Raw genomic sequence first — 112,437 nt, forward strand, 5'->3', positions numbered from 1 at the left:
GTGACCCTGTGTCTGCTGGCCCGGCGCATCGGGCAGCTCAGCGAAGGTGTCCGGGACCTGGAAGGCCGCCTGACCCGGCTGGTGGAGCGCCACACTCCGCAGCTGCTCGAGGTGGTGGGCATCGGTCCGGACACAGCCGTCACTTTGCTGATCACGGTGGGGGACAACCCGGAACGCCTGGGCAGTGAGGCGTCGTTCGCGGCCCTGTGCGGGGTCAGCCCGGTCGAGCGTTCCTCGGGCAGTCGGCAGTACCGGCGCCTCAACCGGGGCGGCGACCGGCAAGCGAACGCGGCCCTGCACCGGATCGTGCAGACCCGCCTGCGCGTCGACCCGCGTACCCAGGACTACTACGAACGCCGCAGCAAGGAGGGCAAGACCCGGCGCGAGATCGTCCGCAGCCTCAAGCGCTACGCGGCCCGGGAGGTCTTCCACCTGGTCAGACCTGTGCAGTCCTAACCCTCGTTATAGGGGCAGTGTGGTGTTCCGTTTCGGGCGGCTGCTGCCGGACATCCGCGGGCCGGGTCTGCGTGTCATCCGGCCGATCGGGGACCGTATGCGGAAGGTGTCCGTACAGACCGAGGTCCTCGGCATCCCGCCACAGGGGTCCATCACCGCCGACAACGTGACGCTCACCGTCGACGCGGTCGTCTACTTCAAGGTCATTGACCCCGTCAAGGCCCTGGTGAACGTGCGCAACTATCCTGCCGCCGTCTCCCAGATCGCCCAGACGTCGCTGCGCTCGGTCATCGGCAGGGCTGAGCTGGACACGCTGCTCTCCGACCGTGACCACATCAACGCGGAACTCAAGAAGGTGATGGACGCCCCCACCGAGGAGCCCTGGGGGCTGCGCATCGAGCGCGTCGAGATCAAGGACATCGCCCTTCCGGAGTCCATGATGCGCTCCATGTCCAAGCAGGCCGAAGCCGAGCGGGAACGCCGCGCGCGGGTCATCGCGGCCGACGGAGAGTTCCAGGCGTCCCAGCGGCTGACCGACGCCGCCGCGACGATGGCCGACACTCCCGGAGCATGCCAACTGCGGCTGCTGCAGACCGTGGTGGACGTCTCCGCCGAGAAGAGCAGCACCCTCGTGATGCCGTTCCCCGTGGAGATGCTCCGCTTCTTCGACCACCAGAGCAGGGAAACCGACGGCGAGTCCGCCGGACGGCGCATGCACCGGACCACCAGGCGCCCCGCGCTGTCCACCAGCGCCGTGATCCCCGAGCCCGCCACCCCCGCACCGGCCCTCACACCGTCGGTCTCCCTACCCGGAGAGCGGGCCGGCAGCCGTGCGGAGGTGGCCCGGGAGCGGCGGGACAACTGGCCGACGCGCCGGGACGCCGAGGAATCACTGAGCGGTTGACCGTTCCGGGCCGCCCGGGGTGACGTGATCGTCTCGGTGCGGGTGGTGCGGCTGACGGCCCTGGTGACAGCGTGTCACCGGGGCCGCAGCGGTCCGGGGTGGCTGAAGCGGCCGGCACGCCGTTGGATGCGATGCCGGAGGGTGCGGTGGCGTACCGGTGGAAGCGCGGCCTGTGCGTCGGCCCGGGTGTAGAAGACATGCTTGGCGCCCTCGATCAGTACCAGGTAGAGCACGACGATCAGGGCCAGGGCGAGGACGAGTCCGAGCGGCAGGGACCGGAAGCCGAGTGGTCCCGCGAGCGGAGACGTCGGCAGCGCGACACCGACGGCGACGACACCGATGGCGCTGACCAGCAGGGGGTGGCTGGGCCGGCTGCGTGTCGAACGGGACACCCGTCCCCGGGTAGAGCGCCTGCCGGGCAGCCTCCCGGCGTCGTGCTTCCGTGAAGCCCAGCCTCGCCTCTTGATCGCCCAAGCGATCGGGAATCCCCGTCCTTCGAAGCGGCCGCTGCTTTCGCCGTAGGCGGAGCGGTGCCGCAGTCGGTTCGGCCCCTCACCATGTCGATACGATGCTGGCCCCCTTCCGAGCGGCGTCCTACGGGAAGCCGCGTACGTCGTCGCGCTCCTGGGAAGCCCGGTGCCGTGGGCACCTCCTCCTGAGACATCACTCCGAGTGAATCAATATCTGCGCCCGAGGGATCAGATTTTGGCGGATCGCGCAGTGGGAATTCTTGTCACGAAGAGCGGAGTGGAATTATCCAACGGGCACTCGCCGCTCCGGCGTGCTACTGTCGATCTCAGTTGCAGTTGTGGTTCCCAGGACTTCAAGTGTCCCCACCAGGCTGAGGCCGGTCGGGAGCACTTTTGTATTTCCGGTCATTTCCGGGCGGGGTAATCATCACGGCGACACGGCGTCCGCACAGTGCGGACGCCGATGCACTGCCCCAAAGGAGATATGACATGGCTGCTGGTACCGTGAAGTGGTTCAACGCGGAAAAGGGCTTCGGCTTCATCGAGCAGGACGGTGGCGGCGCCGACGTGTTCGCCCACTACTCGAACATTGCCGCGCAGGGCTTCCGTGAGCTGCTCGAGGGCCAGAAGGTGACCTTCGACATCGCGCAGGGCCAGAAGGGCCCGACGGCCGAGAACATCGTTCCGGCCTGACGCTCACGCGCAATCTGTAGCTGGGGCCCGCATCCTTAGGGGTGCGGGCCCCAGCTGCATGCGTATCCCGCAGCGGCTTTCACCCGCGGGACGCCCCGGAGGAATCCGCAGTACCACCACAAGCGGTTCCTCCCTCAGGACGCAGACGCACCTTGAAGTGCTGCCCCGCATCCGGCGCCCGGATCGCAAGGTCCCCATCGCGTCACCCATTTCGGCACCTGTGCCAACGGATGTTTTCGCCGGCCAGATCTGCTTTCTTTTGCCACCGGTCCATACTTGTAATTCTCCATGCCATTCATCGCAGCGGGAATTCCTTGATATGTGCCCCATCGAGGAAGGTTCCGCATGAACCGCACGTACACGAACGACCGCCCCGCCCGCACCCGTGACCGCCGTGCCGACGCCGGAAGGGGCGGCAGCGGCTACGGCTCGCAGGCACCGCGCCGTACCGGCGGGCCCGTCCGCTCCGGCGGTTACGGCCGTCGGCCCGCCGCAGTGCAAGGTGAGTTCGCGCTGCCCAGGACGATCACCCCCGCGCTGCCCGCCGTCGAGGGCTTCGCCGATCTCGACATGCCCGAGCAGCTGCTGGCCGAACTCGGCAGGCAAGGTGTGACCGCACCGTTCCCGATCCAGGGAGCGACGCTGCCGAACTCCCTGGCGGGCCGTGACGTCCTGGGCCGCGGCCGCACCGGTTCCGGCAAGACCCTCGCCTTCGGCCTCGCCCTGCTCGCCCGCACCGCCGGACAGCGTGCCGAGCCCCGCCAGCCGCTGGGGCTGATCCTCGTACCGACGCGTGAGCTGGCACAGCAGGTGACCGACGCGCTCACCCCGTACGCCCGCTCCGTGCGGCTGCGGCTGGCCACGGTGGTGGGCGGCATGTCGATCGGCCGGCAGGCCGGCGCGCTGCGCGGCGGAGCCGAGGTCGTCGTCGCGACACCGGGGCGGCTCAAGGACCTCATCGACCGCGGCGACTGCCGGCTGAACCACGTCGGCATCACCGTGCTGGACGAGGCCGACCAGATGGCCGACATGGGCTTCATGCCCCAGGTCACCGCGCTGCTCGACCAGGTGCGCCCGGAGGGGCAGCGGATGCTGTTCTCCGCCACCTTGGACCGCAACGTCGACCTGCTGGTGCGCCGCTATCTGACCGACCCCGTCGTGCATTCGGTCGACCCGTCGGCCGGTGCGGTCACCACAATGGAGCACCACGTCCTGCACGTCCACGGCGCCGACAAGCACGCCGCCACGACCGAGATCGCCGCCCGCGACGGCCGCGTGATCATGTTCCTGGACACCAAGCACGCCGTCGACCGGCTGACCCAGGACCTGCTCAACAGCGGGGTGCGGGCCGCCGCGCTGCACGGCGGCAAGTCGCAGCCCCAGCGCACCCGCACGCTGGCGCAGTTCAAGACCGGGCACGTCACCGTGCTGGTGGCGACCAATGTCGCGGCGCGCGGCATCCACGTCGACAACCTCGACCTGGTCGTCAACGTCGATCCGCCGACCGACCACAAGGACTACCTCCACCGCGGCGGCCGTACTGCCCGCGCCGGCGAGTCCGGCAGCGTCGTCACCCTGGTCACGCCGAACCAGCGCCGCGGCATGGTCCGCCTCATGTCGGACGCCGGAATCCGGCCGCAGACCACCCAGATCCGCTCGGGCGACGAGGCCCTGAGCCGGATCACCGGAGCTCAGGCCCCGTCCGGCATCCCGGTCGTCATCACCGCACCGGTGGTCGAACGCCCCAAGCGCAGCGCCACCTCCCGAGGCCGACGCCGCCCCGCCTCGGCGACCAGGCGCACCCCAGTACGCCAGTCCGGCTTCGGCACGGTGGCCTAGAACTTTCGTGATCAGGAAGCCGGCCCATCTCTGCAGGAGGCACCCTTTGACGCTGGTTCAGACGCAGCCCCGCCCGGCGGACACCGACACCGCGCACAGGACGGCGGTCGAGGTCATGGACGCGGCCGGACCGCAGGTCTGTGACGACATGAGCGTGGAGGTGGCGCTGGCCGTCATGGCCGCCGCACGCACAGGCCGACTGGTCGTCTGCGACCAGGACGGCCAGTGCACCGGCCTGGTCACCCGTACCGAACTCGCCGCGGTCCGTGACAGCTCCGACTACACGGACCGTGTCCGCCTGCGCGACATCCTCGGCGACCACGGTTCGTTCGCCTCACCCGTGACCACGATGGCCGAAGCCGAGCACGCGATGCGCACCCGTCGGCTCGGTGTCCTGCCGGTGGTCGACGAGCAAGGCAGCGCCCTGGGCATCCTCGCCCTCTCCCGCTGAAACACCTTGCTCCTGGTCGGACTGTTCTCCCCTCTTCTCTCTGTGAGGCCACATGCGCTGCGTCATCGCCCGCTTCCCCTTCGAGCTCACCAAGGGCGGAGTGCTGGAATCAATGAAGGGCATCAAGCCCGAACCGGTCACCGGAGAATCGGTGATCATCGGCCGCCGCCACTACCCCGTCAAGCAGGTCGGCCAGGTCATCACCCGGCAGGACCGCCGTGATTTCAGCGCCGCCGAAGTCCTGCGGGCCATGGCTCAGCTCGGCTTCACCTGCCGCGCCGTTCCCAAGGCAGCGCCCCTGGGCATTCTCAGCCCGATGCAGCACGCCTCCGCGATGCTCGGCACCCCCGTGACGGTCTGACCAGGTAAACAGGCACGAGCCGACATCTGAGCAGCAGTGTGGGCCCGACCGGTACGCCGGTCGGGCCCACACTGCGTGCAGCGGGTTCCCGTCGCCGTCGCTCAGTGGCCGGAACAGCTGAAGTCGCCCACGGTCCAGGCGCTGACGTCCTCGATCGCAACCCGGTACCTCCACCCGCCTCCGGACCTCCAGGGTGCCCTGCAGGATCCGGGCGACATGGAAGTGCAGACGCGTGGGCGGCCCGTCCTTCTTCGCTGGGGAGTCGAAGACGGCGGCGACTCGTCCAAGCGGGCGGAATCCGTCAGCACATCCGACACCCTCTGCCGTCACGTGGCTGCGAGAGAGCCAATCGACCGGTGATGACAGCGCCACTGGTGACCACGGTCAGGGACTCTGATTGCTCTGGTCGGACTCCACCGGGGCGCCGACGTCAGCGAGCAACTCGTCAGGCTGCGACATGAGGCGGACCATATTCGCCGACCATCCGGCTGCCTGAGCGGTGACGCTACCGGGCAAGGAAGGCGCTCACGGTCTTGCCGCCGGAGGCCCGGCGGGTTTCCGCCGTGGCGCGCGCGAGGCGGGTGACTATGGGCCAGCGGAAGCCCCCGGTGCCGCCGTTCAGGTCAGGGGTGCGCATGCGCGGCACATGCCGGCTGGGATCGTGAACGGCGACCTCGATGGTGTCGGGGTGCGCAGTCAGTTCCAGTGTGCAGCGGCCCCCGCCGTGGCGCAGGGCATTGGTGACGAGCTCGGACACGACCAAGACCACAGTGTCCGCCGCGTCAGGGGCCACGGCCGGCTGCTGCAAACCTTCGAGGAAGGCCCGTGCCGTATCGCGTGCGTCGGCAATGGCTGCGGTGGAACGGACGGCTGCGGCGCTGGCCATCACCGTGATCATCAGCGTCACCACGGTCTCTCTGAATAGTCCATGCCCCTGCCCGTGCATACCCAGCCCCTGTGCCTTCCACCCGCCAACCCCGCGGAGCCACAGTGCTTGCCTGAAGGGTACGGAGGACCACAGTCGACGCATGACAGGCACCTGCTGCCGTGAGCCCGTGTCTCCGCAGCCCGCGGTCTGCTCGAGTCAGAGGCCGTGCCGGTTCGCCACGAGCTGCTCGATCATCCCGGGACCGTCGAGGGCGGCGCAGGGACTCCTGCCACGCTCGTCAACGGCCGACCTGCGGGGCGTCACGGCTGGAAACGCCCGTCCCGGCCAATGGAATTCTCCACGAGACGCAGTGCTGGCCGGTGCCCGCCGACGGTAGCCGCGGCGCAGTCGGCGACGTCCCGCTCAGCCCGACGTGCTGCGCGGCGGGGGATCCCTGCGCGCCGGACTGAGCCCGAAGCTGCTTGAACCGTCCATGGACCGGTCGAGGCAGACTGGTCGAGACGGACTACCTCATCGTGGAGTGCACGAAAATCTATGCCAGCCGAAGTAGACATTCGTCGGCGGCGTGGTTATGGTTTCTCTCGTAGCCGAGATCAAGAGAGGCCCGGCAGAGATGAACTGCCGGGCAGCAGTACGCAGTTGTAGTTCGCAGGACGGTGCGGTGGTGGAGTTCCCAGAGCGGTTGCAGGCCGGCGACGGGACTGACGACCGGACCGGGTGGCCCGCAGTGATCAGGGGCCGCCATGAGCAGCACCGCAGTGGCAGTACCAGTAAGTGAAGGTTCGCAGTACCCAGCGGTGAAGTCAGTGAGCAGCACCTCGGTGAAGGCGCCGGCTGCGGACGCGCGCACCGGGAAGTTCGGCAGTGGGGTTCCAAGCCAGAGCAGACGCAGGACGGGCGACGGGGCTGGCTGCCGAAGAGTGGCGCTGTTCGAGGCCACCAGCAGTTCACATTTCCGAAAGTGAGTAGTTGATCAAGAGGGAAGAACGGAGGAGCCGAGCGCCATCAGGATCGCCCGGGCGGAATTCTTGGCCCCGGGTACCGCTGGACATCGATAGTGAGGTGGTCTCCGGTCAAGCAACCGCGATCCCCGCGCCCCCGACAGCGTCTCGGTCGGGTTTGCGGAAACAGAAGGCCGGTGCAGTATCAGGGTCGGCAGATGGTGTAGTAGTTCCTTCGGGGCCCTGGTGCCAGTACGGCGCCAGGGCCCCTCCACGCGTTCCACAGAGAGGTGCAATGACAGCAGACGACACGTTCGGCCGTCTCGATGACGACGACTACCCCGCGTACACCATGGGCCGGGCCGCCGAACTGCTCGGCACCACACAGGGCTTCCTCCGGGCCATCGGCAAAGCCCGCCTCATCACCCCGCTGCGCTCCGCAGGCGGACATCGCCGCTACTCCCGCTACCAGTTGCGCGTTGCCGCCCGCGCCCGGGAACTCGTCGACCACGGGACCCCCATCGAGGCCGCCTGCCGGATCGTCATCCTTGAAGACCAGCTCGAGGAAGCCCAGCGCCTCAACGCCGAATACCGCCGCGCCGCCGAATCAGCGAACCCGACGGCAGCAGCATGAGATGAGCGTGCCCGTCAGCGTCGGCGGGCACCGCACGCACGGTCTCGTGTGTGGCGTGATCATTTCCTGTGGTGACCCGGTGTGTGGGCGTGTAGCGTCTGCGTCAGCTGTCGTGGTTCGGAATTCCCTGCCCGCGCCTTTGGTGTGGGCGTTTTGCTGTGCTGTGCCGCAGGGACCAGGACGATCACCTACGTCTGCCACATGGAGTGGGAGGCGTTCATCGACTGGAAGGCATGAGGCATGGCAACGGGAACTGTGAAGTGGTTCAACGCGGAGAAGGGCTTCGGCTTCATCGCCCAGGACGGCGGCGGCCCGGATGTCTTCGCGCACTACTCCGCGATCAACTCCACCGGCTTTCGTGAGCTCCAGGAGGGCCAGGCCGTGACGTTCGACGTCACCCAGGGCCAGAAGGGTCCGCAGGCCGAGAACATCAACCTGGTCTGACCTCGCAGACCTGCCCGAGAGGTTGCGCACGCCGCGTCAGGTGGCCGCCGCCCATGCAGGCCCTGCCTGCTGTCGCGCCGGGCCGGTGCAGGATCAGGGGGCCGCGCAGCAATGGCTGCGCGGCCCCCTGATCTGTGGAGGCCCGGGGCCGCTGCCACTTCGGCTTGAACCTTCCTGACCTCAGTCGCTGCAAGCGTCGTCGGGCACGGGAGCCGCGTGTCTGGCGCGGCTACCGTGCAGCTCGGAGGAGCCGACGTTCAGACGCTCGTCCAGGCGTCGAGGAAGGCTTTCCGTCCAGCCGGATCATCCGACCTGCGGTCTGCGTGCAGGACGCGCCAGGCGGTGAGCTCGAGATCTCGGAGCCACAGTTCTCCGATGACCTGTGTCTTGAGGTCGGGCAGATGGTCGGACTCGACGAGGGCCTGACCGATCACCTCCCCGGCCGCGGAACGCTGGGGCGGGGTCATCTCATCGACGGCCGAGAGGATCTGCCGGGCCAGGGCAGTTCCCTCTCCTGCCAGCGAACGCAGCACCGGATCCTTGATGTTGACGGGCAGCAGGTACGCGGTGCCCGAAGACCTCCACAGGTCCGACCAGAAGTGCTCTCCTGCCGCGGTGGGGGCAGGCAGCGCGGCCAGCAGCCCGAGGAGATGGCCGGTGGCCGCATAGCCATCGGAGTGGGCGGCTGCGACCACTGCGACGCCGGCGACGCCCTCCACATCGAGCTGGCCCGCCTCGAGATGCGGAGCCAGGTCCAGTTGGTGTTCCAACTGGTCTGCGAGCGCGGTGGATACGTAGGGGCGGACCTCAGGAAGCATCGGCGATCCTTGCGCGTAGGCGAGCGGAGATGCCCGTTCGTAAGCCCTGATCGTGCCCAGGACCAGCCGTTCTACTCGGCTTCGGCAGGCCCAATTGGCGGTAGGTCAACGGGGCAGGAGTTCCCACGGTGGCGAACCGGCTCAGGCCCGGCGACGTGGCTCTGTTCTGGACCGACCTCCCGCCATGTGTCCGGGTGAGGTTTCCTAGCATGACCGCATGGTTGCCAGTGACGCCCAGGAGCCCGGGGGAGGCCGAGAAGTTGTGTCCCGCGACGCCGCTGAAGTTGAATGTGGTTACGTCGTGTCAGCGCGTGCGGAGCGCCGTGCAGACGGGCTACCCGACGAATCACCAGGCGACCAGGCGGGGAAGGGGGCTCACTCGGTTACTGCTCTGGTGGAGCGGGTGGCCGACCTGGCCGAACCGATCAAGCCGAAATTGCGTGGCTGGCTCCATGCCGGAATGGTCCCCGCCGCACTGATCGCGGGCGTCGTACTCATCTGCTTGGCCGGTACTCAGCAGGCGGTCCTGGCCTGCGCCGTGTACTCGGTCACCGCCTGGCTGCTGTTCGCGACGAGCGCCATCTACCACCGTGGCACCTGGGGACGGCTCGGCGAGGCTCTTCTGCGACGCTTGGACCACGCCAACATCTTCCTGATCATCGCTGGCACCTGCACCCCCCCTGGCCGTGCTCCTCCTCCCGTCCCAGCAGCGGTCCGTGCTGCTGTGGATCGTCTGGACGGGAGCGTTGGCCGGCATCGCGTTCCGGGTCCTGTGGGTCGGAGCTCCGCGCTGGCTGTACACCCCGTGTTACCTGGCCCTGGGCTGGGCGCCGGTAAGCTACCTTCCCGACTTCCTGCACACCGGCGGAGCAGCCGTAGTCGTCCTGATCGTTGTCGGCGGTCTCCTGTACAGCGCGGGCGCGGCCGTCTACGCCCTGCAGCGGCCCGACCCCTCACCCCGCTGGTTCGGCTATCACGAGGTCTTCCATGCCCTGACCGTGGCAGCGTTCACCGCGCACTACGCCGCCATCTCCCTCGCCACCTACTGACCGCGCCGGGTTCGGGCTCGCGCCGCTTGTCACACACGTTGCCGCGTGCGCCGGCCTCCGCGAGCTCCTGTAACAGCTGCTTCGTGAGCGTCACACGAGGCTGTGAGGGAGGGCTTGACTTCCGCAGGGCGGCCTGCGTTGCCTGCCCTTGGGGGGATCGGGGGCGTGGAGTGGCGGCCTGAGTCTTCCGCGGGCGGGATCCGCGGGGAGGGTACGTGCCGTGTGCCAGGTAGTGCCGGCCGGCGCTCGTCAGGGCGACGCTCCACTGCCCGGCCTTCCGGGAGACCGTTACCAGGCCCCGGCTGTGCAGTGCCTGACAGGTGGTCTTGTAGGAGCTGGTCTCCCATACCCCGGCCGGGCACACGGCTCCCACCCACTGCAACACTGAGAGCTGCCGCTCATTGACCCGCCGTTCCAATGGCCCGCCTTCGACTCGAAGTGACGTACGACGGCGGCATGGTGCCAGTTCCGTTGGTAGGCGACCGGTGCTTCGACTCAATTCGCTCGAACGAGCGGGCTGACGTAGCTGCAAGCCGGATAGACGGAGAACAGTAGGTGGGTGCTGTCCTGCGGCGGAGTCTGACTCCTGAGAAGCCGCGACCACCGGCCGGTGTTGCGCTGGGCGCCGGTGGAGCCGCAGCCGCCGCAGCCGGTGAGCACCACCTCCTTGCGTGACGTCTCCCTGCCAATACGGGTCAGCAGCGGACGAGAGTCAACGCTTTGTCAGCCCGCTCAGTCAGATTGAGCATCGGTTCGGCCGAAGTCATCCGGCAGTGATCGAGTCATGCAGCTGTACCGGGATCGATGGGACGGTTGTGCAGTGCCGTCCCGGGCGGGGGTCTGACTCGTGAGATCTATGACCGAAGTGTCCAGTCACGGACCTGTCGACTGCCGTTGCGGGACGCTGCCTGCCACCGAGCCACAGGGCGTGTCCCGATAGGGGTCTTGCCGAGTTCAGGCGCCATCACGGTTCAGACCGCCCGAGCAGGCCGGTGCCATCCACCCAGCACGTCACCACGCCGGAGGCGAACCACCATGACGACCAGACAGCGCAGCACCTCCTCGAGCACGGATCCGCCCGTTCGGCGCGAGGTCGTCCTGGGCGTGGACACGCACGGCGAGGTGCATGTCGCCGCCGTGATCTCCCCGCTCGGGAAGATCCTGGGAACGGAGTCCTTTCCCGCGACGGCGGCCGGCTATCGGCAGCTGCTCGTGTGGGCCCGCAAGCTGGGTACGGTGCGCCGTGCCGGTGTGGAGGGCACCGGCACCTTCGGCGCGGGCCTCTCCCGCTACCTGCTGGCTCAGCACGTCGAGGTGTACGAGGTGAACCGGCCTGACCGCTCAGCCCGCCGGCTGCTGGGGAAGTCGGACCCGCTCGATGCGCAGGCCGCCGCGCGGGCCGTGCTCAGTGGCCGCGCCCGGGCCCGGGCCAAGTCCGGCGACGGTCCGGTGCACAGTGCCCGGTTGTTCAAGCTTGCCAAGGACTCCGCGGTCAAGGCCCGTACCCAGGCGATCAACCAGCTCAAAGCCGTCCTGGTCATCGCCGACCCCGCACTTCGGGAACAGCTGTCCAGCCTGGGCAACCGCGAGCTGTTCCGCACCTGCGCACGCCTCGGCGGTGGGGGAGACGAGGACGCGGTGGCCCAGGCCACCCACATGACGTTGCGCATGCTCGCCGAGCGCATCGAACAGCTCACCGGACAGGTCAATGAGCTGAACCAACGCCTGACCCGGCTCGTCGAACGTCACGCCCCACAGCTGCTCGTGCCGGTGGGTATCGGTCCGGACAGCGCAGTCACTCTCCTGATCACCATGGGCGACAACCCCGAGCGGCTGAACACCGAGGCGTCCTTTGCTGCTCTTTGCGGAGTCAGCCCCATCGAGTACTCCTCTGGCCGACGGCGCACGCGTCGGCTCAACTACGGCGGCGACCGACAGGCGAACGCTGCCCTGCACCGCATCGTGTTCACCCGGCTGCGCCACGACCCGCGCACGCAGGCGTACTTCGAACGCCGCACCCAGGAGGGCAAGACCCGACGCGAGATCATCCGATGCCTGAAGCGATATGCCGCCCGAGAGGTCTTCAACCTGGTCAGGACGGTATCCAGCGTCCCCCTGTTATAGGGGCGTCCGTGAGACGTGAGAGGGTCTGGGGCGTGAGTGAGACACCCCCGAACACCCTGCAATACCGCTTTGACGGGCCAGAAGACGCTCCGGTCCTGATCTTGGGTCCCTCACTGGGTACCACATGGCACATGTGGGACCGCCAGGTGCCGGAGTTGACCAAGCAGTGGCGGGTCCTGCGGTTCGACCTGCCCGGTCATGGCGGCGCCCCGGCCCGCCCGGCCGGTTCCGTCGCCGAGCTGGCCGCCCGTCTGCTGGCCACGCTGGACGCGCTCGGCGTGCAGCGCTTCGGCTACGCGGGCTGCGCGCTGGGCGGCGCGGTCGGCATCGAGCTGGCCCTGCGCCACCCCGAGCGGCTCGCCTCCCTGGCGCTGGTCGCGGCCTCGCCCCGGTTCGGGACCGCCGACGAGTTCCGCCAGCGCGGAGTGATCGTCCGCACCAACGGGCTCGACCCGATCGCCCGGACCTCGCCGGACCGCTGGTTCACCGGCACCTTCGCCGCCGCCCAGCCCGCGATCACCGAATGGGCGGTGCAGATGGTCCGCACCACCGACCCGGGCTGCTACATCGCCGCCTGCGAGGCGCTGGCCTCCTTCGACGTCAGGGGCGAGCTGGGCCGGGTCGGCGTGCCGACGCTCGTGCTCGTCGGCTCGGACGACCAGGTCACCGGGCCCGCCGAGGCCCGCGGCCTGGTCGCCGGCATCCCGGACGCCCGGCTCGCGGTGGTCCCCGGCGCCTCCCACCTGGTCCCGGTCGAGCAGCCGGCGGCCGTCACCGACCTGCTGGCACACCACTTCTCCACCGCCTGGCAGCAGCCCTACGACACCGGGCAGACGGTCCTGCCGTCGGCGGCGGTCGTGCCGGCGCCGGCCATGCCGCCGCAGGTCGTGCCGGTCGCCGAGATAGCCCCGGCCGCCGTACCGGAGCAGCCGGCCGCGCGGCCGGACCGGTACGAGACCGGGCTGAAGGTCCGCCGGGAGGTGCTCGGCGACGCGCACGTGGACCGGGCGCTGGCCGAGGCCGACGACTTCTCCGGGGAGTTCCAGGAGTTCCTCACCCGCTGCACCTGGGGCGAGATCTGGGACCGGCCGGGCCTGGACCGCCGTACCCGCAGCTGCATCACGCTGACCGCGCTGGTCGCGGGCGGTCACCTGGAGGAGCTGGCCGTCCACACCCGGGCCGCCCTGCGCAACGGGCTCACCCCGGACGAGATCAAGGAGGTGCTCCTGCAGGCTGCCGTGTACTGCGGGATGCCGGCCGCGCACCGCGCGTTCCGGGTGGCCCGGCAGGTCATCCGGGAGGAGACCACGCCCGCCGAGTGAGCCCCGCCCGGTGAGCCCCGCCGAGTGAGCCCCGCCACCTTGCGCAGGGCAGGATGGGGAGACATGAAGCTCACGAAGAAGTCGCACGCCTGTGTCCGCCTCGACAAGGAGGGGCAGACCCTCGTCATCGACCCGGGCGGGTTCAGCGAGGAGGACGCCGCGCTCGGCGCCGACGCCGTCCTGATCACGCACGAGCACCCGGACCACTTCGACGAGTTCCGGCTCCGGGCCGCCATGGAGAACAACCCCGCGGCCCGGATCTGGACCCTGAAGTCCGTCGCCGAGCGGATCACGGCGGCCTTCCCGGGCCGGGTGCACACCGTCGGCCACGGCGACACCTTCACCGCGGCCGGCTTCGACGTGCAGGTCCACGGCGAACTGCACGCGGTGATCCACCCCGACATCCCGCGGGTCACCAACGTCGGCTATCTCATCGACGGCGGCAAGGTCTTCCACCCCGGCGACGCCCTCACCGTCCCCAACCATCCGGTGCAGACGCTGATGCTGCCGGTGATGGCCCCCTGGAACAAGATCTCCGAGGTCATCGACTACGTCCGCGAGGTCAGGCCGCAGCGCGCCTACGACGTCCACGACGCCCTGCTCACCGACCTGGCCCGCCCGATCTACGACCGCCAGATCGGCGCCCTGGGCGGCACCGACCACCAGCGGCTGGCGCCCGGGGGCTCCACGCAGGTCTGAGCCCGTTGTCAGTGGCGCCGGGTAGGTTGTCAGGCATGCGCATCGCCACTTGGAACGTGAACTCGATCACCGCCCGCCTCCCGAGGCTGCTGGCCTGGCTGGAGAGCAGCGGCACCGACGTGCTGTGCCTGCAGGAGGCCAAGATCGCCGAGGAGCAGTTCCCGTTCGACCAGCTGCGCGAGCTCGGCTATGAGTCGGCGGTCCACGCCACCGGCCGGTGGAACGGCGTGGCGGTGCTCTCCAGGGTCGGCATCGAGGACGTCGTCAAGGGCCTGCCCGGCGACCCCGGCTTCGACGGCGTGACCGAGCCGCGCGCCATCTCGGCGACCTGCGGCCCGGTCCGCGTCTGGTCGGTGTACGTGCCGAACGGCCGCGAGGTGGAGCACCCGCACTACGCCTACAAGCTCCAGTGGTTCGAGGCCCTGAAGGCGGCCGTGTACGGCGACGCGCAGGGCAGCCGCCCGTTCGCCGTGCTGGGCGACTACAACGTGGCGCCGACCGACGACGACGTCTACGACCCGGCCGCCTTCGAGGGCTCCACCCATGTCACCCCCGCCGAGCGCGCCGCCCTCGCCTCCCTGCGCGAGGCGGGCCTGAGCGACGTGGTGCCGCGCCCGCTGAAGTACGACCACCCGTTCACCTACTGGGACTACCGCCAGCTCTGCTTCCCCAAGAACCGCGGCATGCGCATCGACCTGGTGTACGGCAACACGGGCTTCGCCAAGGCCGTCAAGGACGCCTACGTCGACCGCGAGGAGCGCAAGGGCAAAGGCGCCTCCGATCACGCACCGGTGGTGGTCGACCTCGACGTCTGATGCCACGCTGGGTCCATGAACCTTCCGTTCCTGGGCCACCGGCACAAGAAGCACGGCGAGGCGGCGCCCCCTACCGATCCCGAAGGGATCGCCGCTCTGCTGTCCGAGTGCGAACTGCTCCGCTCCCAGGCGGCCCGGGCGGGCGTCCGCCTCGACGACACGCCGGGCTCCCTGGAGGCCCTGGACCAGCTGGTCCCGCGCTGGCGCGACGACCCCGAGGTCCTGCCGTGGCTGGGCCATGACGCGGGGCTGTATCTGGGCACGGTCGTGGTGCGCACCGTGCCCGGCGCCGCCTGGCTGATCCGCCCCGAGGGCGAGCCCGTCGTACGGCTGGCCTCCGGCCGCGAGGTGGAGGTGGTGGGCGCCGGGCAGGCCTGGGCCGAGAGCGGCGTCCCCGAACTCTCCCAGCTGTACGCGGAGATCGCGGAGAACTGACGCCGCGCCCGTGAGCTGACGCCCCCTCACCCTCCGGCCGCGCGAAGACGACGGGACCAACCCGCCGGACCTCGACTACGATGTGCCGTTCATCCCTGTGGTGAAGGGGGAACCCCGCCGAGCCACACCGGGACGTGCACGCTGCTCTCGGGGGGCGGCAGTTCACGGGCCTGGCTCGTCCGGCGGCAGCCGGAGATCACTGCTCGCCGAGCGGGACGGACACGTACGACGGGTCGTCCGAGGGCGAGGAGAAGGTCAGCTGCGCGCCGGACGGGTTGTGCTCGATGTAGAGCGGGTCGACCGTGTCCACCACCAGCGCCAGGCGGTGCCCGGCGGGCACGTCGTAGGCGGTGGAGAACAGGTCGAGGTCCACGCCGAACGGCTCGCCGGGCGTCCGCCCGTGCCAGGTGTACGGCGCGTGCGTGACCAGCTTGCCGAGGCCGAGCGGCCCCACGTCGTACAGGTAGGCGATGAACGTGCCGCTCTCCGCGGTCGGGGTCAGCGTGGTGTGCAGGGTGGCCGTGCCGCGCACCTTCTGGGTGCTGCCGTACCGCTCCGACTGCCAGACGGCCGCCCAGCGGCGCGGCAGCAGCGGGATCGCGGCCATGGGCGGCAGCTGGGCGACCTGGTCGAGGATGCTGGAGAGGAAGACCACCCCGCCGTCGGCGCCGGAGTCGACGTTCGTGTGGAGGGTGGTGGAGCCGGCGAGCGCGAGCTTGCGGCGGGTGGCGGCGATCGACTTCCAGTCCGGATAGCCCTCGTATCCCCCCGCGCTACGGGACTTCAGCTGGACCGGCTGCTCGTGGTCGATGCCGTTCCCGGCGCCCTTGAGGTAGTGGTCGAACCAGCGCTCGGTGTCCGTCCAGATGTCGTTGGGCAGCCCGAACAGGCCGGTCAGCTCGGGGGTCGCGTGGTCGCCGGGCCGCAGTTCCAGGCGCTTGGGCACCTTCAGCTTCTCGTAGAAGTCGGCGTACTGGTTCACCGGGAAGATCGAGTCGCCCCACGCGTTGGCGAGCATGAGGGCCGCGCCGTTCTTGTTGAGCTGGTCCACATAGGTCGCAACGGAACGTTTCCTCCCCCACGCGATCATCTCCTGTTCCCTGGACAGGTCGGAGGCGTAGAAGTGGTCGAAGACGTCCCGCACTTCGGGGCTCTCCCGGCCGGTGACGGTGGCCGTGCCGTCCAGCAGCGCCGCCGCCTGAACGTGCTGGGTGCGGCCCGAGTAGATGGAGTCGATCAGGTCCGCCCAGCCGCTGAGCGCCGCCACGGCCTTGATGCGCTTGTCGTGCGCGGCGGCAAGCAGGCTGATCCCGGCGCCGTACGACACCCCCGCCATGCCGACGTGCCGCGGGTCGGCCGGGGTGTTCGCGAGGGCCCAGTCGATGACCTTGGAGGCGTCCGCCACGTCCGGCGGACCGGCCACTTCTATCTGGCCGCCGGACTGCCAGAACCCGCGCACGTTGTAGGTGAGCACCACATAGCCGGCGTCGGCCAGCTTCTGCGCCTGGGCGAGGTACTCCACCTGCGGCAGGGACCAGCTCGTGGGCAGCACGATGAGCGGGTAGGCGTGCGAGCCGTCGGCGCCGGCGGGCGTGACGACGTTCGCCTTCAGCACGGTGCCGCCGTCGCCGGTGATGTCGACGAACCGGACGCCCGGCGTGCCGGCGGCCTGGGCGGCGGGGGCCAGACCGGCGGCGGCGGCGAACAGCGTCGCCGAGACGGCTGTGACGGCGGCGGTGCGCACAGAGGCGCGGCGGTGTCCCATGGGCCACTCCTTCAACTGTTCCAGTCCAAAGTGACCCGACGGTAACCGGGACCGCTTACCCTAAGTAACCCGTCGGTAAGTTACGTGCCGGTAAAGGTTGTTGAAACCCGCTGAGCGGCCGTGTCGGCGGCGGCCGCCTCGGGCAGCGGGGTGCGCGCCGCCCGCGTCACGTCCGCGACCAGCTCGACCACATCCGGGCCGTACGCCTGGGAGTTGACCACCTTCAGCAGCAGCACGAAGGAGCCGGTGCCGTACTTGCGGTGCAGGCGTGCGTGGTGGCGGGCGAGATAGCGGGTGGCGGCCTGGTTGGTGATGGCTCGCTGGCCGCAGAAGAGGAACACCGGGCGGGTGTCCCGGCCCATGGTGAGCCGGGCGAGCAGCACGTGCTCGCTCAGGCCCTTCTCCAGCCGGTGGGTCTCCCCGCCGATGTGGAAGGCGCCGCGGTCCGGGCCCGGCTCGCCGTCCGTGTTCACCCGTACGCCCGGCACCAGCGAGGCGAGATGGGCGGCCATCCGGCGGTTGGACGCCGGGCCGCCGAGGCAGAACTCGGTGCGCTCGCCGAAGCCCTGCTGCGCCGCGTCGTGCGTGACGACCCGGGCGTGCGCGTGGCAGTCCTTGATCAGGGCGGAGAGCTCCAGCAGCGCGAACACGTCGTTGCGCGACACCGTCAGTTCCGGCCCGCCCGCGTCACGGTTGACCACCAGCAGGGACTCGGAGTTGTCCGGCAGTCCGAAGAACGCCTGCGTGCGCCGCAGTCTGCGGCGCCACACATAGGTACGGGCGAGCCAGCCGAGCGAGGCCGATATCCCGGTCGCGACCAGCCCCAGGACGATGTTGCGCACGTCGTCGTTCATGGCCGGGGATGGTAGCGGCACGGGGAGAAGACGTGCGTACCCCTGTTCGGTCTGTGACGTTCGTGTGGCGGGAGACCGAGGCGTACTGTCGGTACTACGGCAATCTGGTTACGCTGCGCGGACTTGTCCCTGCGGGAGGTACGGATGGGTCGTCCTGGCACGCGGAAACTGGCGGTTCTGGCGGTCTCGGCCGCCATGGTGTCGGTGGGGGCGGCGGCGCCACCCGGCGCGACGACGAGCGGCACGCCCGCCAAGGTTCCCGTGGCGGTGGGCTACGGCGGTGCGGTCGCCAGCGTCGACGCCGACGCCTCCGCCGCCGGCATCGAGGTCCTCAGACACGGCGGCAACGCGGTCGACGCCGCCGTCGCCACCGCCGCGGCGCTCGGCGTCACCGAGCCCTACTCGGCCGGCATCGGCGGAGGCGGCTACTTCGTCTACTACGACGCCAAGTCCCGTACCGTGCACACCATCGACGGCCGCGAGACGGCGCCGCTGAGCGCCGGCTCCGACCTGTTCCTGGAGCACGGCAAGCCGCTCTCCTTCGCCGACGCCGTCAGCAGCGGCCTGAGCGTCGGCACCCCGGGCACGCCCGCGACCTGGCAGAAGGCGCTGGAGGAGTGGGGCAGCGAGCGGCTCGGCACGGTTTTGAAGCCGGCCGAGCGGATCGCCCGCGACGGCTTCACGGTGGACGACACCTTCCGCTCGCAGACCGCGTCCAACGAGACCCGGTTCCGCTACTTCCCCGACACCGCCAGGCTGTTCCTGCCGAACGGGCAGCTGCCGGTCGTCGGCTCCCGGCTGAAGAACCCCGAACTGGCCCGCACCTACGAGGAACTGGGCCGCAAGGGCATCGACGCCATCTACCGCGGCGACATCGGCGACGACATCGTCAAGACGGTCGAGGACCCGCCCGTCGCCCCCGCCTCCGGCTGGAACGCCCGCCCCGGCAAGCTCGCCGAGAAGGACCTCGCCGTCTACCGCGCCAAGCCCCAGGCGCCCACCAGGACCTCGTACCGCGGCCTGAACGTGTACTCCATCGCCCCCTCCTCCTCGGGCGGCACCACGGTCGGCGAGGCCCTCAACATCCTTCAGAACACCGACCTGTCGAAGGCGAGCGAGGTGCAGTACCTGCACCACTTCATCGAGGCCAGCCGGATCGCCTTCGCCGACCGCGGGCGCTGGGTCGGCGACCCCGCCTTCGAGGACGTGCCGACGAAAGAGCTGCTGTCCCAGCGGTACGCCGACTCGCGCGCCTGCCTGATCAAGGACGACGCCGTCCTCACCAGCCCGCTCGCCCCCGGCGACCCCCGCCACCCCGCGGCCTGCGGCACGGGCGGTACGGCCGCCCCGACGACGTACGAGGGCGAGAACACCACGCATCTCACCGTGGCCGACAAGTGGGGCAACGTGGTCTCCTACACGCTCACCATCGAGCAGACCGGCGGCAGCGGCATGACCGTGCCCGGCCGGGGCTTCCTGCTCAACAACGAGCTGACCGACTTCTCCTTCGCCCCGGCCAACCCGGCCGTGCACGACCCGAACCTGCCGGGTCCGGGCAAGCGGCCGCGCTCGTCGATCTCGCCGACGATCGTGCTGGACAGGCACAACCGCCCCGTGGTGGCGCTCGGTTCCCCCGGCGGAGCCACCATCATCACCACCGTGCTGCAGACCCTCACCGGGTTCCTCGACCGGCATCTGCCGCTGGTCGACGCCATCGCCGCACCGAGGGCCAGCCAGCGCAACGCGGCCAGGACCGAACTCGAACCCGCGCTGTACGACAGCGACCTGAGGAAACAGCTGGAGGGCATCGGCCACTCCTTCTCGCTCAACCCCGAGATCGGCGCGGCGACCGGTGTGCAGCGGCTGCCGGGCGGCAAGTGGCTGGCGGCCGCCGAGAAGGTACGGCGCGGCGGCGGCTCGGCGATGGTGGTGGATCCGGCGCCGTAGACGCGACCGCCCGCCTCCCGGCCGGCCGAGCCGGGCGGGAGGCGGGTGGTCGCGGGAGCCCGCTCAGCTCCGCCGGGCGGCCGGGCTCACGACTCCGAGACCGGCAACTGCGTTGCGGGCGGCTGGGTTTCCTGGGTGCGGAAGTCCAGCCGGCCGTCGCGGACGTCCACCGTCACCCGGCTGCCCTCGGAGATCGTGCCGTTCAGCAGCAGCCGGGACAGCTGGTTGTCCACCTCCCGCTGGATGGTGCGGCGCAGTGGCCGGGCGCCGTACTCCGGCTGGTAGCCGCGCTCGGCGATCCAGTCGACGGCGGCGTCCGTGAAGTGGACCGAGACGCCCTGCCCGTCCAGCAGCCGCCGGGTGCTCTCCAGCAGCAGGTCGGTGATCTGCCGCAGTTGCGCGCCGGTGAGCTGCCGGAACACCACGATCTCGTCGATGCGGTTGAGGAACTCCGGCCGGAAGTGCTCGCGCAGCGGCCGCAGGATCTGCTCCCGCCGCGCCTCCTCGTCCGCGTCCGCGCCGCCCGGCCCGAACCCGATCCCGGCGCCGCGCCGGGTGATCGCCTCGGAGCCGAGGTTGCTGGTCATCACGATGACCGTGTTGGTGAAGTCCACCGTCCGGCCCTGGGAGTCGGTCAGCCGGCCGTCGTCCAGCACCTGCAGCAGGATGTTGAAGACGTCCGGGTGGGCCTTCTCCACCTCGTCCAGCAGGAGCAGCGAGTACGGGTGCCGGCGCACCACCTCGGTGAGCTGGCCGGCCTCCTCGTGGCCGACGTACCCGGGTGGGGCGCCCACCAGCCGGGAGACGGTGTGCCGCTCCTGGTACTCGCTCATGTCGAGCCGGACCATGCGGTCCTCGCTGCCGAACAGCGCCTCGGCGAGCGCCCGGGCCAGCTCGGTCTTGCCGACGCCGGTCGGGCCGAGGAACAGGAAGCTGCCGATCGGCCGGTTCGGGCTCGAGAGCCCCGCGCGGGAGCGCAGCACGGCCTCCGCGACCACGGCGACGGCCTCCTCCTGGCCGACCACCCGCTGGTGCAGATGCTCCTCCAGGCCCAGCAGCCGTTCCTTCTCCTCCTGGGTGAGCCGGCTGACCGGGATGCCGGTCTGCCGGGACACCACCTCGGCGATGGCCTCCGCCGTCACCTCCAGGTCCAGGCCCTCGTCGGCCTTGTCGTCGCCGCTCGCCTCGGCGATCCGCTTCTTCAGCTCGCCGATCCGGTCGCGCAGCTCCTTGGCCTTGTCGTAGTCCTCCCCGGCGACCGCCTGGTCCTTGTCCAGCACGAGCTGCTCGACCTCGCGCTCCATCGCGCGCACGTCCGTGCCCTTGGTCCGCGAGCCGAGCCGTACCCGGGCGCCCGCCTGGTCGATCAGGTCGATGGCCTTGTCCGGCAGCCGCCGGTCGGTGAGGTAGCGGTCGGACAGCTCCACGGCGGCGACCAGCGCCTCGTCGGTGTAGCGGACCTGGTGGTGGGCCTCGTACCGGTCGCGCAGCCCGCGCAGGATCTCGATGGTGTCCTCGGCCGTCGGCTCGGGCACCAGCACCGGCTGGAACCGGCGGGCCAGCGCCGCGTCCTTCTCGATCCTGCGGTACTCCTCCAGCGTGGTCGCGCCCACGATGTGCAGCTCGCCCCGGGCCAGGGCGGGCTTGAGGATGTTCCCGGCGTCCATCGCGCCGCCCTCGGCGCCGGAGCCCGCGCCCACGACGGTGTGCAGCTCGTCGATGAACACGATCAGCCGGTCGGAGTGGGCGCGGATCTCCTCCACGATGTTGTTCAGGCGCTCCTCGAAGTCGCCCCGGTAGCGGGTGCCGGCCACGACCCCGGTGAGGTCCAGCGCGACGACCCTGCGGCCCGCAAGGATGTCCGGCACGTCCCCGTCGGCGATGCGCTGGGCCAGCCCCTCGACGATGGCCGTCTTGCCGACCCCGGCGTCGCCGATGAGGACGGGGTTGTTCTTGCCCCGGCGGGAGAGCACCTCGATGGTCTGCTCGATCTCGGTGTCCCGGCCGATCACCGGGTCGATCCGGCCCTGCCGGGCCAGGTCGGTCAGGTCGCGGCCGTACTTGTCCAGCGTGGGCGTGCCGGTGGCGCGCGGCCGCTCCTGGCGTGTCTGGGTGCTCTCCGGGGCCTCGGGCGGCAGGGAGCCGGCCGAGAACCGGGCCGCGTTCAGGATGTGCCCGGCGGCCGAGTCCGGGTTGGCGGCCAGCGCGCTCAGCACGTGCTCCGGGCCGATGTAGCCCGCGCCGCTCGCCCGCGCCAGATCGTGCGCGTCCAGCAGGGCGCGCTTGACGGCCGGGGTGAGGGACAGCGAGGTCGGCGGCGGCGCCTCGCCCGGCGGGTGCTGCACCGGGCCCGCCCGGTCGTCGATCTCCGAGGCCAGGGAGTCCGGGTCCGCGCCCGCCCGGCTCAGCAGGCTCCGGGTGGGCTCGGATTCCAGCGCGGCACGCAGCAGGTGCTGGGTGTCCAGGTCCCGGCTGCCGTGCTCCACGGCGTACACGGCGGCCCCTCTGACCAGCTCACGGGCCGGCTGGCTGAGCAGGCGGCCGATGTCGATGTGCCGTTTGGCTCCGCTGGGGGGACCACCGAAGAAACGGCCCAGGAATTCGCCGAAGGGGTCAGGAGGGTAGCCGTTGGTCATGGCGATGCGCTTCCTTCGCTGACGACTGGCTCCGCCGGGTAACCGGGTGGGGGCTGTTCATGCCCACGATGACATGAACCGTGGGGGGTGGCATGTTCGCCTGCGGGGGAGGGGCTTTCCGCTCGTCGGGCGGCTGCGGGTCGTCTGTGGTTGCCCGCGCCCACTTTGCGGAGCCGCGCATCGCTACGGCCTGGCGTCCCTTCAGGGTGTTTCCCTTGTCGTCAGGATCCTGGGACCGGACTCCGTGACGGCCACCGTGTGCTCCACGTGGGCCGCGCGGGAGCCGTCGGACGTGCGGAGGGTCCAGCCGTCGGATGCCTCGTAGTAGGCGTCCTTGCCGCTCGCGATGAGCATGGGCTCGATGGCGAGGGCCATGCCCGGGCGCAACGGCAGGCCCCGCCCCGGGCGGCCCTCGTTGGGGACGTCGGGGTCCTCGTGCATACGGCGGCCGATGCCGTGGCCGCCGAAGCCGTGCGGGATGCCGTAGCCCGCGTCGCGGCAGACCCGGCCGACGGCGTGGGCGATGTCGCCGATGCGGTTGCCGGGGACGGCCGCGGCGATGCCGGCCGCCAGCGCCCGCTCGGCGGTCTCGATCAGGCGCAGGTCCGCCGGGCGCGGGCGGCCCACGGTGAAGCTGATCGCCGAGTCGCCGGCCCAGCCGTCCAGGACGGCGCCGCAGTCGATCGAGACCAGGTCGCCGTCGCGCAGCCGGTAGCGGCCGGGGATGCCGTGCACGATCGCGTCGTTCACGGAGGCGCAGATCACCGCGGGGAAGGGGGTCGGCGCGAAGGACGGGCGGTAGCCGAGGAACGGCGAGGACGCCCCGGCCTCGCGCAGCACCTCCCGTGCCACCTCGTCCAGCTCCAGCAGGCTGACGCCCACGGCCGCGGCGTCCCGTACGGCCGTCAGGGCCCGTCCGACGACCTGGCCGGCCGCGTGCATCGCGTCGATCGACGTGTCCGTCTTCAGTTCCACCATGCCAATTACTATACCGGTATTTAAATGGGGTGCCGACGTGCGGGCCGGTATTAGAATGGGCGCATGGTGCGCACCCCCCTGACCCCCGAAGAGCGTGAACGCGGCGAGCGGCTCGGGAGGTTGCTGCGCGAGGCGCGCGGGGACCGGAGCATGGCCGAGGTCGCCGCGCGGGCGGGCGTCTCCGCCGAGACGCTCCGCAAGATCGAGACGGGCCGGGCGCCGACGCCGGCGTTCTTCACCGTCGCCGCGCTGGCCGGCGTCCTCGGGCTGTCGATGGACGACCTGGTCACGCGGTGCCTGCTCGTACCCGCCTGAGGCGCCCGGTCCGCACAGCGCGCGGGGCTGGGCGATGATCCGTCCGCGCACTGCCGGAAAACTCTGTGTAGCAGCGCCGTAACACGACTGGTGTTGCCTGACCGGCGGAGTACCGGCGGCCGGGCGGGAGCTGAGCGATGGCGGTGGAACGACTCCCAGGCGGAGCAGGGGAGTTCGCGGGCTACCTGGGCGGCCTGCTGGCACGGCTGGACCAGGGCGGAGGCTGGAGCGGGGTCTTCTGGCGGCGCGACCCCGACGGGATGCGGGCCTGCCTGGACGGGCGCGAGGTGCCGCCGTGGGACGTGGTCGAGGCCCTGCTGGAGGACCTCGCGGCCGCATACGGCCCCGCCGCCGCTGCCGCCGAGCGCGAACGGGCCCGCTCCCTGCACCGGTCCGCGCTCACGGCGCACGACGCCCGCCCCGGCGCGCGCGAGGCCCTGCTCGACCACCTCGACGCCATGCTCCACGAACAGCACCGCGCCGCCGAACGCCGCGCCGGACTGACCCGCCGGCTGTCCTCCCCGCCCACCGCAACGGAGGCCGAGTCCCTCCGCCTCGACCTGGCTTGGGCCGACGACGACCACGCCCGCGCGACCGCCCGGTGCGCCGAACTCCGGTCCCGCTTGGCGGAGTTGGACCGGCGAGCGGCGATGCGGGCGCGTGGAATGCGGCATGGGCACGAGACCGGGCCGTCGTGGGCCGGAGGCGGTGGGGGAGCGGAGGGGGTTCGCGAGCAGGTGCCGCCCGGTTTTCGGGAGGCCGAGCGCGATGGCCGGACGGTGGAAGGGGAGCAGTGGGGCGTCGGGCGGTCGGGCGGGACGCGGCTCGGGGACAGGTTCCGGCCGCCGCGGGCCGTAGACGAGGACCTGGAGGCATGGGGGCCCGGTGCGGCAGCGGAGGCCTCGCCGCCCCCGCGGGACACCGGCCGCGACCGCACCCGGCGGCCCTCCGGGCCCGCGGACCACTCGGCGGCCGACGCGGAGCCCAGGGCCCCCGGACCTGTCCCCGACGATGCGCGTGGCGCCATCGGCCGTCTTTCGGGCCCGGCCGAGGCCCCGCGTGACGCGGTGCCCGGTCCGGTCCGGCAGGCCGACCGCCGGACTGCGGCTCCGTACGCCGCACCATCCGCTCCGGCCCCGCACCCGTTCACGCCAGTCCCGGGTGCCGCGCCCTCTCCCCACGCCGGTCACGCCATGCGAGCGACCTCATCGCCTCCGCAAGCCGCCTCGCCTTCTCCGGGCGCCGGCCGGTCCGCGCACGCCACCCCACACCCTCTCCGCACCGGTCGCACATCACAGGCCGCCTCACCCTCTCCCGGCGCCCGCCAGGAGGCGCACGACGTCCCGGCGTTCCCGCCTCCCGCCCAAGCCCCGGAAGCCGCCGCCCCACCCGCTCCTCGTCCCACCCCGGTCGCCCCCCATACCGCCACCTCGGTCCCCGACCCCGCTCCGTCCACCCCGCCCGCCAAGCCGCGCAAGCGCCGGCGGGGCAGCGCGCGGTTCGCCGGGATGGCGGAGGAGGGCGCGGCGGCCGCTGCCGTGCTGCCGCAGGCGGCCCCGCCGGTCGTACCGGAGGCGCCCGCGCGTCGTACGCCGCGCGGGGCGCGGTTCGCCGGGGCGGGGCAGGCGGACGAGCCCGTCGTGGTGGCCCACGCCGAGGTGGTGGACGCCGAGGCGGCAGCGGTCGTGGCCGGGGTCGTGGAGCAGCTCGCTCGGCTCAGGGCCGAGGGGCGCAGCGGGGAGGCGCACGCGGTGCTGGTGGAGGTCGCGCAGTGGCCCGCTGGGCGGTTCCCGGCGCTCGCGGACGGCCTGGACCGGGCCGGGCTCGGCGCCGACTGGGCCACGTTGCTGTGGGAGACCGCCTCGCTGCCCCCGGAACGGCTGGTCGCCGCCGCCGACGCGCTCGTCGCCGCCGGACGGGCAGCCGACGCGCGGCAGATGCTGCGGCAGGGTGTCGCCCGCCCGGCTCAGGAGATCGGCGCGGCCGTGCTGCGGCTGGAGGAGGAAGGGCGGGGCAGGGAGGCGGCGGCGCTGCTCGACGCCGTGGTGCGGGGGCGTACGGCGCAGGAGGCGGCCCGGTGCGTCGCCCCCGACCCCCGCCGGCTCGTGCCGCTGCTGCTCGGCGCCGCGCGGGCCGTCTCCGACGAGCGGCACTGGGACCTGGTGCACGCACTGAGGGTCGCCGGACACGCCACGTGAGCGGACGCGAGGGGACATCGTCCCGGTATGCTCCGGTTCACCCCCTGGAGCGACCCTCACGCTCACCCGCAGGGGCGTTCCACCTGATCGACTCCGCGGGATGACGACGATGGTCTTGGCAAGGGCCTCCCGGAGGCTTACTTTCGTCCCTCTACGGCCTGCTCTACGGGCGTAGAGGCTCTAGACGGTCCGTCGAAGGAGCAGCTCATGGCCAACGTCGTACGTGCCGCACTGGTCCAGGCCGCCTGGACCGGCGACACCGAGTCCATGGTGGCGAAGCACGAGGAGCACGCCCGCGAGGCGGCCCGCCGGGGCGCGCGGGTCATCGGGTTCCAGGAAGTCTTCAACTCGCCCTACTTCTGCCAGGTCCAGGAGCCCGAGCACTACCGCTGGGCCGAACGGGTGCCGGACGGGCCGACGGTGCGGCGCATGCAGGACCTCGCGCGGGAGACCGGGATGGTCGTCGTGGTCCCCGTCTTCGAGGTCGAGCAGTCCGGCTTCTACTACAACACCGCCGCCGTGATCGACGCCGACGGCACCTACCTCGGCAAGTACCGCAAGCACCACATCCCGCAGGTCAGGGGCTTCTGGGAGAAGTACTACTTCAAGCCCGGCAACCTCGGCTGGCCCGTCTTCGACACCGCCGTCGGCAAGGTCGGCGTCTACATCTGCTACGACCGGCACTTCCCGGAGGGCTGGCGGCAACTCGGGCTCAACGGCGCCCAGTTGGTCTACAACCCGTCGGCCACCCACCGAGGGCTGTCCTCCTATCTGTGGCAGCTGGAGCAGCCCGCCGCCGCCGTCGCCAACGAGTACTTCGTCGCCGCCATCAACCGGGTCGGGAGGGAGGAGTACGGCGACAACGACTTCTACGGGACCAGTTACTTCGTCGATCCCCGCGGGCAGTTCGTCGGCGAGGTCGCGAACGACGCGACCGACGAACTCCTCGTCCGCGACCTCGATTTCGACCTGATCGAGGAAGTGCGGCAGCAGTGGGCCTTCTACCGAGACCGCCGCCCCGACGCCTACGAAGGACTGGTACAGCCGTGAACGACCTCTACTCACGCCACCGCCAGGTCATGCCCGACTGGCTCGCCCTCTACTACGACGAGCCGATCGAGATCACCCACGGCGAGGGCCGCCACGTCTGGGACTCCGCAGGCAACAAGTACCTGGACTTCTTCGGCGGCATCCTGACGACGATGACCGCGCACGCCCTGCCCGAGGTGACCAAGGCGGTCAGCGAGCAGGCCGGGCGGATCATCCACTCCTCGACCCTCTACCTCAACCGCCCGATGGTCGACCTCGCCGAGCGCATCGCCCAGGTGAGCGGCATCCCCGGCGCCCGGGTCTTCTTCACCACCTCCGGCACCGAGGCCAACGACACCGCCCTGCTGCTCGCCACCTCCTACCGGCGCAGCAACACGATCCTGGCGATGCGCAACAGCTACCACGGACGCTCCTTCAGCACGGTCGGCATCACCGGCAACCGCGGCTGGTCGCCGACCTCCCTGTCCCCGCTGCAGACCCTGTACGTGCACGGCGGCGTGCGCACCCGGGGCCCCTTCGCCGACCTGGACGACCGCGCCTTCATCGACGCCTGCGTCGCCGACCTGAAGGACATCCTCGGGCACACCCGGCCGCCCGCCGCGCTGATCGCCGAGCCGATCCAGGGGGTCGGCGGCTTCACCTCCCCGCCCGACGGGCTCTACGCCGCCTTCCGCGAGGTGCTGAAGGAGCACGGCATCCTGTGGATCGCCGACGAGGTGCAGACCGGCTGGGGCCGCACCGGCGACCACTTCTGGGGCTGGCAGGCGCACGCCCGCAGCGGTCCGCCGGACATCGTCACCTTCGCCAAGGGCATCGGCAACGGCACCTCGATCGGCGGGGTGATCGCCCGCGCCGAGATCATGAACTGCCTGGACGCCAACAGCATCTCCACGTTCGGCGGCACCCAGCTCACCATGGCCGCCGGCCTCGCCAACCTCGCCTACCTCCTCGAACACGACCTCCAGGGCAACGCCCGCCGGGTCGGCGGCCTGCTCATCGAGCGGCTGCGCGCCGTCGCCGCCCAGCTGCCGGGAGTCCGGGAGGTGCGCGGGCGCGGCCTGATGATCGGCGTCGAGCTGGTCAAGCCCGGCACCGACCAGGCCGACCCGCAGGCGGCCGCCGCCGTCCTGGAGGCGGCCCGCGAGGGCGGGCTGCTCATCGGCAAGGGCGGCGGCCACAACACCAGCGCCCTGCGCATCGCCCCGCCGCTGTCGCTGACGGTCGCGGAGGCGGAGGAGGGCGCGGCGATCCTGGAACGGGCGCTCAGGAGTACGTACTAGAGAACGGCGGTACGGCCATGACCACCACCCTGGAGTCCCGGCACGGCTGGGAACCCGCCCTCTCCGTCCGCCAGGTGCTCACCCTGGAACGGGTCCTCGCCGGGGAACCCGAGGTGGTGGCCGGCGCCGGGCAGCTCGACCGGCCGGTGCGCTGGGTGCACGTCGCCGAGGCCGCCGACGTCGGGGTGATGCTCAGCGGCGGCGAGATGGTGCTCACCACCGGTGTGCTGCTGGCCGGCGACGAGGCCAAGCAGGCCGAGTACATCCAGTCGCTGCACCGGGCGGAGGCCGCCGCCGTCGTGCTCGGTCTCGGGCGGGCCTTCCCGGCGCCGCCCGAGGTGATGCGCCGGGCCGCCGAGCGGTGCGGGCTGCCCATGGTCGTCCTGCACCGGCCCTTCCCGTTCGCCGAGCTGACCGAGGAGGTGCAGTGCCGGCTGGTACGGCGGAAGTTCGCCGCCGTCAGCCTCTCGGAGACCGTACGCACCGAACTCACCGCCCTGATCACCGCCGGCGCCCCCCTGCAACGGCTGCTCGACGAGGTCGCCCGGCACGGCGGCTGCCCGGTCGTGCTGACCAACCTCGCCCACCGCGTCCTCGCCACGGCCGGGGAGCGGCCCGCGGTGGACGACGTGCTGCGCGACTGGGAGCGCGTCGCCCGGCAGGCCTCCGCCTGCGCGGACGACGGCTGGATCCGGGCCGAGCTGGGCGGGCGCGGGGAGCGCTGGGGCCGGCTGCTGCTGTGCGGCTACCGGGGCGATGCGGCCACCGGCCGGCTGCTCGCCGACCGGGCCGCCGAGGCGCTGGTGCTGCACCGCATGCTCGGCGGCGGCTCCGCGCCCTCCTGGGAGGAGGAGTCCGCGCAGAGCCTGCTGACCGACCTGGTCTCCGGCGCCGTACCGGCCCGGCAGCTGCTGCCCCGGGCGCGGGCGGCCGGGCTGCCGGTCAACCGGCGCACCTTCGTCCCGCTCGTCGTCCTGGGCCGCGCCCCCGGTGAACTCGACCGGGTGCTGCGCCTGCTGGGGCTGGCCGGACTGGTCGCCGAGCTCGCTGACGGTCGCGCCGCCGTCCTGCTCAGCCTCCCGCGCGACCAGGACGCCGACGCCCTCACCGCCCACTTCGCGGCCCGGCTGCGCGCCGGGTCACGGGCGGTGGTCGCGGCCAGCGACGCCCGCACCGCCTGGGACGACGTGCCCGCCGGGCTGCGCGAGGCCCGGCACGTCGCCGACGCCGTCGCCGACTCCCCGGCCGCCCTCGACCTGCCGGCCGTGATCCGCCTGAAGGACGTGCATCTGCGCGGACTGGTCCGGCTGCTGCGCGACGACCCGCAGGTGCAGTCCTTCGCCGAACGGGAACTGGACGGGCTGCTGGGCGAGGCGGAGCCGGAACTGCTGAACGTCCTGCGCACCTACCTCGCCACCGGCCGCAACAAGTCCCGCACCGCCCAGCTCCACCATGTCTCCCGGCCCGCCCTCTACCGCCGCCTGGAGGCGATACAGGCCCGGCTCGGCGTCGACCTGGACGACTTCGAACAGGCGGCCTCCGTGCACATCGCGCTCCTCGCGCACGACGCGCAACTGCGGTGAAACATGCGACGACCTGGGAAAACGGCGGTGAAACATGGGACTGCGCACACGTGACACGGTGACACGGCGACGGCCCGCAGACGTGACACGCTGCCACTCAACCGGCCCGCGCGGGCTTTCTACGCTCACGGCACACCGAGCTACCGGAGGTCCCGATGAGCCGAGTGATCCGAGCCGCCCTGTTCCAGACCGCGTGGACGGGCGACAAGGAATCCATGATCCAGGTCCACGAGCAGGCGGCCCGCGACGCGGCCGCGCAGGGCGCACAAGTCCTCTGCTTCCAGGAGCTGTTCTACGGCCCCTACTTCTGCCAGGTCCAGGACAAGGCCTTCTACGAGTACGCCGAACGGATCCCCGAGGGCCCGACCGTCCAGCGCTTTCAGTCCCTCGCCCGCGAGCTGGGCATCGTCCTGATCCTGCCCATGTACGAGGAGGAGCAGCCGGGCGTCCTGTACAACACCGCCGCCGTGATCGACGCGGACGGCTCCTACCTCGGCAAGTACCGCAAGACCCACATCCCCCAGGTCCAGGGATTCTGGGAGAAGTTCTACTTCCGCCCCGGCAACAGCGGCTGGCCCGTCTTCGACACGGCCGTCGGCCGGATCGGCGTGTACATCTGCTACGACCGGCACTTCCCGGAGGGCTGGCGGGCGCTGGGCCTCGCCGGAGCCGAGATCGTCTTCAACCCCTCGGCCACCTCGCGCGGCCTGTCCCGCTACCTGTGGCAGCTGGAGCAGCCGGCGGCGGCCGTCGCCAACGAGTACTTCGTCGGCGCGATCAACCGGGTCGGGGTGGAGGACCTCGGCGACAACGACTTCTACGGCACGACCTACTTCGTGGACCCCGAGGCCCAGTTCGTCGGCGAGGTCGCGAGCGACAAGGAGACCGAACTGGTCGTCCGCGACCTGGACCTGGCGAAACTCCGCGAGGTCCGCGACCGCTGGCAGTTCTACCGCGACCGGGCGCCGGGGGCGTACGGGCCGCTGACCGCGCCCTGACCGGAACCGAGTGACAGAGGGAGCAGCATGAGCAGCCGTACCGTCATCCGTGGTGGTCTCGTCATCACGGCCTCGGACGAGATCCACGCCGACGTCCTGATCGAGGACGGCCGCGTCGCCGCCCTCGCCGCCTCCGGCACGCCCGCCGCCGAGGCGTTCACCGCCGAGAGGGTCGTCGACGCCACCGGCAAGTACGTGATCCCGGGCGGGGTCGACGGCCACACGCACATGGAGATGCCGTTCGGCGGCACCACCGCCGCCGACACCTTCGAGACCGGCACCCGCGCCGCCGCCTGGGGCGGTACGACCACGATCGTGGACTTCGCCATCCAGAGCGTCGGCGGCACCCTGCGCGAGGGCCTGGACGCCTGGCACGCCAAGGCCGAGGGCAACTGCGCCATCGACTACGGGTTCCACATGATCGTCTCCGATGTGAACCAGGAGACGCTCAAGGAGATGGACCTGCTGGTGGAGGAGGGCGTGACGTCCTTCAAGCAGTTCATGGCCTACCCCGGTGTCTTCTACAGCGACGACGGGCAGATCCTGCGCGCCATGCAGCGGGCCGCCGAGAACGGCGGGCTGATCATGATGCACGCCGAGAACGGCATCGCCATCGACGTCCTGGTCGAGCAGGCCCTCGCCCGGGGCGAGACCGACCCGCGCTACCACGGCGAGGTCCGCAAGGCCCTGCTGGAGGCCGAGGCCACCCACCGCGCCATCCGGCTCGCCCAGGTCGCCGGCGCCCCCCTGTACGTCGTCCACGTCTCGGCGATGGAAGCGGTGGCCGAGCTGGCGCGGGCCCGCGACGAGGGGCTGAACGTCTTCGGCGAGACCTGCCCGCAGTACCTGTTCCTGTCCACCGACAACCTCGCCGAGCCGGACTTCGAGGGCGCGAAGTACGTGTGCAGCACGCCCCTGCGGCCCAAGGAGCACCAGGCCAAGCTGTGGCAGGGGCTGCGCACCAACGACCTGCAGGTCGTCTCCACCGACCACTGCCCGTTCTGCTTCGTGGGCCAGAAGGAGCTGGGCCGCGGCGACTTCTCCAAGATCCCCAACGGTCTGCCCGGCGTGGAGAACCGCATGGACCTGCTCCACCAGGCCGTCGTCGACGAGCACATCTCCCGCCGCCGCTGGATCGAGATCGCCTGCGCCACCCCGGCCCGGATGTTCGGCATGTACCCGAAGAAGGGCACCATCGCGCCGGGCGCCGACGCCGACATCGTGATCTACGACCCGCACGCCGAGCAGGTCATGTCGGCCGAGACCCACCACATGAACGTCGACTACTCGGCCTACGAGGGCAGGCGCACCACCGGCCGGGTCGAGACCGTGCTCTCGCGAGGCGTGCCCGTCATCACCGAGCGGGAGTACACCGGGCACGCCGGCCACGGCGTTTTCACCCCGCGCTCCACCTGTCAGTACCTCAACTAGGAGCAGCGCCCATGGACTTCGGACTCGTCCTGCAGACCGACCCGCCGGCCTCCCGCGTCATCAGCCTGATGAAACGGGCCGAGCGCAACGGGTTCGCGTACGGCTGGACGTTCGACTCCGCCGTGCTCTGGCAGGAGCCGTTCGTGATCTACAGCCAGATCCTCGCGAACACGACGAAGCTGAAGGTCGGCCCGATGGTCACCAACCCGGGCACCCGCACCTGGGAGGTCACCGCCTCCACCTTCGCCACCCTCAACGACATGTTCGGCAACCGCACCGTCTGCGGCATCGGCCGCGGCGACTCCGCGATGCGGGTCGCGGGCCGCAAACCCAACACCCTCGCCCGCATCAGCGAGGCGATGAAGGTCATCCGGGCGCTCGCGAGCGGCGAGTCCGCCGACCTCGGCGGCGGCACGGTCGTGAAGTTCCCGTGGGTCAGGCCGGGCGCCCACCTGCCCGTCTGGATGGCCGCGTACGGCCCGAAGGCGCTGAAGATGACCGGCGAGGAGGCCGACGGCTTCATCCTGCAGCTGTCCGACCTGTACCTGACCGAGTACATGGTCAAGGCCGTCAAGGACGCGGCCGTCGCCGCCGGCCGCGACCCCGCGGAGGTGACGATCTGCGTGGCGGCCCCGGCGTACGTCACCGAGGACGACTCGCCCGAGGCCCTCGCCCACGCCCGCGAGCAGTGCCGCTGGTTCGGCGGCATGGTCGGCAACCACGTCGCCGACCTGGTCGCCAAGTACGGCGAGCACTCCGCGCAGGTCCCCGAGGCGCTCACCGACTACATCAAGGCACGCCAGGGCTACGACTACGCCCACCACGGGCGCAGCGGCAACCCGGACACCCAGTTCGTGCCCGACGAGATCGTGGACCGGTTCTGCGTCATCGGACCGGCCGAGAAGCACATCGAGAAGCTGACCGCGCTCCGCGCGCTGGGCGTCGACCAGTTCGCGGTGTACGACATGCACGACGCACAGGAGGCCACCATCGAGGCCTACGGTGCGACGGTGATCCCGGCCGTCAACGCCTGAGCCGCTGCCCGACGTACGAGCCCCCCACGCCCCCTCTTGGTCTCCCCTCCCCGCCGCTGACGGGGAGGGGGCTGGTGCCCGCACGGCAACTCCCGGTCCCTCTCACCCGATTGGCCAGCCCATGACCGACACCGCTCCCACGGCCATACCCCCGTCCGGCCAAGTCACCCGGTCCGACGGGCGCGTGGAACTCGCACCCGGCACCCCGCCGCCCAGCGGTCCGTACGCCAACGAGGACCTCCTCCCGGTCCCGGCCGAACGGCGCACCTGGACCACGTACAACTTCTCCGCCCTGTGGGTCGGCATGGCCCACAACACGGCCTCCTGGACGCTGGCCTCCGGACTGATCGCCGTCGGCATGGACTGGAAACAGGCCGTGTTCACCATCGCCCTGGCCAACCTGATCGTGCTGGTGCCGATGCTGCTGACCGGGCACGCCGGCCCCAAGTACGGCATCCCCTTCCCCGTCTTCGCCCGCGCCTCCTTCGGCGTGCGCGGCGCCAACCTGCCCGCTGTCGTACGGGCGCTGGTGGCGTGCGGCTGGTTCGGCATCCAGACCTGGATCGGCGGCGAGGCCATCTACTTCCTCGCCGGGAAACTGATCGGCGACAGCTGGTCCAACGCCACGCACATCGGCGGCTACGCCTGGACCATGTGGCTGTCCTTCGCGATCTTCTGGGTGATCCAGGTGGCGATCATCTACCGGGGCATGGAGACCATCCGCCGCTTCGAGAACTGGGCCGCGCCCTTCGTGCTCGTCGGCGCGTTCGTGATGCTGTGGTGGATGAGCAGCAAGGCGGGCGGCGTCGGCCCGCTGTTCGACCAGCCCTCGAAGCTCGGCTGGGGCGGAAGCTTCTGGAAGCTGTTCTGGCCGTCCCTGATGGGCATGATCGGCTTCTGGTCCACGCTGTCGCTGAACATCCCGGACTTCACCCGCTACGGCAGGAGCCAGAAGGCGCAGACCTGGGGCCAGGCCCTCGGCCTGCCCACCACCATGACCCTGTTCGCCTTCCTGTCCGTCCTGGTCACCTCCGGCTCGCAGGCCGTCTACGGCAAGCCGGTCTGGGACCCGGTGCAGCTCGCCGCCAAGACGGACAACGTGGTGGGGCTGCTCTACGCGCTCGTCACCGTCCTGGTCGCGACGCTGTCCGTGAACATCGCGGCCAACCTGGTCTCCCCGGCGTTCGACTTCTCCAACGTGGCGCCGCGGAAGGTGAGTTTCCGCGCCGGCGCCCTGATCACCGCCGTCCTCGCGGTGCTGATCTTCCCGTGGAAGCTGTACTCCGACCCCCAGGGCTACATCTTCACCTGGCTGGGCCTGGTCGGCGGCCTGCTCGGCACGGTCGCGGGCATCCTCGTCGCCGACTACTGGCTGCTGCGCCGCACCCGGCTGCACCTGGCGGACCTGTACCGCACCGGCGGCCGCTACTGGTACGCGGCCGGCTGGAACTGGCGGGCGGTCGTGGCCTTCCTGGCGGGCGGCGTCCTCGCGATCGGCGGCGCCAGCTTCAAGCCCCTGATCGACGGCCGGCCCATCCCGGCCCTCGCCTCCCTCGCCGACTACGGCTGGGCGGTGGGCCTCGGCACCTCCCTGGTGCTGTACCTGGCGCTCACCCTGCTGACCGGCGCCCGGCGGGCCGAGGTCTGAGGACCCGGGGGCGGGCGGTCAGCCGGACTGCGACTGCCCGCCCCCGAGCGCGCCCACCGCGGCGCGGGCCGCCTTGATGGCGCCCTTGTTGATCTCGTCCGTGCCGGGCGCCTTCTTGGTGTCGAAGTCGCTGCCGTTGTACGTGACGACGACCAGGGCGTTGGACACCCGCGCCACGACGACGCCCTCGCGGGTCTGCTGCTTGTCCTCCGTGGTGAGGTTGACGACGGAGTACGCGCTGTTCCCGAGCCCCGGCACATCTCCGCCGCCGCTCTTCTCCTTCACCCGCTGCTGGTACTCCTGCGTCGCCTGCTGCTCCGAGGCGCTGATCTCGAACGACACGTCGAGCCAGCGGTAGCTGTACCCCTGCAGCGCGTTCCAGGAGCAGGTGCGGCGCAGCTTGGCGTCCGTGGACGGGATCTCCTTGCCGTCCGTCTTCGCCCCGGGCACCAGGGACTTGACGGTCGCCGCGGGCACGGCGGCGCAGGGCGACGGCGCGGTGCTGTACGCCCTCACGGCGGCCGTGGACGACGGACCGGCGGACGAGGAAGAGGTCTGGGTCGACGAACTCTGCACCGTCTGGTGCCCGGCGGAGGCGTGCGGCGCGGCCGGGCCGGACGTCAGCGCCCAGCCGGCACAGGCGAGGACCGCGACCGGCGAGATCCGCGCGGTCAGGGCGAGCGGCAGGGGAAGGGATCGCACGGCGCACTTCTCGTGGGGGAGGGGGTGCGGAAGGGGCCCGCAGGTGGACGTGGGACGCCAGTGTCACACGACTCCCTGTGGGGCGGAAGCGGAAACTCGCAGCGTGCGCGGGCGGTTACGGCGGCACGGTCACGACGTACGGATCTGCCCGCTTTGCGCCTCGAACCACCGGCGGGCGCCGACCTCGCTGGGGTACTCGCGGACGGTCAGCATGGCCACGCTCCAGCCGACGACCCAGGCGGCCAGCGCCGGGATGACGGGCGCCGCGACCAGCCACAGGACGCGGCCGGCGACGACCAGGCCGGGGGTACGGCGGCTCTGGTCCCGCTTGGCGGCGCGGAACGCGTCGGGGGCGGGCGGGTCGAGGAGCTTCCTGCGATGGTCCCGGCGCTGCACCCGCCATCCCCACACCAGCGCCCCGGCGGACGCGACGACCTGCGCCCAGTCCCACACCGTACGCACGCCCGACGGCAGTTCGGCGCGGAAGCTGCCGTAGAGGACGAGCGCGATGTAGCAGCAGAAGGCCAGCACCGCGAGCCACAGCACGGCGGTCAGGCACCGGCGCAGCCAGTAGCGCGGGCCGCGCTCGTACCACGTGGTGCCGAGTCCCTGCACCGCGGGGATCCGGACGGGGGCCGGCGAAGCCGCGCCCTCAGAAGATGCTCTTGATGCCATGCCACACGTCGTCTTTCAGTCGCACGAAGTCGTCCCCGGTCTGGGACAGGACGTGCCCCGAGCCGTGGAGGATGCCGCCGACCACTCCGTGGTCGTGGATGTCCTCGCTCCAGTGCTCGTGGAAGGAGTGGTCGATGATGCCGGTCGCGCCGATCACGATGCCACCGCCGACCCCGGCCACCACGGCGACCGGCACGTCGACGGGAGCGAGCGCGACGAGTCCCGCCGTGACGGCGGTGCCGGCCGCCAGGCCCGCGAGGTTCGCGCCGCCGTCCACCGCGATCGAGTGCTGCCAGGACCAGCCCTTGTCGTGGTCGTCGGACGCCTCCAGCAGCCCGCACGCACCTGCCGCGGCGACGTCCAGCACCGGAATCTCCTTCAGGAAGTCCGGGACCTTCTCCAGGCCTTCGCCCACGCGCAACGCCTCGGCCGCGTCGGCCAGTTTCACGTTGAGCGCGCGGTCGTACGGCAGCGCGGTGCTGCCGTGGTCGGCCCGCGCGAGATCCTGCTCCAGGGCGTCCACCTTGGTGACCGCGTCACGGTAGGCGCTCTTGGCGGGCAGGTCCTTGGGCAGCGCCTTGCCCGCCTTCTGGTAGGCCTTGCGCTCCGCCCGCAGCTCCTTCTTGGCGGCCTGCGCCTCGGCCTTGGCCGCGTCGATGTGCTTGCGGGCCTCGATGCCGCCCGCCCGGGCGTCCTCGGCGTCGTACGCGTACAGGCCGCGCAGATAGTCGGCCAGGGTGACCTTGTCCCCGGGGGACGTCGCGTCGCCCTTCGTCACCTGGTCGCACAGGCTCTGCAGATCCTTCGCCGCCACCAGCCGCGCGTGCTGCGCGGCGTGCAGGATCTCGTCGCGCGCCGTGGCGTAGTCGTTCATCGCGGAGATGGCCTTCTGGTCGTCCGCGCTCGGGGGATTCGCCGTCATCATCGGCAGCGGCGCCCCCTTGGCGTCCGTGGAGACGCCCTTGCCGGCCGCGATGTGCTGCGCGTTCTGCAGGGACTTCTCGCACGTGGACAGCGCGTTCGCGAGGGTCTCGAGGATCTCGCCCGCCGAGTGCACCAGTTCGGCGAAGCCGCCGGCCGTCAGCGCGTCCTCGCTCCACTTGGCGCGGAAGCTCTCGGCCGCCTCGCCCTTCCAGCCCGCGTCGCCGACCAGCTTGTCGACCGCGGTGCTGAGGGGCTTGACCACGCCGTCGAGCTTGTCCTTGGCGTTCTTGTACGTCTCGGCCATCGTGCGCAGTCCGCCGATGTCGCCGCCGACCCAGCTGTCACCCATCGGCTCTCATCCCATCAGGTCTTCGAAGACGCCGTGGACGTCCACGTCGTGGCGGTGGAAGGAGTCCCGCGCGTACGCGACCTTGTCCCCGTGGTCGTCCAGCCGGTCCGCCATGCCGGTGTGCAGGGCGATGATGAGGTTCGCGACCTCCTTGACGGCCGAGTCCAGGCCCGGGTCGCCGCCGCTGACCACGGGCGGCGCCACGTCGGGGTGCAGCTTGCGGTAGTCGTCGGCCTGCGTGTGGAACGTCTTCGCCATGGTGGCGAGGTCGTCGTAGACCGCCTTGAAGTCGCTCACCGGCGCACCTCCCGTGCGTACGCGGCCAGGTCCTCGGGCCGCCAGTTGGGTTCCCCGGGTGCCACCCGCGGGTCCAGCAGGACGGTGACGCCCTGGTCGCGCACGCCCTCGGCCAGCGCGCCCAGGGAGGCGGCGACCCACGGCTGCGCCTCGCCGAGCGCCTCCGCCAGCCGGGCCGGCGAGGTGAACGCGAACGCCACGGTGCCGTGTGCCGGGTGCCGGAAGAGTTCGAGGACGATGAAGGGCACGCGCGCGGGGCGGCCGTTTGAGCCGGTGCCGGCGACGGACTGCGGATGCGCCGGCACGCACACCGGCGTGTGGTAGGCGGGGATTCCGGGCTTCGGGCCGGGCCGGCCGTCCGTGTCCGCTCGCGGCGGCGGCGCGGCCTCCGCGAAGTCCCGCAGCGCCGAGCGGGCCGGCTGCGGAGTCTGCTGCGGGAGGCTGGTCCCTGGCGGATCCGGCTCAGCGAAATCGAGCAGGCGTGATCGAGTCGGCGCCCCCATCGCCGTCACCTTCTTCCCCGTGCGTTCGTGGCCGATCGGGCCCGACCACGGTAGCCACCGGGCAAGAGGGCAAATCCAGCCATGTCGGGACCTGCCGCCGGGCGCACACCGAACCCATACACCTGCTTGGCAGACGGCAGAGCAACCCTTGACCCGTTGCTGAACCGGGGCTTCCGGCCGGGGCCCAGGGCTACGACACCCGGGCCGTCCAGTCGGGCACGGCTTCACGGGCCGGACCCTCAGCCTCTTCGTGTTTCTCCGGAGCCGCACAGGGCGTTGGCGACGCCGCGCGCAGGACTTCGGCCTGGCCTCCCCCTGGTTCTCGCCGACGCCGAGCCCCAGTGGCCCAGCGACGAGATCTGGAAGGCCCGACTGGCGAGCTGAGACAGCGTGCCCGGCTCACGCCATGGTGGTGGGGCCGGGAGGCAGGTGCACCGTCATGATCAGTTCACACGGCTCGGTGCCGCAGCCGCGGTAGGTGTGCGCCGTGTCCCCCTCGAACGTGGCGGTCCGGCCCGCGTCCAGGGGGTGCTCGGTGCCGTCGACGACCAGGGTCATCCGGCCGGAGACGACGCTGATCGTCTCCACGACCCCGGCCTGATGGGGATGGCTCGGATACTCCTCGCCCGGCTCCAGGCGCCAGCGCCAGACCTCCACCGGCGACGGCCCCGAGGTCGTCAGCATGAGGCGGGCCTCGCTGCCGCGCTCGCCGGTCCACAGCGGGGCCACGGCATCGGCGGCCACGATCCGGACCCGCTCCTCGTGCGGTCCCTGCATCAGCGCGGAGACCGAGATGCCGAGGGTGTCGGCAAGCCGGACCAGGGTGGCCAGGTTGGGGTTGCCCTGCGCCTTCTCCAGCGCCACCAGGGCGCCCTTGCTGACCTGGGCGCGCCGGCCGAGCTCCTCCAGGGACAGGCCCGCACGGACGCGAGCCGCCCGGACGTTGTGCGCGACCGTCCGCAGTGCCGTGGCTGTCTCGGCCACTTGATCACCGTCCCCTTGCTCAGACCGGTTTGATGTACCGCGCGGTCGTTTGGTTGACGACCCTCGGTCGTTCCGTTGTACCGTGGAGCCGTTCCACTGAATGGTAAGGGATGTGCTGTGATCGCTCTGCTGCTGGCCCTGGGCAGCTCACTCGCCTACGGCTGTGCCGACTTCCTGGGCGGTCTCGGCGCCCGCAAGGCCCACGTGCTGCGGACCGTCCTGATCGCGGCCCCGGCCAGCCTCGTGGTCGACCTGCTGCTGTGGCCCGTGCTCGGCGCCGCCTTCACGCCCTCGGCCCTCGGCTGGGGCGCCGCCTCCGGAGTCGCCTCGGCCGCCGCGTTCGCCCTGCTCTACCGCACCCTCGCGATCGGCCCGATGAACGTGCTGTCGCCGGTGACCGCACTGGTGTCCGCCGTGCTGCCGGTCGCCGTCGGACTGCTCCAGGGCGAGCACCTGGGCGCCGCCGGACTGACCGGCCTGCCCCTCGCGCTGCTGGCGGTCGTCCTGGTCAGCGCCGGGCGCGGCGCGGGCGCGGCCCGCCCCTCCCGTACGGCGCTGCTGCTGGCCTTCGGCGCGGGCGCCGCCATCGCCCTGCAACTGGTCTTCCTGCACCAGGCGCCGTCCGGCAGCGGCGTGGCCCCGCTGATCGTCGGCCGGGCCGTGTCCTCCGCCGTCACCCTGGCCGCCGCCGGTGTCCTGCGCCGCAGGCTGGGCCCGGAGCGGCCGGCGTACGCGATGTCGGCGGCCGCGGGCGTCCTGGACGCCCTGGCGAACCTGCTGTTCCTGCTCGCCGCCCGCAGCGGCGACCTCACCGTCGTCGCCGTGATCACCGCGCTCTACCCGGCGGGCACGGTCCTGCTGGCCCGCGGGGTGCTCGCCGAACGCATCCACCGCGGCCAGCTCGTCGGCCTCGGCACCGCCGCCGTCGCGGTCGGTCTCCTCGCCCTGACCTGAACCGCCCCTGCCACTCGCAAGGAGAGACACATGTTCATCCAGCCCTGGGACGCCGGCCTGGACGACGCCGAATGGCAGGCGTGGATCGCCGAAGGCCACGACTTCGGCATCCTCAGCGTCAACGGCCTGCCCGGACACTCCCCGATGACGGTCCCCACCCACTTCACCGGCGACGGCAGCCGGCTCCTGATCCACCTCGCCCGCCCCAACCCGGTCTGGCACGCCATCGAGCACGACCCGCACGTCACGTTCACCGTCATCGGCGACTACGCCTTCATCCCCGGCCCCTGGCGCGCCAAGCCCGGCATACCGCCCACCGACGGCGTGCCCACCAGCTACTACGCGGCCGTGCAGTTCACCTGCCGGGCCCACATCGTCGACGACCCCGAGGCCAAGGCGGAGCTGCTGCGCCGCCAGATGGCGCACTTCCAGCCCGACGGAGACCACGCCCCCGTCGCCGTCGACCAGCCGCCCTACGGCCGGATGCTCTCTGGTATCCGCGGCCTGCGCCTCGAAGTGACCGACGTACGGGCCAAGTTCAAGTACGACGACCACAAGCCCGTGGAGCACCGCACCTCGGTCGCCGAGCACCTCACCGCACGCGGTCAGGGCCTCGACGTACCCACCGCACGCCAGCAGCTGCGCCGACTGGACCGCACAGGCCCCTGGAAGCCCTGACCCGCCCACTCGCCAGAACGGACCCCTGACCCATGCCCTCCTTCCGCATCGCCCCCGCCGTCGCCGACGCCTTCCCCGGCACCCTCATCGCCGTCGTCACGGCCACCGGCCTGCGCGGCCACGAGCCCTGGCCGCACACCGCCACCGCGCTGGAGGAGCTGGAGCAGCAGCTCGCCGACGGCACCTGGCAGCCGGCGGACGAGACCGACCCGCGCATCGAGGCGTGGCACACCGCGTACCGCTCGTTCGGCACCAACCCCCGCCGTATCCGCCCCAGCGTCGACGCGCTCGGCCGCCGCCTCGCCAAGAAGGGCTCCCTCCCGCGCATCAACCCGGCCGTCGACTCCTACAACGCCGTCTCCGTCCACCACGGCCTGCCCGCCGGCGCCTTCGACCTGCACCACGTCACCGGCGGCGTCGACATCCGGTACGCCGACGGCACGGAGACCTTCACCCCGCTCGGCGAACCCGGCACCGTGGAGCACCCCAAGCCCGGCGAGATCATCTACACGGACGCCACCGACGTCCTCACCCGCCACTGGAACCACCGCGACGCCCACCGCACCCGCGTCACCGAGGACTCCACCCACGTCGCCTTCGTCCTCGAAACCCTCCACGCCGACCGCGACGGCGACCTCCTCAAGGTCGCGGCCGACGAACTCCTCGGCCTCCTCGCCCCGCACGCCGACCAGACCGCCGTTCACCACCTCAGCCCGGCACAGCCGCACGTCGCTGCCTGAACCGTCGCAGGACCGCCCCGGCCGGGCCTGCCCGAGCCCTGGCCCTCCGGCCCGCCGACCGCCCGCCGCAGCAGATCGATCCTGACCCTCCCGCGCCCCCGCCCATCCGAACGCCCCCACCCGGGGAGAGCGGTCGATAGCCTTCCAGGGACCGGTCCCGAGCGCCCGTCGTCCGGGCGGAAGCACGGAAACAGCGAGGTGAGAGTCCCTGTGTTCACGACCCGCCCCACCCTTCAGGGCACGTTCGGCATGGTGTCCTCCACCCACTGGCTGGCCTCCCAGTCGGCGATGGCGGTCCTGGAGGACGGCGGCAACGCCTTCGACGCCGCCGTGGCCGGCGCCTTCGTGCTGCACGTGGTGGAGCCGCACCTGAACGGGCCGGCCGGCGAGGTGCCGGTCCTGCTCGCGCCGGCGGGCGGCGCGGTCCGCGTGCTGTGCGGGCAGGGCGTGGCCCCGGCCGGTGCCACGGTCGCCCACTACCGCGGCCTCGGACTGGACCTCGTACCCGGCACCGGACCGCTCGCTGCCGCCGTGCCCGGCGCCTTCGACGCCTGGCTGCTGCTCCTGCGCGACCACGGCACCAAGTCCCTGGACGACGTCCTGAAGTACGCCATCGGATACGCCGAGCACGGGCACGCGCCCGTGGAGAAGCTGGGCGCGACCGTGGAGACCGTACGGAAGCTGTTCGAGACCGAGTGGACCTCGTCGGCGGAGGTCTACCTGCCCGGCGGCCGGGCGCCCCGGCCCGGCCGGCTCTTCCGCAACCCCGCGCTCGCCGCCACCTGGAAGCGGCTGCTGGCCGAGACCGCCGGCGCCGGCGACCGGGAGGCGCGGATCGACGCCGCGCGCGAGGTGTGGCGCTGCGGATTCATCGCCGAGGCCCTGGTACGGCAGTCCCGGCGGCCCACGAGGGACACCAGCGGCGAACGGCACACCGGCACGCTCACCGAGGCCGACCTCGCCGGCTGGTCGGCGGGCTACGAGACGCCGGTGACGTACGACTGGAACGGCTGGACCGTGTGCAAGGCGGGCCCCTGGAGCCAGGGCCCCGCCCTCCTCCAGCAGCTCGCCCTGCTCCCGCCCGACCTGCCCGCCCACGGCTCCGCCGAGTACGTCCACCTGCTCATCGAGGGCTGCAAGCTCACCATGGCCGACCGCGAGGCCTGGTACGGCGACGCCGCCGAGGTGCCCCTCGCCGAGCTGCTCTCGGACGACTACAACGCCGAGCGGCGGGCCCTGATCGGTGCCAAGGCCTCCTGGGAGCTGCGGCCCGGCAGCCCCGGCGGACGCACCCCGCGGCTGCCCGCCCAGGCGTACGCGCGCGTGGACACCAAAAACGACCGCGGCTTCGACCCCATGGGCGCGGGTGAACCGACGGTCGCACAGATCCCCGGCGAGCCGCACGTGGCCACCGACGGCACGACCCGCGGCGACACCTGCCATCTGGACGTCGCCGACCGCTGGGGCAACATGATCGCGGCCACGCCCAGCGGCGGCTGGCTGCAGTCCAACCCGGTCGTGCCCGAGCTGGGCTTCCCACTGGGCACCCGGCTGCAGATGACCTGGCTGGAGGAGGGCCTGCCGAACTCGCTCACCCCCGGCCGCCGCCCGCGCACCACCCTCACCCCGTCCCTCGCACTGCGCGGCGGCGTGCCGGTCCTGGCGTTCGGCACGCCCGGCGGCGACCAGCAGGACCAGTGGCAGCTGCACTTCTTCCTCGCCGCCGCCCTGCGCGCCCCGGTCCGCGGCGGCCTGGACCTCCAGGGCGCGATCGACGCCCCGAACTGGCACAACGACAGCTTTCCCAGCTCCTTCTACCCGCGCGGCCGCCGCCCCGGCAGCGTCACCGTGGAGTCCCGCATGGACACCGACGTGGTCGAGGAGCTGCGGCGGCGCGGGCACGACGTCACCGTCGGCCCCGCCTGGTCCGAGGGGCGGCTGTGCGCGGTGGCGCGGGATCCGGAGACCGGTGTGCTGTCGGCCGCGGCGAACCCGCGCGGCATGCAGGGGTACGCGGTGGGCCGCTGACCGGTCCGCGGCACCCGTTCTTCATGCCGATTCCACCCGGTGTGCACCGGCCGGGCGGGGATTGTCAGCGGGACGTGCTCTCATAGGGACATGATCGAAGCAACGACGGAAACCATCGACGAGTTTCTCACCCGCTGCTCGGCCCACGTGGAGGACGCGGTCCGCAGGGCCGCCGCGGCCGAGATCCTGCCCCGCTTCCGCCGCCTCGCCGCGCACGAGGTGGACCAGAAGAACGGCCCGCACGACCTGGTCACGGACGCCGACCGGCTCGCCGAGCTGCGGCTCACCGAGGACCTCGGCACCCTGCTGCCCGGGTCGGTCGTGGTCGGCGAGGAGGCGGTGCACGCCGACCCGGCGACGTACGCGGCGCTCCGGGGCGAGGCGCCCGTATGGATCGTGGACCCGGTCGACGGGACCCGGCAGTTCGTGCACGGCGACGACGGGTTCTGCACCCTGGTCGCGCTCGCCCACCGGGGTGTCGTCCTCGCCTCCTGGACGTATGCGGCGGCGCGCGGCCAGTTCGCCACCGCGATCCGCGGCCGGGGCGCCTTCCTCGACGGCGAGCGGCTGATCGCGGGCTCGCCGGAGCCCGGCCGGGACCTCGTCGTCGCCACGTCCCACCCGGACTACACCACCGACGAGGAGAAGCGCGCGCTGAGCGTCCTGTGGACCGACGGCCTCGCCCCGCGGTCCTGCGGTTCGGCGGGCCTGGAGTATCTGGCCATCGCCCGGGGCGAGTTGGACGCCGTCGCGTTCTCCTGGGAGGCGGCCTGGGACCACGCGGCCGGCCTGCTCCTGGTCGAGGAGGCGGGCGGTGCGCACCTCACCCGCACAGGCGAGCCGTTCCGCGTGACCGGCGGCAACACCCTGCCGTTCACCGCGGCCCGGGACACCACGACGGCCCGCCGGCTGGCCGGCCTGCTGCGTACGGCGGTCTGACGGCGTCCGTGGCCGACGGCCAGGTCCGGCCTGTTCCGCTGCCCCGACCGCCGGTTCCCGGGGCGACCAGGCCCGCCGCAGCCGGACGGCCAGGGGCCCGCGCGGCCGTGCCGTGCCGCAGCGCCCGCTGCGTCCTGGCCACCGACGACCGGTTCCCCGGCGACCCGGCCCGGGGGAGTGTCAGTCCTCCGGCATATCCTGGGCCCGAGTGGCCATCGGCTGACGAAGGGGTCCGAAGGTGCCGTCGATGCTCGATGCGGTCGTGGTGGGTGCGGGGCCGAACGGACTGACCGCTGCCGTGGAGCTGGCCCGCCGCGGCTTCTCCGTCGCGGTGTTCGAGGCGAAGCCCACCGTCGGCGGCGGCGCCCGCACCGAGGAGCTGACCCTGCCCGGCTTCCGGCACGACACGTGCTCGGCCGCCCACCCCCTCGGCATCAACTCACCGGCGTTCCGCGCCCTCCCCCTCGATCGCTACGGCCTGCAGTGGCTGCACTCCGAGCTGCCGATGGCGCACCCCTTCCCCGACGGCACCGCGGCCGTGCTGGCCCGCTCGGTGGCGCAGACGGCCGCCTCCTTCGGCCCGCGCGACGCGGGCGCGTACCGCAGACTGGTCGAGCCGTTCCTCGCCCACTGGGACACCCTCGTGCGGGACTTCATGTCCCTGCCGCTGACCGCGCTCCCGCGCGACCCCGTCACCCTCGCCCGGTTCGGCCTGGCCGGGCTGCCGCCGTCCACCTGGCTGCTGCGCCGCTTCCAGGACGAACGCGCCAAGGCCCTGTTCGCCGGCCTGGTCGCCCATGTGATCGCGCCGCTCGGCGGCCTGGCCACCGGCGCCATCGGCCTGGTCTTCGCCCTGTCCGCGCACGCCCGCGGCTGGCCGGTGCCCCGCGGCGGCTCCCAGGCGATCTCCGACGCCCTCGCCGCGTATCTGAAGGACCTCGGCGGCGCCGTGCACACCGACTACGAGGTCAAGCGCCTGGACGACCTGCCGCCCGCGCGGGCGTACGTCTTCGACACCTCGCCCACCGCGCTCGCCCGCATCGCCGGATTCGGCGACACCTACGCGCACTACCGCTACGGCCCGAGCGCCTTCAAGATCGACTACGCGCTGGACGGCCCGGTGCCCTGGACCGCGCCCGAGGCCCGCACCGCCACGACCGTGCAGATCGGCGCGAGCAAGGCCGAGATCGCCACCGCCCTGCACGCCGCCTCCCGCGAGGGCCGCGCCCCCGGCAGACCGTTCCTGATCACCGTGCAGCCCAGCATCGTCGACCCCACCCGCGCCCCCGAGGGCAAGCAGGTCTTCTGGGCGTACGGCCACGTCCCGAACGGCTGGTCCGGCGACCTCACCGACGCCATGGAACGCCAACTGGAGCGCTTCGCCCCCGGCTTCCGCGACCGCGTCCTGGCCCGCGCCGTCGCCGGCCCCGCCGAGCTGGCCGCCCGCAACGCCAACTACGTCGGCGGGGACATCGCCTGCGGCGCGGCGTCCGGACTCCAGCTGCTGCTGCGTCCCCGGCTGTCCCTGTTCCCGTACCACACCCCGCATCCGGCCGTCTTCATCTGCTCCTCGGCCACCCCGCCGGGCCCCGGCGTGCACGGCATGTCGGGCCACAACGCGGCGAAGGCCGTCTGGCGAAGACTGAGGCAGACATGACCACCATCACCCTCGTCCAGGGAGACATCACGCGTCAGAGCGCCGACGCGATCGTCAACGCGGCCAACTCCTCCCTCCTCGGCGGCGGTGGCGTCGACGGCGCGATCCACCGGCGCGGCGGCCCCGCCATCCTCGAGGAGTGCCGCGCCCTGCGCGCCTCCCGGTACGGCAAGGGCCTGCCCACCGGACAGGCGGTGGCCACGACGGCCGGCGACCTCGACGCCCGCTGGGTCATCCACACGGCGGGCCCGGTCCACAGCCGGACCGAGGACCGCTCGGGCCTGCTCGCCTCCTGCTACCGCGAGTCCCTGAAGGTCGCCGACGAACTCGGCGCCCGCACGGTCGCGTTCCCGGCCGTCTCCACCGGCGTGTACCGCTGGCCCATGGACGACGCGGCCCGGATCGCCGTGGAGACGGTGCGCGGCGCGGACACTGCGGTCGAAGAGGTGCGCTTCGTCCTCTTCGACCAGCGGGCGTACGACGCGTTCGCCCGCCAAGTCGGCTGACACTCAACGCAGTTGTCCTTCACGGATGGTCAGGCCAGTTCGCGCAGGACACGGCCGAGCAGGGCCACGCCCTCCGCGATGGCTCCCGGCGCGGTGGCCGCGTATCCGAGGACGAGTCCGGGCGGGCCGGGCAACTGCCGGTGCCAGGACAGCGGTTGGCACTTCACGCCGTGGGCCAGCGCGGCCGCGGCGACCTCCGTGTCGGGCACGTCCGCCGGGTACGTGACCGTCAGATGCAGGCCCGCCGCCGCGCCGTGCACGGTCCCGCCCGGCAGATGCTCGGCGAGAGCGGCGATCATGGCGTCCCGGCGGTCGCGGTGCCGGCGCCGCAACAGCCGCAACTGCCGCTCCAGACCACCGGACTCCATCAGCCGGGCGAGCACCAGCTGCGGCAGCACCGCGTTGCCGAGGTCGTTGAACCGCTTGGCGTCGACCAGCTCCTCGCGATACCGGGCCGGGGCCACCAGCCAGCCGATCCGCAGCGCCGGCGCCAGAAGCTTCGACACGCTGCCCATGTAGCACACCCGGTCGGCCAGCAGCGCCCGCAGCGCCGGGACCGGCGGCCGGTCGTACCGGTGCTCGGCGTCGTAGTCGTCCTCCAGGATCAGCCCGCCGTCCCCGGCCCAGCCCAGCAGCTCCCGCCGCCGCTCGCCGCTGGTCACCACCCCGGTCGGGAACTGGTGGGCCGGCGTGAGCAGCACCGCGCGGGCGCCGGTCGCCCGCAGCGCGTCCACCCGCACCCCGTCCTCGTCCACCGGTACGGGAGGGGTCTCCAGGCCGCCGTTGCGCAGATGCTGCCGGCCGCCGAGCGAGCCCGGGTCCTCCACCGCGACCGCGTCGACCCCGTCCGCCCGCAGCACCTGGTGCAGCAGCGTGAGCGCCTGCGCGGTGCCGGCGACGATCAGCACCTCCTCCGGCGCCACCCGCACGCCCCGCGTCCGCGCCAGCCAGCCGGCGACGGCCCGCCGCAGCGCGGGAGCGCCACGGGGGTCGCCGTAGCCGAAGTGCTCCGCGGACAGCCCCGCGAGCACGGCCCGCTCGGCCCGCAGCCAGGCGGTCCGCGGGAACGCGGCGAGATCCGGCCGCCCCGGAGTGAGATCCACACCGGCCGGCGCCTCCCGCAGCATGTCGAAGACATCGGGGCCGGGCGTGCGGGAGAAGGGGGAAGTGGGGGAGACGGGGGAGGTGAGGGTGAGGCGGCGGGTCGGGCGAGGGGCAGGTGAGGTGGGCGCCCCGCCGTACGACAGCGCGCCCGACGTGTCAGGCGGTACGGTTCCGGGCTCGCGGGCGCGCGAGGTGCCGGTTGTTCCGTAACGGCCGGACCGGGAAGCGTGATTGAGGGGCCTGCTTCGCGTGGCGTACCGGGGCTGTCTCGGCGTACCGCCGCTCCAGGCGCCGTCGGCACGAGCCACGGCCGTCCCCGTCGGGACGCTCCCTGACGGAGTGAACGGTGCCGCCACCACCACCGTGCCCCCGCGGCGGCGGCCCTCCAGGTGGCCGTCCTCGGCGAGCCGGCGGTAGGCCTCGGTGATCACCCCGCGGGAGACCCGCAGCTCTGCGGCCAGCACCCGGGTGGGCGGCAGCCGGCTGCCCACCGCGAGGCGGCCGTCCGCTATCGCCTGCCGCAGCCGCCCCGCCAGCCACTCGGCCTTCCCACCGGCCGGCACGTCACCGGCCGCCAGCTGCAGGAAGTCCGAGCCGCGGCCCGGCAGTTCGCGCCCGGTGCCCGGTAGCCCTCGCTCCTCGTCCACCGTTCTCATGGTGTCATCCGCGGGCGCTCAGCCGCCGAAGACGAAGTCCGGAGCCGCCCGGGTGAGGACAGCCTGCTCCGTGACGGCCCCCCAGTGCGCCGCCACCTCCTCCTCGACCGCCTTCAGCAGTTCGGGCACGGTCTCCGCACCGCCGTCGTGCATGGCCTCCGCCACCACCAGCACCCGGCGGGTGTGCTCGCCGACCGCCGAGTGGCCGCTCTGCCGGTGGGTCCAGCGCCGGGCGTGCGCGCGTCCCGCGGAGTCGACGAACGTGACCTCACCGGGCGCGGGGTGCTCGACGCCTCCGCCGAACGCCGTGTACGTCTCGTCGCCGGCGGCGGGCCGCACCTCCAGCAGCGGCCCGGCGATCCGGTCGACGTCGAGGACCGCCACCGGGATCCCGTACGCCACCGACAGCGCGTTGCACAGGTCGACCAGCGGGTGGATGCGCGGCAGCGCGCCTTCCTTCCGCAGCCGCCGCAGCAGCGACTCCGAGGCGCACCGGTACTGCGTCGGCTTCACTCCCAGCCGGCTGAACGTCCGCCGCCAGGCGAGCACTTCGGGGAACTCACCCTCGCTGGTGCCGGCCAGCCGGTCCCGGGCGCGGGCGGTGTACGCGGCGGCGCGCGGCCCGGTGTCCACACGGGCGTCGACGCCGGTGGCGTACAGCGCGCCGGAGGCCAGTTCGGGGAACGTGGCCCAGATGGTGTCCGCGTGCCGGAATCGCATGGTCGGGGACCTCCTCGGGTTCGGGAGCTCCACCCTGCCGGGCTCGTGGTCCGGTCACCAGGGCCAAACCCGGTGCGTGTCACCGGTCCATAACCGGCGAGCGGCCCGCGCGGACAGCGTGCGGCTCGCGCTCGGGCCGGTCCAGACCTGCCACGAGCACGAGCCGGTGCGGTTCACGCCGTGCGCGGAGCGCGCGATTGTGTCGTGCGCCGGGCGCCCCGGCAGGGCCTGCCGTGGGGCCCCGCCGGTGCGGCGGACGGCGCTGCCGTCGGGCGGCGAGCCGTCCTCCGCTCATCCAGCTTGAGGTCCGGTCGCGTTCCGGAGGCGGACGGCCATGGGCTGTTGATCGTGCCTAGACGCGACCTTTTCTACCTCTTTGCCCCTTTGCGATGTCCTTTGTGGGAACCGCCCGCTCCTCAGCTCGCGGCGGGGGCCGCGCCGCGCCTGGTCCGCAGGGTGAGGACGTGCTCGGCGTGGCGTTCCTCGTGCAGGTCGATGCGGCGTGCCGTCAGCAGATGGCGCAGGCTGATGATGCCCTCGACGCGGGGCCGCGGCTCGCGGGTGACCTCGTGCTGCGCCATCCGGTTGGCGAGCGCCCGCAGGGTCTCGTCGGGGTGGGCGACGACCGCCGGGCGGGCCGGCTCGCCGAGCGGAGTCGGGTCGGCGGGGTCGGCGTGGATCAGCGCGCCGCGCGTCACCACGCCGGCCAGGTCGCCGTCCGCGTCCAGCACCGGGTACAGCCGCTGGGCGAGCAGCCCCTCGGGATCGCCCGCCTCGTGCGCGGCGCCCAGCAGGGCGGTGACCTCACCGGCGGGGCGGCCGGCGGCGAAGGTGACTGCGGCGGGCGTCTCCAACTGCCGTACGAGGAATACGCTTCGCGTATCGGCTCGGAACTCATCGGCATCACCTTCGGTACCGGAACCGTCGCGCCCGCTCGGTCCGGTGGGAGCGAGGAGCCCATGGCCGAGCAGGACACCGGGCAGCGGCGGACCCCGGTGCGGGGACCGTCACCGGTGCGGACGCCGGGGGACCGGCAGGCGGGCTCCTCGACCGCACCTCGTGACAAGGGGGCGGAGGCGGCCCTGGACCGGGAGGCCGAGCAGATCACCGTGGCCGTGATGGCCGCCTCCCGGCTGATCGTCGCCCTCTCCGCCCGCGCCCTCGCCTCCGTGGACGCGCCCCTCACCCTGCCCCAACTGCGCTCGCTGGTCGCCCTGCACACCTGCGGCCCGATCAAGCTCGCCGCGATGGCCGCCACGCTCGGCGTCACGTCGTCCACCGCGCTGCGCATGGCCGAGCGACTGGAGGCCCAGGGCCTCACCGACCGGCGGGTCAACGCGGACAACGGGGCGCGAGGTCGTCCTCCGGCTCACCCCCGCCGGCGAGTATCTGGTGGAGCGGGTGCTGAGCCACCGCCGCGCCGAGATCCGGGCCCTGGTGGAACGCCTGCCCGCACCGGAGCGCGCCGGCCTGGTCCCGGCCCTGACCGCCCTGACGACCGCCGCCGGCCAACTGGACCCCGCCCTCGTCACGACCACCCAGACGGACCGCCTGACCGGCATGACCGACGACCCACTGAACCCGTCACCGTAGCCTCCGGCGGCGACACCGACACCCAGGTCCGGTCCGAGTGGCAGCGTTCCTCTCACCGACCAGGCGGCGGCCAGCCGTCCGCATCGGCCTGCCCGGACCCGCGGGTGTGCGCCGATGACAGCCTCGGTCGCTCCCGGAACGGAAACCCGGCAGGCCCGCGGACGCTGATGTCGGATTTCCGCCAGCACACCAGGGGCCGCCCGGCCGATGCTGGAGGCATGCAGACAGCGACGCACCTCGACCGGGAGCACTGCGTGCGGGCCGTGCAGTCCAAGGACGCCCGGTTCGACGGATGGTTCTTCACGGCCGTCCTGACCACCCGGATCTACTGCCGCCCCAGCTGTCCCGTCGTCCCGCCCAAGCCCGAGAACATGACGTTCTACCCGAGCGCGGCCGCCTGCCAGCAGGCCGGGTTCCGCGCCTGCAAGCGCTGCCGCCCGGACACCAGCCCCGGCTCCCCGGAGTGGAACCACCGCGCCGACCTGGTGGCCCGCGCCATGCGGCTCATCGCCGACGGCGTCGTGGACCGCGAGGGCGTTCCCGGACTCGCCTCCCGGCTCGGCTACAGCGCCCGCCAGGTCGAGCGGCAGCTGCTCGCCGAACTCGGCGCGGGCCCGCTCGCCCTCGCCCGCGCTCAGCGCGCCCAGACCGCGCGGCTGCTCATCGAGACCACCGCGCTGCCCATGGCGGAGATCGCCTTCGCGGCCGGCTTCGCCTCCGTCCGCGCCTTCAACGACACCGTCCGCGAGGTCTTCGCCCTGACCCCGAGCCAACTGCGCGCCCGCGCGCCGAGGTCCGGGGCCGGCACCCCGGCCGGGATCGGCCTGCGGCTGCCGTTCCGCGCCCCGCTCAACCCCTCCAACCTCTTCGGGCACCTCGCCGCCACGGCCGTACCCGGCGTCGAGGAATGGCGGGACGGCGCCTACCGGCGCACGCTGCGCCTGCCGTACGGCCACGGGATCGCCTCCCTCACGCCCCGCCCCGACCACATCGCCTGCCGCCTCACCCTCAGCGACCTGCGCGACCTGCCGGTGGCCATCAGCCGGTGCCGCCGCATGCTCGACCTGGACGCCGACCCGGTCGCGGTGGACGATCATCTGCGCACCGACCCGCTGCTCGCGCCGCTGGTCGACAAGGCGCCCGGCCGCCGGGTGCCGCGCACGGTCGACGAGGCCGAGTTCGCCGTCCGCGCCGTCCTCGGACAGCAGGTGTCCACGGCCGCCGCCCGCACCCACGCCGCCCGCCTGGTCACGGCGCACGGCAAGCCCCTCGACGACCCCGAGGGCGGCCTCACCCACCTCTTCCCGTCCCCGGAGGCCCTCGCCGCCGTCGACCCTCAGACCCTGGCGATGCCCCGCACCCGGCGCACCACCTTCACCACGCTCGTCCGCGAACTGGCCGAGGGCACCCTGCAGTTGGGCGTCGAGTCCGACTGGGCCGAGGCCCGGGCCCGGCTGCTGTCCCTGCCCGGCTTCGGTCCCTGGACCGCCGACGTCATCGCGATGCGCGCCCTCGGCGACCCGGACGCCTTCCTCCCCACCGACCTCGGCATCCGGCGCGCGGCAGCGGAGCTGGGCCTGCCCGCCACCCCGGCCGCGCTCACCGCCCGCGCCGAGGCGTGGCGGCCCTGGCGGGCGTACGCCGTGCAGTACTTGTGGGCGACCGACGGCCACCCCATCAACTTCCTACCCGTATGAGGACTTTCACGACCATGGATGTCTCGAACAAGCGGCACACCGTCATCGACAGCCCCTACGGCCCGCTGACCCTCGTCGCGGACGACGACGGCGTCCTGTGCGGCCTGTACATGACCGACCAGCGCCACCGGCCGCACGAGGAGACCTTCGGCAGCCGTGACGACACGCCCTTCGCCGAGGCCGAGGAGCAGCTGTCGGCCTACTTCGCGGGGGAGTTGACGCACTTCACCCTGGAACTCCGCCTGCACGGAACTCCGTTCCAGCGCCGTGTCTGGGACCAGCTGACCCGCATCCCCTACGGCGAGACCCGCAGCTACGGCGAACTCGCCGACGCGCTGGGCAACCCCAAGGCGTCCCGCGCGGTCGGCCTCGCCAACGGCCGCAACCCGGTCGGCATCATCGTCCCCTGCCACCGCGTCGTCGGCGCGAACGGCGACCTCACGGGCTACGGCGGCGGCCTGGACCGCAAACGCCGCCTGCTGGACTTCGAACGGAAGGCGGCGCTGTTCTAGCCGCGCTCACCCGGGCCCAGCGGCCGCTGCTTGCGCCCCTTTCACCGCGGGACTCACCGACGCGCCCGGGCTCACAGGACGGCCGACGACTGCAGTCACCCTTCTCGGACGTCGGCGCCCTCGCTCAAGGCGCGCAGCAGTGCGGGCAGGGCCGTGCCGATCGGTTCGCGGATGATCTGGTCGGCCCGGTCGTCGTACGGCGTGGGCTCGGCGTTGACGATGATCAGGCGGGCGCCGTGGTCGGCGGCGACGCCCACCAGGCCCGCGGCGGGGTGGACCTGGAGGCTGCTGCCGACGGCGACGAAGACGGTGCAGGCCTTGGAGATGGCCGTGGCCTCGCCGATGACCACCGGGTCCAGCCGTTCCCCGAACATCACGGTGGCGGACTTGAGGATGCCCCCGCACTCCCGGCACGGCGGATCGTCCTCACCGGCGTCGACGCGCGCGAGGGCGTCCTCCATGGACCCGCGCGCATGGCACCGGGTGCACACGACGCTGCGGGCGCTGCCGTGCAGTTCGAGGACCTTCCGGGCGGGCAGGCCGGCCAACTGGTGCAGCCCGTCCACGTTCTGGGTGATCACCCGCACCGGGACGCCGGACCTCTCCAGCTCGGCGACCGCCCGGTGCGCGGCGTTCGGCTCGGCCTTCAGCGTGCGGTTCTCGCGCCGCATCCGCCAGGACCGCCGCCGGATCTCCGGGTCGGCCATGTAGTACTCGTACGTGACGAGCTTCTCCGCCTCCGGATCCCGCCGCCACAGTCCGTTCGGGCCGCGATAGTCGGGGATTCCGGAGTCGGTCGAGATACCTGCGCCACTGAGAATGGCTACGAGAGGCCTGTCCATGGGGCCGAGAGTAGGACGCCGGTACCCGCCGGGCGAGCGGATATCGCCCGCGGGACCCGGCGGGGACGGGGACCGGGCGCCTGCCGGGACCGGTGCGGTCAGGCCACCCGGTGGCCGTTCTCCAGTTCCGCCGTGCCGGAGCCGTCCGCGAGCACGTCGAGGGCCGTCAGGACGCGGCGGCCGAGGGCGTCGGGGAGGTGGGCCAGGAGGTCCTCGCGGGGGACCAGGCGCCAGGAGAGGAGTTCCTCCTCCTGCAGCCGGATCGCCTTCAGGCCGGCCTCGTCGAGGACACCGCCGTCGTACAGATAGGCCACCAGCGGCGGGCGGCCCGCGCCGTGCACCCAGTCCACGGCCAGCAGCCGGCCCGGTTCCCGGTCTAGGCCGATCTCCTCCAGCGTCTCCCGGCGCGCGCCCTGGCGCGGGGTCTCCCCGTCGTCCGACTCGATCGTGCCGCCCGGCAGCGCCCAGCCCTCGCGGTAGTTGGGCTCGACCAGCAGCACGCGCCCCTCGGTGTCCCGGAAGAGCACGGCGGCGCCGGCGAGGACCCGGGGCAGGCTCGCGATGTACGTGGCGAAGTCAGGAGTCGTGGCCATGGCGGAAGGGTAACCAGCCGCGGCCCGACTAAGGGGCGCTCGCCGCCAGGCGCACGGTGCGTTCCGCGAGCGCACTGATCCGTACGCCGTCGAAACCGAACACCGCGCTGCGGACCGTGTCCTGGAGCGGGTCCTTCCACCGCGCCGGGATCGCCTCCGCACCGGTGAGGACCCCGGCCACCGAGCCCGCCGTCGCCCCGTTGGAGTCGGTGTCCAGGCCGCCACGCACGGTCAGCGCGATGGTCCGGGTGAAGTCGCCGTCGCCGTACAGCAGCCCGGCGCTCAGCACCGCGGCGTTCGGGACGGTGTGGATCCAGCCGAGCCCCGCGGTCTCCGCGGCCAGCGTGGCGAGGGTCTCCTCCCAGGGCAGGCGGGTCCCGTGCAGGCTGATCACCCGCCGTACGGTACGGGCGAGCCTGCTGCCGGCCGGGATCACGCCGAGGGCCGCGTCGAGCGCGTCGCGCACGGTGTGCGCGGTGAAGGCCGCGGCGATCAGCGCGGCGGCCCACATGGCGCCGTACACGCCGTTGCCGGTGTGGGACAGCACGGCGTCCCGGCGGGCCAGGGCGGCGGCGCCGGCCGGATCGCCCGGACGGGTCCAGCCGTGGACGTCGGCGCGGATCAGCGCGCCGATCCACTCCTGGTACGGGTTGTCGTACGTCGCCGTCAGCGGCGGCTTCAGCCCGTTCGCGAGATTGCGGTACGCCGCCCGCTCCGCCGTGAAGGTCTGCAGATACGGCAGCCTGAGCAGCCACAGATCACCGACCTGCTCGGTGCTGAAGCCGAAGCCGTGCGTCTCCAGCAGGTGCAGCCCGAGGATCGCGTAGTCGACGTCGTCGTCGCGCACGCTGCCGTGGATCCGGCCGCGCACGCAACCGCGCCACTCCGGGCGCAGTACGGCGGTCTCGGCCGGGTCGGCGGGCTCGGGCAGATAGTCGGTGAGCGGCAGCGCCCCGGCCCCGCGCAGATAGCGGTCGATGCGCTCGTGGGTCCACACCTCGCCCTGCTCGACCGGCTTGCCGAGCATGTTGCCCGCGATCCGGCCGAGCCAGCCGCCGTGGACGCGGTCGGCGAGGTCCGGTCCTGTGCTGGTCATGGCTGGGGTCTACCCGTTTTTCCCAGGCGGCTCCCAGGCGCTTCCCAGCCTTCGGTCGGGGCATGACGGCGAGGGCGTCCTCCGGTTAAGGTCGCAGCGGCGCGACTGGCCCTGACGTGCGCGGGGCCCGGAGAGCAAGGGGAATGCAAGGTGGCGGACGCTGCAGTGAACGAGACCCGTCGGGTGCTCATCGCCGCGGACAAGTTCAAGGGCTCGCTGACGGCCGTGCAGGTCGCCGAGCGGGTGACGGCCGGGCTGCGCCGGGTCGTGCCGGACCTTCACGTCGAGGCGCTGCCCGTGGCCGACGGCGGCGACGGGACCGTGGACGCGGCGGTGGCGGCCGGTTTCGAGCGGCGGGAGGTACGGGTCGCGGGCCCGCTGGGCCAGGAGGTGACCGCCGCGTTCGCGCTGCGCGGTGACACCGCGGTGGTGGAGATGGCCGAGGCCAGCGGCCTGCAGCGCCTTCCGGCGGGCGTCTTCGCACCGCTGACGGCCTCCACGTACGGCTCCGGCGAGCTGCTGCGCGCCGCGCTCGACGCGGGCGTGCGGACGATCGTGTTCGGCGTCGGCGGCAGCGCCACGACGGACGGCGGCGCGGGGATGCTGTCCGCGCTGGGCGCCCGGTTCCTGACCGAGGACGGTGAGCCGGTGTCGCCGGGCGGCGGCGGGCTGGCCGACCTGGCCCGGGCCGACCTGTCCGGCCTGGACCCCCGGCTGTCCTCCGTCGAACTGGTCCTCGCCAGCGACGTCGACAACCCGCTGACCGGGCCGAAGGGAGCCCCGGCGGTGTACGGCCCGCAGAAGGGCGCCTCGCCGGACGACGTGGACACCCTCGACGCGGCGCTGGCCCACTTCGCCAAGGTGCTGGAGGCCGAGGCCGGTCCGGACGCGGCGCGGTACGCGGCGTCGCCGGGCGCGGGCGCGGCGGGCGGCATCGGCTACGGCGCGCTGCTCCTCGGCGCGCGTTTCCGGCCGGGCATCGAGGTCATGCTGGACGTCCTGGGCTTCGCGCCCGCGCTGGAGCGGGCCTCGCTGGTGATCACCGGCGAGGGTTCGCTGGACGAGCAGACGCTGCACGGGAAAGCGCCGGCGGGGGTTGCCGCCGCGGCGCGCTCCGCGGGGAAGACCGTGGTGGCCGTGTGCGGGCGGCTGGCCCTGTCGCAGGAGGCGCTGCTGCGGGCCGGGATCGAGCAGGCGTACGCCCTGACGTCCGTCGAGCCCGACGTCGCCAAGTGCATCGCCGACGCCGGACCGATCCTGGAGCGGGTCGCCGTGCGCATCGCCGAGGACCACTTGGGCTGAGGCCCTGGGGGCTCCGCCCCCAGACCCCCCTGGCCAACCCGCCCACCCGTCTCGGTCGGCTGGAAAGGCACTGTCCGGGGCGGGCGTGGCCTTGTCGCTTCACCTCTCAGCCAACCGAGACCGGTGGGTGGGTGGGAAACGGGGGTCTGGGGGGCGGAGCCCCCAGGTGGGCCACACAAACGAGGGGCCCCGGACCAGCCAACGGTCCGGGGCCCCTCGTACAAGCGCCGCTACGGCAACTGCGCCGCCCGCGCCTCCCGGCGGTTGTCGCGGAAGTTGTTCACCCGGCGAGCCGTGGCGAACAGCGGGATCACCGCGCCCATGACCAGCTGCAGCGCGCAGCCCGTCTGGAGGAGCAGCTGGCCGCTCGGGGCGTCGAAGGCCCAGGCTGCCAGCAGGCCCATGGACAGCACGATCCAGGAGAGCATCGCGCCGGCGAGGCGGCCCCGCGGCTTGGGGTACTCCACGCGGCTCACCATCAGCCACGCCGTACCGAGGATCGCGAGCAGCGTCGCCACGAAGGGCAGCTCCAGCAGCACGATGGAGACCACCGTCAGCGCGCCGAACGGCGAGGGCATGCCCTGGAACATGCCGTCCTTCATCGTCACGCACGAGAAGCGCGCCAGGCGCAGCACGACGGCCAGCAGCACCACGATGGCCCCGAGCGCCGCCACTCTCTGGTGCGCGTCGTCCGCGACCATGCCGTAGACGAGGACGAAGTACGCGGGCGCCAGCCCGAAGCTGATCAGGTCGGACAGGTTGTCCAGCTCCGCGCCCATCGGCGAGGAGCGCAGCTTGCGCGCGACCAGGCCGTCGAACAGGTCGAAGACGGCCGCGCAGAGCATCAGGATGACGGCCGTGGCGGCGCTGTGCCGCGCCATGCCCGCGGACTCGTCGTTCCCGGTGAGGTGCGGGATCAGGATGCCGGTGGTGGTGAAGTACACCGCCATGAACCCGCAGGTGGCGTTGCCCAGGGTGAGGGTGTCCGCTATCGACAGGCGGAGCGAGAGGGGCATCTCCTCCTCGTCGTCCACGTCGTCGGCCTCGGGCACCCAGCCCGCCTGGGTCTCCGGATCAATCACGGTCAATGCGAGTCACCCCAGCCACGGTCTTCTGTCCGACCTCGACCGCGACCTCCACGCCCTCGGGCAGGTAGAGATCGACACGCGAGCCGAAGCGGATCAGACCGATACGGTCGCCCTGCTCGACCTTCGTGCCCGCGGGGATGTAGGGCACGATGCGGCGGGCCACCGCGCCGGCGATCTGGATCATCTCGATGTCGCCGAGTTCGGTGTCGAAATGCCAGACTACGCGCTCGTTGTTCTCGCTCTCCTTGTTGAACGCCGGAACGAAGCCGCCGGGGATGTGCTCGACGGACGTCACCGTGCCCGCGAGGGGCGCGCGGTTGACGTGGACGTTCAGCGGGCTCATGAAGATCGCGACGCGGGTGCGGCCGTCCTTCCACGGCATGATGCTCTGCACCACGCCGTCGGCGGGCGAGATCACCCGGCCGGAGCCGATCTCGCGCTCGGGGTCGCGGAAGAACCACAGCATGCCCGCCGCGAGCGCGGTGGCGGGCACGGCCACGGCCCTGGCCGCGCCGGAGCGGCGGGCGCGGGCCAGGCTGAGGGCTGCGGTGGCGACGGTCGGGAGAAGCCACGGCGATGCTCCGCGCGCGAGACGGACGCCGGCTCGGCTGTCGCGAGGTGCAGAGGTTTGGCTGTGGGGCATGGATGACCTTCGTAGCGGATGATGCCGCACAAGACGGGGGACGGCGGCTTTCCGGGATCGTACCGGTCGCGGGCCGCAACTGGGCAAGCTGGGAAGCCGAGTCGGCGGCCGAAGAGCGGCGGAACAACGCATACGGGGTGTGATCTTCTTCTCGAAGAAAACACCCCGTACTAGGACATTCAGCCCTGGAATCGATACTCTTCGAGCAGTCTGCGGCCGATGATCATTTTCTGGATCTCGGCGGTACCTTCACCGATGAGCAGCATCGGGGCCTCGCGGTACAGGCGCTCGATCTCGTACTCCTTGGAGAAGCCGTAGCCGCCGTGGATCCGGAAGGCGTCCTCCACGACCTCCTTGCAGTACTCGGAGGCCAGGTACTTCGCCATGCCGGCCTCCAGGTCGTTTCGCTCGCCGGAGTCCTTTTTGCGGGCCGCGTTGACCATCATCGCATGGGCGGCCTCGACCTTGGTCGCCATCTCCGCCAGCTTGAACTGGATGGCCTGGTGCTGGGCGATGGGCTTGCCGAAGGTGTGCCGCTGCTGGGCGTACTGGACGCCGAGCTCGAAGGCGCGCTGGGCGACGCCGCAGCCGCGCGCCGCCACGTTGACCCGGCCGACCTCGACGCCGTCCATCATTTGGTAAAAACCTCGGCCGGTGACGCCGCCGAGCACCCGATCGGCCGGTACCCGCAGGCCGTCCATGATCAGCTCGGTGGTGTCGACGCCCTTGTAGCCCATCTTGTCGATCTTGCCGGGGATGGTCAGGCCCGGGCGGACCTCGCCGAAGCCCGGCTCCTTCTCGACCAGGAAGGTCGTCATGGACTTGTGCGGGGCCGTGCCCTCGGGGTGACCCTCGTCGCTGCGGACGAGGACGGCCACCAGGGACGAGGTGCCGCCGTTCGTCAGCCACATCTTCTGGCCGTTCAGGACGTACTCGTCGCCGTCCTTGACCGCCTTGGACGTGATCGCCGACACGTCGGAGCCCAGACCCGGCTCCGACATCGAGAAGGCGCCCCGGATGTCGCCGGCGGCCATCTTCGGCAGGAAGTGGTCCTTCTGCTCCTGCGTGCCGTGCTGCTTGAGCATGTACGCGACGATGAAGTGGGTGTTGATGATGCCGGACACCGACATCCAGCCGCGGGCGATCTCCTCCACGCACAGCGCGTAGGTGAGCAGCGACTCGCCCAGCCCGCCGTACTCCTCGGGGATCATCAGACCGAACAGGCCGAGCTCCTTGAGCCCGTCGACGATCTGCTGCGGGTACTCGTCGCGGTGCTCCAGCTCGGTCGCGACAGGAATGATCTCTTTGTCGACAAAGTCCCGGACGGTGGAGAGGATCTCCTGCTGGACGTCGGTCAGACCGGCGGTCTGGGCGAGACGGGCCATCGCTACTTCTCCTGCTGCTTCAGCTCAGGGCGGCCCGGCTGCTCGCCGCCGCGCTCCTTGATGTACGTCTCGGTGGGCACCATCACCTTGCGGCGGAAGACGCAGACGAGCGTGCCGTCCTGCTTGTAGCCCTTGGTCTCGACGTAGACGATGCCGCGGTCGTTCTTCGACTTCGACGGCCACTTGTCGAGCACGGCCGTCTCGCCGTAGATCGTGTCGCCGTGGAAGGTCGGCGCCACGTGCTTGAGCGACTCGATCTCCAGGTTGGCGATCGCCTTGCCGGAGATGTCCGGCACGCTCATGCCCAGCAGGAGGGAGTAGATGTAGTTCCCCACGACGACGTTCTTGCCGAAGTCCGTCGTCTTCTCCGCATAGTTGGTGTCCATGTGGAGCGGGTGGTGGTTCATGGTGAGGAGACAGAACAGGTGGTCGTCGTACTCCGTGACCGTCTTGCCCGGCCAGTGCTTGTACGTCGCCCCGACCTCGAACTCCTCGTAGGTCCGTCCGAACTGCATCGCGCTCAGGCCTCCGGGATCTCGAACTTGCTGGTGCGCTGCATGCCGGCGGCGCGTCCCTTGCCCGCGATGACCAGGGCCATCTTGCGGCTGGCCTCGTCGATCATCTCGTCGCCGAGCATCGCGGAGCCCTTCTTGCCGCCCGCCTCGGACGTGTAGTAGTCGTACGCGTCCAGGATCAGCTCGGCGTGGTCGTAGTCCTCCTGGGAGGGCGAGAAGACCTCGTTGGCGGCGTCCACCTGGCCCGGGTGCAGCACCCACTTGCCGTCGAAGCCGAGGGCGGCGGCCCGGCCGGCCACCTCGCGGAAGCCGTCGACGTTGCGGATCTGCAGGTAGGGGCCGTCGATCGCCTGGAGGTCGTTGGCGCGGGCGGCCATCAGGATCTTCATCAGGATGTAGTGGTAGGCGTCCGCCGGGTAGCCGGGCGGCTGCTCGCCCACGACGAGGGACTTCATGTTGATGGACGCCATGAAGTCGGCCGGGCCGAAGATGATCGTCTCGATGCGCGGCGAGGCCTGCGCGATCTCGTTGACGTTGTTCAGGCCCTGCGCGTTCTCGATCTGCGCCTCGATGCCGATCCGGCCGACCTCGAAGCCCATGGTCTTCTCGATCTGGGTGAGCAGCAGGTCCAGCGCGACGATCTGCTGGGCGTTCTGCACCTTCGGCAGCATGATGCAGTCGAGGTTCGGGCCGGCGCCCTCGACGACCGTCACGACGTCGCGGTACGTCCACTCGGTCGTCCAGTCGTTGACGCGCACCACCCGGGTCTTGCCCGTCCAGTCGCCCTCGTTGAGGAACTTGACGATGGTGTGCCGCGCCTCGGGCTTGGCGAGCGGCGCACAGGCGTCCTCCAGGTCGAGGAAGACCTGGTCCGCCGGGAGGCCCTGCGCCTTCTCCAGGAAGCGCGGGTTGCTGCCCGGTACGGCCAGGCAGGAGCGCCGCGGGCGAAGGCGGTTGACGGTCGTCATGCGGGGACCTCCAGAGGGTCGAGCTTGTTCGCTTTCCGGATCTCGTCGACGATGCGGCCGATGATCCCGGTGATGTCGAAGTCCTTCGGGGTGAAGACGGCGGCCACTCCGGCGTCCTTCAGCTGCTCGGCGTCACCATTCGGGATGATGCCACCGGCGATCACCGGTATATCTGTGGCACCGGCCACACGCAGCCGCTGGAGTACGTCCGGGACCAGCTGGGCGTGCGATCCGGACAGGATCGACAGGCCGACCGCGTGCACGTCCTCGGCGAGGGCGGCGTCCACGATCTGCTCGGGCGTCAGCCGGATGCCCTGGTAGACCACCTCGAAGCCGGCGTCCCGCGCGCGCACGGCGATCTGCTCGGCGCCGTTGGAGTGCCCGTCCAGGCCCGGCTTGCCGACCAGGAAGCGGAGTTTGCCGACGCCCAGCTCGCGGGCGGTGGCGTCCACCCTGGCCCGCACGTCGGCGAGCGCGGAGCCCGGCTCGGCGGCGACGGCCACCGGCGCCGAGGACACCCCGGTGGGCGCCCGGTACTCGCCGAACACCTCGCGCAGGGCCGCCGCCCACTCGCCGGTGGTGACGCCGGCGCGGGCGCACTCCAGCGTGGCCTCCATCAGGTTCTCGGTGCCCTTGGCGGCCTCCTTCAGCCGCTCCAGCGCCTTGCAGGGGCGCGGGTGGTTGAAGGGCGGCTGGTAGCGCGTGTCGCGCCAGTTCTGCAGCGAGGCGATGACCCGGGCCTCGACCGCCGGGTCGACCGTCTGGATCGCGGTGTCCAGGTCGGCCGTGAGCGGGTTCGGCTCGGTGCCCTCGAAGATGTTGACGCCGACGATCTTCTCCTGGCCGGACTCGATCCTGGCCCGGCGCTCGGCGTGCGAGGCGACCAGCTGCGACTTCAGGTAGCCGGACTCGACGGCGGCCATCGCGCCGCCCATCTCCTGGATGTGCTCGATCTCCGCGAGGGCGTCCGCGACCAGCTGGTCCACCTTCGCCTCGATCACCTTCGAGCCCTCGAAGATGTCGTCGTACTCCAGCAGGTCGCTCTCGTAGGCGAGCACCTGCTGGATGCGCAGGCTCCACTGCTGGTCCCAGGGGCGGGGCAGGCCCAGGGCCTCGTTCCAGGCCGGCAGCTGCACGGCACGCGCGCGTGCGTCCTTGGAGAGGGTCACGGCCAGCATCTCCAGCACGATCCGCTGGACGTTGTTCTCCGGCTGCGCCTCCGTCAGGCCGAGGGAGTTGACCTGGACGCCGTAGCGGAAGCGGCGCTGCTTGGGGTTCTCGATGCCGTACCGCTCACGCGTGATCTTGTCCCAGATGCGGCCGAACGCCCGCATCTTGCACATCTCCTCGACGAAGCGGACGCCCGCGTTCACGAAGAAGGAGATGCGGGCGACCACGTCGCCCATGCGCTCCTGCGGCACCTGGCCGGAGTCGCGCACGGCGTCCAGGACGGCGATCGCGGTGGACATCGCGTACGCGATCTCCTGCACCGGCGTGGCCCCGGCCTCCTGCAGGTGGTAGCTGCAGATGTTGATCGGGTTCCACTTCGGGATGTGGGAGACCGTGTACGCGATCATGTCCGTCGTCAGGCGGAGCGACGGCCCCGGGGGGAACACATGGGTGCCCCGGGACAGGTACTCCTTGACGATGTCGTTCTGGGTCGTGCCCTGGAGCTTGGTGATGTCCGCGCCCTGCTCCTCGGCGACGACCTGGTAGAGCGCCAGCAGCCACATGGCGGTGGCGTTGATCGTCATCGAGGTGTTCATCTGCTCCAGGGGGATGTCCTGGAACAGCCGGCGCATGTCGCCCAGATGGGCCACGGGCACGCCCACCCGGCCGACCTCGCCGCGGGCGAGGATGTGGTCGGAGTCGTAACCCGTCTGCGTCGGCAGGTCGAACGCCACCGACAGACCGGTCTGCCCCTTGGCCAGGTTGCGCCGGTACAGCTCGTTGGACGCCTCCGCCGTCGAGTGACCGGCGTACGTCCGCATGAGCCACGGACGGTCCTTTTCCCTCCGGCTGCCCGAAGGCTGACGCTCTGTCATCTGCGGCTCTCAGACGTTGCGGAAGCGGTTGATGGCGTCGATGTGCTTGGCTCGCATCTCGTGGTCGCGCACGCCCAGGCCCTCCTCGGGGGCGAGGCACAGCACGCCGACCTTGCCCTGGTGCAGGTTGCGGTGGACGTCGTAGGCGGCCTGGCCGGTGTCCTCGAGCGAGTAGACCTTCGACAGGGTCGGGTGGATCCTGCCCTTGGCGATGAGGCGGTTGGCCTCCCAGGCCTCGCGGTAGTTGGCGAAGTGGGAGCCGATGATCCGCTTCAGCGACATCCACAGGTACCGGTTGTCGTACTCGTGCATGTAGCCCGAGGTGGAGGCGCAGGTGGTGATGGTGCCGCCCTTGCGGGTGACGTAGACGCTCGCGCCGAAGGTCTCGCGGCCGGGGTGCTCGAAGACGATGTCGATGTCCTCGCCGCCGGTGAGCTCGCGGATGCGCTTGCCGAAGCGCTTCCACTCCTTCGGGTCCTGGGTCCGCTCGTCCTTCCAGAACTTGTAGCCCTCGGCGTTGCGGTCGATGATCGCCTCGGCGCCCATCGCGCGGCAGATGTCCGCCTTCTGCGGGCTGGAGACGACACAGATCGGGTTGGCGCCGCCGGCCAGCGCGAACTGCGTCGCGTACGAGCCGAGGCCGCCGCTCGCGCCCCAGATCAGCACGTTGTCGCCCTGCTTCATGCCGGCGCCGTTGCGGGAGACCAGCTGGCGGTAGGCGGTGGAGTTCACCAGGCCCGGGGCCGCGGCCTCCTCCCAGCTCAGGTGGTCCGGCTTCGGCATCAGCTGGTTGGACTTGACCAGGGCGATCTCGGCGAGGCCGCCGAAGTTGGTCTCGAAGCCCCAGATCCGCTGCTCCGGGTCGAGCATCGTGTCGTTGTGGCCGTCGGAGGACTCCAGCTCGACGGACAGACAGTGGGCGACGACCTCGTCACCGGGCTTCCAGGCGTTGACGCCCGGGCCGGTGCGCAGAACGACGCCCGCGAGGTCGGAGCCGATGATGTGGTACGGCAGGTCGTGCCGCTTGGCCAGCTCGTTGGTGCGGCCGTAGCGCTCCAGGAACCCGAAGGTGGACAGAGGCTCGAAGATCGAGGTCCACACCGAGTTGTAGTTCACCGAGGAGGCCATGACGGCCACCAGGGCCTCGCCCGGGCCCAGCTCGGGCACGGGAACCTCGTCGAGGTGGATCGACTTGCGCGGGTCCTTGTCGCGGGTCTCAAGGCCCGCGAACATCTCCGTCTCGTCCTTGTGCACGGTGATCGCGCGGTACGAGTCGGGGATCGGCAGGGCGGCGAAGTCGGCGGACGTGGCGTCCTGCGACTGGATCGCGTCCAGGATGTCCTTCACGGTCACGGTGTTGCCTCCGGCGGTGAGCGCCCTGAGGGAGGGGCGCTGAGGGATCGTCGGTGCTGCGGTGAGTGCTGCTGAGGGTTTTGGAGGGTGGGCCGTCGGTTCGGCTCGGTGGTGCTTCGGCAGCGCTTTGTGGCGCGGGAGGGTGCCTGTGACGCAGGCGTCCGGGCGCTCGGGCCATGGGCCTTTGGGGACAGCCGGCGAGCGATCGGTCTCTGCTCGCCGGCCGCCCGGACCCCTTCAACGTATGACACCGCGTGTCAGTCGGCAAGGCACTGAGTGCCAGATATTGCTCTCAGATGAAATCTTTACTTGACAGATGAGCGATGATCGATCGTATGGGCCTCGAAGGGTGGGCGAAAAGGGGCGCTGACATGCAAAAACGGCCACCCGTGGGGTGGCCGTTGTCACAGGGGGGAACCTGGGTCAGCGCTCCTTGAGGGCCTGCTCGATGGTGCGCATGACCTCGTGCAGCGGCGCGTCGGTGCGCGCGACCGTCACCAGCACCTCGCCCTGCGCGGACGCCGTGGAGGCGGCCGGCTGCGGCGCCGTGCCGCGTCCCGCGCCGATCCCGTTGCCGAACGTCTTGCGCACGATGGCGAAGGCGTGGTCCAGCTGCGCCTCCACGTCCCCCTGGCCGCCCGCGCGCAGCCAGCGCCGCAGCACGTGGTTGTGGGCGGTGACGACGGCGGAGGCGGCCACCTCGGCCAGCAGCGGGTCGTCGTTGGCGTCGTCGGCGTGCGCCCGCTCGTCGAAGTGGCCGAGGAGGTAGCGGGTGAACAGACGCTCGTAGCGGGCCACCGACGCGATCTCCGCCTCCCGCAGGGTGGGCACCTCGCGGGTGAGCTTGTAGCGGGCGACCGAGACCTCCGGGGCGGCCGCGTACATCTTCATGACTTCCTTGATGCCGCGGCACACGGCGTCGAGCGGATGCTCGTGCGCGGGAGCGGCGTTCAGGACCGCCTCGACGCGGATCAGCGTGTCGTCGTGGTCCGGGAAGATCGCCTCTTCCTTGGAACGGAAGTGACGGAAGAAGGTACGGCGGGCGACGCCGGCCGCGGCCGCGATCTCGTCGACGGTGGTCGCCTCGTACCCCTTGGTCGCGAAGAGCTCCATCGCTGCCGCCGCCAGTTCTCGGCGCATCTTGAGCCGCTGGGCGGCGGCGCGACTGCCTGCGGCACTTTCCGGCGCGTCGGGCGTAGCTGGTGTACGTGAGGACTTGGCGGGCTGGGACATGCCCCGAACGTACTGCATGTGCGCAGTTCGGTGCGCGGGTGAGGGGGTTCTGCCGGCCCGGGGGCCCGCCCCGCCCCAGGAGGGCGGGGACGCGTCCACCGGGCCGAGCAGTCCGCCCCAGTCCGTCTCCGCGTGCGACCAGTCGCCGGCGCCGTCAACGCCGGGCATACTCGCGGAAGCCGCGGCCGGTCTTGCGGCCGAGGCAGCCCGCGGCCACCAGGTGCTCCAGCAGCGGCGCCGGGGCCAGGCCCGGATCGCGGAACTCGCGGTGCAGCACCTGCTCGATGGCCAGCGAGACGTCCAGGCCGACCACGTCCAGCAGCTCGAAGGGGCCCATCGGGTAGCCGCCGCCGAGCTTCATCGCCGCGTCGATGTCGTCCAGGGACGCGTAGTGCTCCTCGACCATCTTGATCGCGTTGTTCAGGTACGGGAACAGCAGCGCGTTCACGATGAAGCCGGCCCGGTCGCCGCAGTCCACCGCGTGCTTCTTGATCTTCGCGCAGACCTCGCGGACGGTGGCGTGGACGTCGTCGCCGGTCAGCACGGTCCGCACGACCTCGACCAGCTTCATCGCCGGCGCCGGGTTGAAGAAGTGCATGCCGATCACGTCCTGCGGGCGCGAGGTGGCGCGGGCGCAGGCGACGACGGGCAGCGAGGAGGTGGTGGTGGCGAGGACCGCGCCGGGCTTGCAGACCTTGTCCAGCGTGGCGAACAGCTGCCGCTTGACCTCCAGGTCCTCGGCGATCGCCTCGACGGCCAGGTCGACGCCGGCGAAGGCGTCGTAGGACCCGGCCGGGGTGATCCGGTCCAGGATCTGCGCGGCGGCCTCGGCGGTCAGCCGCCCCTTGTCGACAGAGCGCGAAAGCGACTTGCCGATCCGGGCCTTGGCGGCCTGCGCCTTCTGCTCGCTGCGGGCGGCCAGCACCACGCCGTAGCCGGCCTTGGCGAACACCTCGGCGATGCCGGAGGCCATGGTGCCGGAGCCGGCGACGCCCACCGAGCGCACCTCGCGTCCCCGGACCGCCGAGCCGTCCTCGGCCGGGGTCAGCGCGTCCGGCACGACGGTGGCGCTGCCCGGGGCCGCGTAGGTGTAGAAGCCGCGTCCCGCCTTGCGGCCGGTCAGGCCCGCCTCGCTGAGCTGCTTCAGGATCGGGGCCGGGGCGTGCAGCCGGTCGCGGGACTCGGCGTACATGGCCTCCAGGACCGTACGGGCGGTGTCGACGCCGATCAGGTCCAGCAGCGCGAGCGGGCCCATCGGCAGGCCGCAGCCGAGCCGCATCGCCGCGTCGATGTCCTCACGGGAGGCGTAGCGGGCCTCGTACATCGCGGCGGCCTGGTTGAGGTAGCCGAACAGCAGGCCGTCCGCGACGAAACCGGGGCGGTCGCCGACCGCGACCGGCTCCTTGCCCAGCTCGATCGCGAGGTCGGTGACGGCGGCGACGGCGCCCGGCGCGGTCAGCACCGACGAGACGACCTCGACCAGCTTCATCGCCGGCGCCGGGTTGAAGAAGTGCAGGCCGAGCACGCGCTCGGGGCGGGCCGAGTCGGCGGCGAGACGGGTCACGGACAGGGCGTTGGTGCCGGTCGCGAGGATCGTCTCGGGACGGACGATGCCGTCGAGCTCGCGGAAGATCTGGTGCTTGATCTCGTACGACTCCGGGGCCACCTCGATGACGAGGTCGGCGTCGGCCGCCGCCGCGAGGTCGGTGCCGGTGCGGACCCGGGCCAGGGCGTCGGCGCGCTCCTGCTCGGTGAGCCGGCCGCGCTCCACGCAGTGGGCGGTGCGGGCCTCAAGGGTGGCGACGCAGCTCGCGGCCTGGGCCTCGCTGATGTCGATGCCGATCACCTCGCGGCCCGCCTTGGCGAGGACCTCGGTGATACCGGTGCCCATGGTGCCGAGGCCGACGACGGCGATCGTCTTGAGGGGCTGCGGGGTGCCGGACTGGGGGGACAGGGGAGTGGCCATCGCGGGACTCCAGGAATGAGGGTGACGACGAGGAGCGCGCCGGGTGCGCCGAGGGGCGCACCACGGAGCGGAAAGGGTGCGGGTGTTTGCCGGGCCGCGAGCGCACACGCCCGGTGCCGCCGGATGCCACGGGCGATGCACATCGCCCGCGCACGGCACACGGCAGGAATTCCGACCGGCCCTGTCCCGGAGCCGGGTCGTACTGCGGTACACGTCCGTACCGAACCGACCTGCTCGCGACGGCCGCGTCACCAGACCGTCGCCAGCGGATGCGAGTGGGTAACTCGCTCGTCTGAGCTTAACTTGCCAGTAACGAGCGCGCCAGCCCTGAGTCCGGCCGGAGTTTGTGATGTAGCTCCCCCGGACCCCGCCACCCGCCTACGCTGGACTTCGTGGACGAAGAGTTGCGATCGCTCACGGAGCGCTTACGGCAGGAGTCGCGCGGCTCGGCGGCGTTCGAGCGGCTGCTGGCCACCGGCGACCACGACGAACTCGCGGAGGTGCTCACCGCGCCCGGACAGCCCCTGTGGGCCAGGGAACTGGCCGCGTTCCGGCTCGGCCTCGCGGGCGACCGGCGCGCCTTCGAGTCCCTGGTGCTGCTGCTCAACCACCGCGATCCCCCACGCTGCGCCTCCGCCGCCCATGCCCTGGCCCGCCTCGGCGACCCCCGCACGGCCCGCGCGGCGGCGGCCCTCGCCACCAACGAACTCCGCGTGGCCTACGCCCTGCACCCGGTACGGCTGCTGACCGAGCTGCGCGCCCCGGAGTCCGTGCCCGCGCTGATCACCACCCTGGAGCGCCGCCTGCGCCCGCACGACCCCTACCGCCGCGTCGCCCTCGCCTGTGTGGAGGGTCTCGGCGCCCTCGGTGACCCCCGGGCCCGCCGCGTCCTCACCGAGGCCCTGGCCCAGCCGGCCCTCGCCGAGGCGGCGGCGCGGGCGCTGGCGCGGATCCCCCCGCAGCGCACGGAGGTGACCTGACGGGCGGTCAGCCGCTCAGCGCCTTCGCGTAGCGCACCTCCGGCACGGGCACCCCGTCCACGTCGAAGGGCTCCTCGGCGCCGTCCGCGCGGAATCCGGCGCGTTCGTAGAACCGGCGGGCCGCGGCGTTCTCCTTCAGAACCCACAGGAACATGCGGGGGAAAGCGGCGCACCGCTCGAGCGACGCCGACAGCAGCGCCCGCCCGACCCCGCGGCCGAGGTGCGCCGGATCGGCGTAGACGGCGTACAACTCCGCGTCCGCCGTGCGCACTTCACCGTCCCGGTAGGGCCCGTACGCCGCCCAGCCGAGGATCTCGCCCGCCTGCTCGGCGACCAGGTTCACCACGGACCCGTCCCCTTGCGTCAACCAGGTCCGCCGTTTCCCGGCGTCCGCCGCGACGCTGAGCCCGTCGAGATACGACTGCGGCATCAGCCCCCGGTAGGCGTGCCGCCAGCCCCGGACCCGGATCTCGGAGACGCGCTCGCAGTCGGCGAGGCCCATCTCCCGGACGGTCAGGGGGCTCATTCGCCGACCACCGCGAGCGCTTCGATCTCCATCAGGAACTCCGGGGCCACCAGCGCGGCCACCTGGACGGCGGAGGACGCCGGGAGGCGGTCATCGGGTATGTGGGCGGCGCGGGCCGCACGGATGGCCGGGAGGTGGGCGGTGTCGGTGACGAAGTACGTCAGCTTCACCACGTGCTCGAAGCCGGCGCCGGCCGCGGCGAGGCAGCGCCTGAGGTTCTCGAACACCTGGCGGGCCTGGGCCGCGGGGTCGCCCTCGCCGACCAGCCTGCCCCGCTCGTCCAGGGGAAGCTGGCCGGAGACGGCGACGAAGCGGCCGGCCGCCGAGACGACGTGGCTGTACTGGGCCGCGGGGGCCACGCCGGCGGGGGCGGGGATGCGGGTCGGGGCCGTGGCGGATCCGTGGTGATCGCTCATGGGGCCATGGTGGACCACCCCACTGACAACGGCCCCGACGGGTTGATGCGGCGCGCGCTACCGGCGGAAGCCCAGCAGGCCGTGCAGGGCCGAGCCGCGTGACGACGGGGACGCCGCCTTCGCCGTCAGCGGCTTGGGATCCGGCGACTTCGGGCAGACCGCGTCGGCGACGCCCGTGCCCGAGCCGCGCGGGACGCTGCCGTCCCTGAGATACGCGGACAGGTACGCGTCCAGGCAGGCGTTGCCGCTCAGCGTGACGCCGTGGTTGCCGCCGCCCTCCTCCACCACCAGGCTGGAGCCGGCCAGCAGCCGGTGCGCCATGACCCCGCCCGGGTACGGCGTGGCCGCGTCCTCGGTCGCCTGGAACAGCAGCACCGGCGGCAGCCCGGCGTTGGCGATGTTCACCGGCCTGCGCCGCGCCGTCGGCCAGAACGCACACGGCGCGTTGTACCAGGCGTTGTTCCAGGCCATGAAGGGCGCCTTGCCGTAGACCGCCCAGGTGTCCGCCCGCCACCGGTTCCAGCTGCCGGGCCAGGAGGTGTCACGGCACTGCACCGCCGTGTAGACGCTGTAGCCGTTGTCCCCCGAGCCGTCCACGGCGCCGAACTTCCGGTACGCCTGCACCAGCGGCGCGGCGTTCCTCTCGCGCGCGTACGCCGCGAACGCCTGGGCGAGATAGGGCCAGTAGCCGTCGTAGTAGCCGCCGGGGATGAAGGTGTCCTCCAGTTCGGAGGCGCCCACCGTGCCGCCGGCCGGCTTCTTGGCCAGGGCCGCCCGCATCGCGTACCACTCGGCCCCGACCCGCTCGGGGTCCTTGCCGAGGTGGTACGTGGAGTCGTACCGGGCGATCCAGGCCATCAGCGCGCGGTGCCGCTCGTCGAAGGCGTAGTCCTGGCCGAGGTTGTCCCGGTACCAGACGCCGGTCGGATCGACCACCGAGTCCAGCACCAGACGGCGGACCCGCCCCGGGTACAGCTTGGCGTAGACCGCGCCGAGATAGGTGCCGTAGGAGTAGCCGAAGTAACTGATCCGCGGCGCGCCGAGGGCCGCGCGGATGGAGTCCAGGTCGCGCACGGCGCTGACCGTGTCCATGTACGGCAGCACGTCGGCGTGACGGCGGCCGCAGTCGGCGGCGAAGGACCGGGCGCGCGCGAGGTTGGTCCGCTCCACCGCGGCCGTGGCGGGCACGGTGTCCGGGCGGACCGTCCTGAAGTGGCCCGGCGCGCAGTCCAGGGCCGGGCGGCTGCGGCCGACCCCGCGCGGGTCGAAGCCGATGACGTCGTACTGCGCGGCCACGCTCCTGGGCAGCGCCGAGGCGACGAACCCGGCCAGGTTCAGGCCGCTGCCGCCGGGGCCGCCGGGGTTGACCAGCAGCGGCCCCTGCGAGGCCGGCGCGGTGTGCGGGACGCGGGACAGGGCGAGGGTGATCTGACGGCCCGACGGGTGCGCGTGGTCCAGCGGCACCTGCAGGGACGCGCACTGGAGCGTCGGGTAGTCGTCGGTGCCGCACGACCTCCAGGTGAGGTGCGCCGCCGGAGCGGCCTGCGCGGGAAGGGCGGTGACCGAGCCCGCCAGTACGGCGGCGGCTGCGCACAGCACGGCTGCGCGTGTTCTCATGCGTCCTCCCGGGACGGCGGTGTCGGCGGACCACGAGGGCCACGTCTCTCGCCGCATCGTCCCGGAATCGGCGCGCTGGACCGCGCACGCCGGGCGCAGTTGACCCGTTCGGAGTGCCCGAAGCGCTCGAACGCCCTCACCCGAGGGTCTGACACACCGTCACATGAGGGTCAGCTGGGTCGGTTCGGCCGGCGCCGGGGGTTCGGCCGGCTCCGCCGGGCGGATCCGGCGGGCCAGGCCCGGACGCGTGGGCCCGATGCCGTACTCCTGCGCCAGCTCGTGCACCTGACGGGTGATCCGGCGCTGGTACCACCGGGGTGCGTAGGCGCCCTCCGCGTACAGCCGCTCGTAACGCCGCACCAGGTGCGGGTGGTGCTGCCCGAGCCAGGCCATGAACCACTCCCGCGCGCCGGGCCGCAGATGCAGCACCAGAGGCGTGACGGAGGTGGCCCCGGCCGCCGCGATCGCCCGTACCGTGGCGCGCAGCTGCGCCGGGTCGTCGCACAGGAACGGGATCACCGGCGCCATCAGCACCCCGCAGCCGATGCCGCGCTCGCCGAAGGCGCGTACGACGTCCAGGCGGCGCTCGGGCGCGGGCGTGCCCGGCTCCACCGTGCGCCACAGCTCGGTGTCGAGGAAGCCCACGGAGACCGAGATGCCGATGTCGGTCACCTCGGCGGCCCGGACCAGCAGGTCCAGGTCGCGCAGGATCAGGGTGCCCTTGGTGAGGATCGAGAAGGGGTTGGCCTGCTCGGTGAGGGCGGAGATGATGCCCGGCATCAGCCGGTAGCGGCCCTCCGCGCGCTGGTAGCAGTCGACGTTGGTGCCCATCGCCACGTGGTCGCCCTGCCAGCGGCGGGAGGCGAGCTGGCGGCGCAGCACCTCGGGCGCGTTCACCTTCACCACGATCTGGGTGTCGAAGCCGATGCCGGTGTCGAGGTCCAGATAGCTGTGCGTCTTGCGGGCAAAACAGTAGACGCACGCGTGCGTACAGCCACGGTAGGGGTTCACGGTCCACTCGAACGGCATGCGGGAGGCGCCCGGCACCCGGTTCAGCACCGAGCGCGCCCGGACCTCGTGGAAGGTGATCCCGGCGAATTCCGGCGTGTCGAAGGTGCGGGTCACGACGGCGTCCGCGCCGAACAGCGCGGCTTCCGCCCGGCCGTGTTCGCTGTCCCCTGTGAGGTTCTCCCAGCGCATGACGCCTCCTCGGTAGCACTGCACTCACAATAGAACATCTGTTCCCATGATCGTGCGGCCCTGGTGGGAGCCCCGGACGGCACCCCCCGATTTGGGCGGCCGGGCGCCGGGGTGGTTGGCTTGCCCCAACCCCGAGAAACCAGGTCCTGGAGGAACGCAATGGCGCAGGTCGAGGCCACTACGGAGCGGGTCGTCGCGGCGGACGCGGAGAAGGTGTTCGACGCCCTCGCCGACTACCGCGGCACCCGGCAGAAGCTGCTGCCCGAGCACTTCAGCGAGTACGAGGTCCGTGAGGGCGGCGACGGCCAGGGCACCCTCGTGCACTGGAAGCTCCAGGCCACCAGCAAGCGGGTGCGCGACTGCCTGATGGAGGTCAGCGAGCCCACCGACGGCGAGCTGGTCGAGAAGGACCGCAACTCCACCATGGTCACCACCTGGCGCGTCACCCCGGCCGGCGAGGGCAGGTCCCGGGTCGTGGTCACCACCACCTGGAAGGGCGCCGGCGGCATCGGCGGCTTCTTCGAGAAGACCTTCGCCCCCAAGGGCCTCGGCCGGATCTACGACGCCATGCTGGCCAGGCTCGCCGCCGAGGTCGAGAAGTAGCCCCAAGCCTCCACCGGTGAAGGGGTGTTGCGCCCCTTCACCGGTTCGAGTGGACCTCCCCCGGGTCCGGAACGATGCCGTGACTCGCCGCAGTTGTTCACAGTTGACGCTCAATGCGGGAAATGTGACAGGTGTGACGAGGGGAGCGGTACGTGGGCGGCACGACACTCGTGGAGCAGGAGCCGGTGGTCGCACCGGCCGCGGAGCGGACCGCCGCCGCGCCAGAGACCCCCGCGTCCCCGGGCGTGCCCGGCCCGCACCGGGTCGGGCTGGTCTTCTTCGGGCTGATGCTCGCCCTGCTGCTGGCCGCGCTCGACCAGATGATCGTCGCGACCGCGCTGCCGAAGGTCGTCGGCGAACTGCACGGCCTGGACCGGATGTCCTGGGCGATCACCGCCTATCTGCTCACCTCCACCATCGGCCTGCCGCTCTACGGCAAGCTCGGCGACCTCTTCGGCCGCAAGGGCGTCTTCCAGTTCGCCATCGCCGTCTTCGTCATCGGCTCGGCGCTGGCCGGGCGGGCCCAGTCCATGGACCAGCTGATCGCCTTCCGCGCGGTCCAGGGCGTCGGCGCCGGCGGGCTCATGATCGGGGTGCAGGCGATCATCGCCGACATCGTGCCGCCCCGGCAGCGCGGCCGCTACATGGGCCTGATCGGCGCCGCCTTCGGCCTCGCCTCGGTCGCAGGTCCCCTGCTCGGCGGCTACTTCACCGACCACCTCTCCTGGCGCTGGTGCTTCTACATCAACGTCCCCTTCGGACTCGTCACCCTCGCCGTCGTCACCCTCGTCCTCAGGCTTCCGAAGCCCGCGAGCCGCGGCCGGCTCGACATCCTCGGCGCGCTGCTGCTCGCCGCCGCCTCCACCTGCCTGGTGCTGCTGACCAGTTGGGGCGGCACCGAGTACGCCTGGGGCTCGCGGCAGATCATCGGCCTCGGCGCCGGCGCGCTCGCCTCGGCCGTGCTCTTCCTCGTCGCCGAGCGCTTCGCCGCCGAACCCGTCATCCCGCTGCGGCTGTTCCGCGACTCCGTCTTCAACGTCTCCGGCCTGGTGGGCCTCGTGATCGGCGTCGCCCTGTTCGGCGCCGCGAGCTATCTGCCGACCTTCCTGCAGATGGTCGACGGGGCCAGCGCCACCGAGTCCGGGCTGCTGATGCTGCCCATGATGGCCGGGATCGTCGGCGCCTCCGTCATCGGCGGCCAGCTCATCAGCCACACCGGCCGTTACAGGATCTATCCGGTGCTCGGCGGCGCCGTCTCCGCCGCCGGCATGTGGCTGCTGTCCCGGCTCGCGGTGGACACGCCCCGGCTGCACTACAGCGTCTGGATGGCCGTCCTCGGCGCCGGCATCGGCATGGTGATGCCCGTCCTCGTCCTCGCCGTGCAGAACTCGGTGCGGCCCGCCGACCTCGGCACCGCCACCAGCGCCAACAACTACTTCCGGCAGATCGGCGGCAGCGTCGGCGCCGCGATCTTCGGCACCCTGTTCGCCGACCGGCTCGCCCACTCCCTGCGCAGGGAACTGCCCGTGAGCGCGGGCGTCCGGCTGCCCGACCCCGAGTCCATCACCCCGCAGCTCGTCCACGCGCTGCCCCCGGCCCTGCGCGACGCCTACATCCGCGCCTACGCCGACGCGATGCCCCGGATCTTCCTCTACCTCGTCCCGGTGCTCGTCCTCGGCCTCCTCATCGCCTTCTTCCTCAAGGAGAAACCCCTGGTGTCCCACCACACCGCCGAAACCGAGCCCGAGACCGCCGGCACCGCGATCCCGCCGGCCCGTTCCTCCCACACCGCCGGAATCCCCGTCTGCGGCACCGTCCAGCACCCCGACGGCACCGTGGTGCCCCGCGCCGCGCTCACCCTCATCGACGTCGCCGGGCAGCAGATCGGGCGCGGCGCCAGCGGCGACGACGGACGGTACGCGCTCAGCACGCCCGGCTCCGGGTCGTACGTGCTGATCGCCGCCGCCGGCGGCCACCAGCCGCAGGCCGTCTCCGTCACCGTCGGCGAGCGGCCCGTCGAACTCGACGTCGTCCTCGGCGGCGCCGGCCGCCTCGCCGGCAGCGTCCTCACCGCCGACGGCAGCCCCGTGCGCGACGCCACCGTCACCCTCACCAACGTGCACGGCGAGGTCGTCGCCGCCACCCGCAGCGGGCGCGAGGGCGGCTACGTCATCACCGAACTGGTCGCCGGCGAGTACACCCTCGCCGCCAGCGCCCCCGCCTTCCGCCCGGCCGCCCTCCCGGTCACCGTGCAGGCCTCCCGGGAGACCCGGCAGGACGTCGAACTGGCGGGCGGCGCCGTGCTGCGCGGCACCGTCCGGGCGAGCGGCGGACGGCCCGTGGAGGACGCGCGCGTGACGCTCCTCGACGCCGCCGGGAACGTGGTGGACACGCTCACCACCTCGGCGGACGGAACGTTCCGGTTCGTCGACCTGTCCTCGGGCGAGTACACCGTCATCGCCGCCGGTTACCCGCCGGTCGCCACCGTGCTCCAGGTCGCGGGCGGCGGCCGTACCGAACGGGACCTGCAGCTGGGTCACGAGGACTGAGCGGGACCGTACGCAGGCGCCCGGCGGGGCGCCTGACCGCGCGCCGGGCGCGATCCGGTGAAAGGCAATTCCAGGATTGCCACACATCGCGACCGGCCGCCGCCGTACCGTAGTGGCGGGCGGCACAGATCGTTTGCGTACAGCCGTGGGGAGAGAGGGCCTGGGCCATGGACCGTGGCAGCGAGCGGGACACACCTCCCGGGAGCGGCGCCGGCGACGCGGCGGCGGGCCGGATTCCGCTGGCCGTGGTCGTCGTCGACCGCGACGGTCTGGTGTCCCACTGGAGCAGCGGCGCGCGGCGCCTGTTCGGCGCCGCCAGGGAGGAGGCCGTCGGGTGCCCGGCGGCCGACCTGCTGCCGGTCTCCGGCGCCCTCCCCGAGGAGCTGCACGGCGCGATGCCGGACGCCTACGAGGAGTACGACGGGCTCGGCCCCGACCTGGAGGCCTCGCTCGGCGGCCGCACCGCCTACCCCACCGCCGGCCGCGCCCGCGTCGTCCCGCACGGACACCGGCCCGACGACGACCGGCTCGACGTGCTGTGGTGGGCCTACCCGCTGGTCGGCCCCGGACCGTCCCGGCTGCTCGTGCTCGCCGCCGACGCCACCCGGCTGCGCGACGAGCGCGGGTACGACGACGAGACCGCCGAACGCATCTCGCCCGGTTTCGTCCGCCACACCGAACTGCCCGCCTCCGAGGAGCTCGAACGCAGGCTGCCCGAGATCCTGCCCAACATGGGCCCGGGACTGAGCGGCCGCATCGTCTCCCAGGTCCTCGAACTGGGCTATCCGGTGCTGGAGTTCAGCCAGTTCGACCGGGTGCCCGTCACCCCGTACTGGGGCGTGCCCCGCCGGCCCGGGCGCAGGCGCGCCGAGGCCGTCGTGCCCCCGCAGCGGACCGCGCCGGCCGCCGTCGTCCCCGAGGGCGCGGAGCAGGACCTGGAGTACGCCGCCGTGCGGGAGCGGCTGGAGTTCCTCAACGAGGTCAGCTCCGGCATCGGCTCCTCCCTCGACCTCGGCGAGACCATCCGCGAGGTCACCAGCGCCGCCGTACCCCGGTTCGCGGACTTCGCCGGCACCCATCTGCGCGCCGCCGTCCTCGCCGGCGAGGGCTTCCCGGACGGCCCGCCGGACGCCAGCACCGTGATGTTCCGGGTGTGGGTGGAGCACAACGACGAACCGGGCCGCTGGGACGACACCGTGCCGGTCGGCGAGGCCTTCGCCTTCCCCGAGCACACCCCGTTCTACAAGTGCATGAGCACCGGCGAGCCCGTGCTGATCCCGCGGGTCACCGAGGAGCTGTCCGAGCGGATCGCCGGCGAGTTCGAGAAGCGCGACCTCAGACCGCTGATCGGCGGCCGCTCCCTGCTGATCGTGCCGCTCAAGGCCCGCAACGTCGTCCTCGGCTTCATGGTGCTGATGCGCCGCCCGGACCGCCCGGCCTTCGACGACATGGACCGCACCACGGGCGCCGAACTCGCCGCCCGCGCAGGGCTCGTGCTCGACAACGCCCGTATGTACACCTACCAGGAGAACGTCGCCGAGACCCTGCAGGACAGCATGCTCCCGCAGGTCACCCCGCGGATGGCCGGCTGCGACGTCGCCACCCGCTATCTGCCGGGCACCCGGCTCGGCCGGATCGGCGGCGACTGGTTCGACACCATCAAACTGCCCGGGTCGCGCACCGCGCTCGTGGTCGGCGACGTCATGGGCCACGGCCTGAACTCGGCCGCGATGATGGGCCAGTTGCGCACCGCCGTGCAGACCATGGCCACCATGGAGACCCCGCCCGCCCAGCTGCTGCGCAACCTCGACGACCTGGCCCGCCGGCTCGGCGACAACTACCTCGCCACCTGTCTGTACGCCGTCTACGACCCGATCCGCGGCGCACTGCACCTCGCCAACGCGGGCCACATCCCGCCCGTGCTCGTGCGCGCCGAGGACGGCAGCAGCGACCTGCTCGACCTGCCCACCGGCGCGCCCATCGGCGTCGGCGGCGTCCCCTTCGAGGCCACCCGGGTGAGGGTCTCGCCCGGCGACCGGCTGGTGCTGTGCACCGACGGCCTGGTCGAGGTCCGCGGCTCCGACATAGGCGAGGGCCTCGCCGCCCTCTGCGAGTCCGCCGCCCATCCCGCCGCCTCGATGGACGACGCCTGCGACACCATCATCCGCGCGCTGAACACGCGCGGCGGCCGCAAGGACGACGTCGCCCTGCTCATGGCCCGCCTCAACGGCATCCCGGACGACCATGTCGCCGAATGGCGGCTGGACGCGGACCCGCGCGACGTCGCCCGGGCCCGCCGCCTGGTCCGCGCACAGTTGCTGGAGTGGGGGCTGCCGCAGGCCGTGGAGACCGCCGAGCTGCTGGTCAGCGAGGTCGTCACCAACGCCGTACGGCACGCCGTGAGCGAGTCCGTCGGACTGCGCGTGGTCCGCACCGATGCGCTGCTGTTCGAGGTCACCGACGACGAGCCCGCCCTGCCCGAGATGCTCGCCGCCGGGCCGTACGACGAGTCGGGGCGCGGCCTGCGCGTGGTCAGCCGGCTGGCCCAGGAGTGGGGCGCCAGCGCGACCGGGCACCGCAAGACCGTGTGGTTCGAACAGGCTCTCGCCGGACGGAGATGACCAGCAGGGGGCGCGCAGTGCGCTGACGTGCGCCCCCTTCAGGTTGTCCGGGGTCCGTACATCCAGTGAAGGTGGCCTCCCGCCCCTTGCCCCGCTCGGGGCCCCCGCGATATCCCGATCACGGAACCGAACCGTGGGGAGATCGCATGAACGTCTCGGACAAGTACCGCAGCAACTGGGAGAGTTACTGGAGCGAGACCTCGGACGACACCGGCGAGGCGATCTGGGACAGCGATCCCGCCCTCTCCGCCGAACCGCACAGCGCCCTGCTGCTGGCCCACGCGGACCCGGCGCGCACCATCGTCGACCTGGGCTGCGGCAACGGCACCCAGACCCGCCATCTCGCCACCCGGTTCGCCCGTGCCGTCGGCGTCGACCTCTCGCACGCGGCCGTCGAGCACGCCCGCCGCGCCACGCCGGACGGTGCGGTGGAGTTCGAGCAGCTCGACCTCACCGACTCCGAAGCGGTGCGCGCCCTGCACGAGCGGCTCGGCGACGTCAACGTCTACATGCGGGCCGTCATCCACCAGAGCGAGCCCGCGGCGCGGCCGGCGGTCGCCGCCGCCGTCGCCGAACTCATCGGCGCCGAGGGCCGCGCGTTCGTCGTGGAACTCACCTCCGGCTCCCGGGACGTGCTGGGGCGTGCCGCGTCCCAGGAAGGCGGGCCTGGGCCCAAGCTGCAGCGTGTCTTCCAGCACGGGTTGAAGCCGGCCGACGCCGACGACTCGGAGATCCCGCGGCTGCTCGGCGAGGCCGGTCTGAAGGTCCTCGCCGAGGGCGAGACGGTCGTGCCGCAGACCGAGCACCTGACCGACGGCACCCGCATCGACCTGCCGGCCCACTGGTTCGTCCTCGCCGGAGCGTAGGCCCGAGGGGTGTGCGGGACCGCCGGCCCGCACACCCCTCCGCCCGGTCCGGAACCGGTCGCTCCGAATCCGGCTGGATCACCGCAGGTGTGCAAGGGGGGCCCTCAGCCGTTTCCGTTCGTACGGCGGAAGCACGCAGCCGGGGGCCGCGGCGCACCCCGCGCTCCGGGCGCCCGCAGACGGCTCCCGAGGGGCTGCTGCCCACGCCGCCCGACGAACGGGAGACCTCCTTCGGCAGCCGGCCCGACAGCCACTACCTCATCCCACAGCTCTCCTACGCCGTGCGCCCCGGCCTTCTTCATCGGCTACGACACCAAGGACGGCCGGCATCTGACGGGCATCCCCGGCTGCCGCGCGGCCGTCCGCGACGGCTGCTTCGACGGCGTGGTGCTGGACTACTCCGGGGGCCTTCCCCCGGCCGAGCAGGCCGTCCGCCAGGAGATGCGCACCACCGGCCGCTACCGCCTCACCGGCTCCCTGCCGTTCCGCACCTCCATCGGCGCCGGCCACTTCGAGAGCTGGGTCCGGCAGAAGAGCGCCGCGTGACGGCTCGCCCCGAGTCGTAGCCTTGCCGCTGTCCGGCGCGTAACGTGACGCAGCATGAAGATCCTGATCAGTGCCGACATGGAGGGGGCCACGGGCGTCACCTGGCCGGCCGACGTGCTGCCGGGCACGCCGCAGTGGGAGCGGTGCAGGTCGATGTTCACCTCGGACGTGAACGCCGCCGTACAGGGCTTCTTCGACGGCGGCGCCGACGAGGTGCTCGTCAACGAGGCCCACTGGACCATGCGCAACCTGCTGCTGGAGCACCTCGACGAGCGGGTGGAGATGCTCACCGGACGACACAAGGCGCTGTCCATGGTGGAGGGGGTGCAGCACGGCGACGTCGACGGCATCGCGTTCGTCGGCTACCACGCGGGCGCCGGCATGGAGGGCGTCCTCGCCCACACCTACCTCGCCAACCAGATCACCGGCGTCTGGCTGAACGACGTCCGCGCCAGCGAGGGGCTGCTCAACGCGCGCGTCGTCGCCGAGTACGGCGTGCCCGTCGTCCTCGTCACCGGCGACGACGTGGCCTGCGAGGACGCGCTCGGCTACGCGCCCGAGGCGTTGAAGGTCGCGGTGAAGGACCATGTGTCCCGGTACGCGGCGGTGTGCCGGACACCGGCGCGTACGGCCGCCGACATCCGCGCCGCCGCCAAGGAGGCCGCCCGCCTGGCGGTGCGCCACGAACCCGTCGGCGCCGGGCCGTTCACCGTGGCCGTCGAGTTCGACGCCGAGCACCTGGCGATGGCCGCGACCGTCGTGCCCGGCCTCGCGCGGACCGGGGAGCGGAAGGTGGCGTACACCAGCGCCACGATGTACGAGGGGATCAGGACGTTCAAGGCGGTCACCACCGTGGTCTCCGCCGCCGTGGAGGAGCAGTATGGCTGACGGGCACCCCGACCGGCAGGCCCTGGACGAGGTCGTGGAGTTCACCTCGGGCCTGATCCGCATCGACACCACCAACCGGGGCGGCGGGGACTGCCGGGAGCGGCCCGCCGCCGAGTACGCCGCCGAGCGGCTGGCCGGGGCCGGCCTGGAACCGGTTCTGCTGGAGCGCACCCCGGGCCGCACCAACGTCGTCGCCCGGATCGAGGGCACCGACCCGTCCGCCGACGCCCTGCTGGTCCACGGCCACCTCGACGTGGTGCCCGCCGAGACGGCCGACTGGAGCGTGCACCCCTTCTCCGGGGAGATCCGCGACGGGGTGGTGTGGGGGCGCGGCGCCGTCGACATGAAGAACATGGACGCGATGATCCTCGCGGTCGTCCGGTCCTGGGCCCGGCAGGGCGTGCGGCCCCGCCGGGACCTCGTCATCGCGTTCACCGCCGACGAGGAGGCCAGCGCCGAGGACGGCTCCGGTTTCCTCGCCGACGAGCATCCCGGTCTGTTCGAGGGCTGCACCGAGGGCATCAGCGAGTCCGGCGCCTTCACCTTCCACGACGGCGCCGGCCGGCAGCTCTACCCGATCGCGGCGGGGGAGCGGGGCACCGGCTGGCTCAAGCTCACCGCGCGCGGCCGGGCCGGGCACGGCTCGAAGGTGAACAAGGAGAACGCGGTGACCCGGCTCGCCGCCGCCGTCACCCGGATCGGCGAGCACGAGTGGCCGCTGAGGCTCACCCCCACCGTCCGCTCCGCGCTTGCCGAACTCGCCGCGCTGTACGGCATCGAGCCCGACTTCCGGGACGTGGACCGGCTGCTGGAGAAGCTCGGCCCGGCCGCCAAGCTGGTCGAGGCGACGATCCGCAACAGCGCCAACCCCACGATGCTGGACGCCGGTTACAAGCTGAACGTCATCCCCGGCGAGGCCGTCGCCCACGTCGACGGACGGTATCTGCCCGGTGGCGAGGAGGAGTTCACCGCCACCCTCGACCGGCTGACCGGCCCGGACGTGCACTGGGAGTTCGCGCACCGGGAGGTCGCCCTCCAGGCGCCGCTGGACTCGCCGACGTACGCGAAGATGCGGGCCGCCGTCGAGGAGTTCGCGCCCGAGGGACACGTGGTGCCGTACTGCATGTCGGGCGGCACGGACGCCAAGCAGTTCTCCCGGCTCGGCATCACCGGATATGGTTTCGCCCCGCTGAAGCTGCCCGAAGACCTCGACTACCAGGCGCTGTTCCACGGCGTGGACGAGCGCGTGCCCGTCGAGGCACTGCACTTCGGCGTGCGGGTGCTCGACCGCTTCCTGCGGACGGCCTAGGGGATGGGGGACCAGATGATCACCACACCGTACGGTTCCTGGCCGTCGCCCGTCGACGCGGCCCTGGCCGCCGCGCACGACGGCCGGCCGGAGTGGACCGGCTTCGTCGGGGACGAGACCTGGTGGACCGAACCCCGGCCCACCGAGGGCGGCCGCCGCGCCCTGATACGGCGCCGCGCCGACGGCACCGAGGAGTCCGTGCTGCCCGCGCCCTGGAACGTGCGCAGCCGCGTCATCGAGTACGGCGGCCGGCCCTGGGCCGGGGCCGTACAGGACGGGCACCCCCTCATTGTCTTCGTCCACTTCGCCGACCAGCGGCTCTACCGGTACGAACCCGGCGGCGAGCCGCGCCCGCTCACCCCGGTGTCGGCCGTGGGCGGCGGGCTGCGCTGGGCCGACCCGCGCGTGGACCTGGAGCGCGGCGAAGTCTGGTGCGTGCTGGAGGAGTTCACCGGCGACGCCCCCGGTGACCTGCGGCGCGTCCTGGCCGCCGTACCGCTGGACGGCTCGGCCGCCGAGGACCGGGGCGCCGTCCGCGAACTCACCGACGACCGGCACCGGTTCGTCACCGGGGCACGCCTCGCCCCCGACGGCCGGCGCGCCGCCTGGCTCGCCTGGGACCATCCGCGCATGCCGTGGGACGGCACGGAACTGCTCGTGGCCGACATCGGCGACGACGGCACCCTGCACGACGTGCGGACCGTCGCCGGCGGACCCGAGGAGGCCGTCGCACAGGCCGAGTGGGACGCGGACGGCAGGCTCCTCCACAGCAGCGACCGCAGCGGCTGGTGGAACCTCTACCGCGACGGCACCCCGCTGTGCCCGCGCGAGGAGGAGTTCGGCGGACCCCTCTGGCAGCTCGGGCTGCGCTGGTTCGCGCCGCTCGACAACGGGCTGATCGCGGTCGTCCACGGCAAGGGACCGGCCGTGCTCGGCGTCCTGGACCCGGAGTCCGGTGAGATCGTCGACGCCGCCGGCCCGTGGACCGAGTTCCCGGCCCACCTCGCGGCCCACGGCACCCGGGTGACCGCGATCGGCGCGAGCCCGCGCACCGCCTACGAGGTGGTCGAGCTGGACACCGCCACCGGCCGGGCCCGCGCGATCGGCGCCCGGCACCGGGACGCCGTCGACCCCGCGTACTACCCGGAGCCGCAGATCCGCGTCTTCACCGGCCCGGACGGCCGCGAGGTGCACGCCCACGTCCACCCGCCGCACCACCCCGGACACACCGCCCCCGACGGCGAGCTGCCGCCCTACGTCATCTGGGCGCACGGCGGCCCCACCGGCCGGGTGCCGCTCGTGCTGGACCTGGAGATCGCCTACTTCACCTCCCGCGGCATCGGGGTCGCCGAGGTGAACTACGGCGGCTCCACCGGATACGGCCGGGCCTACCGGGAGCGGCTGCGCGAGCAGTGGGGCGTGGTCGACGTCGAGGACTGCGCGGCCGTCGCCCGGGCCCTCGCCGACGAGGGCACCGCCGACCCCGCCCGGCTCGCCATCCGGGGCGGCAGCGCGGGCGGCTGGACCACCGCCGCCTCCCTGACCACGACCGACGTCTACGCCTGCGGCACCATCCTCTACCCGGTCCTGGACCTGACCACCTGGGGCCCGGGGGAGACCCACGACTTCGAGTCCCGCTACCTGGAGTCGCTGATCGGCCCGTACGCCGAGGTGCCCGCCCGGTACGCCGAGCGTTCCCCGGCCGCCCACGCCGACCGGCTCACCGCGCCGTTCCTGCTGCTCCAGGGTCTGGACGACGTGATCTGCCCGCCCGCCCAGTGCGAACGCTTCCTCGCCCGGATCGCCGGCCGGGAGGTGCCGCACGCCTACCTCACCTTCGAGGGGGAGGGGCACGGGTTCCGGCGGGCGGAGACCATGGTGCGCGCCCTGGAGGCCGAACTCTCCCTGTACGCCCAGGTGTTCAAGCTGGACGTGCCCGGCGTCCCGAGACTGGAGCTGCACACGTGAAGCAACTGACGCGGCCGGCGCGGCTGGCCCCGGGCGCCCGGGTGGCCGTCGTCGCCCCCAGCGGGCCGGTGCCCGAGGAGCGGCTGCAGGCGGGGCTCGACGTGCTGCGCGGCTGGGACCTCGACCCGGTCGTGGCACCCCATGTGCTCGACCGGCACGCCGAGTTCGGCTACCTCGCCGGCCGCGACGCCGACCGTGCGGCGGACTTCCAGAACGCCTGGTGCGACCCGTCGGTGGACGCGGTGCTGTGCGCCCGCGGCGGGTACGGCGCGCAGCGCATGGCCGACCTGCTGGACTGGGACGCGATGCGGGCGGCCGGGCCGAAGGTCTTCGTCGGCTTCAGCGACATCACCGTGCTGCACGAGGCCTTCGCCGCCCGGCTGGGCCTCGCCACGCTGCACGGGCCGATGGCGGCCGGCGTCGACTTCCTCAAGAACGCCGCGGCGCAGGAGCATCTGCGGGCCACGCTGTTCGCGCCGGAGACGGTGCGCACCATCACCTCCGGCGGCTCCGCCCTGGTGCCCGGCCGGGCGCGCGGCGTGACCCTCGGCGGCTGTCTGAGCCTGCTCGCCGCGGAACTGGGAACCCCGCACGCGCGTGCCTCGGCGGCCGGCGGGCTGCTGTGCCTGGAGGACGTGGGCGAGGAGACGTACCGGCTGGACCGGTACCTCACCCAGCTGCTGCGCGCGGGCTGGCTCCAGGGGGTGCGCGGGGTGCTGCTCGGCTCCTGGGAGGAGTGCTCCGCCTACGCCGAGGTGCGCCCGATGCTCGCCGACCGGCTCGGCGCGCTCGGTGTGCCGGTGGCGGAGGAGTTCGGCTTCGGGCACTGCGCGGGCGCCCTGACGATCCCCTTCGGCGTGGCGGCCGAACTCGACGCCGGCGCGGGCACGCTGACCCTGGACGAGCCCGCACTGCGCTGACCGCGGCACCTACGCGGTGACCCCTTGCGGCGACGGCGCGGGCGGGAGGCCGTACTACCCTGGCCCGATGCCGCACACCGCGCCCCACTACCTCGCCGAGGGCCCCCGCGTGGCCATCCGCCACTTCACCCTCGAGGACGGCCCCGAGTTCACCGCGCGGGCCCGCGAGAGCAAGGACCTGCACCGGCCCTGGCTGTTCCCGCCGGACAGCGAGGACGCCTACGCCGCCTACGCGCGCCCGCTGATCGAGGACCCGGCGAAGGCCGGCTTCCTGGTGTGCGAGAAGGACAGCGGGGACATCGCCGGATACATCAACATCAACAACATCGTGCGCGGCGCCTTCCAGTGCGGCGCCCTCGGCTACGGGGTCTTCGCGCACGCCGCCGGGCGCGGTCTGATGCGCGAGGGCCTCGGCCTGGTCGTCGACCACGCCTTCGGGCCGCTCGGGCTGCACCGGCTGGAGATCAACGTACAGCCCGGCAACACCGCCTCCATCGCGCTGGCGCGCGGCGCCGGCTTCCGGCTGGAGGGGTTCTCCCCGGCCATGCTCTTCCTCGACGGCGCCTGGCGCGACCACGAACGCTGGGCGCTCACCGCCGAGATGCGCGACGGGATGAGCCAGTCCACCGCCTGAGCACACCCTTTGCGTAATCCTGACCGGCACGTCCCCTGGCCGAGACGACCCGCGCCGGGTTCCATGGTGATCGTGACGAGGATCCGACGTGAGGTACTGACGCTGCCCGCCGCGCAGTTGGGCCCGGACAACCCCCTGCCCCCGCTGCGCCCCCTCGACGAGGTCCACCGCATCGACGACCGGGACCGGGACGGCATGCCCGGGGACATGGGCCGCCAGCTGGGCTACGAACCGCTGCGCAGCCTGCTCCCGGTCCGCGTCCGCGACGGCTACGGCAGAACCCGCGAGCCCCGCCCCCTCGACGCCCTGGTGATCGAGAACGACCGGCTGCGCGCCACCGTCCTGCCCGGCCTCGGCGGCCGCATCGCCTCCCTGGTCCACCTGCCGACCGGACGCGAACTCCTCTACGCCAACCCGGTGTTCCAGCCCGCCAACTTCGCCCTCAACGGCGCCTGGTACTCCGGCGGCGTCGAATGGAACATCGGCGCCACCGGCCACACCACCCTGTCCTGCGCACCCCTGCACGCCGCCCGCGTCCCCGCCCCGGACGGCGGCCAGATGCTGCGCCTGTGGGAGTGGGAGCGGCTGCGCGACCTGCCCTTCCAGGTCGACCTGTGGCTGCCCGACGGCTCCGACTTCCTCTACGTCGGCGTCCGCGTCCGCAACCCGCACGAGCGCCCTGTGCCGACCTACTGGTGGTCCAACATCGCGGTGCCGGAGGAGGTCCGCGTCCTCGCCCCCGCCGAGGAGGCCTGGCACTTCGGCTACGAGCGCCGGCTGCGCCGGGTGCCCGTCCCGTCGTACGACGGCACCGACCGCACCCACCCCCTGAACAGCCCTTACGCCGCCGACTACTTCTACGAGGTGCCGGACGGCCGCCGCCGCTGGATCGCCGCGCTGGACGCCGACGGCCACGGACTGGTGCAGACGTCCACCGACACCCTGCGCGGCCGCAAGCTGTTCGTGTGGGGCCACCTGCCCGGCGGCCGGCGCTGGCAGGAGTGGCTCACCGAACCCGGCACCGGCGGCTACTGCGAGATCCAGGCCGGGCTCGCCCGCACCCAGCTGGAACACGTCCGGCTGGAGGCGGAGAGCGAGGTGTCCTGGCTGGAGGCGTACGGCCCGCTCGACGCCCCGCCCGAGGGGGAGTGGGACCAGGTGGTCCGGGGCGCCGAGGAACGCCTTCAGTCCGCCCTGCCCCGCGCCCGGGTCGAGGAGGCGTACGCGGCGTGGCAGCCGTGCGCCGACACCGAACCTGGCGAGATCCTGGCCGCCGGCTCCGGCTGGGGCGCCCTCGAAGTGCTGCGCGCCGACTGGAAGCTGCCCGGCACCCCGTTCCCCGAGTCCACCCTCGGCGACGCCCAGGCACCCTGGCGGGAACTGCTGCGCACCGGCTGCCTGCCGGAGCCGCGCCGGGTACGGCCGCCGGGCGAGACCCTCGTCGCCCCGCACTGGCGGGACATGCTGGAGACCGCGCCCGCCACCCCGCACACCGAGTACCACCTCGGTGTCGCCCAGTGGCACGCCGGCGACCGCGCGCAGGCGGTCCGCAGCTGGGAGCGCGCCCTCGAACTCGCCCCGTCCCTGTGGCCGCTGCTGCGCTGCCTGGCCGTCGCCGACCAGGAGTCGGGCCACCACGAGCGGGCCGCCGACCGGTACGCGGACGCCTTCGACGACCTGTGCCGCGAACGGCGCGACGACGGCGCGGCATGGACGGCCGCCGTGGCCGCGCTCGGCCGGGAGGCCCTTCAGGCGCTGCTCCGGGTGCGGCGGACGGCGCAGGCCCGCGCGGTCTGGGACCGGCTGCTGCCCGGCGTCCGCCGGCGCGGCCGCTTCCGGCTCCTCCAGGCCGAGCTGCTGCTCGCCGAGGGCCGGCCCGCCGACGCCCGGGCGCTCTTCGACCCCGGGTTCGAGGTGGCCGACCTGCGGGAGGGCGAGGAGGTGCTGGGCCGGCTGTGGTCCCGGCTCACCGACGAGCCCCTCCCCGCCCGCTACGACTTCCGGATGCGGCCCGACGTGCTCTGACGGGCTCAGCCGCGCTGGTCGACGTACTCGAACACCGAGCCGTCCGGGTGCATCGCGAGGAGATTGCGGCCCACCGGCGTCGGCACCGGACCCGCGAGGATCCGGGCGCCGAGCTCGGTCAGCAGCCGGTGGGCCTCCTCGACGTCCTTCACCGCGATGGTCGCCGTCACCTTGCGCAGGATGTCCAGCTCCTCCTCCGGCCCGCTCATCAGCAGGAACGAGCCGATCGCGGCCACCTGCACCCCGCCGCGCTCGAACCGCAGGGCTCTGCCGGCGGCGAGCCGCTCGTAGAACGGGATCGCGGTCTCGAGGTCGTCGACGCAGATGCGCAGTGAGGCGCCCAGAATCTCCATGCGCCCGAGCCTAGTTGGACCGCGCCGGCGTGTGCAGGGCCCCTTGGATCAGGGCAGCTGCGGCAGCACCTTCGTCCGGTAGAAGTCGAAGAACCCCTGCTGATCGGGCCCGATCTGGTTCACGTACACCCGGTCGAACCCGGCGTCGGCGTACGACTTCAGCACGGACACGTGCTGGTCGGCGTCGTCCCCGCACACGACCTTCTCGCGCACCATGTCCTCGGTGACCAGCTCGTGCAGCTGCTCGAAGTGCTGCGGCGACGGCAGCACCTGACCCATCTCGCCGGGCAGCAGCTCGTTGTACCAGAGCCGGTGCACCGTACGGACGCACTCCTCGCGATCGGTGCCGTAGCACACCTTCGTCCCGCCGCTGACCGGCTTCGCGCCGCCGCCGCCCTTGCGGAACTGGGTGACCATCTCGTCGTCCGGCATCATGCTGATGTACCCGTCGCCCACCCGGGCGGCCAGCGAGATCGCCTTCGGGCCGAAGCCGGAGATGTCGATGGGGACCGGCTCGTCCGGGACGGTGTAGAGGCGGGCGTTCTCCACGGTGTAGTGGGTGCCCCGGTGGTTGACCTCCTCGCCGGTGAACAGCCGGCGCATCACCTGGATGGCCTCCTCCAGCATCTCCAGGCGCACGTGCGTCGGCGGCCAGCGGTCGCCCAGGATGTGCTCGTTCAGCGCCTCGCCGGTGCCCACGCCCAGCCGGAAACGGCCCTCGGTCATCACCGCGCTGGTCGCCGCCGCCTGCGCCGTCACCGCCGGGTGCATCCGCACGGTCGGACAGGTCACCGCCGTCTCGATCGGCAGGGACACCGCCTCCGACAGGGCGCCGATCACGGACCACACGAAGGCGCTCTGTCCCTGCGCGTCGTTCCACGGGTGGTAGTGGTCGGAGATCCACAGCGCCCGGAACCCGGCCTGCTCGGCCATCCGGGCCTGCTCGACGAGCGCGGCCGGGCTGTGCTCCTCGCTCGCCAGGAAATAGCCGTACTCGGGCATGGAAAGCACCTCCGCGTCGGCGGGACGGTCCGGCGTGTGATGTCCCGGTGTGATCCGGTCCGGGCCCGGGTAACCGGGGCGCACGGCGCAAAACGCGGCGCGGGCGGGGCCGCGCGGCGCGGCGTTCGGGTGCTGCGGGGGGCGTACGGGTGACCCGCCCGGCGTTTGGGTGCCCCGGCCCCGGTTACGCGGAAAGCCTCGGACGAGCCGCACCGCCGGAGGCGCACCGTGAGCCGACCTCATGTCGTGATCGTCGGCGCCGGGTTCGCCGGGTACCGGGCCGCCCGCACACTGGCCCGGCTGACCCGGAACCGGGCCGACGTCACGTTGCTGAACCCGACCGACTACTTCCTGTACCTGCCGCTGCTGCCCCAGGTCGCCGCCGGCAGCCTGGAGGCCCGCAGGGTCACCGTGTCGCTGCCGGGCACCCTGCACGGCGTGCGGATGGTGCTCGGCGAGGCGGACCACGTCGACCTCGACGCCCGCACCGTCCACTACTCCGACCCCGAGGGGGGCATCGGCACCCTCGGCTACGACCGGCTGGTGCTCTGCGTCGGCAGCGTCAACAAGCTGCTGCCCGTCCCCGGGGTCGCCGAGCACGCGCACGGCTTCCGCGGGCTGCCCGAGGCGCTGTACCTGCGCGACCACGTGACCCGCCAGGTGGAGCTGGCCGCCACCGAGGACGACCCGAAGGTGTGCGCGGCCCGCTGCACCTTCGTCGTGGTGGGCGCCGGCTACACCGGCACCGAGGTGGCCGCGCAGATGCAGCTGCTCACCGACCGGCTGGCGCGCCGGCACCCGCTGCCCGTCCGGCCGCACTGGATCCTGCTCGACGTGGCGCCGCGGGTGCTGCCGGAGCTGGCCGAGCGGCTCTCCCGCACCGCCGACCGGGTGCTGCGGGGGCGGGGCGTCGACGTGCGGATGGGCACCTCGGTGAAGGAGGCCACCCATGACGGGGTGCTGCTCACCGACGGGGAGTTCGTGCCGTCCCGGACGCTGGTGTGGTGCGTCGGGGTACGGCCCGACCCGCTGGTGGAGGCGGTCGGACAGCCGCTGGAGCGGGGCCGGCTGATCGTCGACCCCTATCTGCGGCTGCCGGGCCGGGCCGACGTGTTCGCCTGCGGGGACGCGGCCGCCGTACCGGACCTGGAGCAGCCGGGGTCGTTCACGCCGATGACGGCCCAGCACGCCTGGCGGCAGGGCCGGGTGGCCGGGGAGAACGTGGCCGCCTCGCTCGGCCTCGGCAGGCGCCGGCGGCCGTACCGCCATCGCGACCTGGGCTTCGCGGTCGACCTGGGCGGGGCGCAGGCCGCCGCCAACCCGCTCGGCGTCTCGCTGTCCGGTCCGGCGGCCGGCGCGGTCACCCGCGGCTACCACCTGGCCGCGCTGCCCGGCAACCGGATCCGGGTGGCCGCGGACTGGCTGCTGGACGCCGTACTGCCGCGCCAGGGCGTCCAGTTGGGCCTCGTACGGTCCTGGTCGGTGCCCCTGGACACGGCGTCCCCGGAGCTGCCGCGCGTCCCCGGCGGACCGGAGAGGAACCGGGGACGTGAGCGGGCGGCGGAGCCGGAGGGTGCGGGCGAGCCGCCCGCCGCCGGGCACGAGCCCGGCGACCACCCCGCCCCCGGCCCGGTCAAGCGCACCGATCCCCCGGCACCCGGGGAGCCCGCCGACGAGTGACCCCGCGCACTGTGCCCGGCCACCCGGCTCCTTTGGCGCCGTACCCCCTCGACTCACCGCAAGGAGATCCATGAACACCGACGAACTCGTCGAACTCGGACAGCAGTTGCGCGTGGACAGCGTGCGGGCGTCCGCCGCCGCGGGGTCCGGGCATCCCACGTCCTCGATGTCCGCCGCCGATCTGATGGCCGTGCTGCTCGCCCACCACCTGCGCTACGACTTCGAACGCCCCGAGCACCCCGCCAACGACCGGTTCGTGCTGTCCAAGGGGCACGCCTCACCGCTGCTGTACGCCGCGTACAAGGCGGCCGGCGCGATCGAGGACGGCGAGCTGCTCACCTTCCGGGGGCTCGGCAGCCGGCTGGAGGGGCATCCCACGCCCCGGCGGCTGCCCTGGGTGGAGACGGCCACCGGCTCCCTCGGCCAGGGCCTGCCGGTCGGCGTCGGCATCGCCCTGGCCGGCAAGCGCCTGGACCGCACCGGGTACCGGGTGTGGGTGCTGTGCGGCGACAGCGAGCTGGCGGAGGGCTCGGTGTGGGAGGCCGCCGAACACGCCGGGCACGAGCACCTGGACAACCTGATCGTCGTCGTCGACGTCAACCGGCTCGGCCAGCGCGGGCCCACCCGGCACGGCCACGACCTGGACGCCTACGCCCGCCGCTTCCAGGCCTTCGGCTGGCACACCGTCGAGATCGACGGCCACGACGTCGACAAGATCGACCGGGCCTACGGCGAGGCGCTGTCCACGGCCGGGCAGCCCGTGGCGATCCTCGCCCGCACCCTCAAGGGCAAGGGCGTCGCCGCCGTCGAGGACCTCGAGGGCCACCACGGCAAGCCGCTGCCCGACGCCGAGGAGGCCGTCGCCGAACTCGGCGGGCCGCGCTCCCTGCACGTCCGGGTGCACGAGCCGCCGGCCGCCGCCGCGCTGCGCGATCTGACCACCGAGGTGCTCCAGCTGCCGCGCTACGACCAGGGCGACCAGGTGGCCACCCGGGACGCCTTCGGCGCGGCCCTCGCCGCGCTCGGCAGCGCCCGCGGCGATGTCGTCGCCCTGGACGGCGAGGTCGGCGACTCCACCCGCACCGAGGAGTTCGCCAAGGCCCACCCCGACCGGTTCTTCGAGTGCTACATCGCCGAACAGCAGCTGGTCGCCGCGTCCGTCGGCATGGCCGCCCGGGGCTGGCTGCCGTACGCCTCGACGTTCGCCGCGTTCCTCACCCGCGCCTACGACTTCGTGCGGATGGCGTCCATCAGCGGCTCCGGCATCAACCTGGTCGGCTCGCACGCCGGGGTCTCCATCGGCCAGGACGGGCCCTCGCAGATGGGCCTGGAGGACCTGGCGATGTTCCGCGCCGTGTACGGCTCGACCGTGCTGTACCCGTGCGACGGCAACCAGACCGCCCGGCTGGTCGCGGCCATGGCCGGCCTCGACGGGATCCGCTATCTGCGCACCTCGCGCGGCAAGACCCCGGTGGTCTACGGCCCCGACGAGGAGTTCTGGGTGGGCGGCAGCAAGACGCTGCGCGCAAGCGAGGAGGACCGGCTGACGGTCGTCGCGGCCGGGGTCACCGTGCCCGAGGCGCTGACCGCGGCGGACCGGCTCGCCGAGGACGGCATCCGGGTCCGGGTGATCGACCTGTACTCGGTCAAGCCCGTCGACGCGGACACGCTGCGCCGGGCCGCCGAGGAGACCGGCTGTCTGCTCACCGTGGAGGACCACCACGCCGAGGGCGGCCTCGGCGACGCCGTCGCGGAGGTCTTCGCCGACGGCCGTCCGGTGCCCCGTCTGGTCCGGCTCGCGGTGCGCACCATGCCGGGCTCGGCCGCGCCCGACGAGCAGCTGCACGCGGCCGGCATCGACGCCGCGGGCATCACGGCGGCGGCGAAGCTGCTGGTCGAGGAGGCGGTCGTGCGATGAGCGACGACGCGCGGTCCATACGGGCGGGCCGCCGCACGGTGCGGATCCAGCGGCCGGGGAAGGTCCTCTTCCCCGGCGGCTCCAGCGCCAAGGAGTACACCAAGGGCGATCTCGCCGACTACTACCGGTCCGTCGCACCGGCCATGCTGCCGCATCTGCGGGGCCGCCCGCTGATGCTGGAGCGGTATCCCGACGGCATCGACGCCCAGCGGTTCATGCAGAAGAACGTCCCCGCGCACTACCCGGACTGGATCACCCGCGCCGAGGTCGCCAAGGAGGGCGGCACGGTCACGCACGCCGTCTGCGACGACACCGCCACTCTGCTCTACCTGGCCGACCAGGCCTGCATCACCCTGCACCGCTGGCTGTCCCGCACCGACCGGGCCGGCGGCGTCGACCACCCCGACCAGCTCGTCTTCGACCTCGACCCTCCCCGTGACGACTTCTCCCCGGTGCGCGAGGCGGCCGGCCGGCTCAAGGAGCTGCTGGACGACCTGGAACTGCCCGCCGCCCCCATGACCACCGGCTCGCGCGGACTCCATGTCGTGGTCCGCCTCGACGGCCGCGCCGGCTTCGACGAGGTCCGCGCATTCGCCCGCGCCGCCGCCGAGTTGCTGGTGTCCCGGCACCCTGACCGGCTCACCACCGCCGCCCGCAAGGACGACCGCGGCGACCGCCTCTACCTCGACGTGCAGCGCAACGCCTACGCCCAGACCGCCGTCGTCCCCTACACCGTCCGCGCCCGCCCCGGCGCCCCCGTCGCCGTACCCCTGTCCTGGGACCAGCTGGACGATTCCGGGCTCGACGCCCGCCGCTGGACCATCGCGGACGCCGCCGAGCAGGCCCGCACCGACCCCTGGGCCGGCCTGCCGGGCCGGGGCCGCTCCCTGGGCCCGGCACGGCGGCGCCTGGAGGACCTCGGCTCCTGAAGGTTTGGCCATGGGATGAGGGGCCACCCGCAGAGGGAGGTGGCCATGTCGAACACAAAGAACACATCCCAGTCACCAAGCTCACAAGAAGACCAAAATCCACAGGAGTCACACGGCACGGACGAGCGCGGCACGGCGGACGAGCGACGGCCCGCACCCATGGAAGTACTGCGCGGGGCGCGTGCCCAGCTCGCCGAACTCACCGGACTCGCCCCCGAATCGGTGACCTCCTTCGAGCAGACCGAAGACGGATGGTCGCTCGAGATGGAGGTCCTGGAACTCGCACGGGTCCCGGACACCATGAGCCTGATGGCGAGCTACCAGGTCGATCTCGACCAGGAGGGCCGGCTCACCGGCTACCGGCGTGTCCAGCGCTACGAACGCGGACGCACCGACGCGCGCCGAGCCGGCGGCCGCTAGGCCGCCGCACCGCCTGCCGCGCCCACGAGCGCCGCGTGACCCCGACCTACGACGAGGAGGAACAGCCGGCATGACCGTTGTCCCGGCACAACAGACCGGAGGCGGAGGCGGCACCAGCGGCCTCTACGACGTACTGGAACTGGTTCTGGACAGGGGACTGGTGATCGACGCGTTCGTGCGCGTCTCCCTGGTCGGCATCGAGATCCTGAAGATCGACGTGCGGGTCGTCGTGGCCAGCGTCGACACCTATCTGCGCTTCGCCGAGGCGTGCAACCGCCTCGACCTGGAGGCCGGACCCAGCAAGAGCCCCGGGCTGCCCGAGATCGTGGGCGACATGACCGAGTCCGGCGCCCATGGCAAGTCGAAGGGAGCACTGTCCGGCGCCGCCGAGACCATCTCCGACGCCTTCAAGCAGGCCCGCGGCGAACGCGAGCCGGAGGAGGCCGAGCGGGAGCGGCCGCGCCCCCGCAAGACGGTGCGCCGTAAGGAGGAGCAGGAGTGAGCACGTACGTCTACGGAATCACCGCCCGGTCGCACCCGGCCCTCCCCGAGGGCATGACCGGGATCGGGGAGCCGCCCCGCCCGGTGCGTGTGATCACCGCCGGCGACCTGGCGGCCGTGGTCAGCGACGCCCCCGAAGACCTGCGCCCCAAACGCCGCGACCTGCTCGCCCACCAGAACGTGCTGGCCGAGACCGGCGCGGGCGGCTGTGTGCTCCCGATGCGCTTCGGCAGCGTCTCCCCCGACGACGACACCGTCGCCCAGGTGCTGACGGAGCGGGCCGAGCACTATCTGGAGCGGCTGCGCGAACTGGACGGCAAGGTCGAGTACAACGTCAAGGCCAGCCACGTCGAGGACGCCGTCCTGCACCGCGTGATGGCCGAGGACGCCGAACTGCGGGCGCTCGCCGAGGCCAACCGGAAGGCGGGCGGCGGCACGTACGAGGACAAGGTGCGGCTCGGCGAGATGGTCGCCTCCGCCGTGAAGGCCAGGGAGGCCGAGGACGCCGCCGAGGTGCAGGACCTGCTGGAGCCGTCCGCCGCCGCGGTGGCCGTGGGGCCGGAGTCCACCGGCTGGCTGATGAACGTGTCGTTCCTGATCCCCCGCACCGCGGCCGAGGAGTTCATCACCGCCGTGGAGGCGGTCCGCAAGAGCCATCCCCACCTGGAGCTGCGCGTCAACGGGCCGCTGCCGCCGTACAGCTTCGTCGAGCCCGGCCCCGCCGAGCCCGCCGGCAGCACGGCCGGCGCCGGACACGGCGCACCGTGACGGGCCCGGGCCCGCATGGACCCGGACGGAAGGGAGGAACACCGTGGGACTGATCAGCGAGGTCCTGCTGCTGCCGTTCGCACCGGTGCGGGGCAGCGCGTGGGCGATCAGGCAGGTGCTCCGTGAGGCGGAACGGATCTACTACGACCCCGCCACCGTACGGGCCGAGCTGGCTCGCCTCGAAGAACAGCTGGAGGCGGGCGAGATCACCGAGGAGGAGTTCGACCGGCGCGAGGACGAACTGCTCGACCGGCTGGAGATCGCCCTGCACTCCGCCGACACCACTGGCGACGGGACGACACGATGAACCGTACGGCACTGGGTCTCGCCCTGGGGGCGGGATACCTCCTGGGGCGTACCAGGAAACTGAAGATGGCCATGGCGGTCGGCTCCGTCGTGGCCGGCAAGAAGCTGAACCTGACCCCGCGGGGCGTGGCACAACTGGTCAACCAGCAACTGCGCGACAACCCGCAGTTCAAGGAGATCGGCGACCAGCTGCGCCAGGACCTGCAGGGCGTCGGCAAGGCCGCGTCCGGGGCCCTGGTCGAGCGCCAGATGACCGCGCTCGCCGACCGGCTGCACAGCCGCACCGAGCAGGTGCGGGGCCAGGCCTCCGGGGCCGGCTCCGAGGACGAGGAGCAGGAGACGGGCGGGGACGAGGACCGCGGGGAGAGCCGCGAGGACTCCGCCGACCGTGAGCGCGACACGGGCGAGCGCGGGGACGACGCGGACGAAGGCGGCGAGGACGAGCAGCGTCGTGAGCGCCCCGCCAAGAAGGCCCCGTCGAAGAACGCGTCCGGCCGCAAGGACGGGGAGCGCGGCTCCGCGGCCCGCAAGCCGGCCGCCAAGAAGACGGCCAAGAAGACCGGTGCGGCCCGCAAGACGGCCGCGAAGCAGACGGCAGGGGCCGGCGGCGCCGCTCGCGGCGGCCGTTCCCGGTCGGCGAAGGGCGGTGACGACCGATGACCCAAGCCCTCGGATCGGCCACCGGCGCGGCCGGGCGGGCCACCGGTGCGGCCGGCAAGGCCACCGGCGCCGTGACGGACAAGGCCAACCCGCTCACGGACCTCGCCCACAGCGAGGCCGCCGACCGCCTGAAGGCGGAGGCGCAGGAATACCTGGGCGCACAGGCCCAGCGCATGCTGGCCGGCCTCGGCCGCAAGCTCGGCGAGACCACCGGCAAGCTCAACGACATCGCCGAGGGCAAGAGCCCGGGCTTCGCCAAGCTGGCCCTCGACGGCGGGCGCAAGCTCGCCGAGGGCAAGGGCCCGCTGCGTTCGGCACTGGAACTCGGGGCATCGCGCGCCAAGGACAACGTGATGGACGCGGTCAAGGGCCTCGGGGGCGGCAAGGGGAAGAAGAAGGGCGCCGGCAAGAAGCCGACCGTCATCATGGAGTCCGTCGACGTGGGCGTGCCGGTGCGCACGGCCTACGACCAGTGGACCCAGTTCCAGGACTTCAGCAACTTCGCCAAGGGCGTCAAGAACGCGAACCGCGCCGACGACACCCACTCCGACTGGCAGGCGAAGATCTTCCTCTCCAGCCGCAGCTGGAAGGCCACCACCACCGAGCAGGTCCCGGACCAGCGCATCGAGTGGACCTCGGAGGGGGCCAAGGGCAGCACCAAGGGCGTGGTCACCTTCCACCCGCTCGGGGAGAACCTCACCCGCGTCCTGCTGGTCATCGAGTACTACCCGAGCGGCCTCTTCGAGAAGACGGGCAACATCTGGCGCGCCCAGGGCCGCCGGACCCGGCTGGACCTGAAGCATTTCGCCCGCTTCGTCACCATGAAGGGCGAGGTCGACGAGGGCTGGCGCGGCGAGATCCGCGACAGCGAGGTCGTCCGCAGCCACGAGGACGCCGTGGCCGAGGAAGAGGAACAGCAGGCCGAGGACTCCGAGCAGCCCGCCGGCGAGGAAGAAGAGGGCGAAGAGGGCGAAGAGACCGAGGACACCGGCTACGAGGGCGAGGACGAGGACCAGGGCGCGTACGAGGACGAATACGAGGACGAGGACGAGGAGGAAGGCGGCGAGGAGGGCGCCGAGGAGGAGTCCGACGAGTCCGGTGAGTACGCGGACGAGGCCGGGGAGCCCTCTGAGGACGAGGAGGAAGAGGACTACGAGGAGGAAGAGCCCGAGTACGCCGAGCGCGGGAGCCGTCGATGACGACACCGAGCCGGGCGGCGCCGGGCCGGTTCCCCGAGCCCTATGGGCAGGGCTCGGGGGCCAATCTCGCCGACATCCTCGAACGGGTGCTCGACAAGGGCATCGTCATCGCGGGCGACATCCGGATCAACCTGCTCGACATCGAACTCCTCACCATCAAGCTGCGGCTGATCGTCGCTTCGGTGGACAAGGCCAAGGAGATGGGTATCGACTGGTGGGAGAGCGACCCGGCGCTCTCCTCCGGGGCCCGTCGCGACGAGCTGACCCGGGAGAACGCCGAGCTGAGAGAGCGGCTGGCGCGGCTGGAGGAGCTGGAGCGGGGCCGCACGCCGAAGGAGGCACCATGACCGGGCTGCGCTACGTCTACGCCGTCTGCCGCCCCTTCGAGACCCCCCTGCAGTCCCAGCTCACCGGCGTCGCAGGTGCGCCTCCGGCGCTGCTGCACCACCATGGGCTGGTCGCGGTGCTCAGCCAGGTCCCGGAGGCCGACTTCGGCGAGGAGGCCCTCAAGGCCCACCTGGAGGATCTGGACTGGCTGTCCGCCACCGCCCGCGCGCACCAGGGGGTGATCGACGCGCTCACCACGGTCACCACACCGCTGCCGCTCCGGCTCGGGACCGTGTTCCGGGACTGCAGCGGGGTGCGCACCATGATCGAGACCCGTGAGGACGACTTCCGGCGCACACTGGACCGGCTGGAGGGCCGGGTGGAGTGGGGGGTCAAGCTGTACGTGGAGACCGAGGCCGCCGAGCCGGCCGAGCCCGCCCCCGAGGCCGCCGCGCGGCCGGCGAGCGGCCGGGACTATCTGCGCCGGCGCCGCGAGAGCACCCGGGCGCAGGAGGACCGGTGGCAGCGGGCCGAGGCCTTCGCCCACTCGCTGCACGAACGCCTCTCCCGGCACGCCGAGGACTCCCGGCTGCACGCCCCGCAGAATTCCGCGCTGGCCACGCAGCCCGGCCGGAACATCCTCAACGCCGCCTATCTGGTGCCCCGTAAGGAGTGCGAGGAATTCGTGGAACTGGTGGACCGCACCAAGGACGAGGAACCCGGAATCCGGGTGGAACTCACCGGTCCCTGGGCCGCTTATTCGTTCGTGGGGGAGGCGGCGCCGTGACCGTCGTCGAACGGCGCGAGATCGCACTCGTCGACCTTCTGGACCGGCTGCTCGCGGGGGGCGTCGTCATCACCGGCGACATCACCCTGCGGATCGCGGACGTCGACCTGGTCCGGATCGATCTGAACGCGCTGATCAGCTCGGTGAACGCATCCGTCCCCTCGCCCTTCGAGCTCCCCGCCGGCCGCCACGAGGAGGGCATGTGACCCCGCGCAACCGGCTCGACCTGGACCCCGAGTCCGTCGAGCGCGAACTGGTGAAACTGGTGCTCACGGTGGTGGAACTGCTGCGGCAGCTGATGGAACGCCAGGCCCTGCGCCGCGTCGACACCGGTGAGCTGACCGAGGACCAGGAGGAGCGGATCGGGCTCACCCTGATGCTCCTGGCCGAGCGCATGGCGGAACTGCGCGAGCGTTACGGACTGCGGCCCGAGGACCTGAATCTGGACCTCGGGCCGCTCGGACCGCTGCTTCCCCGCGACTAACTCACGGCCGCTCACTCACCACCGATACCAGCGGCCCCTGCCGCCCGCCGCGGTGGTGCTGCGGACCAGGAAGCCCAGCAGCCAGATCACCAGCACTGCCAGGGCGACCCACCAGAGAACCTTTACAGCGAATCCGACGCCGAAAAGAATGAGCGCCAGAAGCAGTACCAGAAGAATGGGAACCATAGTGTGAACCTCCTGCGATCCGTGTTTCCCGAATTCCGCGGATCAGGCTTCCTTCCGGCGCACTGTTTCCCAGGATCAGACGGCTTTACGGCACAGAATCTCCCCGTGCAGCACCGCGAACCAGGCGTCCTCCCGCCGGCCCCACTCCCGCCAGGCCTCGGACACGGCCGCCAGCTGTTCGGCGGTGGCGTGCCCGCCCCCGACGGCCCGTCCGGCGTAGGCCGAGGCCAGGGTGCGGTCCGCCCACAGGCCGCTCCACCAGGCCCGCTCCTCGGGCGTGGCGAAGGTCCAGGTGCTGGAGGTGGCGGTGACGTCCGTCAGCCCGGCGGCCAGCGCCCACGCCTTCAGCCGGCGCCCGGCGTCCGGCTCGCCGCCGTTGCCGCGGGCCACCCGCTCGTACAGGTCCAGCCAGGCGTCCAGGCCCGGCAGCGCGGGGTACCAGGTCATCGCCGCGTAGTCCCCGTCGCGTACCGCGATGAAGCCGCCGGGCTTCGTCACGCGGTGCATCTCGCGCAGCGCCTGCACCGGGTCGCCGACGTGCTGCAGCACCTGGTGGGCGTGGACCACGCAGAAGGTGTCGTCCGGGTAGTCCAGGGCGTGCACGTCGGCGACCGCGAAGTCCACGTTCGTCAGGCCCCGCCCGGCGGCGGTGGCCCGGGCCCGCTCCAGGACGTCCGGCGCGTGGTCGACCCCGGTGACATGGCCGTCCGGGACCCGTTCCGCCAGGTCGGCCGTGATGGTGCCGGGGCCGCACCCGATGTCCAGGATCCTCATGTGGGGCTTGAGGACGCCCAGCAGATAGGCCGCGGAGTTCTCCGCGGTCCGCCAGACGTGCGACCGCAGCACCGACTCGTGGTGCCCGTGCGTGTAGACGGCGGTCTCCTGCGCTTTCGGCATGGCTGGTCCCCTTCACCCTCGTCACCGCTGGTACGCCCAACGGTACGCGCGCATGCCGAATAATGAGACTGGCGTTTTGCATGCTGGACTGACGTCTCGTCAGCCAATGTCCTGACGCTACGTCAGGACATGGTGGTGAGCGGGCGGTAGACGGTCAGCGCCTCCGGCAGCTTCTCCACGGTGACCTCGCCCGACACGGCCGTCACCTCGCCGTCGTACGCCAGCGGGGTGCCCGGTGCGAGACCGGTCAGCCGCAGCCGTTTCACCTGCACCGCCGCGTGCCCGGCGGAACCGGTCAGCGGGCCCGCCGCGGCCGCCGCCAGCAGCCGCAGCGCGGGCCGCCGGCCGCCGTGCACCACCCGCACGTCCAGCAGCCCGTCCGCGAGATCGGTACGGCGGCCGGGCGCGAGACCCATCCGGTGGTAGACGCCGTTGCCCACGAACAGCAGCCACAGCGGCCGCCGTTCACCGTCCAGCTCCACCTCGAGCGGATGCCGGTCCGCGCGCAGCACCCGCAGCGCGGCCAGCAGCCCGGCCGGCCAGCCGCCGATCCGGCGCGACCAGCGGGTGCGCACCCGCACCAGCTCCGGGTAGACGCCCAGGCTCAGCGTGTTCAGGCACACGCCCTCGCCGTCGCCGGTGGCATACCGGACCGCGTCCACCCGCACCGCCTCGCCGTGCCGGACCGCACGGGCCAGGTCGCGCTCGTCCTCCACACCCAGGTCGAGGGCGAAGTGGTTGAGGGTGCCGCCGGGCAGCACCGCGAGCGGCAGGCCGTGCCGCAGCGCGATCCGCGCGGCCGCGTTCACCGTGCCGTCGCCCCCGCACACGCCCAGCACCCGCGCCCGGGCCGCCGCCTTCGCCAGCGCGTCGCCGACGTCGTCCGGCGCGCACTCCACGATCTCCGACCGCGGCAGCGCGTCACCGAGCGCGCGCACCCGGTCCGCCGTCCCCGAGGCCCGGTTGACGACCATCACCAGACCCTCGCCCTCCGGCAGCGCGGGCACCTCGGCCCGCGACCGGACCCCGTGCCGCACCGGCGCACGGGTCGGCACCAGCCGCCGTACCAGGAAGGCCGCGCCCGCGCCGAGGGCCGCCCCCGCCAGCACGTCGCTCGGGAAGTGCACCCCCGTGTACACCCGGGAGGCCGCCACCGAGAACGCCACCGGCGCCACCGCCGCCCCCCACGCCGGGGACTCCAGGGCCACCCCGGTCGCGAACGCCGCCGCCGACGCCGCGTGCCCCGACGGGAAGGACGTGGTGATCGGCTGCCGCTTCAGCTGCCGCACCAGCGGTACCGGGTCCAGCACCGGCCGCGCCCGGCGCACCGAGCGCTTGCCGGCCGTGTTGATGGCCAGCGAGGCCACGCCGAGCGAGGCCAGGCCGCGGACGGCGGCACGGCGGGCCCGCGGGGTGCGGATCGCGGCCATCGCCGCCGCCGTCGCGAACCACAACACCCCGTGGTTCGCCCCCCGGCTCAGGCGGGGCAGCACCCGTTCGGCGCCGGGCCAGTGCCAGGCGGCCGCCGCCTCGAACAGCCGGCCGTCCAGCTCCAGCAGCCGGCACAGCGGGCTGCGGTTCGTCATGCGCGCGGTCAGGTCCACATCTGGGCTCATGGGGTGCGGTTACCCTGAAGTGCCCGTTCCTTGTGCCTGCCCGCGCCGGGCCCGTGCCCGGCCCTGCCGGGCGACCGACCGGCGCCGTAAGGAGTCCCCGCGCATGCGCCTGCTCCTCGTCCGCCACGGCGAGACCCCGTCCAACATCGGCCACCTGCTGGACACCACCGTGCCGGGACCGGCGCTGACGCCGCTCGGCGAGGCGCAGGCCGCCGCCCTGCCGAAGGCGCTCGCCGGCGAGGACATCGAGGCCCTGTACGCCTCCACCCTGCTGCGCGCCCGGCTCACCGCCGCCCCGCTGGCCGCCGAGCGGGGCCTGGAGGTGATCGTCCGCGACGGCATCCGCGAGGTGTCCGCCGGCGACCTGGAGATGCTGCCCGGCGAGTCGCCCGAAGGCCGGATCTACATGCGCACGATCTTCGCGTGGGCGGCCGGCGACACCGCGGCGCGCATCCCCGGCGGGGAGAGCGGCGAGGAGGCCCTGGCCCGGTACGACGCCGTGATGGCCGAGGCCGCGGCGAGCGGCGCCCGCACCGTCGCGATGGTCAGCCACGGCGCCGCGATCCGCATGTGGACCGCCGCCCGCGCCGCCAACGTCGACGTCGCCTTCGCCGCCGCCCACCCGCTGAGCAACACCGGCGTCGTCGTCCTGGACGGCTCTCCCTGTGACGGCTGGAAGGCCCTGTCCTGGGAGGGCGCCACCGTCCAGCCCGCCGGAGAGGCGGGGCCGACGGGGGAGCCGGTGGACACGGCGGGGTAGTGCGGGGGAGCCGGTGGAAGGGCGGGGCAGCGCGGGAGGGCTCCCGCCGGGCCGACCGATAAGCGTTTGCCCGGCACCCGTGCCGCCCCGGAGAATCCCTGCCCATGGGACATCTGGAAGCCGCGCACCTCGAGTACCACCTCCCCGACGGGAGGACCCTGCTCGGGGATGTGTCCTTCCGGGTGGGAGAAGGCTCCACCGTCGCACTGGTGGGGCCGAACGGCGCGGGGAAGACGACCCTGCTGCGGCTGCTCTCCGGTGAGCTGAAACCGCACGCCGGCACCGTCACCGTCAGCGGCGGCCTCGGCGTCATGCGTCAGTTCGTGGGCTCCGTACGGGACGAGACGACCGTACGTGACCTGCTCGTGTCCGTCGCCCCGCCCCGCATCCGCCAGGCGGCGAAGGCCGTCGACCAGGCCGAGCACGCCATCATGACCGTCGACGACGAGGCCGCCCAGCTGGCGTACGCGCAGGCCCTCGCCGACTGGGCCGAGGCGCGCGGCTACGAGGCCGAGACCCTGTGGGACATGTGCACCACGGCCGCGCTCGGCGTGCCGTACGACAAGGCCCAGTGGCGCCAGGTGCGCACGCTCTCCGGCGGCGAGCAGAAACGCCTCGTGCTGGAGGCGCTGCTGCGCGGCACCGACGAGGTGCTGCTGCTCGACGAGCCGGACAACTACCTCGACGTACCCGGCAAGCGGTGGCTGGAGGAGCAGCTCGGACAGACCCGCAAGACCGTCCTGTTCGTCTCCCACGACCGCGAGCTCCTCGCCCGCGCCGCCGAGAGGATCGTCTCCGTGGAGCCCGGCCCGGCCGGCGCCGACGCCTGGGTGCACGGCGGCGGCTTCGCCACCTACCACCAGGCCCGCCGGGAACGCTTCGCCCGCTTCGAGGAGTTGCGCCGCCGCTGGGACGAGAAGCACGCCCAGCTGAAGAAGCTGGTCCTGAACCTGCGGCAGGCCGCCGCCGTCAGCCACGAGATGGCCTCCCGGTACGCCGCCGCCCAGACCCGGCTGCGCAAGTTCGAGGAGGCCGGCCCGCCGCCGGAGCCGCCCCGCGAGCAGGACATCACCATGCGCCTGAAGGGCGGCCGCACCGGCGTACGGGCCGTCACCTGCGAGGGACTCGAACTGACCGGCCTGATGCGCCCCTTCGACCTGGAGGTCTTCTACGGCGAACGGGTCGCGGTCCTCGGCTCCAACGGCTCCGGCAAGTCCCACTTCCTGCGGCTGCTGGCCGGCGAGGACGTCGCGCACACGGGCCGGTGGAAGCTGGGCGCACGCGTCGTACCGGGCCACTTCGCGCAGACCCACGCGCACCCCGAACTGCACGGCCGCACCCTGCTCGACATCCTGTGGAAGGAGCACGCCCAGGACCGCGGCGCCGCCATGTCACGGCTGCGCCGCTACGAGCTGACCGGGCAGGCCGAGCAGACCTTCGACCGGCTCTCCGGCGGCCAGCAGGCCCGGTTCCAGATCCTGCTGCTGGAACTGGCCGGCGCGACGGCGCTGCTGCTGGACGAGCCGACCGACAACCTCGACCTGGAGTCCGCCGAGGCCCTGCAGGAGGGCCTCGAGGCCTTCGAGGGCACGGTGGTCGCGGTCACCCACGACCGCTGGTTCGCCCGCTCCTTCGACCGCTACCTCGTTTTCGGCGCCGACGGGCGTGTGCGTGAGACGCCGGAACCGGTCTGGGACGAGCGCAGGGTCGACCGGGCACGCTGACCCCACCAGGGCCGGGGCCGGTGCGACCGCGCTCCGTCCCGTCCGGTTCACCGGGGCGGACGTAGATCACTTCCAGCGCAGCAGTGCCGCCAGGCCGCCCGCGAGTTCGTCGCCGGTGTCCTCCCCTGCCGGGGTCAGCGACAGGACCGGTGCGTCCGTCACCACCGCGGCGCGGACCAGGGCGTCGTCGGCGCGGGCCTGCCACGCCTTGCGCTCGCCGATGGCCTTCAGCTCCTCCCGGCGGGCCGCCAGCTGGTCGGGGTCCTCACCGATCCACACCTCGCGGCGCGTGTCGGGCGCGTCCGGGCGGATCAGCAGCTCGGCCAGCCGGTGCTCGCGCGCCGCCTCGATCAGCCGCGGCAGCCCGTCCACGGCCGCGGCCCGCTGCTCCTCGTCCGGCGTCCGCGCCGCCCGGAACCGCTCCACCTCGGCCAGGACCCGCTGCCGTACGTGCTCGGCGCGAATCTCCTCCACCTCCTGCGGCAGCAGGTTGCTGTCCTTGCCGCGCGAGGTCTCCATCACGCGGTCCTGCAGCGCCTTCGGCAGCTGCTCGTGCACCGACCTGCGCTCGCGGTCGTCCCCGCACAGGATCAGCAGGTCGGCGCCGGTCTCCTCCTGGCACGAGGCCAGCGCCTTGGCGACTTCGCCCGCGTTGTGCTCCCAGGTGTCCTCCACCTTCAGCTGGAAGTGCCGCTCGGACCAGTCCGAGGCCTTCGACCGGTGCATCGGCCACTGCCGGCCCGTCACCTGCCCGGCCTCCTCGTGCAGCAGCGCGCTGCGCAGCTCGATGCGGGCCCCGGTCCGGTCGATGTAGGCCACCAGCGACAGCGGGTCCTCGCCGGCCAGGTCCAGCAGGGGTGTCACCCGCGGCAGGGGGCCCCAGTACGCCTCGGCGTCCTGCGGGCCCCGCGTCAGCGGCACCTCCAGGACCACCTCGCCGTCCCGGGCGAACACCGCCCGGCCGTACGGCTCCGGCGAGCGCTGCAGCGCCTCCAGGGCGTCGTGCACCGCCCGGCACGTGGGCTCGTCCGCACCCTGCCGGGCCAGCTCCCGGGTGACCGCTTCCGCGTTCAGATGACGCCGTTGCTGCTGGTCCTCCGTGTGCAAGGAGGTGTCGACGTATGCGGAGGCCCAGGACCCCGGATGTTCGTACAGTGGATTCAGGAACGCCAGCTCCATGGATTCCTCCCGGAAACCGCTCGGGGGCAGTGCCTTGCCTGCCGGGCGGGTACCCGGACCGGGACCCACGGACACGGACACGACGAGCGGGGTACCAATGACCGGAGTCGACCCCAGCCGGCTGGACGACCAGCAGCTCATGAAGGAGCTGGAGACGATCCACCGCACGCGCCACGACACCCTCCTGTACGGCTCGAACGACGCGCTGCGGACCCACAACGAGCGCATGGCGCAGCTGGAGGGCGAGTATCTGCGCCGCAACCCGCGCCGCCTGGTGAGCGCGGCCCGCACCCGGGAGGGCGCCCGGGACCGGCGGTGCGGCGAGGAGGCGACTCCGGAGGCCTCCGGCACCTGAGGCGCAACCAGGACGACCTGCGCATGAAGAAGGGGCCGGCCCGTGCGAGCCGGCCCCTTCTCCTCCAGATACGGCCTCTTCCAGATACGGCGGTTCAGCCGGGATCCCCGGCGAACACGTGCACGAACGCGTCGCAGAACGCCTTCAGATCGTCCGGCTTGCGGCTCGTCACCAGAACGTTGGGGCCGTGGTCGCAGATCTTCACCTGCTCGTCCACCCAGGTGCCGCCCGCGTTGCGGATGTCCGTCCGCAGGCTCGGCCACGAGGTCAGCACCCGGCCCCGTACGACGTCCGCCTCCACCAGCGTCCACGGCGCGTGACAGATCGCCGCGACCGGACGGCCGCCCTCGAAGAACTCCTTCACGAACGCCACGGCCTTGTCGTCCATGCGCAGGAAGTCCGGATTGGCCACCCCGCCGGGCAGCACCAGAGCGCCGAACGACGAGGCCGAGGCCTCGCCCACCACCTCGTCCACCGGGAACGTGTCCCCCTTGTCGAGATGGTCGAAGGCCTGGATCTCCCCTGGCTTCGTCGACACCAGCACCGGCTCGTGCCCGGCGTCCGAGGCCGCCTTCCACGGCTCGGTCAGCTCTACCTGCTCGACACCCTCCGGTGCCGCCAAAAACGCGATACGCATGACTTCCGATCTCCCTTCCGTTCCCGTGCGGCCCGCCGGCACCGCAGCAGCTCCTCGCCGTACGGCAGCACCACGCACAGGCCGACCGCCAGGCCGATGCCCGCCAGATAGCCCGGTGACAGCGGACGCCGGCGCGGCAGCAGCCGCCAGGCGTCCGGATCGCCCTCACCGCCGCGCACCAGCGAGCGCACCTGGTCGGCGTGCAGGCACATCAGCGAGGCGAGCGCACCGAACGGCAGCGACTCCAGAAAGCTGTGGATGTGCTGCTCGGCCGGCCTGACCTCCCGGTCGCTGTCGACGGCCGTCCGCACGTCCCACAACGCCGTCGCCTCGTGCACCAGCGCACCCGCCAGCAGCAGGCTCAGCAGCCGGGGATTGACCCGGTAACGCAGGGTCAGCATGATCGGCACCCCGACCTCGGCCATCATCAGCGCGTGGATGACGGACTCCTTCGTCCCCACCGTCTCCTCGATGCGGGTGCGCCGGTGCATCGCCCAGTCGGCGAGCCCCGGCGCGAACCAGCCGGGCAGCAGCCCGTACAGCAGGAACCTGGTGGTCGCCACGTCGGCGTCGACAGCGGCGCCCTGTGCGATCTCGGCCGCCTGGCCCCGCCTCATGCGCCCCCCACCAGCGCCTCGGCGAGCTGCTGGACGTTCTCGTACCGCGCCGACTGCGGCAGCCGGGCCACCGCGTCGACCAGCGTGCCGGGCGCGTTCTGCCGGCGGAGCATCCGGGCCACGTCCCGCGCGGTCGCCGGGAAGGATCCCCGACTCAGGGTCCGCGCCAGCTCGGAGCGCACCCGCTCCAGCGACGCCGGCGCGCCCAGGCCGCCCACGGGTCCGCTCCACACCTCGGGGTCGTCGTCCGCGGCCGGTTCGGGGTCGTGCCACTCCTCGACCCGGGTCGGATGCCCGGACCTGAGCAGTCCCTTCAGCTCGTGCTTCATCTCGTCGTCCCGGTGGACGTTGAGCCGGTCACTGCCTCGCTGCATGTCTTCCTCCAGGGCGTTAGCTCTTGTCCTTGCCGGGCAGGAACTCCTGCACCTTCGCCTTCAGCCCCTGTTTGATCATCGACTTGCGTTCGGCGTCGCCCTTCAGGATCGACGAGGCCGTCGCCTCCATCTGCTCCCAGGTGGCGTGCGGCGGGATCGGCGGCACGGAGGGGTCGGTGAGGAACTCGATCACGCACGGCCCGTCGGCCTCCAGCGCCGCGCGCCAGCCCGCCTCCACGCCCTCCGGCTTCTCCACCCGGATGCCGGTGAGACCGAGCGAACGGGCGAACGCCGCGTACTGCACGTCCGGGATCTCCTGCGACGGCAGGAACGACGGCGCGCCCTCCATCGCCCGCATCTCCCACGTCACCTGGTTCAGGTCCTGGTTGTTCCAGACCGCCACCACCAGCCGCGGATCCGACCAGCGGTCCTTGTACTTCGCCGCCGTGATCATCTCCGCCAGGCCGTTCATCTGCATCGCCCCGTCGCCGACCAGCGCGAACACCGGCCGGTCCGGATGCGCGAACTTCGCGCCGATCGCGTACGGCACACCGGGCCCCATCGTCGCCAGCGTGCCCGACAGCGAACCGCGCATGCCCGGCCGCATCGTGATGTGCCGCGCGTACCAGTTGGCGACCGACCCGGAGTCGGACGTCAGGATCGCGTTGTCCGGCAGCAGCGGATCCAGCGCCCGCGCCACGTACTCGGGGTTGATGGGGTCGGCGGACAGATGGGCCCGCCGCTCCATCGTCTCGTGCCAGCGCTTGACGTTCGCGCACACCGTGTCGTGCCACTCGCGCCCGCCCCGGTCGCTCTTCAGCATCGGGATCAGCCGCCGCAGCGTCGCCTTCGCGTCGCCGACCAGGTTCACCTCGTACGGGAAACGCATGCCGATCATGTGCGGGTCGATGTCGATCTGCACCCCGCGCGCCTTGCCGAAGTCCGGCATGAACTGGGTGTACGGGAACGACGACCCGATCGTCAGCAGGGTGTCGCAGTCCCGCATCAGCTCGTACGACGGCCGGCTGCCCAGCAGCCCGATCGGCCCGGTGACGTACGGCAGTTCGTCGCTCAGCACATCCTTGCCGAGCAGCGCCTTCGCGACGCCCGCGCCGAGCAGTTCGGCGATCTCCTGCACCTCGGCGACCGCGCCGGACGCACCCTGGCCGACCAGGATCGCCACCTTGTCGCCCTCGTTGAGCACGTCCGCCGCCCGGCGCAGCGCCTCGTCCGACGGGGTCATGGTGTACTCGCTCATGCCCATGCTGGAGGGCACCATCTTGAACTCGTGGGTGGGCGGCGAGTAGTCCAGCTCCTGCACGTCGGCGGGGATGATGAGCGCGGTGGGGCAGCGCCGGGCGTAGGCGGTGCGGATCGCCCGGTCCAGCACGTTCGGCAGCTGCTCGGGCACCGTCACCGTCTCCACGAAGTCCGAGGCGACGTCCTTGTACAGGGTGTGCAGGTCGACTTCCTGCTGGTAGGAGCCGCCCATCGCGGTCCGGTTGGTCTGGCCGACGATCGCCAGCACCGGCACATGGTCGAGCTTGGCGTCGTACAGGCCGTTGAGCAGATGGATGGCGCCCGGTCCCGAGGTCGCCGCGCACACCCCGATACGGCCGCTGAACTTCGCGTACCCGACGGCCTCGAACGCGGACATCTCCTCGTGCCGCGACTGGATGAACCGCGGCCGGTCCTCGGCGCGGCCCCATGCGGCGAGCAGCCCGTTGATGCCGTCGCCCGGATACCCGAAGACCTGTTCCACGCCCCAGGCGCGCAAGCGCTCCAGGATGTGGTCGGAGACCTTGGTGCTCATGAAAGGGACCTCCCCGGTGGGGTGCGAGCGGACGATCCGGTCAGCACACACCGAGTCACCTGCACGGGAGACGGAAAACCTCCCCGAAGGGGTGCAGCCGGGGGCAGCGGGGTGTGCCGGTGGGGTAAGGCGAGGTCGGCGGTGGGGACTCCGGGCCGAAACCGGCGGGCTGTGTGTGTCACCCGGCTGGGCGTCCCCGTCCCGCGAATGGGGTCCGGCCGCGCGCGCCCCGCCGCCGCGCGGGCTGTGATGGCAGCGAGGGCACGCCCGTGCCCCGTACCCGCGACGCCTGCCCGGCAGTGCCCGCGCACCGCCGTCCCCGTCCCACCGGCGGTGGTGCCCGACGTGCCGCCGTACCGGCGTCCGGCGTACCGCCCGCCCACCACCATCGACCGCCGTGCCTGCCGAGGAGCCCTTCCCATGCGCCGCCGCACCGCCCGTGCCCTGTCCGCCGCCTTCGCCGCCGGTGCCGTGCTCGCCGTGGCGGGGCCCGCCGCAGCCGCCGACATCGATCCCGGCGCCCCGCCCGCGGCGCAGACCGCCGTCCCGGAGGGCGCCCCCGGCGCGTGCACCGCACCGCAGCAGTGCGCGTCCGCCGGCGGTCCGGCCGCGTTCCCCGACGCCGCCGCACCGAGCTACGACCCCGCCCTCCCGAGCCGTGGTGAGGGCGCCCCGAGCCTCCAAGGGGTCACGCCCACCCGCGAGGGCTGGACGCCGGGTGCCGCTCCGAGCGGCGGTTATGGCGTCACCCAGCCCGCTCAGCCCGCTCAGCCCGCTCAGCCCGCTCAGCCCGCTCAGCCCGCTCAGCCCGCTCAGCCCCCTCAGGCCGCTCAGCCCCCTCAGGTCGCTCCGTCCTCTCCGGGGCTCGCACCCAGCCGAGACGCCTACCCCCCGTCCCAGCAGGGCATCACCCCCAGCCACGACGGCGTCGCACCGACGCGTGACGGCTTCACCCCGGGCCACGACGGCGTCGGCGCCTGCCGGCCGGGGGAGCAGTGCGCCGACCGGTCGCCGTGCCGTGAGCCCGGCCGGTGCGACGGCGACGCCGAGCCGCCCACCGTGCAGCACGGGGTCGAGGCCGGTACCGGCGGCAGCTTCACCGACTCGGTCCCGGCCCTCGCCGCCGGCGCCACGCTGATCGCCGCGGCCTGCGGCGGGGCCGGCTACCGGCTGTACGGCCGCTGGCGCGCCGCCGTGGGCCGGTCAGCGCACGTGTGACCCGGACAACGCCAGTCACCCCCTTGGAGTGCCGCCCGGCGGGTACACACCCTCCCGAGGGCACCAGCAGGCCCATCACACCGACCGGCTGCACAGCCCACCACCGACGCCGAGGAGCCCCAGAACCCCATCCACCCCCCTGTCGCACACAGCAGCACACCAGGACACAGCCCGGCCCGGCCGCCCGGCCCCGGCCGGCGCACACGGCACCAGGACCGCGCGGAGGCGGACATGCGGCGGACGGACCCCGAGGGCCACGGCCCCGTCCGCTACGGCCCGCCCCTCCCCGGCGACGGCCTCCCGGTCCTGCCCGAACTCACCGCCGTACTCGCCGCGGCCGCGAGCCGCACCGACGCCCAGCCGGTCGGCGGCGCCCCCGCTCTCCTCGAAGCGGCCTGCGGCTACTGGACCCGGCGCGGACTGCCCACCGTCCCCGACCAGGTGGCCGCGGGACCCGGCGCCCCCGCGCTGCTGCTGGCCCTCACCGCCGCGCTCGCCTCGGACGGCGGCGACGTCCTCGTACCGCGCCCCTGCGCCGCCTGGTGGGCGCCGTACGCCCGGGTCCTCGGCCGGCCCGCCTACCACGTGCCCACCCCCGCCGAGAGCGGCGGCGCCCCCGACCCCTACGCCCTGCTGGAGACCGTCCGCCGGGTCCGCGCGGAGGGCGGCGACCCCCGGCTGCTCGTGCTGTCCGTCGCCGACGACCCCACCGCCACCGTGGCCCCGCCCGAACTGCTCCACGAGACCGTCGAGGCCGCCACGGACGAAGGCCTGCACCTGGTCAGCGACGAGACCTGGCGCGACACCCTGCACCATCCCCATGACACCGTCCTGCTCAGCCCCGCCGAGATGGCGCCCGACCGGGTCACCGTCGTCACCGACCTCGCCGGCTCCCTGCTCCCGCCCGGCTGGCCCGCCGCCGTGGCCCGCTTCCCGGCCGCCGAGCCCGGACGGCACCTCCACGCGCGCGTGCTCGACATCCTCACCGCCCTCGGCGCCCGCATCGCCGCACCCGTCGCCGCCGCGGCCGGCTACGCCCTCGACGAACCCCCGCCCGTCACCGAGCGCCGCGAGGCCGCCGTACGCCTGCACGCGCGCGTGGCCGCCGCCGCGCACGCCGCCGTCGTCGCCGCCGGGGCGCTCGCCCGCCCGCCGCAGGCCGGCCGCCATCTGTACGCCGACCTCGGGCCCTGGCGCGAACCCCTCGCCGGGCACGGCATCGGCGACGCCCAGGAACTGGAGGAGCTCCTCACCGCCCGCCTCGGCATGCCCGCGCCCGGCGGCCACCGCTTCGGCGACGACCTCGGGGCGCTGCGCGTACGCCTCGCCACGGGCCCCCTGCTGGGAAGCACGGACGACGAACGCATGGAATGCCTCACCTCACCCGCGCCGTTGGAACTGCCACACGTGCAACGCGCGTTGATCTCCTTGACGTCGGTCCTCGACGATCTCCGCGACGACGCTCAGCGATGGGAGCCTCCTCGATGACGCAGCAGACGCATGAGCCCGAGACGCACGAGCCCGCACCGGCCCCGACGACCCCCACCAGCACCACGACTTCTGCGCCCCCCACGACTGCGGCGAGCGAGCCCACTCCGGTGAGCGCCACGACCACTGCCACCGCCACCGCGACAGCCGCACCGGCCGCGACGACCGCGACCGCCGCGCCCAGCCGCGGCGCCATCGCCCAGGAGCCGCTGGCGCCCCCTTTCCCCCCGCTGGCCGAGCCCCGCCCGCTCGGCGAACACCGC

General features: G+C 72.5%; 106 protein-coding genes and 4 pseudogenes (2 of these 110 running past the window's edge). 67 read left to right on the forward strand and 43 right to left on the reverse strand.

Features of this window, described 5'->3' with window-relative positions; genetic code table 11:
* Together AB0950_RS06410 and AB0950_RS06415 are read left to right on the forward strand one after the other, a co-directional pair.
* A protein-coding gene (locus AB0950_RS06410; protein WP_366777951.1) for an IS110 family transposase crosses the window boundary here: on the forward strand, positions 1 to 456 show its 3' end. 633 nt of this gene lie to the left of the window's left edge; 456 of the gene's 1,089 nt are visible here — the last part of the coding sequence; the start codon falls outside the window, past its left edge; the stop codon is at positions 454 to 456.
* Complete coding sequence (locus AB0950_RS06415) at positions 443 to 1,360, forward strand: slipin family protein (protein ID WP_360155943.1); 918 nt, start codon at positions 443 to 445, stop codon at positions 1,358 to 1,360. Before AB0950_RS06410 ends, AB0950_RS06415 begins: the two co-directional genes overlap by 14 nt.
* A 74-nt stretch (positions 1,361 to 1,434) precedes the next feature.
* Here the strand turns inward: AB0950_RS06415 and AB0950_RS06420 are convergent, their stop codons facing one another.
* Positions 1,435 to 1,752: a hypothetical protein gene (locus AB0950_RS06420; RefSeq protein ID WP_360155434.1), complete on the reverse strand. Its 318-nt coding sequence runs from the start codon at positions 1,750 to 1,752 to the stop codon at positions 1,435 to 1,437.
* Positions 1,753 to 2,319: 567 nt separating this feature from the next.
* Here AB0950_RS06420 and AB0950_RS06425 point away from each other — a divergent pair.
* The 4 genes from AB0950_RS06425 to AB0950_RS06440 all read left to right on the forward strand — a co-directional run bounded on the left by AB0950_RS06425 (position 2,320) and on the right by AB0950_RS06440 (position 5,174).
* On the forward strand, positions 2,320 to 2,523 hold the full coding sequence (locus tag AB0950_RS06425; RefSeq protein WP_023586116.1) for a cold-shock protein: 204 nt from the start codon (positions 2,320 to 2,322) through the stop codon (positions 2,521 to 2,523).
* Positions 2,524 to 2,868: 345 nt separating this feature from the next.
* Positions 2,869 to 4,362 carry a DEAD/DEAH box helicase gene (locus tag AB0950_RS06430; protein WP_360155438.1) on the forward strand — a complete coding sequence of 498 codons (1,494 nt, stop codon included), beginning with the start codon at positions 2,869 to 2,871 and terminating at the stop codon, positions 4,360 to 4,362.
* 46 nt (positions 4,363 to 4,408) lie between these two features.
* Complete coding sequence (locus AB0950_RS06435) at positions 4,409 to 4,813, forward strand: CBS domain-containing protein (RefSeq protein WP_360155441.1); 405 nt, start codon at positions 4,409 to 4,411, stop codon at positions 4,811 to 4,813.
* A 52-nt stretch (positions 4,814 to 4,865) separates the two neighbouring features.
* Positions 4,866 to 5,174 (forward strand): SCO5918 family protein, encoded by a 309-nt coding sequence (locus AB0950_RS06440; protein ID WP_234545261.1) that lies wholly within the window; start codon positions 4,866 to 4,868, stop codon positions 5,172 to 5,174.
* Between the two features lie 101 nt (positions 5,175 to 5,275).
* On the opposite strand, the pseudogene AB0950_RS06445 reads toward AB0950_RS06440, so the two are convergent.
* Both AB0950_RS06445 and AB0950_RS06450 read right to left on the reverse strand, forming a co-directional pair.
* Positions 5,276 to 5,633, reverse strand: a pseudogene (locus AB0950_RS06445) (hypothetical protein).
* Between the two features lie 46 nt (positions 5,634 to 5,679).
* Positions 5,680 to 6,072 (reverse strand): ATP-binding protein, encoded by a 393-nt coding sequence (locus tag AB0950_RS06450; protein WP_360155946.1) that lies wholly within the window; start codon positions 6,070 to 6,072, stop codon positions 5,680 to 5,682.
* A gap of 1,227 nt (positions 6,073 to 7,299) precedes the next feature.
* Here AB0950_RS06450 and AB0950_RS06455 point away from each other — a divergent pair.
* Positions 7,300 to 7,638: a MerR family transcriptional regulator gene (locus AB0950_RS06455; RefSeq protein ID WP_360155445.1), complete on the forward strand. Its 339-nt coding sequence runs from the start codon at positions 7,300 to 7,302 to the stop codon at positions 7,636 to 7,638.
* 240 nt (positions 7,639 to 7,878) lie between these two features.
* Complete coding sequence (locus AB0950_RS06460; protein WP_055495910.1) at positions 7,879 to 8,082, forward strand: cold-shock protein; 204 nt, start codon at positions 7,879 to 7,881, stop codon at positions 8,080 to 8,082.
* Positions 8,083 to 8,339: 257 nt separating this feature from the next.
* Here AB0950_RS06460 and AB0950_RS06465 read toward each other — a convergent pair whose 3' ends face one another.
* Positions 8,340 to 8,900 carry a hypothetical protein gene (locus tag AB0950_RS06465; protein ID WP_360155449.1) on the reverse strand — a complete coding sequence of 187 codons (561 nt, stop codon included), beginning with the start codon at positions 8,898 to 8,900 and terminating at the stop codon, positions 8,340 to 8,342.
* Positions 8,901 to 9,360: 460 nt separating this feature from the next.
* Between AB0950_RS06465 and AB0950_RS06470 the strand changes: the two are divergent.
* The 6 genes and pseudogenes from AB0950_RS06470 to AB0950_RS06495 all read left to right on the forward strand — a co-directional run bounded on the left by AB0950_RS06470 (position 9,361) and on the right by AB0950_RS06495 (position 15,344).
* Positions 9,361 to 9,949, forward strand: a pseudogene (locus AB0950_RS06470) (hemolysin III family protein).
* Positions 9,950 to 11,053: 1,104 nt separating this feature from the next.
* A complete protein-coding gene (locus AB0950_RS06475; RefSeq protein WP_366777953.1) occupies positions 11,054 to 12,073 on the forward strand; it encodes an IS110 family transposase in 1,020 nt (339 codons plus the stop codon).
* A 32-nt stretch (positions 12,074 to 12,105) separates the two neighbouring features.
* Complete coding sequence (gene pcaC, locus AB0950_RS06480; RefSeq protein ID WP_366777954.1) at positions 12,106 to 13,395, forward strand: 4-carboxymuconolactone decarboxylase; 1,290 nt, start codon at positions 12,106 to 12,108, stop codon at positions 13,393 to 13,395.
* A gap of 63 nt (positions 13,396 to 13,458) precedes the next feature.
* Complete coding sequence (locus AB0950_RS06485; protein ID WP_360155461.1) at positions 13,459 to 14,094, forward strand: MBL fold metallo-hydrolase; 636 nt, start codon at positions 13,459 to 13,461, stop codon at positions 14,092 to 14,094.
* Between the two features lie 35 nt (positions 14,095 to 14,129).
* Entirely contained in the window at positions 14,130 to 14,909 is a 780-nt protein-coding gene (locus AB0950_RS06490; protein WP_360573395.1) for an exodeoxyribonuclease III, read from the forward strand.
* 15 nt (positions 14,910 to 14,924) lie between these two features.
* Complete coding sequence (locus AB0950_RS06495) at positions 14,925 to 15,344, forward strand: DUF6278 family protein (protein ID WP_366777955.1); 420 nt, start codon at positions 14,925 to 14,927, stop codon at positions 15,342 to 15,344.
* Between the two features lie 196 nt (positions 15,345 to 15,540).
* Here the strand turns inward: AB0950_RS06495 and AB0950_RS06500 are convergent, their stop codons facing one another.
* Complete coding sequence (locus tag AB0950_RS06500) at positions 15,541 to 17,109, reverse strand: CocE/NonD family hydrolase (protein ID WP_366777956.1); 1,569 nt, start codon at positions 17,107 to 17,109, stop codon at positions 15,541 to 15,543.
* A gap of 80 nt (positions 17,110 to 17,189) precedes the next feature.
* Positions 17,190 to 17,963: a hypothetical protein gene (locus AB0950_RS06505; protein WP_366777957.1), complete on the reverse strand. Its 774-nt coding sequence runs from the start codon at positions 17,961 to 17,963 to the stop codon at positions 17,190 to 17,192.
* A 144-nt stretch (positions 17,964 to 18,107) separates the two neighbouring features.
* Between AB0950_RS06505 and ggt the strand changes: the two genes are divergently transcribed.
* Complete coding sequence (gene ggt, locus AB0950_RS06510; RefSeq protein WP_366777958.1) at positions 18,108 to 19,910, forward strand: gamma-glutamyltransferase; 1,803 nt, start codon at positions 18,108 to 18,110, stop codon at positions 19,908 to 19,910.
* 86 nt (positions 19,911 to 19,996) lie between these two features.
* Here the strand turns inward: ggt and AB0950_RS06515 are convergent, their stop codons facing one another.
* Together AB0950_RS06515 and map are read right to left on the reverse strand one after the other, a co-directional pair.
* Entirely contained in the window at positions 19,997 to 22,546 is a 2,550-nt protein-coding gene (locus tag AB0950_RS06515; protein WP_360155480.1) for an ATP-dependent Clp protease ATP-binding subunit, read from the reverse strand.
* Between the two features lie 201 nt (positions 22,547 to 22,747).
* Positions 22,748 to 23,524 carry a type I methionyl aminopeptidase gene (map, locus tag AB0950_RS06520; RefSeq protein ID WP_360155483.1) on the reverse strand — a complete coding sequence of 259 codons (777 nt, stop codon included), beginning with the start codon at positions 23,522 to 23,524 and terminating at the stop codon, positions 22,748 to 22,750.
* A 63-nt stretch (positions 23,525 to 23,587) separates the two neighbouring features.
* Between map and AB0950_RS06525 the strand changes: the two genes are divergently transcribed.
* From AB0950_RS06525 to AB0950_RS06565, 9 genes are all read left to right on the forward strand, one after another.
* On the forward strand, positions 23,588 to 23,839 hold the full coding sequence (locus AB0950_RS06525; protein WP_360155486.1) for a helix-turn-helix transcriptional regulator: 252 nt from the start codon (positions 23,588 to 23,590) through the stop codon (positions 23,837 to 23,839).
* 137 nt (positions 23,840 to 23,976) lie between these two features.
* Positions 23,977 to 26,037, forward strand: coding sequence for a hypothetical protein (locus AB0950_RS06530; protein WP_366777959.1), 2,061 nt, complete (start codon positions 23,977 to 23,979; stop codon positions 26,035 to 26,037).
* A gap of 207 nt (positions 26,038 to 26,244) precedes the next feature.
* Positions 26,245 to 27,087 (forward strand): nitrilase-related carbon-nitrogen hydrolase, encoded by an 843-nt coding sequence (locus AB0950_RS06535; protein WP_360573383.1) that lies wholly within the window; start codon positions 26,245 to 26,247, stop codon positions 27,085 to 27,087.
* The gene (locus AB0950_RS06540) at positions 27,084 to 28,367 is read left to right on the forward strand and encodes an aspartate aminotransferase family protein (protein WP_366777961.1); all 1,284 of its coding nucleotides are present in this window, start codon (positions 27,084 to 27,086) and stop codon (positions 28,365 to 28,367) included. Before AB0950_RS06535 ends, AB0950_RS06540 begins: the two co-directional genes overlap by 4 nt.
* A gap of 17 nt (positions 28,368 to 28,384) precedes the next feature.
* Positions 28,385 to 29,950: a PucR family transcriptional regulator ligand-binding domain-containing protein gene (locus AB0950_RS06545; protein WP_360155498.1), complete on the forward strand. Its 1,566-nt coding sequence runs from the start codon at positions 28,385 to 28,387 to the stop codon at positions 29,948 to 29,950.
* A gap of 155 nt (positions 29,951 to 30,105) precedes the next feature.
* The gene (locus AB0950_RS06550) at positions 30,106 to 30,948 is read left to right on the forward strand and encodes a nitrilase-related carbon-nitrogen hydrolase (RefSeq protein ID WP_360155501.1); all 843 of its coding nucleotides are present in this window, start codon (positions 30,106 to 30,108) and stop codon (positions 30,946 to 30,948) included.
* A 27-nt stretch (positions 30,949 to 30,975) separates the two neighbouring features.
* Positions 30,976 to 32,379, forward strand: a complete 1,404-nt coding sequence (gene hydA, locus AB0950_RS06555; protein ID WP_366777962.1) for a dihydropyrimidinase — start codon at positions 30,976 to 30,978, stop codon at positions 32,377 to 32,379.
* An 11-nt stretch (positions 32,380 to 32,390) separates the two neighbouring features.
* Positions 32,391 to 33,413, forward strand: coding sequence for a TIGR03842 family LLM class F420-dependent oxidoreductase (locus AB0950_RS06560; RefSeq protein WP_366777963.1), 1,023 nt, complete (start codon positions 32,391 to 32,393; stop codon positions 33,411 to 33,413).
* A gap of 121 nt (positions 33,414 to 33,534) precedes the next feature.
* Positions 33,535 to 35,061 (forward strand): NCS1 family nucleobase:cation symporter-1, encoded by a 1,527-nt coding sequence (locus AB0950_RS06565; RefSeq protein ID WP_366777964.1) that lies wholly within the window; start codon positions 33,535 to 33,537, stop codon positions 35,059 to 35,061.
* Between the two features lie 18 nt (positions 35,062 to 35,079).
* Here the strand turns inward: AB0950_RS06565 and AB0950_RS06570 are convergent, their stop codons facing one another.
* The 6 genes from AB0950_RS06570 to AB0950_RS06595 form a co-directional block, all read right to left on the reverse strand.
* Positions 35,080 to 35,763 (reverse strand): hypothetical protein, encoded by a 684-nt coding sequence (locus AB0950_RS06570; protein WP_360155513.1) that lies wholly within the window; start codon positions 35,761 to 35,763, stop codon positions 35,080 to 35,082.
* Positions 35,764 to 35,892: 129 nt separating this feature from the next.
* Positions 35,893 to 36,378: a hypothetical protein gene (locus AB0950_RS06575; RefSeq protein WP_360155516.1), complete on the reverse strand. Its 486-nt coding sequence runs from the start codon at positions 36,376 to 36,378 to the stop codon at positions 35,893 to 35,895.
* Positions 36,379 to 36,415: 37 nt separating this feature from the next.
* Positions 36,416 to 37,711 (reverse strand): hypothetical protein, encoded by a 1,296-nt coding sequence (locus tag AB0950_RS06580; protein ID WP_360155519.1) that lies wholly within the window; start codon positions 37,709 to 37,711, stop codon positions 36,416 to 36,418.
* A 6-nt stretch (positions 37,712 to 37,717) separates the two neighbouring features.
* Positions 37,718 to 38,008: a DUF6317 family protein gene (locus tag AB0950_RS06585; RefSeq protein ID WP_360155522.1), complete on the reverse strand. Its 291-nt coding sequence runs from the start codon at positions 38,006 to 38,008 to the stop codon at positions 37,718 to 37,720.
* Positions 38,005 to 38,511 (reverse strand): SAV_915 family protein, encoded by a 507-nt coding sequence (locus tag AB0950_RS06590; protein WP_360573373.1) that lies wholly within the window; start codon positions 38,509 to 38,511, stop codon positions 38,005 to 38,007. Before AB0950_RS06590 ends, AB0950_RS06585 begins: the two co-directional genes overlap by 4 nt.
* A gap of 399 nt (positions 38,512 to 38,910) precedes the next feature.
* Complete coding sequence (locus AB0950_RS06595; protein WP_360155528.1) at positions 38,911 to 39,495, reverse strand: XRE family transcriptional regulator; 585 nt, start codon at positions 39,493 to 39,495, stop codon at positions 38,911 to 38,913.
* A 117-nt stretch (positions 39,496 to 39,612) separates the two neighbouring features.
* Here AB0950_RS06595 and AB0950_RS06600 point away from each other — a divergent pair, with 117 nt between their 5' ends.
* From AB0950_RS06600 to AB0950_RS06630, 7 genes are all read left to right on the forward strand, one after another.
* Complete coding sequence (locus AB0950_RS06600; protein WP_366777967.1) at positions 39,613 to 40,449, forward strand: EamA family transporter; 837 nt, start codon at positions 39,613 to 39,615, stop codon at positions 40,447 to 40,449.
* A gap of 30 nt (positions 40,450 to 40,479) precedes the next feature.
* Positions 40,480 to 41,127 (forward strand): FMN-binding negative transcriptional regulator, encoded by a 648-nt coding sequence (locus tag AB0950_RS06605; RefSeq protein ID WP_366777968.1) that lies wholly within the window; start codon positions 40,480 to 40,482, stop codon positions 41,125 to 41,127.
* 32 nt (positions 41,128 to 41,159) lie between these two features.
* Positions 41,160 to 41,867, forward strand: a complete 708-nt coding sequence (locus tag AB0950_RS06610) for a phenylalanine--tRNA ligase beta subunit-related protein (RefSeq protein ID WP_366777969.1) — start codon at positions 41,160 to 41,162, stop codon at positions 41,865 to 41,867.
* 210 nt (positions 41,868 to 42,077) lie between these two features.
* Complete coding sequence (locus tag AB0950_RS06615; protein WP_366777970.1) at positions 42,078 to 43,895, forward strand: gamma-glutamyltransferase; 1,818 nt, start codon at positions 42,078 to 42,080, stop codon at positions 43,893 to 43,895.
* A gap of 90 nt (positions 43,896 to 43,985) precedes the next feature.
* Positions 43,986 to 44,834 carry an inositol monophosphatase family protein gene (locus tag AB0950_RS06620; RefSeq protein ID WP_360573363.1) on the forward strand — a complete coding sequence of 283 codons (849 nt, stop codon included), beginning with the start codon at positions 43,986 to 43,988 and terminating at the stop codon, positions 44,832 to 44,834.
* A 238-nt stretch (positions 44,835 to 45,072) separates the two neighbouring features.
* Entirely contained in the window at positions 45,073 to 46,491 is a 1,419-nt protein-coding gene (locus AB0950_RS06625) for an NAD(P)/FAD-dependent oxidoreductase (RefSeq protein ID WP_360573361.1), read from the forward strand.
* The gene (locus tag AB0950_RS06630) at positions 46,488 to 46,997 is read left to right on the forward strand and encodes an O-acetyl-ADP-ribose deacetylase (RefSeq protein WP_360155549.1); all 510 of its coding nucleotides are present in this window, start codon (positions 46,488 to 46,490) and stop codon (positions 46,995 to 46,997) included. Before AB0950_RS06625 ends, AB0950_RS06630 begins: the two co-directional genes overlap by 4 nt.
* A gap of 29 nt (positions 46,998 to 47,026) precedes the next feature.
* On the opposite strand, the gene AB0950_RS06635 is transcribed toward AB0950_RS06630, so the two are convergent.
* From AB0950_RS06635 to AB0950_RS06645, 3 genes are all read right to left on the reverse strand, one after another.
* A complete protein-coding gene (locus AB0950_RS06635) occupies positions 47,027 to 48,748 on the reverse strand; it encodes a PLP-dependent aminotransferase family protein (protein WP_366777971.1) in 1,722 nt (573 codons plus the stop codon).
* Positions 48,749 to 48,775: 27 nt separating this feature from the next.
* Positions 48,776 to 49,477, reverse strand: coding sequence for a phenylalanine--tRNA ligase beta subunit-related protein (locus AB0950_RS06640; RefSeq protein WP_366777972.1), 702 nt, complete (start codon positions 49,475 to 49,477; stop codon positions 48,776 to 48,778).
* 416 nt (positions 49,478 to 49,893) lie between these two features.
* Positions 49,894 to 50,331, reverse strand: a complete 438-nt coding sequence (locus AB0950_RS06645; RefSeq protein ID WP_360155558.1) for a CBS domain-containing protein — start codon at positions 50,329 to 50,331, stop codon at positions 49,894 to 49,896.
* A gap of 264 nt (positions 50,332 to 50,595) precedes the next feature.
* On the opposite strand from AB0950_RS06645, the pseudogene AB0950_RS06650 reads away from it, so the two are divergent.
* From AB0950_RS06650 to AB0950_RS06665, 4 genes and pseudogenes are all read left to right on the forward strand, one after another.
* Positions 50,596 to 50,763 (forward strand): annotated as a pseudogene (locus AB0950_RS06650) (MarR family transcriptional regulator); the annotation flags it as partial.
* A 115-nt stretch (positions 50,764 to 50,878) separates the two neighbouring features.
* Positions 50,879 to 51,070 (forward strand): hypothetical protein, encoded by a 192-nt coding sequence (locus AB0950_RS06655; protein WP_360155970.1) that lies wholly within the window; start codon positions 50,879 to 50,881, stop codon positions 51,068 to 51,070.
* 218 nt (positions 51,071 to 51,288) lie between these two features.
* On the forward strand, positions 51,289 to 52,767 hold the full coding sequence (locus AB0950_RS06660; protein WP_366778172.1) for an AlkA N-terminal domain-containing protein: 1,479 nt from the start codon (positions 51,289 to 51,291) through the stop codon (positions 52,765 to 52,767).
* A gap of 14 nt (positions 52,768 to 52,781) precedes the next feature.
* Complete coding sequence (locus AB0950_RS06665) at positions 52,782 to 53,279, forward strand: methylated-DNA--[protein]-cysteine S-methyltransferase (protein ID WP_360155561.1); 498 nt, start codon at positions 52,782 to 52,784, stop codon at positions 53,277 to 53,279.
* A gap of 95 nt (positions 53,280 to 53,374) precedes the next feature.
* Here the strand turns inward: AB0950_RS06665 and AB0950_RS06670 are convergent, their stop codons facing one another.
* The 3 genes from AB0950_RS06670 to AB0950_RS06680 all read right to left on the reverse strand — a co-directional run bounded on the left by AB0950_RS06670 (position 53,375) and on the right by AB0950_RS06680 (position 55,810).
* Complete coding sequence (locus tag AB0950_RS06670; protein ID WP_360155564.1) at positions 53,375 to 54,121, reverse strand: Sir2 family NAD-dependent protein deacetylase; 747 nt, start codon at positions 54,119 to 54,121, stop codon at positions 53,375 to 53,377.
* A 98-nt stretch (positions 54,122 to 54,219) separates the two neighbouring features.
* The gene (locus AB0950_RS06675; protein WP_360155567.1) at positions 54,220 to 54,714 is read right to left on the reverse strand and encodes an NUDIX hydrolase; all 495 of its coding nucleotides are present in this window, start codon (positions 54,712 to 54,714) and stop codon (positions 54,220 to 54,222) included.
* A gap of 28 nt (positions 54,715 to 54,742) precedes the next feature.
* Positions 54,743 to 55,810: an ADP-ribosylglycohydrolase family protein gene (locus AB0950_RS06680; RefSeq protein WP_366777973.1), complete on the reverse strand. Its 1,068-nt coding sequence runs from the start codon at positions 55,808 to 55,810 to the stop codon at positions 54,743 to 54,745.
* Between the two features lie 165 nt (positions 55,811 to 55,975).
* On the opposite strand from AB0950_RS06680, the gene AB0950_RS06685 reads away from it, so the two are divergent.
* Positions 55,976 to 57,112 (forward strand): glycerate kinase, encoded by a 1,137-nt coding sequence (locus tag AB0950_RS06685; protein WP_366777974.1) that lies wholly within the window; start codon positions 55,976 to 55,978, stop codon positions 57,110 to 57,112.
* Positions 57,113 to 57,342: 230 nt separating this feature from the next.
* Here the strand turns inward: AB0950_RS06685 and pssA are convergent, their stop codons facing one another.
* The 9 genes from pssA to AB0950_RS06730 form a co-directional block, all read right to left on the reverse strand.
* A complete protein-coding gene (gene pssA / locus AB0950_RS06690; protein ID WP_330342756.1) occupies positions 57,343 to 58,164 on the reverse strand; it encodes a CDP-diacylglycerol--serine O-phosphatidyltransferase in 822 nt (273 codons plus the stop codon).
* Between the two features lie 22 nt (positions 58,165 to 58,186).
* Entirely contained in the window at positions 58,187 to 58,843 is a 657-nt protein-coding gene (locus tag AB0950_RS06695; protein WP_360155576.1) for a phosphatidylserine decarboxylase, read from the reverse strand.
* Positions 58,844 to 59,022: 179 nt separating this feature from the next.
* The gene (locus AB0950_RS06700; protein WP_360155579.1) at positions 59,023 to 60,228 is read right to left on the reverse strand and encodes an acyl-CoA dehydrogenase family protein; all 1,206 of its coding nucleotides are present in this window, start codon (positions 60,226 to 60,228) and stop codon (positions 59,023 to 59,025) included.
* 2 nt (positions 60,229 to 60,230) lie between these two features.
* Positions 60,231 to 60,743, reverse strand: coding sequence for a MaoC family dehydratase (locus AB0950_RS06705; RefSeq protein ID WP_360573349.1), 513 nt, complete (start codon positions 60,741 to 60,743; stop codon positions 60,231 to 60,233).
* Positions 60,744 to 60,748: 5 nt separating this feature from the next.
* Positions 60,749 to 61,711 carry a CoA ester lyase gene (locus AB0950_RS06710; RefSeq protein ID WP_360155583.1) on the reverse strand — a complete coding sequence of 321 codons (963 nt, stop codon included), beginning with the start codon at positions 61,709 to 61,711 and terminating at the stop codon, positions 60,749 to 60,751.
* Complete coding sequence (locus tag AB0950_RS06715; RefSeq protein ID WP_360573348.1) at positions 61,708 to 63,756, reverse strand: protein meaA; 2,049 nt, start codon at positions 63,754 to 63,756, stop codon at positions 61,708 to 61,710. The genes AB0950_RS06710 and AB0950_RS06715 overlap by 4 nt, the downstream gene beginning before the upstream one ends.
* A 9-nt stretch (positions 63,757 to 63,765) precedes the next feature.
* Complete coding sequence (gene ccrA / locus AB0950_RS06720; RefSeq protein WP_360155952.1) at positions 63,766 to 65,103, reverse strand: crotonyl-CoA carboxylase/reductase; 1,338 nt, start codon at positions 65,101 to 65,103, stop codon at positions 63,766 to 63,768.
* A 429-nt stretch (positions 65,104 to 65,532) separates the two neighbouring features.
* A complete protein-coding gene (locus AB0950_RS06725) occupies positions 65,533 to 66,342 on the reverse strand; it encodes a TetR family transcriptional regulator (protein ID WP_360155589.1) in 810 nt (269 codons plus the stop codon).
* A gap of 154 nt (positions 66,343 to 66,496) precedes the next feature.
* Positions 66,497 to 68,308, reverse strand: coding sequence for a 3-hydroxyacyl-CoA dehydrogenase family protein (locus tag AB0950_RS06730; RefSeq protein ID WP_360155592.1), 1,812 nt, complete (start codon positions 68,306 to 68,308; stop codon positions 66,497 to 66,499).
* Between the two features lie 392 nt (positions 68,309 to 68,700).
* Between AB0950_RS06730 and AB0950_RS06735 the strand changes: the two genes are divergently transcribed.
* The gene (locus AB0950_RS06735) at positions 68,701 to 69,288 is read left to right on the forward strand and encodes an adenylosuccinate lyase (RefSeq protein ID WP_360155595.1); all 588 of its coding nucleotides are present in this window, start codon (positions 68,701 to 68,703) and stop codon (positions 69,286 to 69,288) included.
* Between the two features lie 7 nt (positions 69,289 to 69,295).
* Here the strand turns inward: AB0950_RS06735 and AB0950_RS06740 are convergent, their stop codons facing one another.
* The 4 genes from AB0950_RS06740 to AB0950_RS06755 form a co-directional block, all read right to left on the reverse strand.
* Entirely contained in the window at positions 69,296 to 69,814 is a 519-nt protein-coding gene (locus AB0950_RS06740; protein WP_366777975.1) for a GNAT family N-acetyltransferase, read from the reverse strand.
* On the reverse strand, positions 69,811 to 70,230 hold the full coding sequence (locus AB0950_RS06745) for a RidA family protein (RefSeq protein WP_366777976.1): 420 nt from the start codon (positions 70,228 to 70,230) through the stop codon (positions 69,811 to 69,813). The genes AB0950_RS06740 and AB0950_RS06745 overlap by 4 nt, the downstream gene beginning before the upstream one ends.
* Positions 70,231 to 70,287: 57 nt before the next feature.
* Positions 70,288 to 71,847, reverse strand: coding sequence for an alpha/beta hydrolase (locus AB0950_RS06750; protein ID WP_360573344.1), 1,560 nt, complete (start codon positions 71,845 to 71,847; stop codon positions 70,288 to 70,290).
* Positions 71,848 to 72,006: 159 nt separating this feature from the next.
* On the reverse strand, positions 72,007 to 73,047 hold the full coding sequence (locus AB0950_RS06755) for an Rv2578c family radical SAM protein (protein WP_360155607.1): 1,041 nt from the start codon (positions 73,045 to 73,047) through the stop codon (positions 72,007 to 72,009).
* A 159-nt stretch (positions 73,048 to 73,206) separates the two neighbouring features.
* Here AB0950_RS06755 and AB0950_RS06760 point away from each other — a divergent pair, with 159 nt between their 5' ends.
* The 11 genes from AB0950_RS06760 (at position 73,207) to AB0950_RS06810 (ending at position 87,976) form a co-directional block, all read left to right on the forward strand.
* Positions 73,207 to 73,650, forward strand: coding sequence for an SRPBCC family protein (locus AB0950_RS06760; protein WP_360155610.1), 444 nt, complete (start codon positions 73,207 to 73,209; stop codon positions 73,648 to 73,650).
* 152 nt (positions 73,651 to 73,802) lie between these two features.
* The gene (locus AB0950_RS06765) at positions 73,803 to 76,199 is read left to right on the forward strand and encodes an MFS transporter (protein ID WP_366777977.1); all 2,397 of its coding nucleotides are present in this window, start codon (positions 73,803 to 73,805) and stop codon (positions 76,197 to 76,199) included.
* A gap of 167 nt (positions 76,200 to 76,366) precedes the next feature.
* Positions 76,367 to 78,820, forward strand: a complete 2,454-nt coding sequence (locus AB0950_RS06770; RefSeq protein WP_360573340.1) for a SpoIIE family protein phosphatase — start codon at positions 76,367 to 76,369, stop codon at positions 78,818 to 78,820.
* A gap of 146 nt (positions 78,821 to 78,966) precedes the next feature.
* Entirely contained in the window at positions 78,967 to 79,686 is a 720-nt protein-coding gene (locus tag AB0950_RS06775; protein WP_360155619.1) for a methyltransferase domain-containing protein, read from the forward strand.
* Between the two features lie 384 nt (positions 79,687 to 80,070).
* On the forward strand, positions 80,071 to 80,232 hold the full coding sequence (locus AB0950_RS06780) for a hypothetical protein (protein ID WP_360155622.1): 162 nt from the start codon (positions 80,071 to 80,073) through the stop codon (positions 80,230 to 80,232).
* A 54-nt stretch (positions 80,233 to 80,286) separates the two neighbouring features.
* A complete protein-coding gene (locus AB0950_RS06785; RefSeq protein WP_360155625.1) occupies positions 80,287 to 81,120 on the forward strand; it encodes a M55 family metallopeptidase in 834 nt (277 codons plus the stop codon).
* The gene (locus tag AB0950_RS06790) at positions 81,113 to 82,429 is read left to right on the forward strand and encodes a M20/M25/M40 family metallo-hydrolase (RefSeq protein WP_360573338.1); all 1,317 of its coding nucleotides are present in this window, start codon (positions 81,113 to 81,115) and stop codon (positions 82,427 to 82,429) included. The genes AB0950_RS06785 and AB0950_RS06790 overlap by 8 nt, the downstream gene beginning before the upstream one ends.
* Before the next feature lie 3 nt (positions 82,430 to 82,432).
* Positions 82,433 to 84,397, forward strand: coding sequence for a prolyl oligopeptidase family serine peptidase (locus AB0950_RS06795; RefSeq protein ID WP_360573336.1), 1,965 nt, complete (start codon positions 82,433 to 82,435; stop codon positions 84,395 to 84,397).
* Positions 84,394 to 85,317: an LD-carboxypeptidase gene (locus AB0950_RS06800; protein ID WP_360155634.1), complete on the forward strand. Its 924-nt coding sequence runs from the start codon at positions 84,394 to 84,396 to the stop codon at positions 85,315 to 85,317. The genes AB0950_RS06795 and AB0950_RS06800 overlap by 4 nt, the downstream gene beginning before the upstream one ends.
* 67 nt (positions 85,318 to 85,384) lie before the next feature.
* Positions 85,385 to 85,951, forward strand: a complete 567-nt coding sequence (locus AB0950_RS06805) for a GNAT family protein (protein ID WP_360155637.1) — start codon at positions 85,385 to 85,387, stop codon at positions 85,949 to 85,951.
* Positions 85,952 to 86,014: 63 nt separating this feature from the next.
* A complete protein-coding gene (locus AB0950_RS06810; RefSeq protein WP_360155640.1) occupies positions 86,015 to 87,976 on the forward strand; it encodes a DUF5107 domain-containing protein in 1,962 nt (653 codons plus the stop codon).
* Positions 87,977 to 87,981: 5 nt separating this feature from the next.
* On the opposite strand, the gene AB0950_RS06815 is transcribed toward AB0950_RS06810, so the two are convergent.
* Both AB0950_RS06815 and AB0950_RS06820 read right to left on the reverse strand, forming a co-directional pair.
* On the reverse strand, positions 87,982 to 88,329 hold the full coding sequence (locus AB0950_RS06815; RefSeq protein WP_360155643.1) for a VOC family protein: 348 nt from the start codon (positions 88,327 to 88,329) through the stop codon (positions 87,982 to 87,984).
* Between the two features lie 48 nt (positions 88,330 to 88,377).
* The gene (locus AB0950_RS06820; protein ID WP_360155647.1) at positions 88,378 to 89,331 is read right to left on the reverse strand and encodes an LLM class F420-dependent oxidoreductase; all 954 of its coding nucleotides are present in this window, start codon (positions 89,329 to 89,331) and stop codon (positions 88,378 to 88,380) included.
* Between the two features lie 228 nt (positions 89,332 to 89,559).
* On the opposite strand from AB0950_RS06820, the gene AB0950_RS06825 reads away from it, so the two are divergent.
* The 13 genes from AB0950_RS06825 (at position 89,560) to AB0950_RS06885 (ending at position 99,310) form a co-directional block, all read left to right on the forward strand.
* A complete protein-coding gene (locus AB0950_RS06825; RefSeq protein WP_360155650.1) occupies positions 89,560 to 91,011 on the forward strand; it encodes an NAD(P)/FAD-dependent oxidoreductase in 1,452 nt (483 codons plus the stop codon).
* Positions 91,012 to 91,081: 70 nt separating this feature from the next.
* Positions 91,082 to 92,929 carry a transketolase gene (locus AB0950_RS06830; RefSeq protein WP_366777978.1) on the forward strand — a complete coding sequence of 616 codons (1,848 nt, stop codon included), beginning with the start codon at positions 91,082 to 91,084 and terminating at the stop codon, positions 92,927 to 92,929.
* The gene (ligD, locus tag AB0950_RS06835) at positions 92,926 to 93,858 is read left to right on the forward strand and encodes a non-homologous end-joining DNA ligase (RefSeq protein WP_366777979.1); all 933 of its coding nucleotides are present in this window, start codon (positions 92,926 to 92,928) and stop codon (positions 93,856 to 93,858) included. Before AB0950_RS06830 ends, ligD begins: the two co-directional genes overlap by 4 nt.
* Before the next feature lie 45 nt (positions 93,859 to 93,903).
* The gene (locus AB0950_RS06840) at positions 93,904 to 94,278 is read left to right on the forward strand and encodes a gas vesicle protein (RefSeq protein ID WP_366777980.1); all 375 of its coding nucleotides are present in this window, start codon (positions 93,904 to 93,906) and stop codon (positions 94,276 to 94,278) included.
* A 70-nt stretch (positions 94,279 to 94,348) separates the two neighbouring features.
* Positions 94,349 to 94,780 carry a gas vesicle structural protein GvpA gene (locus tag AB0950_RS06845; RefSeq protein ID WP_360155662.1) on the forward strand — a complete coding sequence of 144 codons (432 nt, stop codon included), beginning with the start codon at positions 94,349 to 94,351 and terminating at the stop codon, positions 94,778 to 94,780.
* Positions 94,777 to 95,547 (forward strand): GvpL/GvpF family gas vesicle protein, encoded by a 771-nt coding sequence (locus tag AB0950_RS06850; protein WP_360155665.1) that lies wholly within the window; start codon positions 94,777 to 94,779, stop codon positions 95,545 to 95,547. Before AB0950_RS06845 ends, AB0950_RS06850 begins: the two co-directional genes overlap by 4 nt.
* A gap of 43 nt (positions 95,548 to 95,590) precedes the next feature.
* Positions 95,591 to 95,854 carry a gas vesicle protein GvpG gene (locus AB0950_RS06855; protein WP_360155668.1) on the forward strand — a complete coding sequence of 88 codons (264 nt, stop codon included), beginning with the start codon at positions 95,591 to 95,593 and terminating at the stop codon, positions 95,852 to 95,854.
* The gene (locus tag AB0950_RS06860; protein ID WP_360155671.1) at positions 95,851 to 96,513 is read left to right on the forward strand and encodes a DNA primase; all 663 of its coding nucleotides are present in this window, start codon (positions 95,851 to 95,853) and stop codon (positions 96,511 to 96,513) included. The genes AB0950_RS06855 and AB0950_RS06860 overlap by 4 nt, the downstream gene beginning before the upstream one ends.
* Positions 96,510 to 97,712, forward strand: coding sequence for an SRPBCC family protein (locus tag AB0950_RS06865; RefSeq protein ID WP_360573324.1), 1,203 nt, complete (start codon positions 96,510 to 96,512; stop codon positions 97,710 to 97,712). Before AB0950_RS06860 ends, AB0950_RS06865 begins: the two co-directional genes overlap by 4 nt.
* The gene (locus AB0950_RS06870; RefSeq protein ID WP_360155676.1) at positions 97,709 to 98,059 is read left to right on the forward strand and encodes a gas vesicle protein; all 351 of its coding nucleotides are present in this window, start codon (positions 97,709 to 97,711) and stop codon (positions 98,057 to 98,059) included. The genes AB0950_RS06865 and AB0950_RS06870 overlap by 4 nt, the downstream gene beginning before the upstream one ends.
* Positions 98,056 to 98,826 carry a GvpL/GvpF family gas vesicle protein gene (locus AB0950_RS06875; RefSeq protein ID WP_360155678.1) on the forward strand — a complete coding sequence of 257 codons (771 nt, stop codon included), beginning with the start codon at positions 98,056 to 98,058 and terminating at the stop codon, positions 98,824 to 98,826. The genes AB0950_RS06870 and AB0950_RS06875 overlap by 4 nt, the downstream gene beginning before the upstream one ends.
* Positions 98,823 to 99,032 carry a gas vesicle protein gene (locus AB0950_RS06880; protein WP_360155681.1) on the forward strand — a complete coding sequence of 70 codons (210 nt, stop codon included), beginning with the start codon at positions 98,823 to 98,825 and terminating at the stop codon, positions 99,030 to 99,032. The genes AB0950_RS06875 and AB0950_RS06880 overlap by 4 nt, the downstream gene beginning before the upstream one ends.
* Positions 99,029 to 99,310 carry a gas vesicle protein K gene (locus AB0950_RS06885; protein ID WP_360155684.1) on the forward strand — a complete coding sequence of 94 codons (282 nt, stop codon included), beginning with the start codon at positions 99,029 to 99,031 and terminating at the stop codon, positions 99,308 to 99,310. Before AB0950_RS06880 ends, AB0950_RS06885 begins: the two co-directional genes overlap by 4 nt.
* A 15-nt stretch (positions 99,311 to 99,325) precedes the next feature.
* On the opposite strand, the gene AB0950_RS06890 is transcribed toward AB0950_RS06885, so the two are convergent.
* The 3 genes from AB0950_RS06890 to AB0950_RS06900 form a co-directional block, all read right to left on the reverse strand.
* Entirely contained in the window at positions 99,326 to 99,496 is a 171-nt protein-coding gene (locus tag AB0950_RS06890) for a hydrophobic protein (protein WP_360155687.1), read from the reverse strand.
* Positions 99,497 to 99,571: 75 nt separating this feature from the next.
* Complete coding sequence (locus AB0950_RS06895; RefSeq protein WP_360573322.1) at positions 99,572 to 100,393, reverse strand: class I SAM-dependent methyltransferase; 822 nt, start codon at positions 100,391 to 100,393, stop codon at positions 99,572 to 99,574.
* A 122-nt stretch (positions 100,394 to 100,515) separates the two neighbouring features.
* A complete protein-coding gene (locus AB0950_RS06900) occupies positions 100,516 to 102,009 on the reverse strand; it encodes a phosphatase PAP2 family protein (RefSeq protein ID WP_360155693.1) in 1,494 nt (497 codons plus the stop codon).
* A 103-nt stretch (positions 102,010 to 102,112) separates the two neighbouring features.
* On the opposite strand from AB0950_RS06900, the gene AB0950_RS06905 reads away from it, so the two are divergent.
* Both AB0950_RS06905 and AB0950_RS06910 read left to right on the forward strand, forming a co-directional pair.
* A complete protein-coding gene (locus tag AB0950_RS06905; RefSeq protein WP_360155696.1) occupies positions 102,113 to 102,769 on the forward strand; it encodes a histidine phosphatase family protein in 657 nt (218 codons plus the stop codon).
* 104 nt (positions 102,770 to 102,873) lie between these two features.
* Positions 102,874 to 104,493 (forward strand): ATP-binding cassette domain-containing protein, encoded by a 1,620-nt coding sequence (locus AB0950_RS06910; RefSeq protein ID WP_360155699.1) that lies wholly within the window; start codon positions 102,874 to 102,876, stop codon positions 104,491 to 104,493.
* A 66-nt stretch (positions 104,494 to 104,559) separates the two neighbouring features.
* On the opposite strand, the gene AB0950_RS06915 is transcribed toward AB0950_RS06910, so the two are convergent.
* Positions 104,560 to 105,672, reverse strand: a complete 1,113-nt coding sequence (locus AB0950_RS06915) for a Vms1/Ankzf1 family peptidyl-tRNA hydrolase (RefSeq protein WP_360155702.1) — start codon at positions 105,670 to 105,672, stop codon at positions 104,560 to 104,562.
* 78 nt (positions 105,673 to 105,750) lie between these two features.
* Between AB0950_RS06915 and AB0950_RS06920 the strand changes: the two are divergent.
* A pseudogene (locus AB0950_RS06920) lies at positions 105,751 to 106,027 on the forward strand (DUF6158 family protein); the annotation flags it as partial.
* 94 nt (positions 106,028 to 106,121) lie between these two features.
* Here AB0950_RS06920 and AB0950_RS06925 read toward each other — a convergent pair.
* From AB0950_RS06925 to AB0950_RS06940, 4 genes are read right to left on the reverse strand one after another with little or no spacing between them, the layout of a single operon-like run.
* Positions 106,122 to 106,664 (reverse strand): type 1 glutamine amidotransferase domain-containing protein, encoded by a 543-nt coding sequence (locus tag AB0950_RS06925; protein ID WP_360155705.1) that lies wholly within the window; start codon positions 106,662 to 106,664, stop codon positions 106,122 to 106,124.
* The gene (locus AB0950_RS06930) at positions 106,619 to 107,281 is read right to left on the reverse strand and encodes a diguanylate cyclase (RefSeq protein ID WP_360155708.1); all 663 of its coding nucleotides are present in this window, start codon (positions 107,279 to 107,281) and stop codon (positions 106,619 to 106,621) included. Before AB0950_RS06930 ends, AB0950_RS06925 begins: the two co-directional genes overlap by 46 nt.
* Positions 107,278 to 107,655: a DUF2795 domain-containing protein gene (locus AB0950_RS06935; RefSeq protein ID WP_360155711.1), complete on the reverse strand. Its 378-nt coding sequence runs from the start codon at positions 107,653 to 107,655 to the stop codon at positions 107,278 to 107,280. The genes AB0950_RS06930 and AB0950_RS06935 overlap by 4 nt, the downstream gene beginning before the upstream one ends.
* 16 nt (positions 107,656 to 107,671) lie before the next feature.
* Positions 107,672 to 109,468, reverse strand: a complete 1,797-nt coding sequence (locus tag AB0950_RS06940; protein ID WP_360155714.1) for a thiamine pyrophosphate-requiring protein — start codon at positions 109,466 to 109,468, stop codon at positions 107,672 to 107,674.
* A 420-nt stretch (positions 109,469 to 109,888) separates the two neighbouring features.
* Here AB0950_RS06940 and AB0950_RS06945 point away from each other — a divergent pair, with 420 nt between their 5' ends.
* From AB0950_RS06945 to AB0950_RS06955, 3 genes are all read left to right on the forward strand, one after another.
* Entirely contained in the window at positions 109,889 to 110,686 is a 798-nt protein-coding gene (locus AB0950_RS06945; protein ID WP_366777981.1) for a hypothetical protein, read from the forward strand.
* 231 nt (positions 110,687 to 110,917) lie between these two features.
* Entirely contained in the window at positions 110,918 to 112,174 is a 1,257-nt protein-coding gene (locus AB0950_RS06950; RefSeq protein ID WP_360155720.1) for an aminotransferase class I/II-fold pyridoxal phosphate-dependent enzyme, read from the forward strand.
* On the forward strand, positions 112,156 to 112,437 hold the start of the coding sequence (locus tag AB0950_RS06955; protein ID WP_366777982.1) for an MBL fold metallo-hydrolase. Its footprint extends 939 nt past the window's final position; only the first 282 of its 1,221 coding nucleotides appear in the window; its start codon is at positions 112,156 to 112,158; its stop codon lies off the right edge, out of view. Before AB0950_RS06950 ends, AB0950_RS06955 begins: the two co-directional genes overlap by 19 nt.

This window comes from Streptomyces sp. NPDC007189, assembly GCF_040703635.1.
GTDB lineage: Bacteria > Actinomycetota > Actinomycetes > Streptomycetales > Streptomycetaceae > Streptomyces.

Excerpts from the sequence above, each read along its gene's own strand:
- AB0950_RS06425 (WP_023586116.1), top strand. The coding sequence starts at position 2,320 with ATGGCTGCTGGTACCGTGAAGTGGTTCAACGCGGAAAAGGGCTTCGGC.
- AB0950_RS06430 (WP_360155438.1), top strand. The coding sequence starts at position 2,869 with ATGAACCGCACGTACACGAACGACCGCCCCGCCCGCACCCGTGACCGC.
- AB0950_RS06440 (WP_234545261.1), top strand. The coding sequence starts at position 4,866 with ATGCGCTGCGTCATCGCCCGCTTCCCCTTCGAGCTCACCAAGGGCGGA.
- AB0950_RS06450 (WP_360155946.1), bottom strand. The coding sequence starts at position 6,072 with ATGATCACGGTGATGGCCAGCGCCGCAGCCGTCCGTTCCACCGCAGCC.
- AB0950_RS06455 (WP_360155445.1), top strand. The coding sequence starts at position 7,300 with ATGACAGCAGACGACACGTTCGGCCGTCTCGATGACGACGACTACCCC.
- AB0950_RS06460 (WP_055495910.1), top strand. The coding sequence starts at position 7,879 with ATGGCAACGGGAACTGTGAAGTGGTTCAACGCGGAGAAGGGCTTCGGC.
- AB0950_RS06465 (WP_360155449.1), bottom strand. The coding sequence starts at position 8,900 with ATGCTTCCTGAGGTCCGCCCCTACGTATCCACCGCGCTCGCAGACCAG.
- AB0950_RS06485 (WP_360155461.1), top strand. The coding sequence starts at position 13,459 with ATGAAGCTCACGAAGAAGTCGCACGCCTGTGTCCGCCTCGACAAGGAG.
- AB0950_RS06490 (WP_360573395.1), top strand. The coding sequence starts at position 14,130 with ATGCGCATCGCCACTTGGAACGTGAACTCGATCACCGCCCGCCTCCCG.
- AB0950_RS06495 (WP_366777955.1), top strand. The coding sequence starts at position 14,925 with ATGAACCTTCCGTTCCTGGGCCACCGGCACAAGAAGCACGGCGAGGCG.
- AB0950_RS06500 (WP_366777956.1), bottom strand. The coding sequence starts at position 17,109 with ATGGGACACCGCCGCGCCTCTGTGCGCACCGCCGCCGTCACAGCCGTC.
- AB0950_RS06505 (WP_366777957.1), bottom strand. The coding sequence starts at position 17,963 with ATGAACGACGACGTGCGCAACATCGTCCTGGGGCTGGTCGCGACCGGG.
- ggt (WP_366777958.1), top strand. The coding sequence starts at position 18,108 with ATGGGTCGTCCTGGCACGCGGAAACTGGCGGTTCTGGCGGTCTCGGCC.
- AB0950_RS06515 (WP_360155480.1), bottom strand. The coding sequence starts at position 22,546 with ATGACCAACGGCTACCCTCCTGACCCCTTCGGCGAATTCCTGGGCCGT.
- map (WP_360155483.1), bottom strand. The coding sequence starts at position 23,524 with ATGGTGGAACTGAAGACGGACACGTCGATCGACGCGATGCACGCGGCC.
- AB0950_RS06525 (WP_360155486.1), top strand. The coding sequence starts at position 23,588 with ATGGTGCGCACCCCCCTGACCCCCGAAGAGCGTGAACGCGGCGAGCGG.
- AB0950_RS06530 (WP_366777959.1), top strand. The coding sequence starts at position 23,977 with ATGGCGGTGGAACGACTCCCAGGCGGAGCAGGGGAGTTCGCGGGCTAC.
- AB0950_RS06535 (WP_360573383.1), top strand. The coding sequence starts at position 26,245 with ATGGCCAACGTCGTACGTGCCGCACTGGTCCAGGCCGCCTGGACCGGC.
- AB0950_RS06545 (WP_360155498.1), top strand. The coding sequence starts at position 28,385 with ATGACCACCACCCTGGAGTCCCGGCACGGCTGGGAACCCGCCCTCTCC.
- AB0950_RS06550 (WP_360155501.1), top strand. The coding sequence starts at position 30,106 with ATGAGCCGAGTGATCCGAGCCGCCCTGTTCCAGACCGCGTGGACGGGC.
- hydA (WP_366777962.1), top strand. The coding sequence starts at position 30,976 with ATGAGCAGCCGTACCGTCATCCGTGGTGGTCTCGTCATCACGGCCTCG.
- AB0950_RS06560 (WP_366777963.1), top strand. The coding sequence starts at position 32,391 with ATGGACTTCGGACTCGTCCTGCAGACCGACCCGCCGGCCTCCCGCGTC.
- AB0950_RS06565 (WP_366777964.1), top strand. The coding sequence starts at position 33,535 with ATGACCGACACCGCTCCCACGGCCATACCCCCGTCCGGCCAAGTCACC.
- AB0950_RS06580 (WP_360155519.1), bottom strand. The coding sequence starts at position 37,711 with ATGGGTGACAGCTGGGTCGGCGGCGACATCGGCGGACTGCGCACGATG.
- AB0950_RS06590 (WP_360573373.1), bottom strand. The coding sequence starts at position 38,511 with ATGGGGGCGCCGACTCGATCACGCCTGCTCGATTTCGCTGAGCCGGAT.
- AB0950_RS06605 (WP_366777968.1), top strand. The coding sequence starts at position 40,480 with ATGTTCATCCAGCCCTGGGACGCCGGCCTGGACGACGCCGAATGGCAG.
- AB0950_RS06610 (WP_366777969.1), top strand. The coding sequence starts at position 41,160 with ATGCCCTCCTTCCGCATCGCCCCCGCCGTCGCCGACGCCTTCCCCGGC.
- AB0950_RS06620 (WP_360573363.1), top strand. The coding sequence starts at position 43,986 with ATGATCGAAGCAACGACGGAAACCATCGACGAGTTTCTCACCCGCTGC.
- AB0950_RS06630 (WP_360155549.1), top strand. The coding sequence starts at position 46,488 with ATGACCACCATCACCCTCGTCCAGGGAGACATCACGCGTCAGAGCGCC.
- AB0950_RS06640 (WP_366777972.1), bottom strand. The coding sequence starts at position 49,477 with ATGCGATTCCGGCACGCGGACACCATCTGGGCCACGTTCCCCGAACTG.
- AB0950_RS06660 (WP_366778172.1), top strand. The coding sequence starts at position 51,289 with ATGCAGACAGCGACGCACCTCGACCGGGAGCACTGCGTGCGGGCCGTG.
- AB0950_RS06665 (WP_360155561.1), top strand. The coding sequence starts at position 52,782 with ATGGATGTCTCGAACAAGCGGCACACCGTCATCGACAGCCCCTACGGC.
- AB0950_RS06670 (WP_360155564.1), bottom strand. The coding sequence starts at position 54,121 with ATGGACAGGCCTCTCGTAGCCATTCTCAGTGGCGCAGGTATCTCGACC.
- AB0950_RS06675 (WP_360155567.1), bottom strand. The coding sequence starts at position 54,714 with ATGGCCACGACTCCTGACTTCGCCACGTACATCGCGAGCCTGCCCCGG.
- AB0950_RS06680 (WP_366777973.1), bottom strand. The coding sequence starts at position 55,810 with ATGACCAGCACAGGACCGGACCTCGCCGACCGCGTCCACGGCGGCTGG.
- AB0950_RS06695 (WP_360155576.1), bottom strand. The coding sequence starts at position 58,843 with ATGCCCCACAGCCAAACCTCTGCACCTCGCGACAGCCGAGCCGGCGTC.
- AB0950_RS06700 (WP_360155579.1), bottom strand. The coding sequence starts at position 60,228 with ATGGCCCGTCTCGCCCAGACCGCCGGTCTGACCGACGTCCAGCAGGAG.
- AB0950_RS06705 (WP_360573349.1), bottom strand. The coding sequence starts at position 60,743 with ATGCAGTTCGGACGGACCTACGAGGAGTTCGAGGTCGGGGCGACGTAC.
- AB0950_RS06710 (WP_360155583.1), bottom strand. The coding sequence starts at position 61,711 with ATGACGACCGTCAACCGCCTTCGCCCGCGGCGCTCCTGCCTGGCCGTA.
- AB0950_RS06715 (WP_360573348.1), bottom strand. The coding sequence starts at position 63,756 with ATGACAGAGCGTCAGCCTTCGGGCAGCCGGAGGGAAAAGGACCGTCCG.
- AB0950_RS06725 (WP_360155589.1), bottom strand. The coding sequence starts at position 66,342 with ATGTCCCAGCCCGCCAAGTCCTCACGTACACCAGCTACGCCCGACGCG.
- AB0950_RS06730 (WP_360155592.1), bottom strand. The coding sequence starts at position 68,308 with ATGGCCACTCCCCTGTCCCCCCAGTCCGGCACCCCGCAGCCCCTCAAG.
- AB0950_RS06740 (WP_366777975.1), bottom strand. The coding sequence starts at position 69,814 with ATGAGCCCCCTGACCGTCCGGGAGATGGGCCTCGCCGACTGCGAGCGC.
- AB0950_RS06745 (WP_366777976.1), bottom strand. The coding sequence starts at position 70,230 with ATGAGCGATCACCACGGATCCGCCACGGCCCCGACCCGCATCCCCGCC.
- AB0950_RS06750 (WP_360573344.1), bottom strand. The coding sequence starts at position 71,847 with ATGAGAACACGCGCAGCCGTGCTGTGCGCAGCCGCCGCCGTACTGGCG.
- AB0950_RS06755 (WP_360155607.1), bottom strand. The coding sequence starts at position 73,047 with ATGCGCTGGGAGAACCTCACAGGGGACAGCGAACACGGCCGGGCGGAA.
- AB0950_RS06760 (WP_360155610.1), top strand. The coding sequence starts at position 73,207 with ATGGCGCAGGTCGAGGCCACTACGGAGCGGGTCGTCGCGGCGGACGCG.
- AB0950_RS06770 (WP_360573340.1), top strand. The coding sequence starts at position 76,367 with ATGGACCGTGGCAGCGAGCGGGACACACCTCCCGGGAGCGGCGCCGGC.
- AB0950_RS06775 (WP_360155619.1), top strand. The coding sequence starts at position 78,967 with ATGAACGTCTCGGACAAGTACCGCAGCAACTGGGAGAGTTACTGGAGC.
- AB0950_RS06785 (WP_360155625.1), top strand. The coding sequence starts at position 80,287 with ATGAAGATCCTGATCAGTGCCGACATGGAGGGGGCCACGGGCGTCACC.
- AB0950_RS06790 (WP_360573338.1), top strand. The coding sequence starts at position 81,113 with ATGGCTGACGGGCACCCCGACCGGCAGGCCCTGGACGAGGTCGTGGAG.
- AB0950_RS06795 (WP_360573336.1), top strand. The coding sequence starts at position 82,433 with ATGGGGGACCAGATGATCACCACACCGTACGGTTCCTGGCCGTCGCCC.
- AB0950_RS06805 (WP_360155637.1), top strand. The coding sequence starts at position 85,385 with ATGCCGCACACCGCGCCCCACTACCTCGCCGAGGGCCCCCGCGTGGCC.
- AB0950_RS06810 (WP_360155640.1), top strand. The coding sequence starts at position 86,015 with ATGGTGATCGTGACGAGGATCCGACGTGAGGTACTGACGCTGCCCGCC.
- AB0950_RS06815 (WP_360155643.1), bottom strand. The coding sequence starts at position 88,329 with ATGGAGATTCTGGGCGCCTCACTGCGCATCTGCGTCGACGACCTCGAG.
- AB0950_RS06820 (WP_360155647.1), bottom strand. The coding sequence starts at position 89,331 with ATGCCCGAGTACGGCTATTTCCTGGCGAGCGAGGAGCACAGCCCGGCC.
- AB0950_RS06830 (WP_366777978.1), top strand. The coding sequence starts at position 91,082 with ATGAACACCGACGAACTCGTCGAACTCGGACAGCAGTTGCGCGTGGAC.
- ligD (WP_366777979.1), top strand. The coding sequence starts at position 92,926 with ATGAGCGACGACGCGCGGTCCATACGGGCGGGCCGCCGCACGGTGCGG.
- AB0950_RS06840 (WP_366777980.1), top strand. The coding sequence starts at position 93,904 with ATGTCGAACACAAAGAACACATCCCAGTCACCAAGCTCACAAGAAGAC.
- AB0950_RS06845 (WP_360155662.1), top strand. The coding sequence starts at position 94,349 with ATGACCGTTGTCCCGGCACAACAGACCGGAGGCGGAGGCGGCACCAGC.
- AB0950_RS06860 (WP_360155671.1), top strand. The coding sequence starts at position 95,851 with ATGAACCGTACGGCACTGGGTCTCGCCCTGGGGGCGGGATACCTCCTG.
- AB0950_RS06865 (WP_360573324.1), top strand. The coding sequence starts at position 96,510 with ATGACCCAAGCCCTCGGATCGGCCACCGGCGCGGCCGGGCGGGCCACC.
- AB0950_RS06870 (WP_360155676.1), top strand. The coding sequence starts at position 97,709 with ATGACGACACCGAGCCGGGCGGCGCCGGGCCGGTTCCCCGAGCCCTAT.
- AB0950_RS06875 (WP_360155678.1), top strand. The coding sequence starts at position 98,056 with ATGACCGGGCTGCGCTACGTCTACGCCGTCTGCCGCCCCTTCGAGACC.
- AB0950_RS06890 (WP_360155687.1), bottom strand. The coding sequence starts at position 99,496 with ATGGTTCCCATTCTTCTGGTACTGCTTCTGGCGCTCATTCTTTTCGGC.
- AB0950_RS06895 (WP_360573322.1), bottom strand. The coding sequence starts at position 100,393 with ATGCCGAAAGCGCAGGAGACCGCCGTCTACACGCACGGGCACCACGAG.
- AB0950_RS06900 (WP_360155693.1), bottom strand. The coding sequence starts at position 102,009 with ATGAGCCCAGATGTGGACCTGACCGCGCGCATGACGAACCGCAGCCCG.
- AB0950_RS06905 (WP_360155696.1), top strand. The coding sequence starts at position 102,113 with ATGCGCCTGCTCCTCGTCCGCCACGGCGAGACCCCGTCCAACATCGGC.
- AB0950_RS06910 (WP_360155699.1), top strand. The coding sequence starts at position 102,874 with ATGGGACATCTGGAAGCCGCGCACCTCGAGTACCACCTCCCCGACGGG.
- AB0950_RS06915 (WP_360155702.1), bottom strand. The coding sequence starts at position 105,672 with ATGGAGCTGGCGTTCCTGAATCCACTGTACGAACATCCGGGGTCCTGG.
- AB0950_RS06925 (WP_360155705.1), bottom strand. The coding sequence starts at position 106,664 with ATGCGTATCGCGTTTTTGGCGGCACCGGAGGGTGTCGAGCAGGTAGAG.
- AB0950_RS06930 (WP_360155708.1), bottom strand. The coding sequence starts at position 107,281 with ATGAGGCGGGGCCAGGCGGCCGAGATCGCACAGGGCGCCGCTGTCGAC.
- AB0950_RS06935 (WP_360155711.1), bottom strand. The coding sequence starts at position 107,655 with ATGCAGCGAGGCAGTGACCGGCTCAACGTCCACCGGGACGACGAGATG.
- AB0950_RS06940 (WP_360155714.1), bottom strand. The coding sequence starts at position 109,468 with ATGAGCACCAAGGTCTCCGACCACATCCTGGAGCGCTTGCGCGCCTGG.
- AB0950_RS06945 (WP_366777981.1), top strand. The coding sequence starts at position 109,889 with ATGCGCCGCCGCACCGCCCGTGCCCTGTCCGCCGCCTTCGCCGCCGGT.
- AB0950_RS06950 (WP_360155720.1), top strand. The coding sequence starts at position 110,918 with ATGCGGCGGACGGACCCCGAGGGCCACGGCCCCGTCCGCTACGGCCCG.